Below are 81,758 nucleotides of genomic sequence, written 5' to 3' on the forward strand. Positions count from 1 at the left end.
AAAACAGACAAAAAACCGGTATTAGTTATTCACCAATACCAGAAAGTGTAGACCCGATTATTTCTTGATTACCAACAACAGTTTTCTTATGTCTTTAGCGTCCACAGCCCGGCCTAAAAGCAGAAAAAAAGGTAGCTTGATCACGGCGATCAAGCTACCTTCATATGAACTTTACCAACAACAGTTGGCATAGCGTCTAAATTACTTAGTCATAATAAACATGGGTAAAATCATTGGGTGACGTTCAGTCTTCGCAAAGAGGAAGTTTTGAAGGTCATCAATGACGGCGTTACGGATGGAAGCCTCGGTTGCCTTCGGATTACGCATGGCTCTGCGAATCGTCTGGAAGACCCGACGACGACCTTCATTGAGTAACTCACCGGACTCACGCATGTAAACGAACCCACGTGAGAGGAGGTCGGGACCGGCCTTGATTTCTTGGTTCTTCAGGTCGATAGTTGCAACCACCACCACAAGTCCTTCTTCGGAAAGCAATTGACGGTCGCGTAAGACGACGTTGCCAATGTCACCGATTCCGGAACCGTCGATGTAGACATCACCAGCACTGAAGTGGCCCGCAACCCGGGCGGAGTCCTTAGTCAGTGCTAAGACATCCCCATTTTGGAGGATGAAGCTGTGATCGAGGGGCACGCCACATTGTTCGGCTAATTCGGTGTGAATCTTCAACATCCGGTATTCCCCATGAATTGGCATAAAGAATTTCGGTTGCATCAGCCGGAGCATCAGCTTCTGTTCTTCTTGACCACCATGACCAGAGGTATGGATGTTGTTAACCTTCCCATGGATGACGTTAGCGCCGGCTTCTTCCAGTTCGTTAATCACCCGGTTCACGGAAATCGTGTTACCAGGGATTGGGTTACTAGAGAAGACGACGGTGTCACCGGGTTGGATTGAAATCTGACGGTGGGTTCCGTTGGCGATCCGGGAAAGGGCCGCCATCGGTTCACCTTGAGAACCGGTACAAAGAATCATAACCTTGTTGGCCGGTAGGGAGCGAATGGCATTGGCATCGACTAACGCTTCGTCAGGGATGTTCAAGTAGCCCAATTCACGACCGTTAACGATCGCCGCTTCCATGGAACGACCGAAGACCGCGATCTTACGACCGTGAGCCAGGGCAGTTTCACAGGCAGTTTCAATCCGGGAGATATTTGAAGCGAAGGTGGCGAAGATTACTCGGCCTTCGACTTGATCAAAGATCTTACGGATTGACTTGCCGACCCATTTCTCAGACTTGGTCCAAATTGGACGCTCGGCGTTCGTGCTATCAGACATCAGGCACAAAACACCGTCGGCTCCCAACTTGGCCATCTTTTGAAGATCAGGCGGCTGGTTGGTAACGGGCGTCAGATCGAACTTATAGTCCCCAGTTTCCACGATGGTGCCGACCGGAGTGTGCACGGCAATCCCTAAGGTATCGGGAATGGAGTGGGTGGTCCGGAAGAAGGTGACACTCATCTTCCGAAACTTCAGCACAGTATCATCGTCAATTGTGTGTAACTCAGTCGATTTAAGTAATCCGTGTTCTTCGAGCTTGTTCTTAATCAACGCTAAGGCCAACGGACCGGCATAAACCGGAACGTTAAGGGCCTTGAGTAGGTACGGGATACCGCCAATATGGTCTTCGTGGCCGTGGGTGATCACTAGCGCCTTGATCTTGGCTTGGTTTTCAACGAGATATTGATAATCGGGGATGACATAATCAATCCCTAATAGTTCGTCTTCAGGAAACTTGATTCCGGCATCGATCAGGATAATTTCATCTTGAAATTGAATACCGTAAGTGTTTTTCCCAATTTCACCAAGTCCACCCACGCCAAAGATAGCGGTCTCGTTATTTTTGACGTTTAACTTGTTCATTCAGTGAACTCCGTTAATTTGTAATTCGGATTCTCTTGTTCGTAAGCCAGGGTCTTACCTTCCATGGCTTCAATGAATTCGATGTTATGGTCTGTATGGGCCTCAACTTGGGCACGGGCTTCAACTTCGGTGTCCGCCTCCAGGTAGAGAGAATGGGTTTCCTCGCGCTTAGGATTCCGTTTTTTATCATTTTGATAATAAACTTTATAAATCACTGACAAAACTCCTTTAAAAAAATAATTTAATTCACCATTGGAGAAGTGAATCATTTATGTCCTTCCGAACTGCGGGTTGCTTACACAACAATTAGCACAATTTTAGCATAGTTTCAGGTGATTGTATAGAATTACCCCTAGACCGAAAAACATGCTATGATTAAGCTAACGCGAAGTGAACGGAGGAGACGCCATGGCATTAATAATAGAAATAATCATTGGGATTATCATTGCCATTGTAGTTTACGAAATGATTCACCGGATGATTGTCCAACGTGCAACCCGGATTGTCCGGCGATCGGCTCAGGACGATACTGATATGGCAGTTAAGGCCGCCTTACAGCGGCTGGTTAATGACCAGGTTCTCAGCGAGGACGAGGCCCAGATTCAACGGGCCGAAACCGTGGCCGACGTGTGGGGCAGGGGGGTCATGGCGTTTGAGTACAGTCTACCCGCGGCTATGGACACCGAACGCCGCTTGCCAGAATTAGAGCGAACCTTGAATGTGGCGCTGGCCAGTTACAGTGCCGACCATCAGATTAAGTCGGTGGGAACGGGGTCAGCGTTCATCGTGAGTGATATTTGGGAATATGAGAATCACTTGCACTTAGACGTTGCCTATTTAATGAATGAATCCACGGTTGAATATTTAAAAGATTTAAAGAAATTAAATGATCCGGCTATGTAAATAGCGCACAAAAAAGCTCCGAGGATGTGAAATCCTTGGAGCTTTTGCCGTTTAGTCAATCATAATGGTGTCTTCATCGCGACCGAATGGTTGGTCCTTGTCAATGTGATCGTAGAAGAGCGTGCCGTGAAGATGGTCAATCTCGTGTTGGCAAACAATGGCCGGGTAGTTCTTCAAACGGACCTGATGTTTTTCACCGTTCACATCGTAGTACCGCAACGTAATGCGATCATGACGGGGAACGAAACCGGGAACGTCTTTATCCACGGAGAGACAGCCTTCACCCTCGGTGAGAGCACCCTGTTGAACGGATTCCGACACGATGACGGGGTTGATGATGACGTCCGTGAAAGGTGACTTGCCGTTTTCTTCTGGAGCTGGTACCAGGACGGAAGCCATCTTCTTGGAAACCCCAACTTGAGGGGCAGCTAAGCCAACGCCAGCCCGTAAGCCGTACTTCTTACATTGTTCGGGATCTTGAGATACCACGAGGTATTCCATGAGATCCTTGGCGAGTTGTTGGTCTTCTTCAGAGAGGGGGAACACGACGTCTGCGGCTTCTTGACGTAGAACGGGGTCACCGTCTCTGACAATATCTTTCATGAGAAACACGAGCATTACCTCCGAAATTTAATCATAATTATCTTGTATTTTAACATACAACCACCCGAAAATGAAACGGTTAGAAAATGGTTTCTTGAGTTAAAAAATCGAGAAAACAGACGATCATAAGCACAATGTGAAAAGCAGCACAAACCATTTATTCACATGAATGAAAGGGCTTGCAAGAGGTGTGAAAAAATGGTACTTTATAACTGTAGTCAGGAAACGCACAGTTAGCTCACTCTTGTTAACAATTTCATATCAAGTGAAAGGAAAGTGTTACTTATGGCTAATGGAAGCAAACAGATTGTAGACTTTGCCAAAATCAAAGCTACGATGGCCGATCCGTATAAGCACCCGGTGCAAGTCATTGACCGGGAGGGTACGGTGGTTGATCCGGAGATCTTTGCGAAGTATTCAGATGATCAACTGGTAGACTTTATGAAGAAAATGGTTTGGGAACGGACATTGCACGAACAAACCATGAACTTTTCTCGTCAAGGTCGCCTCGGCTTCTATGCGCCAACCGCTGGTGAAGAAGCCAGTGAGATGGGGAGTGTAACTGCCTTTAAGGAACAAGACTTTCTGTTACCTGCCTACCGGGATTTGCCACAAATGATCCAGCACGGGACGACCGTTGCTAAAGGATTCTTGTGGTCCAAGGGGCATGTTGAAGGAAGCCAACACCCGAATCCAAATATGATTTTCCCTCAGATCATCATCGGGGCTCAATACGTTGAAACCGCCGGTGTTGCTCTGGGTATTAAGAAGAACAAAGATGAAGACCGTGTGGCCTTTGCCTATACTGGTGACGGTGGGACTTCTCAAGGGGACTGGTACGAAGGGGTTAACTTCGCCAGTGCCTTCCAGGCACCCGCAGTCTTCTTTGTTCAAAACAATGGTTGGGCAATCTCAGTGCCTCGTTACAAACAAACCGCGGCGGAAACACTGGCTCAAAAAGCGGTTGCCATGGGAGTTCCTTCCGTCCAAGTTGATGGGATGGATATCGTGGCGGTTCACGAAGTTGCTAAGGCTGCCAGAGACTTTGCCGTTGCCGGCAATGGCCCCGTTGTGATTGAAACCTTAACTTACCGTTACGGTGCGCACTCCTCAGCAGGGGATGATCCTTCGCGTTACCGGACTAAAGAAGAAGAAAAGCCTTGGTTCGATGCTGACCCACTGATTCGGTTACGTAAAGTGTTAACCGATAAGGGAGTTTGGTCACAGGATCAAGAAGACAAATTAGTTGCCGATTATAAAGATGACTTCAAACAAGCAATGAAGGAAGCAGAAGCTGCACCTGCACAGAAGGTCTCCGATTTCTTGAAGTGGACGTACAACGTGCCAACGCCGGCTGTTAAGAAGCAAATTGCAGAATTCGAAGCAAAGGAGTCGAAGTAATCATGGCTAAAATGACATATATTAAAGCGATCACTTCCGGTTTGGATCAAGTCTTGAACGACGATCCAAAGACTTTGATTTTTGGTGAAGACGTGGGTAAGAACGGTGGGGTCTTCCGGACTACCGTTGGCCTGCAAGACAAGTATGGTGAAGATCGAGTCTTCGATACGCCACTAGCCGAATCCGGGATTCTTGGATTAGCGATTGGGTTATCACTGACCGGTTGGCGGCCAATTCCAGAAATTCAATTCATGGGCTTCACGTTCGAAGCTATGGATGGGATTGTTGGTCAATTAGCTCGTGACCACTACCGGTTTGGAGGACAAAAGAACTTCCCTGTGACGGTCCGGACCCCATTTGGTGGGGGAACACATACCGCCGAAATGCATGCCGATAACTTGGAAAACTACTTCACCAGTACCCCAGGGTTGCGGGTTGTGACTCCTGCCAATCCATACGATGCTAAGGGAATGATTATCTCGGCCGTTGAAAGTGACGATCCAGTGCTCTTTATGGAAAACTTGAAGCTCTACCGGTCAATGAAGGCTGAAGTTCCCGATGAAAAGTACACGGTTCCGTTAGACTCCGCTAAGGTGGTTCGTGAAGGAACTGATATCACGATCGTGGCCTACAGTGCCGAAGTGAATGAATCCTTGAAGGCCGCCGATGCGTTGGCTAAGGATAATATCTCGGCTGAAGTCATTGACTTACGTTCCTTGTCGCCAATTGACACCGAGACCATCTTTGCTTCTATCGACAAGACCCACAAAGTGGTTATTGTCCAAGAAGCCCAACGGATGGCCGGGGTTGGGGCGACGGTTGCCGCCGACATTGCCGAAGAGAAGATTATGTCTCTGGATGCCCCAATCGGCCGGGTAGCGGCGCCAGATAGCGTTTACCCATTTGCCCAGGCTGAAAATGACTGGATTCCAAATGCGGACGATGTCGAAGCCAAAGCACGTGAAATCTTTAACTATTAAAATTCCCGTTTAAAAAGAAATTAATGTGGGATTATTCGTATTCTAATGAAAGAAAGGAAGTTTTCCCATGGCTTATACGTTCAAACTCCCTGAGCTTGGTGAAGGAATGGCCGAAGGCGAAATTTCTTCATGGCTTGTTAAAGAAGGAGATACCGTTAAGGAAGACGACACATTAGTCGAAATCCAAAACGATAAGTCAGTTTCAGAATTACCATCCCCAGTTGACGGGAAGGTTGCTCAGATCGTCGCACAGGAAGGGGACACCGTTGAAATTGGTGACCCACTCATCGTGATTGACGACGGGTCTGACACCCCACCTGACTTAGGTAAGGGTGATGCCGCTGCAGATGCTGCGCCAGCAGAATCAGCACCAGCACCAGAAGCACCAGCTGCAAGTCCGGCACCGGTGGCCGCTGCCCCAACGGGTGTCCCAGCCGCTTCCGATCCGAATAAGCTCGTGATGGCGATGCCTTCAGTTCGGCAGTATGCTCGCGACAAGGGCGTCGACATTACTCAGGTGGCCCCAACCGGGAACCATGGGCAAGTGTTGAAGGCCGACATCGATAACTTTAACGGTGCCGTTGCACCAGCTGCTGCCCCTGCTAAGGCTGCTGCGAGTGCACCAGCTGCGACTAAGGCCACGGGCCAGGCTATCAAGCCTTGGAACGCCGATCGTCCAGAATTGGAGACGCGTGAACCAATGTCCCCAATGCGGAAGATCATTGCCAAGAGTATGCGGGCTTCTAAAGACATTGCGCCACATGTCACGTCATTTGATGAAGTTGAAGTTTCCAAGCTGATGGCTAACCGGAAGAAGTACAAGCAGGCTGCCGCCGACCGCGACATTCACTTAACCTTCTTGCCATACATCGTGAAGGCCCTGGTTGCTGTTATGAAGGACTTCCCAGAGTTAAATGCCTCGATTGATGACACTACGCAAGAGATTGTCACGAAGCATTACTACAACATTGGGATTGCCACGAACACGGAACACGGTCTGTACGTGCCAAACATCAAGAACGCGGACTCTAAAGGGATGTTCCAGATTGCGAAGGAAATCTCTGAAAACAGTCAAGCGGCTTACGACAACAAGTTATCACCAGCGTCAATGGCCGGCGGATCGATTACGATTAGTAATGTTGGGTCGATCGGTGGGGGCTGGTTCACGCCAGTCATCAACCAACCTGAAGTAGCTATTTTAGGGGTTGGCCGAATTGAAAAAGCACCATACGTCAATGAAGATGATCAAATCGTGATTGGCCGTATGTTGAAGTTATCATTGAGTTATGACCACCGGTTAATCGATGGGGCCTTGGCTCAAAACATCTTGAATGAATTGAAAGCCTTGTTTCATGATCCAGAAATGCTCTTAATGGAAGGATGACAGGAATATGGCAGATGTTGAAAAAAAGGATACCGTCATTGTTGGTGCCGGCCCCGGCGGTTATGTCGCTGCGATTCGCGCGTCTGAATTAGGCCAAAAAGTTACGTTGATTGAAAAGTCCGATACGCTGGGCGGTGTCTGCCTCAACGTTGGTTGTGTGCCTTCCAAGGCATTGATTCAGGCGGGTCACCGTTTGGAACAGGCTAAAGACGCCTCGACCTATGGGATTTCGACGCAAGCAGCGACGATTGATTTCAAGCAAACGCAGCAGTGGAAACAAACCAAGGTCGTTGATCGGATGACCAGCGGGGTTAAAATGCTGATGAAGAAGCACCATGTCGACGTGGTTAACGGCGAAGCGGTCTTCCTCAGTGATACCCAACTGCGGGTCATGCCAACCGGTGAAAAGCAGTTTATGTCGACTGATACCGGTCAGACGTTTGAATTTAATAACATCATCATCGCTACCGGGAGTCATCCTATCGAAATTCCTGGATTCAAGTTCGAAGGCCGTGTGGTGGATTCCACTGGTGGTCTGAACTTGCCAGAAGTGCCTAAGGAATTCGTGGTGATCGGTGGGGGTTACGTCGGAACCGAATTAGCTGGGGCTTATGCCAGCTTAGGGGCCCACGTCACCATCATCGAAGGAACGGGTTCGATTCTGCCTAACTTTGAAAAGGACATGGTTGCTGTTGTCCTCAAGAAGTTAAAGAAGAAAGGTGTCGACGTTATCACGAATGCGATGGCCAAGAGCTCTAGTCAAGACGATCAAGGCGTTGCGGTCACCTATGCGGTTGACGGCAAGGAAACCACGATCAAGGCAGATTACTGCATGGTTACTGTTGGTCGTCGGCCAAATACCGACACGCTGGGTCTCGAATACACCAAGGTTAAATTAGACAAGCGTGGTTTGATCGAAGTTGACCAACAGGGTCGCACCGCTTCAGAACACATCTGGGCGGTTGGTGACGTCGTTCCTGGTGCCGCCTTGGCTCACAAGGCCTTCGCCGAAGGTAAGACAGCCGCCGGTGCCATCTCTGGTAAGAAGACCGCTAATGACTGGACCAGTGTGCCAGCCGTTTGCTTCGCCGATCCAGAGTTAGCCACCGTGGGCTACACTCAGGCAGAAGCTAAGGATAAGGGCTTGAAGGTGAAGACCTCGAAGTTCCCATTTGCTGGGAATGCTCGGGCCGTCTCACTGGATGCACCGGATGGCTTCGTTCGGTTCGTCTACACCGATGATGAGAACCAAAACGTCGTTGGGGCCCAAGTCGTGGGACCTGAAGCCAGCACCTTAGCTGGTGAATTATCCTTAATCGTTAATGGGGGGATGAACGTCGAGGATGTTGCCTTGACGATTCACCCACACCCAACGTTAAATGAACCCATTCAAGAAGCTGCCGATATTGCGTTAGGCTTCCCAACCCACATTTAGTGGGCGAGCGACAACTCTATCTTTACAGAAAAGCGAGGAGCTTAGGTTCCTCGCTTTTTTGCGTGGCTAGGACGTTGTGATGAAGAACATTCCTAAAGTAGTTGCGCTTGCTATCCGGGACCCTTTACTTATAATGGAACTATGTGGTTTAAATATGACGGTTTAAAGGAGGGTCACCATGAACCCAACGTTACTGATTCAAGGCAATTTTGATCAAGCCAGTCAGCTGTTACAGCAGCTTCTGATCACTGATCTGCCACTTGATTGTGTAGTTATGCCGAATACGACAACGGACACACCGCGGTATCAGTCGCTGGTGGTGGCCAGTGCCTTGTGTCCTCATCTGAGTATTCGGGTAGGCACGGCCAGCGACTATGGTCAAGCGACCTGGATGGTGGTGCTTGACCGCAACTTAAAGGACGCCACCTTGCAGTCGCGAGTTGATGAATTACGCTTATTAATCAAGCGCATTGTTGAAAATGGGTTCGATGGACAACTCGTGTTCTCCGGGGAGCAGGATGAACTTTTGGCCTACTTTGCCTGGAAATTCTCTGGATTACCAGCCAGTCAAATCTGGGGGCTGGGGACTTATCCGTTAACCCGACTGTTGACCTATCGCTTGGCCGAGCGCCTGGGCGTTGGGGCTGCCGTGATTCAGGCAGCTGTCGTCGGCACGGCTAGTCAGCCCATCGCGGCCTGGAGCCGAACCTATGTGGGACCAGCGCCAATTCTGATGTACTTGGCGAATGCCGATGCCAACTTTGATGCCGATGATTTGGGTAAGATGAGCAGCTGGCTCGAACGAGAGGCGGCCGGTGATCAGGCCACCTTGCGTGACATGGCGTTGATTCGCCTCCTACAGGCGAACTTTGCCGATCAACCGCTGATTGCCTCGGTCACCAATATTCATCAGGAAGACCCCGTCTATGCGGCGGCTACGCCGGTGTTGGTCGGGAAGAAAGGAGTCAAACACCTGACCAACTTGGTGCTTTCCGAAGATGAAGAGCAGGCATTTGCAGCTCAGATTAAAGCGATTCGAACTGAAATTGAACAAATTGAAGGACAACAAACGGAGGGAAAATAACCGGTGAAGTCGAATAGTAATTATGAATATCCATTGCAAACAGATTGGTCCACGACAGATATTGTGGCGGTTACGGCCCTCTACCAGCGTGTGGAAGACGCGTATGAACTGAGTCAAGGGGTTCCGGCAGCTGAGATTATCGCGGCTTATCGGGCATTTCAAACGGTGGTGCCGCAAAAGTTTGAAGAAAAGCAACTCGGCAGAGACTTTGAAAAGGTGTCCGGATACAGCATTTACCGGACCGTTAAGCAGGCCAGAGAACAGGGTGGCAAAATCAAGATGCAGGAGGCCCGGCGGTAATGACACAGGATTGGCAACAATTGAACCGTGACGTGATGGCTGTGCTGCAAACGGCCCGGCAACGGGTGCTCGATCGCATGGCGTCACCTTTAACTGTGGCGGAGAAGACCAACCGCAAGGATCTCGTGACCAATGTGGATCGCGAGAACGAACAGTTTTTGGTCAGTGAGATTCGGCGGCTTGACCCCGAGGCCCATATCTTAGGTGAAGAGGGTTTTGGCGATCGCTTGACCAGTCTGAAGGGGCGGGTGTGGATCGTCGATCCCATCGATGGCACTATGAATTTTGTGAAGCAGCATGATAATTTTGCCATGATGATTGGGATTTACCAAGATGGCGTGGGTCAACTGGGCTTTATCTACGATGTCATGAAGAACGTCCTGTATCATGGTGGGAAAGCCGTAGACGGCGTTTGGGCCAATCAAGACCAGTTGACGGCGCCCATGGATTTGCCGTTGGCTGAGGGCCTTATGGGGGCCAGCTCGCCCATCGTGATTCACGACATTGCCCACATGCAGGCCATTGTTCATGCCAGTTCGGGGATGCGGATCTACGGTAGTGCCGGGATCGAAATCATTAATTGCTTGTTAGGGAAGACGGTGGGGTATATTTCTTACCTGAAACCATGGGATATTGCAGCCGGTCAGATTCTCCTGAATTGTTTGGACGTTCGGGTCTCAACTATTGACGGGCGGCCGCTCGATATGCTATCATCTAACCTTGTACTAGTAGCGACGAAAAAAGCGCAACGTGATATTCTCCAAATTGAAGAAGATGACGTCTCACTGTGACACTGTCACAGTTTTTTTATGCGGCCGGCCGGTTTGGATGGACTTTGCCGACCATTGACGCTACAATAAAGCGTACTTACTGATGTAAGCATGCTATGATCCATCTAATTCACCAAGCACGAAAGGAAGAAATACACTTGAAAATCAGAGATGATATCCGCAACATTGCCATCATTGCCCACGTTGACCACGGGAAGACGACCCTGGTTAACGAAATGCTGAAACAATCCGATACGTTGGATGAACACGCGTCAATCGAGGACCGTGCTCTTGATACCAATGCAATCGAAAAGGAACGGGGAATCACGATCCTGTCCAAGAACACTGCCGTTCGTTATGGCGACAAGCAAATTAACATCTTGGATACCCCAGGACATGCCGATTTCGGTGGTGAAGTTGAACGGATCATGCGCATGGTTGACGGCGTTCTGTTGGTTGTCGATGCCTACGAAGGTACGATGCCACAAACGCGTTTCGTTTTGAAGAAGGCTTTGGACCAACACTTGACGCCAATCGTTGTTATCAACAAGGTTGACCGTCCAGGTGCCCGTCCTTCTGAAGTTGTGGACGAAGTTTTGGATCTCTTTATTGAATTAGGGGCCGATGAAGACCAACTGGACTTCCCAGTGGTTTACGCCTCAGCAATGAACGGGACTTCCAGCTACGATCCAGAACTGGACACGCAAGAACACACGATGAAGCCAATCTTTGACACCATCGTTAAGCACATTCCAGCACCAATTGACAACACCGATGAACCTTTACAGTTCCAAGTTGCCATGCTGGATTACAACGACTTCGTTGGTCGTATCGGGATTGGCCGGATCTTCCGTGGGAAGATTAAGGTCGGCGATAGCGTTTCCGTTATGAAGTTGGACGGTTCTAAGCAAAACTTCCGGGTTACCAAGTTATTTGGTTTCTTCGGTCTGAAGCGTTTGGAAATCAACGAAGCCCAAGCGGGTGACTTGATTGCCGTTTCTGGGATGGATGAAATCAACGTTGGTGAAACGGTGGTTGATCCTAGCACCCCAGAGCCACTTCCAATCTTACGGATTGACGAACCTACGCTGCAAATGACTTTCCGGACGAACGACTCCCCATTTGCCGGTCGTGAAGGTAAGTTTGTGACGTCTCGTCAAATCGAAGAACGTCTGAAGCGTGAACTGCATACCGACGTTTCTTTACGTGTTGATGACACCGACAATCCTGGTGCCTGGGTCGTTTCCGGTCGTGGTGAACTTCACTTGTCCATCTTGATCGAAACGATGCGTCGCGAGGGTTACGAATTACAAGCATCTCGTCCAGAAGTTATCTACAGAACAGTCGACAACGTTCGTTGTGAACCGTTTGAATCTGTTCAAATTGATACCCCTGACGAATACACTGGTTCAATCATCGATACCCTTTCACAACGTAAGGGTGAAATGAAGAACATGGAAGCCGTTGGTAACGGTCAGACTCGTTTGACTTTCTTAGCCCCATCTCGTGGGTTAATCGGTTACTCAACTGAATTCCTGTCCTTGACTCGTGGATACGGGATCATGAACCACACCTTCTCCAAGTACTTGCCAGTTATCAAGAACTGGAACCCAGGTCGTCACAACGGGACTTTGGTTTCTATCAACTCTGGTAAGGTGACGACTTATGCCATCATGGCCGTTCAAGACCGTGGGATCATCTTTACCGATGCCGGTACTGAGGTCTACGAAGGCATGATTATTGGTCAAAACAGCCGTGACAATGACATTTCTGTCAACATCACGCGTGGCCGTAACCAAACCAACGTCCGGGCTGCCGGTTCTGAAGATATCGCCAAGGTTAAGTCACCATTGAAGATGTCTCTGGAAGAATCACTGGAATTCATCAACGAAGATGAATACTGTGAAATCACCCCAGAACACGTTCGTTTACGTAAGCAAATCTTAAACACGAGCGAACGTGAAAAAGCTGCCAAGAAGCGGAAGACTGCTTCACGGAAGTAATTTCTAAAACAAAATTTTAATAACGGTAAGGATCGCGGGTTAACCGCGTTTCTTACCGTTTTTTTATCGAAAAAATTCGGGCGAGCTATGCTATAATGTAAACATTCGATTGCCGTTTTAAAACGGTGGACTTGGAGCGAACAAAAGGTATGCGAAAGTTAAAATATTTAGATTATTTCATCGCCGTACCCTATCTGATCCTTAGTCTTTTTGGGATTGTGATGGTGTACTCAGCCAGTGCAGACATTGGCTCACAAAACGGGGGGAGTCCCGTTAGCTACTTGATCAAGCAGGCCATCTACGTGGTGATGGGCCTGGTGATTGTGGCATTCATGCTTTCATTGAATATTAATAAGCTCCGAAATCGCTCGGTCCTTCGGCTAGCTGGTTGGTTGGCATTCGGGGCATTGTTTCTTCTGATTGCAATGGGCCAGACTATTAATGGGGCGGCTGGTTGGTTCCACTTGGGGCCCATCAGTATCCAACCGGCGGAGTTTGTGAAGTTTTACGTGATTATTTGGTTGGCTAATGCCATCGATCATCGGCAGGATGAGCTACAGGTAGAAAACTGGTGGGTGCCCATGTGGCGGCCAGTGCTGATTTGTTGCATCATTGTGATTTTAATCTTTGTACAACCTGATATGGGTGGGGCTGCGATTAATGCGGCTATCATTTTAGTTATGTGTCTTGCAAGTGGGTTTAACTATCGACGGGCCATCGTGTATTTTTCCGGACTTTTTCTCTTCATTGTTGGGATCGTATTCCCAATAGCCGTTAAGTTCACTGAGAGTGGCCACGTGCATAATTATAAGCTCCTACGACTTGTGGCATTCATCAACCCATTTGATCATGCCCAAACCGTTGGGCAACAACTGGTTAATTCCTACTACGCACTGAGTAATGGGGGAATCTTTGGTGTCGGTTGGGGGAACAGTATCCAGAAGACAGGGTATCTGCCCGAACCAAACACCGACTTTATCATGGCTATTGTTGCCGAGGAGTTGGGGTTAGTGACTGCACTTATCCTGATTGCCCTATTATTCACGATCATTATGCGGATAGTCTTAGTTGGTATTCGCAGCCACTCGGCTTATCAGAGTTTGGTTTGCTACGGTTCGGCAACTTATTTGACTATTCAGACGCTCTTCAATTTAGGCGGGGTGCTGGGTATGTTGCCAATTACCGGGGTGACCTTTCCCTTTATCAGTTATGGGGGATCAAGTACCTGGACATTGGCGTTAGTGATGGGTGTCGTTCTTAATATTAGTGCCCGCCAGAACCGAGAACGGCAAGCCTAACTGCACAAAGGAGGATGAATCATGGCATTTGAAATTCAGCCACGACAGAGTTTAATTGTTTATACGTATAGTTTAAAACAAACGCGTCAATTAAAGCGTTACGGCACCGTGATGTATGTCTCCAAAAAGATGCGCTACGTTGTGCTGTATGTCAACCAGGACCAAGTGGCAGCTTTAACCGATCAACTTAGTCACTTGCGTTTTGTCAAACGGGTGGTGGCCTCTCACCGACCAGAAATTAGTGAAACGTTTAATGGCGTTGCCGAAGAAGTGGCAACGTCTGAAGCAAAGGATGATGACCAATGAGAATCGTAGCAGGTGAATTTGGTGGCCGACGATTGAAGGCCGTTCCCGGGATGGCGACACGTCCCACCACAGATAAGGTCAAGGAAGCCTTGTTCAATATTATTGGACCGTACTTTGATGGTGGCCGGAGTTTGGATCTGTTTGCCGGCTCCGGTGGCTTGAGTATCGAAGGTGTCTCTCGCGGTATCGATGAGGCCGTGTTGATTGACCGCCAGTATGCGGCAATCCAAACCATTCGTGACAATGTTGAGGTAACTAAGGCTCCGGAAAAGTTTGATATTATCAAGCGGGATGCTAATCGGGCCCTGAAGGAATTGGCCACGCGGGGTGATCAATTTAATCTGGTTTACTTTGATCCGCCTTATGCCCAACAGAAGATTGTGGAACAGATGGGGACATTGCGGGAGTTGAATCTGTTGAAGCCCCATGCGCGGATCGTCTGTGAAACTGATCAAAAAGCGAAATTGCCGGAGGATGTTCCTGGCTATGATTTTGTTGAACGTCGAGACTACGGCATTACCGAACTGACAATCTATGCCTTAGGAAGTGAAGCCTAATGACGACTGCTGTTTTTCCCGGGAGCTTTGATCCGTTGACCAATGGTCACTTGGATCTGATCACTCGGGCTAGCAAGATTTTTGACCACGTGATCGTTGCGGTCGGGCAAAACACCGCCAAGCGTGGGGTGTTTACACCGGCTGAACGGGTGGCCTTTATCACGACGAGTACGCAAGACTTAGATAATGTTAGCGTCCAAATCGAGAGTGGGCTAACCGTGGATTTCTTGCGGGGTAATCATGCCACGGTCTTGATTCGCGGTCTGCGAAACAGCACGGATTTTGAATTCGAACAGGGGATTGCGGGCATGAACCGTTCCCTGGCACCAGAGATTGAAACGGTCTTTTTGAATGCGGATCCGCAATACCAGTTTGTCTCGTCTAGTCTCTTAAAGGAGGTTGCCCAATTTGGCGGTGACCTGTCTGCCTTAGTGCCACCAGCCGTTGCGCAGGGGCTACGAGACCGATTGGAGCGTGACTGAGCATGTTCAGACTAACGCGTAAACAATGGCGTCAGGTAATTTTGACTGCAGCCATTGCGATTCTGGTGCTAGCGTTCTTCTTCCTGCCACTTCCGAAATATATTGAGGGACCCGGCGAAGCGGATGATCTCAAGACGTTCGTGAAGATGCCTGGCCATCCCGATAAGAATAAGGGAAAGTATATGATTACCGCCGTGGCGGTGGCCCAGGCGCGGCCAGTGTCTTATCTCTATGCTAAATTTAATCCGTATTACAGTATTGAAGACGTTGCCGACGTGACTGGGGGGCAAGACAATGCTACCTACGATCGTGTCCAGGATTTCTATATGCAAAGTGCGATTAATGAGTCGATTTATACGGCTTATCGGGCGGCGAAGAAACCCGTGACGCGCCAGTATTTGGGGATCTATGTTCTCAGCATCGCCAAGAATTCCCCATTTGCAGGGAAGATCAAGGTTGGGGATACGGTAACCAAGGTTAATGGCCGCCACTTTGATTCGATGACGGGCTATCAACATTATATTCAGAAACAAAAGGTGGGCCAGCGGGCGACGATTACCTATGAACGGAAGGGCAAGTCACATGAAGCGACCGCTAAGCTGATGGCATTGCCGACCAAAAAGGCCGGCATTGGCATCACTCTGACGGATAACGTTAAGGTGAAACCCAATCCCAAGGTGACGGTTGATCCCGGGAACATCGGTGGACCATCCGGTGGCCTTATGTTTAGTTTGCAGATCTATACCCAATTGATGGGGCAGAACTTGCGTCACGGCCAAAACATTGCGGGGACCGGAACTATCGATGCCGACGGCAATGTCGGTGAAATCGGTGGGATTGATAAGAAAATTGTGACGGCCAAGCGAGCCGGGGCAACAGTCTTCTTTGCACCGTACGTCAAGCCGTCTAAGCTGCTTTTGAAGTATGAGGAAAAGCACATGACGAACTATCAATTGGCGAAGGCAACTGCCAAGAAATACGCACCGAATATGAAAGTGGTGCCAGTTCAAACCTTTGATGACGCGCTGAAATATCTTAAAACGCATCAGTAGGATTTATGAAGTTTCACTCGACATGAGTGGAACTTTTTTTGTGATAAAGAAATTCTCTGCCTCTTTTTACGGAATTAACCGGTAAAGGGGGCAGAGAGATGGAACAACTGATGATGTGGTGGCAGGAACTGAGTCTGCGGACCCGGATGGTAATGGCTGGGTGCTTGGCTGTGATGGTGCTGCTACTGGTCGGCTGGGGGTTATTACACCGGTCTCCGGTGGCGGCTTTACCCGCGAAGATTCCACCGGCAACGCAGGCCATGAGTGCGTCTGGAAGTCATAAGGTGGCCACGGAAACGGGCAGTCAGGCGTCCAGTAGTCATGACACTCGGGTCTTTGTGGATGTCCAAGGGGCGGTTCGTAAGCCTGGACTATATCAGTTTGGGCCGGAGATGCGCGTGGCCGATGCCATTCAAACGGCCGGAGGGCTGGCGCCACGGGCCGATCGCCAACAGATTAATCTGGCCACTCGTCTGACTGATCAGCAGAAACTCTATATTCCGTTGAAAGGGGAGAAGGTCCCACAAGTGGCGACTAGCGGGACATCTGCGGGTGGCACTTCGGACAGCCAAGGGAGCGGTGGTCCCACAACAGTTGTGAACCTCAATACGGCAACCGTGGCGGATTTACAACGGTTAACGGGCATTGGTGAAAAGAAGGCCCAGAAGATTGTGGCCTATCGCGAGGAGCATGGGTCCTTTAAATCGGTAAAGGATCTGGCCCAAGTTCCCGGGTTTGGTGACAAGACGGTCGCCAACCTGCAGGACCAATTGACGACGTGATATACTGAATCAGACAAAATGAGAAAGAGGGATTTCTGATGGCAAATGAACGAATTTCTTGGGACGATTATTTCATGTTGCAGGCTTTGGTGATTTCGACTCGCAGTACCTGTAATCGGTTGTCGGTAGGGGCAACCATTGTGCGAGATAAGCGGCTGATCGCGGCCGGATATAACGGTTCAGTTTCTGGCGACAGCCACTGTCTCGACGTGGGATGTAAGCTGGCAGACGGCCACTGTGTGCGAACCATTCATGCCGAAATGAACGCCATCTTGCAGTGTGCTAAATTCGGTGAGGCCACCGATGGGGCGGAGATTTATGTGACGGATTTTCCTTGCCTCCAGTGTACGAAGATGTTGCTTCAGGCCGGAATTAAAAAAATTACGTATATGCGAAATTACCATAATAGTGACTATGCGCGAGAGCTCATCGCGATGAAACATGTCGATTTAAACCAAGTGACGGTTGATCCAGCCTTGTTGAGTCAGTTGGTTGATCAACACCCCACAGAATAGCGGTGGGCGGTCGTTGGCTGTTTGTGGCCTTACCATTGGCCGCATTGAGTGTCGCGTTGAGTGGGCATCCGTGGGCGGGGTTGGCTTTGGTGGTTGTCGCCTGGGGTCGGGTATTAACCTTACGATCGGCTCGAATCGTGGTGATAACGGGTCTGGTTTTCGTCGTCATTGGCGGTGTGTGGTGGGGCCGTCAACGACAGTTAGCTGGAAGACTGGTGTCGGCTTTTACGGAAAGCCCAGCGAGTCTGACCGTTCGCTTCCAACCGGATGCGCTCAGTATTCGCGGTGCCACCTATTCCTTTGTGGGACGAGCCGCGGCTACTGGTGAACGTTTGATTCTTCACGGGCGAATTGGTTCTGCTGAGGAACTTCACCGTCTGCAAACGGTCGATCATGCCCAGTCGTGGCATATTCAAGGGACCCAATCCGGGATTTTGCCAGCAACCAACTTTAATCAGTTCGATGGCGCAACCTATTGGTCGCGGCGAGGTATTGTGAAGCAGGTGCGGATTGCCCAAGTGACGCCGCTGATGGCCACGACGGGACCCTTAACGTGGTGGTCAGACTGGTGGCATGGTTTGCGAGCCCGCCTGATTCGGGCCTGCCAACGGTTACCGGGGGCGCTCAAGGTGTATGCTCTAGGCCTACTTCCAGGCTATCGGGCGTTAGAAGCTACGCAGGAGCTTGAGGGAATGCAACGGTTGGGACTACTGCATTTATTCTCGATCTCCGGGCTGCACGTGTCACTCGTTTTACTCGTGGTGGAGTGGCTGTGTGTTCATTGTCGCCTCCCCAGAAATCTCTGGGAACGGGGGATGATTATCGGTCTTCCCGGTTACTTTATCTTGGCTGGCGGTGGCGGCAGTATTTTGCGGGCTAGCCTCATGCGTGGCCTGCAGTTGTCAGGCCGACAGTTGGGTTTACGGGTCACTGGACTGGATGCCTGGTCTCTGACCCTGATAGCGGCTTTGATGGGTAACGCGGGCCTGTTATTTGAGCTGGGGAGTCAGCTGAGCTTCGGCTTGTCACTGGTCTTGATTCTGTTGGAACAAGAGTCGTTTGCTTGGCGACAGGTCGGTCTGGCCCTGGTCAGTCTGCCGAGCTTACTGAATGGCTTGTTTCAATGGCACCTACTGACGCTGTTAGCGAACTGGCTCGTGGTCCCTTTGTTTCCAGTCTTGTTACTACCATTGACAGTCGTTGGCACGGCCATTTTCCCATGGGTACCCGAGGTCAGTCGCGGATGTGCGACGTTATTAGGATGGTTCGACCAGACGATGACTTGGCTGGGGACGTTACCTGGCAATCTCGTCTTTGGTAAACCCTGGTGGTGGGTCTGCTGGTTATGGATTTGGCTAGCGGTGGGTGTATTCAGCCGACCTGTTGGCCAGCGGCGAAAGTTGCTGCGATTGTTGGCGATGAGTTATGGCCTGATGTATGGGGCCATTCATTTCCCCTGGCACGGTGAGGTGACCTACTTTGATGTTGGTCAAGGGGATAGTATCTTAATTCGCGAGCGCTTTAACCGGCACGTTTCGCTGATTGATACCGGTGGTCATCTGGGTTTTCAACAACCCCATTGGGTTCCGAAAATTCCGGTAACTTATGCTGCCGATAGAACCAGCGTGACTTATCTGCGGAGCCACGGGGTGACAACGATCGATGACCTCTATCTGACACACCACGATGCCGATCACATAGGGGACTTACCAGCCATTCTCAAGGCCTTTCGCGTCAAACGGGTGTTGGTACCGGCGGGGATGGAAAAAGAACCGGCATGGCAACATTTGTTGGCAAATCGGCAGGCCACGACAGCGTTAATGCCCATCAAGACGACGAGTGATTTACCCTTAACCGTCCGACATCCTTTCGAGGCGGATCCGGCCGAAAATGCTAATTCGTTGGCCTTACAGGGGCAGTACGGTGGTTTGAATTTCCTCTTTATGGGGGATCTTGACCAGGCCGGCGAACAAAAAATGTTAGAAGTCGATCCGCATTTAAGAACGGACGTGTTAAAATTAGGACATCACGGGAGCAAGACGGCGAGTGGCGTCGCGTTCCTAAATCAAGTCAGGCCACGCTGGGGGATTATCTCGGCGGGTCGTCATAATCGCTATGGCCACCCTAATCCGGAGACCCTGGCACGGTTGAGAGCCGACCAGATACCGGCAGTGAGCACGCAGACGAGTGGGATGATTCGCTACGTCTTTGCGGGACAACACGGGGAATGGCAGACTAAATTAAAAGGGGACTAAGGTTTTGACGATTAATGAACTCTTAAATAAATTACATACAGGGAAAGACCTCGCACCCGTTTATTTGGTCCTAGGCCAGGGGGACTACTTGCAACGCCGGCTGAAGCGAGCCTTTCGGGCGGTTGTTCCGGCTGAAGAGCAGGCCATGAATTTTGCCAGCTACGACATGGATACGGTACCACTGGCCGTGGCCTTAGACGATGCCATGGCGGCCCCGTTCTTTGGTGAACGTCGCGTGGTTTGTATCGACAGTCCCGCCTTTTTAACGGGGGAGACGAAGAAACAGAAGGTGGAACACGATCTGGATAGCTTACAAACTTATCTCTCATCACCGATGGAGAGCACCGTGCTGGTTTTCTTCGCACCCTATGACAAGTTGGATGGCCGTAAGAAAGTCTCAAAACTCTTGAAAAAAGTGGCAGTGACTGCTGATATTGGGCATTTCACCGAAAGAGATGTCCAGAAGTTCGTGACGGATCAGGTCAAACAAGACGGCTACACGATTGAACCACAAGCGTTACAAGAACTGATTCAACGGACGGATGCCGATTTAACCCTGATGATGGGTGAGTTGCCTAAGTTGGAGCTGTTCACGGTACCTGATAAGACCATCAGCATTGATGCGGTGAATGGTTTGGTGACACAGACACTCACACAGAACGTCTTTGACCTGGTTAATAAGGTTTTAGCGAAGGATACGGCGGGGGCGGTCACGTTATACCGCGAGTTGATTCTGGCTAAGGAAGAACCGCTAAAGATCAATGCCATCTTGCAAGGACAATTTCGACTGCTGATTCAATCGAAGGTCTTGGCCAAACAGGGATACAGCCAAGGAAAGCTGGCGAGTCTGTTGAAGGTACATCCTTATCGAATCAAGCTAGCCTTGCAAAGTCAGCGGCGTTTCCAACTAACCGATCTCAATCAGGCCTACCTGGGGTTGTTTCGGGTCGAACAACAGATGAAGTCCACGACAGAAGAACCAGAACTGCTATTTTCACTATTTATGACGCAATTTGCCAATCAACGTCCCGCTTAGCGGACACAAAAAAGGGGGTCGACCAAAAGGTCGACCCCCTGATTGCATCATCTAATCAGGTTGATTAATTGATTACTTGGCAAGGCGTGCAGCCATCCGTGACTTGTCACGGGAAGCCTTGTTACGCTTGATCAAACCCTTTGAAGCGGCATGGTCAACAGCAGCACTTGCTTGACGGTATAAGTCTTCAACGTTGTCGGCACCGGCCGTCTTGGCCTGTTCGAAACGCTTTACGGCAGTCCGCATTGCGCTCATTTGAGCGGCGTTACGTTCGTTGGCCTTGACGTTGGTCTTGGCACGTTCGATTGCTGATTTAATAATTGGCATGAAAATTTCACCTCCGAATGAGAAATCCTGTACCGGAAATCTTAATTTCAACGTATGTAATTATACAGAATCCACTGACTGATTGCAATAGGTTGTGTCGATAAATGTAAAGTAATTTTACTTGATAGGCATTGCGCGGAAAAGACTTGCTATTTAGCCGACAATTAAGTATGATAGATAACTGTGCTAAGCACAAACCCTTAACTTAGTTGATTCGCCGGCCACCGACGGTTTACTCAGTTTTGGGCACTTATTTTGAAGGGTGGTACATTTACCATGGCTATTAGTCAAGCAAAGAAAAACGAAATTATCAAGCAATACGCACGTCACGAAGGCGACACTGGTTCTACTGAAGTTCAAGTTGCCGTTTTAACCGCTGATATCAACGAAATCAACGTGCACATGAAGAATCACCGTAAGGATTACCATTCCCAACGTGGTTTGATGAAGAAGATTGGTCACCGTCGTAACTTAATCAGTTACTTACGTAAGACCGATGTTCAACGTTACCGTGAATTAATCAAGAGCTTGGGCTTACGTCGTTAATTCGACGCGCCTTCGAGGTTCGTTTCCCATTACCGGGAAACGAACCTTTTTTGATCAGGTTTGGCGACATAGTTCTGTAATTGCACAAAGTATGGTAAACTGAAAGAAGTTTAATCATGGACGAATCTGGGCTAAACGGCCCATATGAAAATAGTAATTGCGAGTTAATCGTAAATAAATTAGATAATAGTAGAGAAACTTACTTGAGGTGAACTTATGAGTGCAAAGATCAAGATTATGCCGTTCGGCGGTGTCCGCGAGAACGGGAAGAACATGTATGCCGTCGATGTTAACGGTAGTATTTATATTTTAGATTGTGGGTTGAAGTACCCTGAAAATGAGCTATTAGGAATTGACGTGGTGATTCCTGATTGGAATTACCTGCGTGAAAACAAGGATCGCATCGTGGCGGTCTTCCTAACTCACGGCCATGCCGATGCCATCGGGGCGTTACCTTACTTCCTGACTGAATTCAATGTGCCGGTCTTCGGTTCTGAAATGACCGTGGCTTTGGCCAAGATTGACGTCGCAACGGAACCTAAGCTTAAGGACTACGATGATTTCCACGTGGTTGACGAAAAGACTGAAATCGATTTCGGTGACGTAGTCGTTTCCTTCTTCTCAACGACGCATTCAATTCCTGAATCCATGGGGATTGTGTTGAAGACCGATGAAGGCCAGATTGTCTATACCGGGGACTTCAAGTTTGACCAGACGGCTAAGCCAGGCTACCAGACCGATTACGCGCGTTTAGGGGCCATTGGTCAGGCGGGGGTCTTAGCCCTGCTGAGTGACTCCGCTAATGCGGAAAATCCAGCTATGAACGCGTCCGAACAGACCATTGCGGAAGACATTGAAGAAACCTTTAACTATCGTGAGGGTCGGATTGTGGTAGCCTGTGTGGCTTCCAACATTCTCCGGATTCAACAAGTCTTCGATGCCGCAGCTAAGACTGGACGTAAGGTTTGCTTGACCGGTCAAGACTTGGAAAAGATTGTCCACACGGCCATGAAGCTGGGCAAGTTGTCCTTTGATAATGACCTGCTAGTAACGCCAGAACAATTGGACAGCTTGAAGCCTGACGAAACAGTTGTGCTCCAAACGGGTAAGATGGGTGAACCTATCAAGGCCATCCAACGTATGGCAAACAAGCAAGAAAAGACGTTCAACATTCAGGAGGGTGATCTGGTCTACATCACCACGACGCCTTCTCACGCTATGGACACCACGGTTGCTCAGACTCGTGACATGATTTATCGTGCCGGGGGCGAGGTTAAGGCCATTTCCGATGACTTGAATTCCTCTGGCCACGCTTACAAGCGCGACCTACAACTCATGTTGAACTTAATGAAGCCTAAGTACTTGGTGCCTATTCAAGGGGAATACCGGTTACTGAATGCCCATGCCAACGCGGCCATGGAACTGGGAATTCCCGCTGAACACATCTTTATCCTGGCCAAGGGTGATGTGTTAACTTACAGCAACGGTAAGATTGGTCTAGGCGAAGGTATCGATGTCAGTGACACCATGATCGATGGGATCGGTGTTGGTGATATTGGGAATATCGTCCTACGTGACCGGAAAGTTCTGGCCGATGATGGGATCTTCATCGCGGTCGTGACAATTGATCGTAAGAAGAAACAGATTGTGGCAGAACCTAAGATTACCTCACGTGGCTTTGTCTACGTTAAGGCCAACAAGGACTTAATGCAGGAAAGTGCTGAGATTATCAGCAAGGCCGTTCAAAACAACTTGGACAACAAGGAGTTTGATTGGGGCCACCTGAAACAAGATGTGCGGGAACACCTGAGTCACTATCTCTTTGAACAGACACATCGTCGTCCGGTAATCTTGCCGGTTATCATGGAAGTGAACCAGCACCATCGACGGAGTGGCAGCAAGGAAAAGACGGGAGCTAAGCCTAAGCAACAGCCAACGGCTAAAAAGGCTAAGGCAGCTGTAAAGCCCGATCCTGCGACGAAGGCGCAGAAGCCAAATCATAAGGCGCATCGCAATCGGAAACGCCGGCGGGCAGCTAAACCAGCTGAAACCACGGATAACAAGTAAATAAATGACGGACCGAGACCGCTAAGGCGTCGGTCCGTTTTGGATCACCACAAAAAATAATTGGGGAGGAAACTGAGATGGGAGAGTTTGCTAGTCCAGCAGCCAGAGAGCAGGCCCTAAAGGCGGCTAGAGCAGCTGCTAAAACACAGCAGTGGTCGGTAGCGGCGAGTCAGTTTGAAGCCGTCTACGCCGAAGAACAGACACCAGAACTGAACCGTGAGCTGGTCACCAGTCTTTACCACAATGAGCAATTTCTGATGGCAGAACAGTACGCCGCGGAAATGGACACGGCCTATCTGTCGTCACAAACGGATTTTGATTTGCGATTGGCCGTGGCTCTAAAGAATCGACAATTTATCTTCGCACGTGAGTTTTGTGCGCTACCGGCCGCCACAAAATGGCGGGACCAGGGATTGGCACAGGTTACCCAGGCAGAGGACGCTTCACGAGCCACATTGGCCACGACACAACGGTTGCTGGCGAAGCAGTTTACCCATTTAGGGGATGTCTCTTTTGGTGAGCAACGGCAACGGCTAGAACAGGCCCGTCAATTACCACTCAAAGAATTTATGCAGGGCGTTCAGTATTTGTTGGTTGATCCTTTTCTCCATCCGCTGATGCGAGCCACGCTACTCGAAGAGCTTTTGCGCTTGCGGGTCCAGGCCACGGTTAAGTTGCAGTGGTTGGATGATCAGCTGTACACGATCGACACTGCAGACCTGCAACCGGTGAACGCTAGTCGGGCTGCTGCGGGAATTCGATCGTATTTTCAGGAAGATCTCGGTCAACGGGACCCGATGACGGCGGCCAACGCCCAACAGACGGTGACTTTGCAACTCATGATGCTGTATCCGTTTATTGATAAGGTTGTGACCCAACCCGCGAGCTGGGCCCGGCTGGTCGCGGGGGAGGATCTATTACCAGAGGTCACGGCAGAAGAAAAAGCTGACATGATCGCTTGGCAGCAGCGCCTTAACCGCTTTATGGCTGAACTATTTGGACCACTTAACGGTGAAAATACTGAAAAACCGTAAATTCACGCAGATTTTAGTTTACAAATAATTCTGCAGCATATATACTAGTCAAGGATTCTTTTTTGGGAGGGTTCCAGCTTTCCCTTTCTGAAAAGAAGTAGTATAATTTTACGCAAAGGGTGATTGATTTTCGAGAGAGAGTCAAGCATTCTTAGCGATAAAATACAGGAGGGTTTCATTAATGGCTGAAAAAGAACATTATGAAAGAACTAAACCCCATGTAAATATTGGTACTATTGGCCATATTGACCATGGGAAAACGACGTTAACTGCTGCAATCACTAAGGTACTTGCTAGCAAAGGTTTAGCAAAGGCCGAAGATTACGCTGATATCGATGCAGCTCCAGAAGAACGTGAACGTGGTATCACGATCAACACTGCTCACGTTGAATATGAAACTGAAAAGCGTCACTATGCGCATATCGATGCCCCAGGACACGCTGACTACATCAAGAACATGATTACCGGTGCTGCCCAAATGGACGGTGCTATCTTGGTTGTTGCCGCAACTGATGGTCCTATGCCACAAACGCGTGAACACATTTTGCTTGCCCGCCAAGTGGGTGTTGACTACATCGTTGTCTTCTTAAACAAGACTGACCTTGTTGACGATGACGAATTGGTTGACTTAGTTGAAATGGAAGTTCGTGAGTTACTTTCAGAATACGATTACCCTGGTGACGATATTCCAGTTATCCGCGGTTCTGCTTTGAAGGCACTCGAAGGCGACGAAGAACAAGAAAAGGTTATCCTTCACTTGATGGATGTTGTTGATGATTACATCCCAACTCCAGAACGTGAAAACGACAAGCCATTCTTGATGCCAGTTGAAGACGTCTTCACGATCACTGGTCGTGGGACTGTTGCTTCTGGTCGTATCGACCGTGGGATGGTTAAGGTTGGTGACGAAGTTGAAATCGTTGGTTTACATGACGACGTATTGAAGACGACTGTTACCGGTCTTGAAATGTTCCGTAAGACGTTGGACCTTGGTGAAGCCGGGGATAACGTTGGTGCCTTGCTCCGTGGTGTTAACCGGGACCAAGTTGTGCGTGGACAAGTTTTGGCAAAGCCAGGCTCGATCCAAACCCACAAGAAGTTCAAGGGTGAAGTCTACATCTTGAGCAAAGAAGAAGGTGGCCGTCATACGCCATTCTTCTCAAACTACCGTCCACAATTCTACTTCCACACCACTGATATCACTGGTGTTATTGAATTGCCTGATGGCGTTGAAATGGTTATGCCTGGTGATAACGTGACGTTCACTGTTGAACTGATCCAACCAGCTGCCATTGAAAAGGGTACTAAGTTCACTGTCCGTGAAGGTGGCCACACTGTTGGTGCCGGTACTGTTACGGAAATTGACGACTAATTTTAATTAGTTCTATCCTAAAAAAGGTTGAAAAGTCTAACTTTTCAGCCTTTTTTGCTGTCCTGGGAATTTTTAGTGGACTGAGCGTAATCGTTTTCAACTTAAATAGCCGTCTAAACTAGTTTTCACGAGACGCCAGCCGGGATTTGCGGTAAAATGTTAAAGGAACGCCCGTCATTTGCGGGCTTTCGACAAAAACCATTTTACAATTTGGGTAGCATAAGGTACACTTATACAGTATGCAATTGATAGAATTGTAAATAGTAATATCTTCATTTCGGAGGGGAAATAATGGCTGCAAAGTTTGAAAAAAAGGGCACTAATCAAGGCGAACTAACCTTTGAAATTGCTCCTGATAAGATTAACGAAGGCTTGGACAAAGCTTTCCAACGGACTAAGAAGACTTTATCCGTTCCTGGTTTCCGTAAGGGCCGGGTTCCACGTCAGATCTTTAACCAAATGTATGGTGAAGAAGCCCTCTACCAAGACGCTTTAAACATCGTCTTGCCAGAAGCTTATGACGAAGCTATCAAGGAAGTTAACATCGAACCAGTTGACCAACCACAAATCGATGTTCAATCGATGCAAAAGGGCCAAACTTGGGTTTTGAAGGCCGTTGTTACGGTTAAGCCAGATGTTAAGTTGGGTGAATACAAGGGCTTGAGCGTTACGAAGCAAAACACCCGTGTTTACCAAAAAGACATCGATGCTGAAATCGAAAAGCAACGTCAACAACAAGCTGAATTAGTACTGAAGGAAGACGAAGCCGCTGCTAAGGGCGACACTGTTGTGATTGACTTCGACGGTTACGTTGATGGCAAGCAATTTGATGGTGGTAAGGCTGACAACTACTCCCTGGAATTAGGTTCTAACTCCTTCATCCCTGGTTTCGAAGACCAATTAGTTGGTCACAAGGCTGGCGAAGATGTTGATGTTAAGGTCACCTTCCCTAAGGATTACCAAGCCGAAGACTTACGTGACAAGGAAGCCACTTTCAAGGTTACCATCCACGAAGTTAAGGAAAAGCAATTACCAGAATTAGATGACGAATTCGCTAAGGACGTTGACGAAGATGTTGACAGTCTTGAAGAACTCCAAGCTAAGACTAAGGATCAACTGAAGGAACAAAAGACTTCAGCTGCTCACAACGCTATTGAAGACGAAGCCATCAGCGAAGCTGTTGACAACGCCGAAATTGCTGACGTCCCAGAAGCTATGCTGAAGGATGACGTTAACCGTCAAATGGACCAATACCTTGCCAACATGCAACAACAAGGTATCGAACCTAAGATGTACTTCCAGTTAACTGGAACCACTGAAGATGACTTGCGTAAGCAATTCACTGACGGTGCTGAAAAGCGGGTTAAGACCAACTTGGTTCTTGAAGCCGTCGTTGAAGCTGAAAAGATCGAACCTTCAGAAGACGAAGTTGCTGCTGAAGTTAAGGACTTGGCTAGCCAATACGGTATGGAAGAAAGTGCCGTTCGTAACGCCCTTTCTGACGACATGTTGAAGCATGACATTGCCATCAAGAGTGCCGTTGACTTGATTGCCGACTCTGCTAAGCAAGACAAGAAGAAAGACGACGACAAGGACTAATTAAGTCTGTAAGTATACGTCTTAACCGGGATGACAGTCATTGTTGTCCCGGTTTTTGTCTCTAATGGCCGAAGACCGGGTCGCCTGAGGCGAATTGATTTTCTATCATCGAAAACTGTGGTATAGTACCCAAATGATAGGAATTCTGGTTAGTTCATCAGGTTTACTGACCAAGGTGGGCAAAACTGATTTAGGCTTAAGCCTGGAGAGAAAGGGTGAGTTGATTGTTTGAAAACACCGAAACAGAAGGCCCAGTGACCTGCTCGTTTTGTGGTAAGTCACAGGATCAAGTCAAGAAGATCGTTGCGGGCCCAGGTGTTTACATCTGTAACGAATGTATTGACCTTTGCAAAGAAATCATTGACGAAGAATTTAGCCAAGATGCAGCGGATACGAATCTCGAAGTTCCAACGCCAGCTGACATTGTCAACACGCTCGACCAATATGTTATCGGTCAGAACGAAGCCAAGCGGACCCTTTCCGTAGCGGTTTATAATCATTACAAGCGGGTTAACGAAATGGCTCAGGCCGAAGACGACGGTCCCGAATTGCAAAAGAGTAATATTGCGGTTATCGGACCCACTGGTTCTGGGAAGACTTACCTGGCACAAAGCCTGGCAAAGATCTTAAACGTGCCATTCGCCATTGCTGACGCTACGACGTTAACCGAAGCTGGTTACGTGGGTGAAGACGTCGAAAACATCCTGCTGAAGCTCCTCCAAAGTGCCGATTACGACGTGGAACGGGCCGAAAAGGGCATCATCTACATTGATGAAATTGATAAGATTGCTAAAAAGTCGGAAAATGTTTCCATTACACGAGATGTTTCCGGTGAAGGGGTTCAACAAGCGCTCCTGAAGATCTTGGAAGGGACCATTGCCAACGTGCCACCTCAGGGCGGCCGTAAGCACCCACAACAAGAATTCATTCAAATCGATACGACCAACATTCTCTTCATCGTTGGTGGGGCATTTGATGGCATTGACGGCATCGTTAAGCGTCGTTTGGGTGACCAGACGATTGGTTTTGGTGCCGACAGTAAGGAACAGACGGTCTTGGCCTCAGGCGATAGCCTGATGCAGCACGTCATTCCAGAAGACCTCCTGCAATTCGGGTTAATTCCTGAATTCATCGGTCGTCTGCCAATTTTGACCGCGCTCGAAAAGCTCGATGAAAATGACTTGGTTCGCATCTTAACGGAACCTAAGAATGCCTTAGTTAAGCAGTACGAAAAGTTACTGTCACTCGATGGTGTTCAACTAGAGTTCCAACCGGCAGCCTTACGTGAGATGGCGAAGTTGGCCATTGCCCGTAATACTGGGGCTCGTGGTTTACGGTCAATCATCGAAGATGTCATGCGTGACATCATGTTTGATTTGCCAAGTCGTGATGACGTTGCCAAGGTGGTTATTACCGCCAAGACGGTGACGGATCATGCCGAACCAGAGATTGAATTAAAGGATCAAAAGGCGTCATAAGGTTATAAGCCACGTCATGTGGTGAAAGCGATCAGTCCCGCGGGCTGGTCGCTTTTTTTATGGTGTCAAGGAAGCCGCGTCATGGCCGCGTTTAAGCCAAATAGGGCTGTGCTTGTTGCCAGAAACTTTCCCAGTCACATGACGTTCTGTGTTAGAATGATGAAAGATATTTGGAGAGGATGACAGTAACCAATGGAAGTCAATCACGTAGAATTAGTCATGAGTGCGGTTGATCCCGCCCAGTATCCCACAACGGGGTACCCTGAGATTGCGTTTGTCGGTCGGTCAAACGTGGGGAAATCGTCATTGACCAATGTGTTGATCAATCGACGCTCGTACGCTCGGACGTCGAGCCAACCGGGGAAGACCCAGACCCTGAATTTTTATAACGTCGAGGACCAGTTGTATTTCGTCGACGTCCCCGGGTACGGTTACGCGAAGGTTTCAAAGGCCGCCCGTGAAAAGTGGGGCCACATGATCGAGACTTATTTGACGCAGCGTGATCAATTACGCGGCGTCGTCTCGCTCGTTGATGCACGTCACGAACCAACAGAAGCCGACGTTCAGATGTATCAGTGGTTGGCCTACTATGGTCTCCCAACGCTGATCGTAGCCACCAAGAGCGACAAGATCGTCCGTGGCAAATGGAACCAAACGGTAAGCCAGATTAAGAAGTCTCTGAACTTGCCAAACACCGATAATATTGTCATGTTCTCCGCACCAAAGAAGATTGGCCAAGATACCATTTGGCAATGGATCGAAGAACAAGCCTTTGGGGAGGACGATTAAGTATGGAATTTAACGATTATCAAAAAGCAGCTAACCGGACGTTGTACGGCAACGAACAGGTCTTGACAAACTGTGCCTTAGGGCTCGCTGGTGAGACGGGCCAAGTGGTCGACCTCGTGAAGAATTATACCTTTCACGGCCAAGACTTAGATCACGATGCCATTGTGAAAGAAATGGGCGATGTGCTCTGGTACCTGAGCCAGATCGCACAATGGTCCGACATTGACTTTGACGAAGTCGCGCAAGCTAACATCAAGCGGCTGAATGCCCGTTACCCACACGGCTATCAACCGAATCGGTAAATAAAAAGGACCCACGGGTTAAAATCCCGTGAGTCCTTTAACTTACCTAGTCCTGGTGATGTTCCCGTTCGTACTTGGATTTATCGTTCTTGATTAAACCTTTAGCCCGCTTGTTATCCTTGTGGGCATCCTGGCGTTTCAGAAACTTATCCCGCTTAACATCGGTGGGATCCATTTGTGCAAACTTACCGAACATGGAGTCCAGGTCATCTTGGCGCTTGACTTTCAGGGCCAATCCAGCCACCTCCTTGTCTTCTTTAGCAGTATCATAGCAGAAACCAGGCGGCTTGTCATTTATTGTGCGGACGGTGAGGGTGGATTACTTGCACCAAACACGTATTCGGCTTATACTTTATAAGCTAAATTCTAGAAAATGGGGAGGTTGGGCCGTTGGCATCGGAATATTTGGAACATAAATTAGCGTTATTACCAGGACTACCTGGTTGCTATCTAATGAAGAATATCAATAGCCAGATCATCTATGTGGGTAAGGCGAAGAACCTAAAGAACCGGGTTCGCTCGTACTTTAAGAGCAGTCATACCGGGAAAACCGCGCAGTTGGTCAGTGAGATCGTGGATTTTGAAACGATTATCACCTCGACCGACAAGGAAGCCTTCCTCCTAGAAATTACGCTGATTCAGAAGCATCAACCTTACTTCAACATCAAGTTGAAGCGAGGGACGGGGTACCCCTACATCAAGATTACCAATGAACGTGATCCCCAATTACTATTAGTGAATGATATTAAAAAGGACGGGGCCTACTACTTTGGACCGTACCCCAATGTTTATGCGGCCGAGGAAACGATTCACTTTTTACAAAAGGTTTACCCGCTCCGCCGGTGTACCGGTTATCAGGGCCGGCCGTGTCTGTATTATCATATGGGCCAGTGTCTGGGAGCCTGCTTCAAGGAAGTGCCCGAGGAAGAATACGAGGGTCAGGTTAAGAAGATTAAGTCCTTCTTGAATGGCAACGTGGGACACGCCGAGAAGGAACTAAACGACCGGATGACGACCGCCGCTGCCGATATGGAATACGAACGGGCTGCCGATTTGCGGGACCAGATTCGTTACATTGAAGCCACGGTTGAAAAACAAAAAATTATTTCCAATGACAGCACGCCGCGCGACATCTTTAACTTTTATCTCGATAAGGGTTGGTTGTCAATCCAGGTCTTCTTCATTCGTCAAGCGCGGTTGATGAAACGTGAGAAGCGCCTCTTCCCCGTGGTTAGCACGGCGGAGGAAGAAATTGCCAGCTTCATCGTCCAGTTCTATCAGCGCAAGAATACGGTTCTGCCGCGTGAGATTCTGGTGCCGGCCTCGATTGACAAGGAAGTCATCGAATCCATGCTCCAGGTTCCCGTTAGAACACCGCAACGCGGGACTAAACGGGACTTGCTGGAGATGGCCGGGAAGAACGCCAAACTGGTCTTAGAAGAGAAGTTTCGGCTGTTAGAGCTCGACGAGGGTAAGACGACCGGGGCCATGAAGGAAATCACGGATGCCCTGGGCATTGCCCCCGGGCATCGGATCGAGGCTTTTGACCACTCCCACATTCAGGGGGCCGATTTGGTTTCCGCGATGGTGGTGTTCGTCGATGGCCAACCGAACAAGAAACTTTACCGAAAGTATAAGCTTCGAACCGTGGACCATGCGGATGAAACGGCCAGCACCCTTGAGGTCGTTCGCCGGCGTTATGGACGTCTGCTCAAGGAACATGGAACGATGCCGGATCTCATCCTAATGGATGGGGGCGACATTCAGATGAATGCTGTTAAGGAAGTTCTCGAGGATGAGTTCGACCTGCACATTCCGGTTGCGGGGATGGTTAAGAATGACCACCATAAGACGGCGGACTTGCTGTTTGGGCCAGACGACCATCACATTCATCTGGATCCCAAGAGTCAAGGCTTCTATCTGGTACAGCGGATTCAAGACGAGGTTCACCGGTTTGCCATTACGTTCCACCGGCAGGTTCACAGCAAGCACTCGCTGAGTTCACGGTTGGACCGCATTCCCGGCGTCGGGCCGAAGACGCGAAATAAATTACTCCGAAAGTTTGGTTCCATGAAGAAGATTGGCACGGCGAGTGTCGATGATTTACGGGCCCTGGGCATCAGTGAAACGGTGGCCCAGACCATCCGGCTGACCCTTCAGGCGGATACGGCCGAAATTAAAAGTCCCCGCACACCAACTCAGCTTTGACGGAATGGTGGTTTGCCGGTATACTGGCTAGCAGGAGACGACGAAAAGCAGCGTTGGCTGGTTTAGAAAACGAGGAAAACAAATATGTTTGTAGATCAAGTAAAAATTAGTGTAAAAGCCGGTAAGGGTGGCGACGGTATGGTCGCCTTCCGCCGGGAAAAATTTGTGCCCAATGGGGGACCAGCCGGCGGTGATGGCGGACGCGGTGGCAACATCGTGTTCAAAGTTGACGAAGGCCTGCGGACCCTGATGGATTTCCGTTACCAACGGAAGTTCAAGGCGAAGAACGGTGGCAACGGGGCGATTAAGTCCATGACCGGCCGTGGCGCCGAGGACACCATTATCAGTGTGCCGCAAGGAACCACGATCATGAATGATGAGACCGGTGCCGTGATGGGTGACCTGGTTGCCAGTGATGATTCGGTTATCATCGCGCATGGTGGTCGGGGTGGCCGGGGCAATATCCACTTTGCCTCGCCTAAGAATCCGGCCCCAGAAATTGCCGAAAACGGTGAACCTGGCCAAGAGTTTGACATTCGTTTGGAATTAAAGGTGTTGGCCGATGTGGGGTTAGTTGGGTTCCCATCCGTTGGGAAGTCGACGTTATTGTCCACGGTTACCAGTGCCAAGCCGAAGATTGCCGAGTACCACTTTACCACGTTGGTTCCCAACTTGGGGATGGTTCGGTTACCCGATGGCCGTGACTTTGTGATGGCCGATTTACCAGGTCTGATTGAAGGAGCTGCCAAGGGTGTCGGTTTAGGCTTCCAGTTCCTTCGTCACGTTGAACGGACGCGGGTGATCCTGCATCTGATCGACATGAGTGGCTTGGAGGGACGTAACCCTTACGATGACTTTGAGAAGATTAATGAAGAATTAAAGGCGTATGATCCAGATATCTTGAAACGACCACAAATTGTCGTGGCAAATAAGATGGATATGCCCGATTCCGAAGATAACTTGGCACAGTTCAAGGAAGATTTGGCGCAAGACAAGCTGTTGGCGAATAAGCCTGAAATCTATGCGGTTTCGGCGCTGACGCACAAGGGCTTAACGCCACTTCTCCAACGGACAGCGGACATTTTGGCGGAAACGCCGAAGTTCCCAGTCAAGCAGGAAGAAACGGTCAAGACGGCCGAATACGACTTCCAGCCAGAACCAGAATTTAAGATTACCCAAGATGCCGATGGTACTTGGATCTTGAGTGGGGCCAAGTTGGAGAAACTCTTCCAGATGACCGATATCAATCACGACGAAAGTCTCCTACGCTTTGCTCGGCAAATGCGGGGGATGGGTGTCGATGACAGTCTGCGTGAACATGGTGCCAAGAATGGTGACAGTGTTCAAATCGACGACTTTGTCTTTGAATACATGGCTTAATTTAGCCGCGAAAAAGGCCTCAGGAATTTTGATCCTGAGGTCTTTCTTTGTGGGCAATTTTAGAGAGCCACCTTGAGCCAGCCGGTTGGGGCAATGACTTGCTTCTGGTCGACGTAGGCCCCGTTAAAGGCGATCTTCACCGACTTGAAGGTTGGCTTTTGTTTTTCACTAGCTAACCCGGTGGCGAAGGTATCGAGCTTGCTACCGGCCGGAATCGTCTTGCCGGCACTGGCATCGCTAAGTTGCGCCATGGCGGTTAACCGTTGGGTCTTGGTCAACCGAATGGCTTTGATGCCATCGGTGGTCACGGCCTGTTTTCCCCGGTTAGAAATGGTAAACTTAACTTGGAGTGTGTAATAGGGACTCTTAATGTTGGGAACATCGAGGGCGTCCGCTGCCATTTGCTTCGCGGCGGCGGTCTTAGCGGTGTTCTTAATGATCCGAATCGTGGTGATGCGGTAGGTCAGCTTGCCGGACTTAATGGTCGTTTGGGGATGCTTAACTTGACGAAGGTTGAGTTCCGTGCCGACCTTGTCAAAGGTATACTGGCCGGTTGACTTGAGGTTACCAGACTTGACGTAGTTCGGGCTCTTGGTCTGACTGGCCGAGGGATGGTAAGTGGCAACCTTCTTGGATCCAGAGGAGGACACGGCCGCATCCGGTTTAGGGGCGCTGTACTTTTTACTAGAAGCACTGGAGTTCTTGAAACTTGCGGTGCTCTTCTGATCTGCCGACTGGCAAGCGGTCAATCCTAGTGTGAGGACTGCTAGACCGACGAGCAGTGGTAATTTGACGTGACGCATAAGTGAAAACTCCTTTCAACCAAACAAGATTTGATGGGGCACCAGCCGATACCCATAGAGACGCGTGGGTGGGGTGGCCTGCACGAAGAGACCAACGTTTGGGGCGACCTGCTGGGTTCGAGTTCGAAACTGATCCAGGGTCAGCGGCCGACCCGTTCCCGTAATTAGGAAGAGGCTGTGGTCACGCGTTTGCAGATTGCAGACGGGGAGGTTCCGATCGGCCTGTTCCCAGTAGAGTGTTAATGCGGGATGCAAGTCGATGGTGGAAAGGTTAAAATCGTTGAGTCGCATCGGGAGAGCCTCCTTGTCCAAAACTTACCTCGATTATACCGAATTTAAGCACAGAACCCTAGCAAAAATAGTCGTTAGTCGCCGTGACGAGGTATTGAGAGTTGCGGTTTGGGTGAAAATCCCCTAAAATAGTGGACGGACTTTAATTATAGATAGGAACGAAAAAAATATGGAAATTCAATTTTTAGGAACGGGCGCCGGGTCGCCAGGTAAGTTCCGGAATGTCACGAGTACGGCATTGCGGTTACTCGATGAACGTAACTCGGTGTGGCTGTTCGACGTGGGAGAAGCCACGCAGCATCAGATCTTACGGACGACACTGAAGCCGCGCAAGATCGATAAGATTTTTATCACGCATTTGCATGGCGACCATATTTTCGGCCTGCCAGGACTCCTGAGTAGCCGGTCGTTCCAGGGCGGCGATGGCCCATTGACCATTTACGGCCCCAGGGGGATTCGACAGTACGTCGAGACCAGCCTGCGGGTTTCTGAGACCAAGCTGTCTTACAAGATTCACTACCAAGAACTCACGACTGATGGGTTGGTTTTTGAAGACTCCAAGTTTCGGGTATCCGCACGGCGGTTGGATCACAAGATTCTTTGTTTCGGCTATCGGGTCGAAGAAAAGGACCACGCCGGTGAACTTAACGTGGAGAAATTACGGGCCGATCAGATTCCAGCGGGGCCAGTGTATGGTCAAATGAAGTCGGGTGAGACCGTGACCTTACCGGATGGCCGGACCATCAATGGTCAGGACTATCTGGGGCCAAGCCAACCAGGGCGAATCGTGGCATTGCTAGGTGATACGCGTCAGACACCTAACGCCGCCAAATTGGCTGAGAATGCCGATGTCTTGGTTCACGAGAGTACGTTTGCCAAGGGGGAGAGTAAGCTCGCCCGGGCCTACTACCATTCGACGAATATCCAGGCGGCAGAATTGGCTAAACGGACGCACGTCAAGATGCTTCTGTTAAACCATATCTCCGCGCGTTATACCGGAAAGATGGCGTTGGAACTCCAGAGTCAGGCCCGTGACGTGTTCCATAACACGCGGGTCGTCAAGGACTTTGACGAGATCAATGTGCCATTTCAGAAGGTGGCACCAGAAGGGACGCACTCATGAAAAATCAATGGCGAATCGTCGTTAGTCTCTTATTAGTCATTATTGTGGCGGTCTTTGCCCTCCTCAATCGGGGCAGTGTGCCCGTTTCCTTCGGGTTTGCCACGGTTCGTTGGCCCCTCATCTTGCTCCTGTTGGTGTCCATCTTAATTGGTGCCGTCCTGATGATTTTATTCTCAACCATCTCGTCGGTTCAGAAGAAGCGGGCTTACAAGGAGCTCGAACAGAGCACGACCGAGAAGATTACCAAGTTGCAGGCGGAAAACGCCCAACTTAACAAACGGATTCAAAACTCACAGAGCAAACAAGCTTCTGGCCAACAGGCCAAAGAAATTAAGGCGCTTCAGACCGAGATTACCGATTTGAAGGCTCAGTTAGCAGCTAAATAAGGACAGGTAGGAAGAAGAGTGGTGCCAGTGACACCGCTCTTTAACCATTTAGAAAGGATGATTTGCTGGTGATTCCTGCACAATACCAATGGCAGATTAAGAACGTGGATCAACCGTCGGCCGAAGCCCAAGAGCTGGCCGCGGCGGAGAAAATTTCACCGATTGTGGCACAGATTCTTTGGAACCGGGGGTATCAGACCACGGAAACCGCGCACGCCTTCCTGAACCCGGGTCCAGAACAGCTGCATGATCCCTTTGCGTTGCATGATATGCAACGGGGGATCGATCGGATTGAGGACGCGATTGGCGCCGACCAGCAGATCACCATTTATGGGGATTACGATGCTGATGGGGTCACGAGTACCTCGATCCTGTATGAAACCTTGAACGAAATGGGTGCAAAGGTTAACTACTATATTCCAAATCGGTTCAAGGATGGCTATGGTCCTAACGTTGACGCCTTCAAACGGCTGATTGCGGCTGGGACGGAGTTGTTCGTTACCGTCGATAATGGGGTAGCGGGTAACGATGCTATCGCGGCGGCTAAGGCGGCTGGGGTGGACGTGGTGGTTACCGACCATCATGAGTTACCAGAGACGTTACCGGAAGCCTATGCCATCATTCATCCCCGCTATCCGGGAGCCGAATATCCCTTTGGGGGACTGTCCGGTGCCGGGGTGGCGTTCAAGGTTGCTCAGGCTTTGCGTGAAGAGATTCCGCAAGATCTCTTGGACTTAGCGGCCATCGGCACGGTTGCGGACTTGGTCCCACTGGTGGATGAGAATCGCGTGCTGGTACACTTTGGCCTACAACTCTTGAAACAAGACGAGCGGCCAGGTTTGCAGGCCTTGATGAAGACGGCCGGGTTGAAGCCAGACGAGTTGACCGAGCAATCGATCGGGTTTGGCCTCGCACCCCGGCTCAATGCCTTAGGGCGCTTGGAGGACGCGGCACCCGCCGTTGAATTCTTGACGACCCTAGACGAGACCCAGGCCAGTCAATTGGCCCAACAGACTGAATCGCAAAACCACAAGCGCCAGGAATTGGTTCGCCAGATTAGTTCAGAGGCTTTAGCCCAGGCGACCGATGAGGCCCATCAGAATCGACCAACGCTGATCATCAGTGGTCACGGTTGGCACGAAGGGGTGCTGGGGATCGTGGCCAGCAAGGTCGTCGAGACGACCGGTAAGCCTGCCTTAGTTCTAAACGTGGCCGATGATGGCCATGCCAAGGGCTCGGGTCGAAGCGTCGCGGCATTCAACTTATTTACGGCCTTAGATGGCCATAGAGACCTGATGACAGCTTTTGGTGGTCATCACATGGCTGTGGGTTTAACGGTCCCAGCGGACAAGCTAGAGGCCTTAGCCGACGCATTAGATGTTGAGGCTCAGAATCAGAAGTTGACCGAGAGTGGTCCAAGTGAGGTAGCTGTTGCCGCCAGCTTGGATGTCGCCACGGTCACGCCGGATCTGTACCGTGAACTGGCCCAATTGGCGCCATTTGGGACGGATAACCAGCAGCCACTGTTTGCCTTTGAGTCGGCGACATTGACCCAGATCAAGGCAATTGGTAAGGATCATACACACCTGAAGTTCCAATTACAGGAAGGTCAGCACCAGCTGAATGCCATCCAGTTTGGGGCCGGTAACGAGGTTGCGGCATTGACTGCGGCGCCAGACCAAGCCGATGTGCTGGGGGCTATCGAGGATAACGTTTGGCAAGGCCGTCATTCATTGCAGTTGATGGTCAAAGATCTTCGGCTGGCCGAGAAACCCGGTGATGATGAACAAGTTGGGATTAATACCCAAGCTGATGGCAATGAACAACCTGTCATCGACGAACGAACGACCCGGTTACACCAGGCCATGTTTAAGGACGCAGGCGTCTACCTGTTCTTCCATCGGGGGATTTATGACCAATTGTTAAGTCAACTCCCGAAGGATTCGACAGCGGTATTGTATGACGGTTCCGTTCAGTCGACCTTACCTCCAGAATCCCGGGTGTTTGTGGTGGATTGTCCGGATGCCACGGCTGATTTGGAGACGGTTTTGGGGCAACTCAAACCGGCGACAGTGACGGCTTATCTCTATAAGAAAGAAAGTCTTTCACAATTAGGGATGCCAACTCGCCCGCAATATGCTAAACTATTTAAGTTCATTGCGATGCACCAGCAAGTCGATGTGGGGCACCAGCTGTCTCAGCTCGTCTCGTTCTTGGAGATTCCACGGACGCAATTAGTCTTTATGATTCAGGTTTTCTTTGAATGTGGGTTCATCACGATTGATCATGGGATCATGAATGGGGTCCCTCAGCCGGAATCAAAGGATCTCTCAACCGCACCGAGCTACCAGCTACGTCTGCAGCAGATTCAGACAGAGAAAGATCTTCTCGCCTGTTCGACTGCGGCACTGACGACGCGTCTTCACGCCCCATTGATATAAAATAAAGGAGCTACTTACACTTATGGCAACTGATTTTACGAAATATATCGCAACGGTTCCCGACTACCCTGAAAAGGGTGTCATGTTCCGGGACATTTCCCCGCTGATGGCGGACGGTGAGGCCTTTCATGCGGCAACGGATGAAATCGTCGCTTACGCCCAAAACAAGGGTGTCGAAATGGTCGTTGGTCCGGAGGCCCGTGGGTTCATCGTGGGCTGTCCTGTAGCCTACCAAATGGGCATTGGATTCGCACCAGCGCGTAAGGAAGGTAAATTACCCCGGCCAACCGTTAAGGCGTCTTACGACCTCGAATATGGCACCTCAGCCCTTTACCTGCACAAGGACGCCATCAAGCCAGGCCAAAAGGTTTTGGTAACTGACGACTTGCTGGCAACCGGTGGGACGATCGGGGCAACCATTCAATTGGTTGAAGACCTCGGTGGGATCGTCGTGGGTACGGCCTTCTTGATTGAATTGAAGGACCTGCATGGTCGCGACAAGCTGAAGGGCTACGATGTCTTTAGCTTGATGACTTACTAATTTAATTTTTGATGATATGAATGGAGACACCTCTGGCTGATTGGCTGGGGGTGTCTTTTTAGCAGCTTGGTATTGCAGTCGCTTGAAATTATTCGACGACGAATAAAGTGTATACTGAAATGAAAAGCTTAAAGAGGAGGGATTGCTGTGGCGAGACTGTGGTTATTGTCAGATGACGGCGATGTTGTACTGTATCAGTATCAGGTTGAGAATGAAGAGAAGAAGGGCCAAGTAACTTATAGTCGAACGCATAAGGGATTTAAATTCTTAGATACGATTATTGAGGAATCACCACGGATGTATCACAATGGGATTGGAATGGCATTGTTTAAAATGGCAAAGGCTAATGATTTTAAAAAATACTATGTTGTCGCGATGTTCTAACCTTTCTATCGAATCTCAGTACCATTTTTTTGCTGTGCCTTCATCGAAAAAATTAATTAAGAAAGAGTCGGTAACAGCACTTCAGTATAGTACGATAATCTAGTTTGGGTAAGGTGACGCTGAAGTTGTGGTTCGAAATGTAATAATATTTGGGGATGTGCTTCTTTGTACAGTGTCTCAGTTAATTAAATCAATGGGATGGATACGTTTTTGGCTTCGTTAAAGTGATTATTCATCACAAATTGTTACAAGAAAAAAACGGAAAGCCTTCAAAGCAGGCTTTCCGTTTTTTCTAAATCTTCCAATTATTTAAGGAGAGTACAGGAATTGAACCTGCGCGCCGGGTATTCGCCGGTTCGACGGATTTCGAGTCCGTTGCATTACCACTCTGCCAACTCTCCATGTGACTACTAATACATTTTACCAATAATGCATATAAATGCAAGCCAAGTTTGGATTAATTTCGTTGTTGGGTGAAAACGGAGCGGTCGAAAGGTGGCACCCAGGTTGAGGGACCAGCGATTAGAGCCAGGGGGGCAATGTTAGTGCTGTCTAGCTTAGTTGCCAACACGGTCTTACCCGCTTGAATAGCGGTCGCAATTTCCCAGTCGGTCCACTCGGATTGCCAGGTTTCACGACTGACGATGACCAGAAGGCGGTGAGCCCGTTTGATGTCCCGCTTGAGCTGACGCTTAATCTTTGCAGCATGGAAGCCGGTAAAACGAATCGGCAGGTGTTGCTCATGGAAACTCACGGTTGGAAACTCCCAGTCTTGTTCTGACCAATCTTCAAGCTGCTGGCGAAACGAATGGGCCAAGGGATCGGCCGACTGACAACTGATAAAAAGTTCACTCATGGGGGACACTCCTTTCTTTATGAGGTTCATTCTAACGGATGGTTGCGACAACGGGGTGACAACCAGATTGGCATCTTATGAAATTAATATGACAATCCTAATACAAAGTTACTGACTTAAGTCTACCTGACTGAGGAAGCGAACGACAGCCAAGGGGCTAAGTTAGTAATGGTACTAATTGTTCGAACCGAGGATATAAAAAATCCCTCACGCGAGGTGGGGGATTGCTTAAGCGTGTTTAATTGGTTTGCTTCACTTTAATTGCGGGTGCCTTGTGGGCGGCAACAGCTAATTCTGGGAACCAAATGGCGATTTCATGGTGCGCGTTCTCACGGCTGTCCGAGGTGTGGACGATGTTTCTGAGAATACCATCTGGATATTCATGGGCAAAGTCCCCACGGATGGTCCCGGGCTGAGCGTCATTAGGACGGGTCTTACCAGCCAGGTTGTGGACGGCTTTCACCACGTCGGTCCCGGTTACAATAATGGCGACCAGTGGGCCTTCCTGCATATAGGTTTCAATTTCGTGGAAATAAGGTTTGCCGACCTGATCACGGTAATGTTGTTGAAGTTGCGCGCTAGTGGCTCTAACGACCTTTAACGCCACGATTTCATAACGTTTACGTTCGAGTCGGGTGATGATTTCACCAATGTGACCTTCTTCAACGCCATCGGGTTTAACTAACAATAAAGTTTTTTCTGAATTTGCCATGGTAGTGCCTCCTTGAAGTTTTTGAAACAGTCAAGAAACAGTTGCTCACTCATTAACAAGTTACTAACTTAGATATTAGGCTAAACGGTTCCCACAGTCAACCTGCATGCCTTTAAGATATGATTAGGCTGGATCGCCCATAACCATCCAAAGAATGAGGTAGACGATGAGGCCTGGGAAGACGGGCGTCGCTGATAGGACGAGAAATAGGATACGGGCAACTCCGACGTTCCAGTCGAAGCGTTCGGCAAGTCCGCCAATGACACCGGCGAACACCCGATTAGTTGCGGAACGGTGAAAGTCTTTCATGATAACAGCCTCCTAAAAATTAAGATTGGAAATCAATTTTATTGAAGAAGTCGACGTGGATGTCGTCATCGGTAATCTCTAGCTTGGTAATACTGCCGTTGATCGTGGCGATACCCTCGTCCAATTCTGGGGCGTAGCGGTCAACGATGGAACGAATGGTGACCCCATGGGAAACGACAACGACTTGGTCGCCATCCTTGGAGTTGGCCCGTAGCTTATCGAACCCGCGGTCCAAACGTTCCCAGAACATGTCATTACTTTCGGCATCACCATAGAGGTCGGCCTGATGAATCAGGTCACGGGCCTTTTCCAACCCATAAGTGCCTAGCACCTTGGATTCGGAATCCAAGCCCACTTGAACCCCGACGAATTGCCACATCTGATTCAGGTCATTGCCTTCAAAATAGCCGTGGCATTGTTCCCGGAATTCTGGATATTGGTAAGATACGAGATTTTGAGAGTCGGGAATTTCGCGCAAGGCGATTCTAGCCGTCTCAATGGCCCGTCCTGAGTCGCTACTGTAAGCGGCAGTCAGGGGAACATTTTTGAGTTGGCGACCCGCACGTTGCGCGTCAGCCCGTCCCTTGGCCGTCAGAGGTGAGTCGATCCACCCTTGAACCTTGTTATAATGGTTCAACATCGTTTGACCGTGTCGCACGAAGTAAGCCGTAATCTTTTTCATAATTTTAGACCCCTCCATCTTTCAGGTAAGTGGTTACATCTTTAGTATAGCAAGCTTTGTGAAAGAACGCGAAGATTTTTGCATGGCAGGTTAAACTCGGCAAATTTTTAAGGCGTTAGACGGTTATTGTTGGTTAAAACATGCTATGTTATTAGCATACAGGAGATGATGTGGATGAGCATTGAAAGTAGTTATCGTTATACGGGTGATCTGGACTTAGACCTCGATGAGTTAGCCACGCGGGTGGAGAAGGGTCCGGACGCTACGGCCATTGAGAATCGGTTGACGGCCAACGTTTTGGCGCTAGGGGACTTACAGACGCGGCTGTACTCGCAGAAGAAGTACGGTGTGATTATCATTTTGCAGGGGATGGACACGGCCGGTAAGGACGGTCTCATTCGCCATGTCTTCAGCGGCCTCAATCCGTCAGGAACCAGTGTCGTCAGTTTCAAACAGCCAACATCGGTGCAGTTGGACCATGACTTTCTCTGGCGGATCAATCAGGAACTTCCACCTCGGGGGGAGATTCGCATCTTCAATCGGTCACAATATGAGGATGTCTTGATCAGTCGTGTTCATCCCGAGATGTTAACGAAACAAAATCTCCCGGGAATTGACCAGGCTTCGGACGCCGACGATGCGTTCTTTGATCGACGTTATCAGGATCTCAAGCATTATGAAAAGTACTTACGTCATCAGGGCTTTGTTACCATCAAATTCTACTTACATTTGTCCAAGGAAGAACAGACGCGGCGTTTTGAGAAGCGGATTGAGGTGCCAAGTAAAAATTGGAAATTCTCACCAAGTGACGTCAGCGAACGGGCTTACTGGGATGATTACCGGGTCGCCTATACCAAGATGCTTGAGAATACGGCGACAAAACGGTCGCCTTGGTACCTGATTCCAGCCGACGATAAAGGCATTGCACGGCTTATTGTATCTAACATCTTGATTCAACGCTTCCAAGCGTTACAGTTGGAATATCCGACGGTTGATCCAAATGTGAAACGTCAATTGAAGTCGACACTGGAACAGCTTAAAAATGGCAAATTGTAATAGGCAAAAAGCATTAGAACAGCAATGAAGATCTTTTAAATTAAATGTAAATGTAGGATGCAATTAGCCAACTTATTTGCGGTTGTGGTATGATGACTCGCAGAATGTTTCATAAATTAGGAGGAATCAGGGCATGACCGTAACTGTCGGAATTGATAAAATGGGGTTCTTTACCCCCAATCTTTATTTGGACATGCGCGACTTAGCGGCCGCAAGAAACGAGGATCCGAACAAGTATTTAATTGGGATCGGCCAATCAAAACAGGCCGTGATTCCGCCAACTCAAGACGTCGTGACAATGGCGGCCAATGCAGCGGAACAATTTCTGACGCCAGCGTTAAAGGCTGAGATTGGCATGGTGCTGTTTGGGACGGAATCTGGTATCGACAATTCTAAGTCCACAGCGATTTACTTAGCCCATCTGTTGGAACTGCCAGCCGAGACTCGCGCGGTTGAGTTGAAACAAGCCTGCTACGGCGCCACTGCTGGCCTCCAATTAGCCGCTGATTTCGTGCGGGTACGACCTACGGCTAAGGTCTTGGTCATCGGGGCAGACATTGCCCGTTATGGCCTGCGGACGGCCGGTGAGGTGACGCAAGGCGGTGGTGCAGTTGCCATGTTGGTTAGTGCTAATCCGCAGATCCTGGCATTGGATCCCGTCACGAGCTATCACAACGAAGATGTCATGGACTTTTGGCGGCCAACGTACCGGACAGAAGCCTTAGTTGATGGTAAGTACTCCACCAATGTTTATTTGGATTTCTTCAAGCGTGTTTGGCGCGGCTACCAAGACCAAACGGACCTGACCATTGCCGATTTTTCTGCCTTTGTCTTCCACCTACCATTCACGAAGATGGGGCGTAAGGGACTTCGACAGATCCTACCGTCGGCAACCGAGCCCCATCAGGCGGAACTCACGGCAGCCTTTGAAGCCAGCCAGGCGGATAATCGCAACGTGGGGAACCTTTACACGGGGGCCCTTTACCTGAGCCTATTGTCCTTACTCCGGCATCAGACGATGGCGGCGGGCGAGCGCATCGGTCTCTTCAGTTATGGTTCCGGGGCTGAGGGTGAGTTTTTCAGCGGAACCGTGCAAGCAGGTTATCAGCAGGGCTTTGATTCGACAGCTATTGACCAGTTGTTGGATCGCCGTCAGCGGGTCACAGTTGCTGAGTATGAAGACATCTTCATGCAACGGCTCAGCGGTGACGGCAGTGATGCCCACTTAGCCGTGGGGAATGATCCTGCTGAATACCGCTTAACCGGTCGTCAGGGCGAACAACGTCTCTATCAAAAACGATAAAAAAAGGCTGCGAGACGACGAGGTTTCGCGGCCTTTATGATCTATTCAAATTTATTGTGGGTGACGTAACCGTCCTTGTAGATTAAGACTGGCTTCTGATTCTTGAGGCCAATCTGGAAGGTGTAGCCGGTTCCCAGAGCCTTCTTCAGCGAGGCACTGGTCTTACTGAAACTGTTCACGAAGCGGGGCCACTTGGCCTGCTTGGCTTGTTCAGGATGCTTGGTCAGTCCCCGAATCGTTGACTGGAGGTCCTTATTGGTCACGGTCAACGTGTAGGTCTTGGTCTTGGCATCAAAGCTCATCGTGCCAATCTTTTGCAGGGACTTACCCAGTTGCTTATTAACGCTCTTTTCATTGTCGGCTCGCGTGGTTTGACTGGTCTGTGAGTCGAAGGCTTGACCGGAATTCGAGCTGATCTTTTTGGTTGACTCGGTCGTGGGATTATCCGCGGCTTTCTGGTGTGACCAGTAGGGCAACTTCCAAACGGACCAGCCGGTTAGGAGTAAAGCAATGATGAGTAAGGCACTTGCGCCCACCTTGGAACTTCTTTGGTGAAACGCGGTAATTAATGAAAATATGGCGATTAGTGACACTAGGCCACCGAGAATGGCAAATCCGAGGAACATAATGGTGCCTCCTTGAAGAGTTATTAGGTTCAGTATAGCATGAATCATTTCAATGCCGAAAGGCTCAGCCTAAAACCGGATAAACTCGAATAATGTTCGGCATTTGGTCGTAAATAGTGGTTATTAGTAAATTATAACCGAATACTAATTAAAATTCAGTCGCCAAGTGATCGGTTTTCCGGTATAATAACGATATTCTAGAGAAAAGAGGAGATTAGTGTGACCAACGTTTATTTAGCAGGCCCCTTCTTCGATGACGAACAGATTGCTCGAATTGAACGGGTAGAAGCAGCTTTAGAGCAAAATCCGCAGGTCGATAATGTATTTAGCCCCCGGAAGGACGAAATTCCTGGCTTAACCGTGGGGACCCCCGAATGGGCCACACAGACCTTCCAAATGGATGTGTCGCAGATTGACCACGCCGATGTTGTGGTGGCCGTTTCTGACTTTGTCGATGACCAAGTGGACTCCGGTACCGCCTTTGAAATTGGCTATGCGTTCCACAGCAAGAAGCCCGTGGTGCTATTCCATGAAAAGGACACGGTATTGAACTTGATGCTGGCTGAGAGCCTGCATGCCTACCTCAAGACGGCCAAGGACTTGGCCGAATACGACTTCAATTCCTTACCTGAAAGTCATTATCACGGTAAAGTATTCTAAATAGAAAATCAGGGTGTCATTGCCCGAAAGAAAGGCGCGTGCCAATTGGCACGCGCCTTTACTGTTAGTTAGGTTTAGTGAACATCGTCACGGAACAAACCAACGACTTTACCCAGAATGCTGACATGGTTCAAGATGATTGGGGCCATGGTATCATTTTCGGGCTGTAACCGGAAATGGTCGGCTTCCTTGAAGAATCGCTTGCAAGTCGCTTCGTTTTCTTCGGTCATCGCAATGACAATGTCACCGTTGTCCGCAGATTGTTGCCGCCGGACGATGACTTGGTCACCGTTTAAAATTCCGATGTTAATCATACTTTCCCCGCGGATGGTCAACATGAAGAGCTGATCGTCGTCGCGTTCGAATTCAGGTGGAACCGGGAAGTAATCCGTGGCTTCTTGAACGGCCAAGATTGGTTCACCGGCAGTCACGGTTCCCAGAACCGGGATCCGTGTTTGTTTCTCGTGAACACCAAGTTCTTCTAATCCGGCAGGCGTGACTTCCAAAGCCCGTGGCTTAGTGGGGTCCTTTGTCAGGAGTCCCTTCTTTTCTAGGCGGGCGATGTGACCGTGTACCGTCGAGGTAGAGGAGAGGGCAACGGCCTCGCCAATTTCACGGACGGTTGGCGGATACCCTTTTTCGTTTACCCGTTCCCAAATGAAACGTAGAACGGCAAGTTGTTTGCTTTCTGATGCTTTCGTCATGTAATGCCACCTCGTTCGTCATTCGTAGTATAGTTTAGTGTTAGTGTAGCATAGGTAGACCGGCATTTCAAACAGATGTTCGGGTAGATTAGTTGAATTCTAAAATTAAGCCTGATAAGATAGGGATTGGTTTTAAAAAGACGGGGCAGCAATGCCAAGACGTTTTACAGATTTTATTGAATAAGGAGGGTTGTTCATGGCAGAGGAAACAATGGACACCTTATTGGTCCGTATCAACGAACTCGCCCACAAGGCGAAGGCTAGCGGCCTCAACGATGCCGAGAAGGCGGAACGTGCCGAACTGCGTCAACGTTATCTGAAGTTATTCCGGGCTAGTTTTAAGAGTCAAGTGGAAATGCTCCAGGTTTATGATAAGGAAGGCAAAGAAGTTACACCTGAAAAGGTTCGCGATATCCAACGTAAAAAGGGTCTCCGCGACAATTAATCAGGAGAGCGGGTCATTTTCAGCGATTCGCTCTTTTATTTTGCGTTAAGGTTGTGTAGAATTGTTTATTGAATGACGTCATGAAGGAGGGGAATCAGCTTGGCAACCTGGATCTGGATTTTAATCGTAATTATCGTCGGAATCGCCGGTGCTGTTGGGGGCTTTTACGCTGCCCGTAAGTACATGGAAAACTATCTGAAAGATAATCCACCAATTAACGAAGACCAATTACGCGCGATGATGTTGCAGATGGGTCAAAAACCATCACAACGTAAGTTACATCAAATGATGAATGCGATGAAACAACAATCATCTTCTAAAAAGTAAATTGGGTTAATCGATGGCTCGCTTCCAGGCTAACTGGGGCGAGCTTTTTGATTGCAATAAAAATTTATTCCGCTAGAATTATAAGGTCTGTTATAATTTAATCATGTTTTAATCATATTATAATCATATTCTAATCTTAGGAGGGACGTTCGTGAGTATATTTCGGAAATTAGCATGGTACTTTCGCCAGGAATGGCGGGTGTATCTGACGGGAATCGTGGGGCTCTTATTGACTGCGATTATTGCCATAATTCCTCCACGGATCATTGGGAACATGGTGGATGGCATCCACGGACAAACCATGACGGGGAAACTCTTGGTCATTGATCTCACCCTTATTACAGTGGCCGCCTTGGCTCAGTATGCGACCCGTTATCTTTGGCGAAATGCCATTTGGGGTGGCGCAGCCAAGCTAGAACAGTTACTTAGAAATCGGCTGTTCGATCATTTTATGCGGATGGACCGCGTGTTCTACCAGCGCTATCGTACCGGGGATTTGATGGCCCATGCCACCAATGACTTGGAGGCGATTCAACGGGTGGCCGGTGGGGGGATCCTGGAGTTTGCGGATGCCATTATCACCGGGGGAACCACTCTGATCGCCATGATGGCGCTGATCGATTGGCGGCTAACGTTACTGGCCATTATTCCATTCCCATTCTTAGCCCTGATCTCGTGGTACTTGGGTCATAAGATTCACAAAGCCTTTGGGGCCTCTCAGGAGGCTTTCTCCCGGCTTAATAACAAGGCCCAGGAAAGTATTAGCGGCATCAAGGTCATCAAGGCTCTGGGCCAAGAGGACGCCGATGTGGCGGATTTCAACAGCCAGGTCGATCGAACCATTAAGATTAACCGACGGGTGAACCGGTTGGATTCGTTGTTTGATCCCATGATTACCTTGGTAATCTCGGTTTCTTATATTGCGACGATTGTGTTGGGGGGCCTCTTCGTGGTCAACCACACCATTACCATTGGTAATCTGGTGTCGTTTATCAGCTACCTGGCCATGATGGTCTGGCCCATGTTTGCCGTGGGGATGCTCTTTAACACCATGGAACGTGGGAATGCCAGTTACGATCGGGTCATGGAATTATTGGAACAGAAGACCCACATCATTGATCGTCAGGATGGTATCACGACGCGCCCAACCGGGACGCTGAGTTATCACGTGAACCGTTTTGACTATCCGGACGACGCAGGTGCCAGTCTTCAGCGGGTTGATTTCGATCTTCCAGCTGGGCACACCTTAGGCATTGTCGGTCGGGTCGGAGCCGGAAAGTCCACGATTATGAAATTAATTCTGCGGGAATTCGACAATTATGAAGGAACGATCAGTTTCGGTGGTCACGACATCAAGGATTATGCGCTGGACAGCTATCTGCCAGCCATTGGGTACGTGCCTCAAGAAAGTTTCCTATTCTCTTCCAACATTTTTGAAAATATCCGCTTTGCCAATCCCAACGCAACGCAAGCTGAGGTTGAGGCTGCGGCGGCCAAGAGTGATTTAGCCGGGCAAATTGCGCAGTTACCGGCAGGCTACGACACCGAAGTTGGTGAGGAAGGGATTTCGTTGTCCGGTGGGCAACGGCAACGACTGGCCATTGCCAGGGCCTTACTCATCAGTCCGGAATTGTTAATTCTGGATGATGCCTTGTCCGCGGTGGATGCCGAAACCGAGACAGAAATCTTAGCCAACCTGAAGGCCGAACGGGCCAACAAGACCACCGTGATTTCGGCGCACCGGTTGAGTTCAGTGATGAACGCCGATGAAATTCTGGTGCTTAACGACGGCCACGTGGTCGAACGGGGCAATCATGCCGAATTGATGGCCAACGATGGGTGGTATCACCGCATGTTTATTGAACAGCAATTAGAAACACAAGTGAGAGGAGGGAACGGCGATGGCAGATAAGCCCCAACAATCAGCATGGGCGCACAGCATGACTACCAAGGAACAGTGGACGGTCGTCAAGCGACTGTTAAAGTTCGCTGCTCCTTACAAATGGTTCTTCATCGGTTCCGTCGTCTTGTCGGCGTTGATCAGTGCGGTGAACGTCTTTCTCCCATGGATTCTTCAAACTTACATGGATAAGTATCTGCGAACAAATAACGCCACGCTTGTGATCATGTGGACCTTTGCCGGCATTTACTTTTTGGGAATGTTGACACGAGCGATCATGCAATTTTGGCAGAACTATACCAGTACCATGGGGGCCGAGTACATGCTTGAAAATGTTCGCCGGAAACTCTTCAGTGAACTGCATCAAAAAGGAATGCGTTACTTCGACCAGACGCCAGGTGGATCGATCCTGTCACGGTTAATGAATGATACCATGACGTTTTCAAACTTTTGGGCGTTACTCAATACGTTAGTTCTGGCTTTCTTCGCGGTGGTGTCATCCTTTGCGGCGATGTATGCAACCGATGTTAAGGTAGCACTGTGGACGCTCGCGTTGGTGCCGTTCTTGTTACTGACTATCTGGTACTACCAACGGTTCAGCTCACGGGTCTACCGGCGAATGCGGGAACGACTGAGTGAACTCAACACGAAGCTCGCCGAGGCCATTACTGGGATTACCGTAATTCAGGAGTTCCGGCAAGAGAAGCGGACATCCAAAAACTTTCAGAAGACAAATGCGGCGTATTACGATACGCGTAAAGATATGATTCGGACGAACTCCTTACTGTTAAGTCCCATCATCAATTTACTTTATGCGTTAGGCACCGTTATTGTTTTGGGGATTTTCGGTATGCGGGGCCTGCATGAGGTCGTCGCAGCCGGGGTCATTTACGCCTTCATTACGTACCTCAACAACTTTTACAGTCCTATGAGTAATATGATGGATAGTCTGAGTGACTTCCAAAATGGGATGGTGGCTGGCTCGCGGGTGCTCCGCGTTGTGGATGACCAGACACTGGCGCCACAGCAACATCCGGTGGCCGATGCCAAGATCACGCAAGGGAAGATTGAATTTCGCCACGTGACATTTGCTTATGACCAGGAACATCCGGTGTTAAAGGACGTGTCATTCGTCGCGGAACCGGGACAGACCGTGGCCTTGGTTGGGCAAACGGGATCCGGGAAGACCTCGACGATTAACGTCCTCATGCGCTTCTACGAATTCCAGTCCGGCCAAGTGTTAATCGATGACCGTGACATTCGGGAATATCCGGCCGAGGAGTTACGGCAGAAGATGGGGCTCGTGCTCCAGGAACCGCAACTCTTTTACGGGGATATCCAGACCAATATTCGGATGTTTAATCCGGATATTTCGGATGCTCAGGTTGAACGGGCGGCTCACTTTGTTCAAGCCGATGATTTCATCGAACAGTTACCACAGGGTTATGCGACACCGGTTTTGGAACGGGGGACCGAATATTCTGCCGGGCAACGGCAATTGATTACATTTGCCAGAACGGTAGTCACCGATCCGAAAATTCTGATCCTCGATGAAGCCACGGCCAACGTGGATACCGAAACAGAAAATATGATTCAAACGGGGTTGTCACGGATTCAAGAAAACCGGACGACCATTGCGATTGCGCACCGGTTATCAACGATTCAAAACGCCGATCTCATCCTGGTCCTTCATCAGGGGAAGATTGTGGAACGTGGAACCAACGACGAACTGATGCAACAGCACGGTTATTACTACGATATGATTCAACTTCAAAATACCGCTAAAGATTAAGCGGCGGATCAAAAAAGTCTGGGATTTTCCCAGACTTTTTGCATTCTCAAAGTTATATGATCGAAACGTGCGACAACAGGCAGCTGGTTCAACTTAAACCTGATAACCAAACAATCCAAGCCAAGGATTCTTCGGTCATCAGCCTCAATGCTCACCAGATAACCGCCTGTTGTCGCACGCTTAGGCTATTTCTTTTCGGCATGTTCCGCGGTAACATCAACGTAGTGGAAATCTGGATCGATCTGTTGGTCCAGCGCGTCGAAGGCCGCTTGCATTTGTTGTTCAATCGTTGCCTGGCCGTCCTCGTCAAGTTTGAGGTGACGGTCGATGGTGATCGGTTCACCGAAGGCTACGGTGACGCGTTTACGTGAAAAGAGTCGTTTGAAGGTCAGTGGCCCTTGATAGACAGCGGGGACCAATGGCACCTTGGCCATCTTGGCAATCAAAGCAGCCCCACCTTTTAATTCGGAGGAATGACGCGATCCAGAAGGGAACATGATCAGCGACAGGTCACCGCGCCGGAGCATGCGGACCGGCGTCTTGATAGCAGAAGGCCCGGGATTGTCCCGATTCACTGGAAAACCATTGACATGGTGGAGTAACCATCGGAAAATGGAATTCTGGAAGAGTTCTTCCTTAGCCATAAAGCTAAACTTCCGCGGACTCGCTGCTAAGGCGAAGTAAACGGGGTCGAACCAAGTTCGATGCGGGCCAACCAGAATGTAGGGGCCTTCGGGTAGGCGGTCGCGATTCAAATAGGTCGCCTTACCATTAACAATAAATAAAATTATGCGGATAACCACGCGTAGGAACGAATAGAACATGGGTCGCACTCCTCTCTCAATGTTACTAATGAATCTAGTATGCAAAAAAAGTCACGGGGTTGCAAGCGATCTTAATAAAAAACAAAGGGTGACGAACAGGAAATGACAGCAACTAATTTAAAATCGGGGGAACGGATCGACCAACTTTATAGCCAAAATATTCAGATCATCCAGAGTCCCGAGGTCTTTGCCTTCTCCTTAGATGCCGTGTTATTGGCGGATTTTGCCAAACCTTTAGCCAAGGCCAGTAGCCAAACGGTGGATCTGTGTGCCGGCAACGGGGCGGTTGGTCTCTTTATGAGTTCCAAAACCCGTGGAAAAATTGCCGAGGTTGAGATTCAACCGCGACTGGCTGACATGGCCCGGCGGAGTGTGACGCTCAATCACCTCGATGATCGCATGACGGTCTACGAAGGGGATCTGGCCAACGTCACGGACTGGATTCCCAAGGATTCGGTGGATGTGGTGACGTGTAATCCACCATATTTCGCCGATCTGCCAGATAGTCAGAAGAACCCGAATGAATACTTGGCAATTGCTCGGCACGAGATTACCACGAATTTAGCAACGGTTGTCGCCACCACCAGTGGCCTTTTGAAGATGGGTGGCAAGGCCTACTTTGTTCATCGGCCGGATCGATTGCTGCAATTGTTAGATCTGATGGCCGCCAATCGTTTGGCTCCCAAACGGATTCGCTTGGTTCACCCCAAGCCAGGTAAAGAAGCCAACATGGTCTTGGTCGAGGCCATTAAGGATGGCAAGCCCGGGGGTCTTCGTTTCTTAGCCCCGTTGATGGTGTACGATCAAGCCGGAAAATATACGGCGGAAGTGCAGGCGTTGCTCTATGGCCAGTCATAAAATCTACTATTTTTACGTGTTGTTATGCGATGATCAGTCGCTCTACGGTGGATTTACCACGGACGTGGGAGAGCGTTTTGCCACGCATCGAGCTGGTAAGGGGGCGAAATACACCCGGTTACACCGACCGATTAAGGTGTTATTCAGTCAAGCCTTCGATAATAAACACGATGCCCTCCATGCTGAATGGGCCTTCAAACACCAATCGCGGCAAAAGAAATTAGCCTTTTTGGCCGACCAAGGGGTTATGATTGATTAGCGTTCGGACCCTAATTGTCAAGGCCCAGGCAAGTGGTTAACTCAACTAAGCAATTTGGTCGATAAATGACTTACTCTATGGTACACTCTAAACACATCAACAGACTATTTTAAGATTTGTGAAGGAGGAACTGACCGTGAAAATTATTGCTTATGGCATTCGAGAAGATGAACGGCCTTACTTAGAAGAATGGGCGCAGGACCAAGGAATTGAGGTCCGTGTCGTTCGAGAACTATTGGATGAACAGACAGCCGATCTAGCCAAGGGTTATGATGGGGCGGTGGTTTACCAACAGAAGCCATACTCTGGGGCAATTTTAGATCGATTAGCCGCCAATGGCGTGACAAACCTCTCGTTACGTAACGTTGGGGTCGATAACGTGGATGCGGATGCGGTGAAACGCCATGGGTTTAAGGTGACTAACGTGCCGGCTTATTCACCAGCGGCCATCGCCGAATTTACGGTGACGCGGCTCATGCAATTGCTGCGGCGGACCCCAACCTTTGATCGGGAACAGGCCTTAGGTGACCTACGTTGGGCGCCCGACATTGCCGATGAACTCAACACGATGACGGTGGGGATTGTCGCGACCGGCCGGATTGGCCGCGCTGCCATGAAAATCTACCAGGGATTTGGCGCCAAGGTGATTGCCTATGATGTTTACCACAATCCCGAACTGGAGAAGCAGGGGATCTATGTCGACACGCTCGATGACCTCTACGCGCAGGCAGATGTGATCTCCTTGCATGCCCCTGCCACCAAGGACAATGAGAAGATGTTGAATGACGCGGCCTTTGCCAAGATGAAGCCCGGTGTGTGGATTTTAAATCCAGCACGGGGGGCTCTGATTGACACGGATGCCCTGATCAGAGCCTTAGACAGTGGTCAGGTCGCTGGTGCGGCACTGGACGTCTATGAGGACGAAGTGGGAATCTTTAACACCGACTTCGGGAGCTTTGCCTCGATTCCAGACGAACGCCTGAAGAACTTGATGGAACGGGACAACGTGTTAGTTAGCCCCCACATTGCGTTCTATACACGGACGGCCGTGAAGAACATGGTGCAATATGCCTTGAATAACAACCGAGACTTGATTGCGACCGGTCATGCCAAGAATGAAGTTCAATTCTAAAACTGAGGACAAACAAAAAGCGTTGCCTGCTGGCGACGCTTTTTTACGGCCTAAGCCTCTGGAATTGTGGTGAGTGCCAGGAGTAAGTCCTGTAGCTCGAGAGGGTCGGTAACCGTTTGGTCGGGGACCCATTGGCCATCAGGCTCCTCTAAATCACGGTGGTTAAACCAGAAGGACTGCCAGCCGGCTTGTTTGGACGCTCTGACATCCATGCTGTAGCAGTCACCAACGTAGGCGACTTCACTAGCTCGCAGATTTAGCCGACGATTCATTAGGGTGAAAATTTGGGGATCAGGTTTGGCCAGACCGACTTCTTCCGAGGTCACAATGGCCTCTCTGTCGATCCACCGATGCATTTGAAGTTGCATCACTTTTGCCAATTGAAATTGAGTGTTACCATTGGTCAGAATACCCAGCTGGTATTGTTGGCTGAGGCTATCGAGGGCCGTTGATAGGCCGGGGAAGAGTTTAATATCAGCCAACCCAGCGGTGTAAGCTTCTTCAAAATTCAACGCGCTTTGGGCATCGACGGCGGGCAGGTGTTGAGCCAGTAAGGCGGTGTTTAACCGCTTGACGGCCATCTCTTGTTCGGACCAGTGCCCGTTAATGACGTGAGCATACGCCTGGTGACTCTGCTGGCGGTACGCTTGAAACGTGGTATTCAGATCAACCTCTGACGGCAATCCTAGGATTGGCGCGAGGGCGGCCTCAAAGGGAGCCTTTTGATCATAGAGCGTGTCATCGACATCGAAGACGACCGCTTTAATCATGTTCGTTTCCTCCTCAGTAGTGCCTAAGCAGTGTACCATACCCAGGAATAAATGCCAATTTTCTCAAAAATGCTGTCGATTTAGCTTGTGTTCATCCCAGTTGTTTTGTATAATGATTGTCGGTGCTTATGCACCAATTCACACCTCGCGTGATGGCTGAAGGGGTGCTCGCAAGAGTTCTTCGGCTGTGAGATCGTGGGGGAGGAAATCAAAAACTATTTGGAGGCATTTTATCATGGCTGTTATTTCAATGAAACAACTGCTCGAAGCCGGTGTCCACTTTGGTCACCAAACCCGTCGTTGGAACCCTAAGATGAAGCAATACATCTTTACGGAACGTAACGGTATCTACATCATCGACTTACAAAAGACGGTGAAGTTAATTGACGTTGCTTACAACTACATGAAGGACGAAGCTGCTAAGGGCGCCGTTGTTCTGTTTGTTGGGACTAAGAAGCAAGCTCAAGATTCTATCGAAGAAGAAGCTACCCGTGCCGGTCAATACTACGTTAACCACCGTTGGTTAGGTGGGACTTTGACCAACTGGGAAACCATCCAAACTCGGATCAAGCGTCTTAAAGATTTGAAGAAGATGGCTACTGACGGTACTTTTGACGTTCTTCCTAAGAAGGAAGTTTCCTTACTTAAGAAGTCACAAGACAAGTTGGAACGTTTCTTAGGCGGTATCGAAGATATGCCTAAGCTCCCTGACGTTATGTTCATCGTTGACCCTCGCAAGGAACAAATCGCTGTTCACGAAGCACAAAAGTTGAACATTCCGATCGTTGCCATGGTTGATACGAACACTGACCCAGATGAAATTGACGTGGTTATCCCATCTAACGATGACGCTATCCGTGCCGTTCGTCTGATTACTTCTAAGATGGCTGATGCCATTGTTGAAGGTCGTCAAGGTGAAGACCAAGTTGACGAAAAGACTTTCGAAGGTAAGAAATCAGCTGACAAGAAGAGCGCAAAGCCTTCTGACAACTCGATGGAAGACATCGTTAACGCCGTTGAAGGCGACAACAAGTAATTTAATGCAAGGTAACGGGCAACCGCTACTTTCCAAATACTAGATTTAAAAGCACCTTAGGCTGGCTTAATGTTTAGGACCGTTCATGGCCTGAGATTGAGTCAGTCTTTTTTGCGACTATATGCTTAACATTGATAAAGGAGGCCATTAAACATGGCAAGCAAAATCACTGCAGCACAAGTTAAAGAATTACGTGACAAAACCCAAGTTGGGATGATGGATGCTAAGAAGGCCCTTGTTGCTTCTGAAGGTGACATGGACAAGGCGATCGATTTTCTTCGTGAAAAGGGTATCGCTAAGGCTAAGAAGAAGAGTGGCAACGTTGCGGCTAACGGTTTAGCTCGCGTTATGGTTAGCGGTAACACCGCTGCCATCATCGAAGTTAACTCTGAAACGGACTTCGTTGCAACTAACGACACGTTCAATGCCTTGGTTGACAAGGTTGCCAACACGATTGCTGCCAAGCAACCAGCTGACATGGATGCTGCCTTAGCCTTGAAGGCTGACGATGGCGAAACGTTAAACGAAGCCATCATCAAGACGACTCAAGTCACGAGTGAAAACGTTAAGTTACGTCGTTTTGCCGTTGTTAACAAGACTGACGGCCAAGTATTCGGTGCTTACTTACACCAAGGTGGCCAAATCGCCGCTGTCGTTGTTTTAGACGGTGCCGATGAAGCTACTGCCAAGGATGTGGCGATGCACGTTGCCGCCATCAACCCAGAATTCGTTTCCAAGGATGACATTCCTGCTGACCGTTTGGCTCACGAACGTGAAGTCTTGAAGCAAGAAGCCTTGAACGAAGGCAAGCCTGAAAAGATCGTTGAAAAGATGGTCGAAGGCCGTCTCCACAAGTTCTTGTCAGAAATCAGTTTAGCTGACCAACCATTCGTTAAGGATGGCGACCAAACTGTTGGCCAATTCGTTGCCAGCAAGGGTGGTAAGTTGGTAAGCTTCGTCCGTTACGAAGTTGGTGAAGGAATCGAAAAGCCTAAGTCTGACTTAGCGCAAGAAGTCCAAGACCAAATCAACGGTTAATTTTGACCGAAAAGCGTAGTTTCCGTTCGGGGACTACGCTTTTTTATTAAGTTAATGCGGCAAAACGGTTAAATCGCTGACCCGTGACTATCACTAGTGGCGGGAATATGATAGAATTATTGTCAGAATACAATAGGAGGAAACACAATGGCGGACGTAAAGTATAAACGGATTATGCTGAAGCTCAGTGGTGAGGCTTTAGCCGGTGACAAGGGCTTTGGTATTAATCCGCCGGTAATTAAAACCGTAGCAGAAGAGGTTAAGAGTGTCTATGAGTTGGGCATTCAGATCGCTATTGTGGTAGGTGGCGGTAACATGTGGCGTGGCGTCTCCGGAGAACAAATGGGGATGGAACGGGCCCAAGCCGATTACATCGGCATGTTAGCAACCATCATGAACGCTTTAGCGCTCCAGGATAATTTGGAATCAATTGGGGTGCCAACCCGAGTTCAAACTTCTATTGAGATGCGGCAGATTGCGGAACCCTACATTTGGCGTAAGGCAATTCGTCATCTCGAAAAGGAACGCGTCGTTATCTTTGCTGGGGGTACGGGTTCACCATACTTCTCAACCGATACGACGGCCGCACTGCGGGCAGCGGAAATTAATGCCGACGCCATCCTCATGGCTAAGAACGGTGTTGACGGGATTTACTCCGCCGACCCGAAGAAGGACCCGGATGCAGTTAAATTTGACCAGTTGACGCAATTGGACATTATTAACAAGGGTCTCCACGTGATGGATACGACGGCTAGTTCGCTTTCGATGGATAATGATATTCCGTTTGTCGTCTTCAATCTCAATGAGAGTGGCAACATTCGCAAGGTGGTTGAGGGAGAGAACATCGGAACTACAGTAAGGGGTAAATAGACATGGCAGATCAGATCATTACAGATGCACAGGATCGTATGAAAAAGGCAGAGGAAGCACTCAAGCGTGAATTGGGAACAATTCGGGCCGGTCGGGCCAACGCCAGCATTTTAAACCGTGTGATGGTGCAATACTATGGGGTGGATACGCCACTGAACCAAGTGGCATCCATCACTATTCCAGAACCACGGATCTTGATGGTAACGCCGTACGACAAGTCCGCTCTCGAAGATGTTGAGAAGGGGATCTTGGAATCCGACGTTGGGATCACGCCAGCTAATGATGGGAGCGCTCTGCGGTTAGTGATTCCACAACTGACTGAGGAACGGCGTAAGGAATTAGCTAAGCAAGTGAAGGCTACCGCCGAACAAGGTAAGGTTGCCGTTCGTAACGTTCGTCGTGACGCCATGGATGACGTCAAGAAGGGCCACAAGAACGGGGACTACACCGACGACGACCTGCACAACATGGAAGACCAAGTTCAAAAGGTGACGGATAAGGCCATCAAGGGCATTGACGCCATCTCAGCGGACAAGGAAAAGGAAATCTTAACAGACTAGACTAACCCTTTTGGGGAAGGAGCGTTTTATTATGGCAGAAGAGAATCAAAATAACCAAGACGACATCGAAATCACCCCCGGTTCTAAGGAATTCGGGAAAATGGTCTTTCGGTTAAACAACGCGGTCAATGCTGAAAACGTGTCAATCTTAAACTACAATGGTGCGGAACTTGAAGAAATTCAAGAAGGGGTATATGCTCAACCCGCCTTTGTTAGCGATGATTTCAACTTGTTCTTCGTCGTTACCCAACTGATTGGCGACGACTGGATCGTGGCCTTCTCTAAGGCAACCATCGAACACGGTAACGAAATTACCGACTTGTCTGACCCAATGCCAACTGGTGAAGGTCTGAACCTGTTGGGACAGGTCAGTGCCGATGATGCCAACAACCTTCTGAGCTACTTCGGAACGTTGGCTGACGCTAAGCGCGGTGACTGGCGGTTAATCGAATAGCGCGAAACCTTAAAGTTTTCGCTCAATTTGAGAGCTGGGATAGTTTCCCGGCTCTTTTTTTGTTATGATGAGAGGTTGTAAAGACTTAATGGAGGTGCGCTGTGTTTTCATTTTTAAATAAAGATCAGGCGACGGGCGAAGTCACGGAACGGCAATTGGATGAAACCAACATTCCCGCCCACATCGCCATTATCATGGATGGCAACGGTCGGTGGGCCCAACAACGTCATTTACCACGGATCGCTGGTCACAAACAAGGTATGAATACGGTCAAAACGGTGGCAAAGGCTGCCAGTCACTTGGGTGTCAAGGTCCTCACGTTATATGCCTTTTCAACGGAGAACTGGTCGCGGCCTTCAACGGAAGTGAACTATCTGATGAAGTTGCCGGTTGATTTCTTTAGCACATTTGTCCCCGAACTCATCAAGAATAATATTCGCGTCAAGGTGATGGGCTACGTGGATCAACTGCCTAAGGCGACGCAAAAGGCGGTGCAAGATGCCGTTGCCGATACCGCTGACTGTACGGGGATGGTGCTGAACTTTGCCCTCAACTACGGCGGTCGCGCGGAAATTATTACCGCGGTGCAAGCCCTGGCTAAACGCGTTCAGGCGGGTGATCTGGCTCCCGAGGCTATCGATGAAGCCCAGATGGACCGCGAACTCATGACGGGTGACCTGGGTGACCTGGCCGATCCCGATCTGATGATTCGAACCAGTGGGGAGCAACGCCTCTCTAATTTCATGCTGTGGGAGGCTGCCTACAGTGAGTTTGTCTTCGTCCAAGAACATTGGCCAGACTTTGACCAAGCAGCCCTAGAATCGGCAATCTATACTTATCAGCAACGTCATCGCCGCTTTGGCGGTCTGGAAACGACGGAACAAAAATAACGACATTGAGGAGCATGTAGAATGAAACAACGGGTTATTACGGCGGTTGTCGCCTTAATTATATTTATCCCCATCATCATTGCGGGGGGTATCTGGGTGGATGTGGCCGGCTTCGTCTTAGGTTTAGTGGCCTTATCGGAAGTCCTGATCATGCGTAAGAAGCTTTTGGTGAGCCCAGAAGCCTTTATCTCTGGTTTAGGTATCTTAGCAGTCATCGCCCCCATGGGTTGGTGGCAGGATCTGCCTCACTTTCTCGATCCCTGGTACATTGTTTACTTATTTGTCCTGCTATTATTGATGCGGACGGTGGTTTCTCGTAACCGGTTCTCGTTCGACGATGCTGGGGTGATTACGCTGAGCATGCTGTACATCGGGATTGGGTTCCACTTCTTTATTGCCGCACGGGATGTCAGTCTAGTGGCCCTGCTATACGCGTTGTTCATTGTCTGGACGACGGATTCCGGTGCCTACATGATTGGCCGAAAATTAGGGAAGCACAAGCTCGCCCCACATATCAGTCCGAACAAGACCTGGGAGGGCTCCATTGGGGGCTCACTGGTGGCCACGATTGTTGGGAGTGTCTTCTGGTATTTCTTCCCTACGGGTCATTTCAGTCTGGGCGTCATGATTCTTTTAACCCTGGTCTTCTCGATCGTAGGTCAGTTCGGGGATCTCGTGGAATCGGCTCTCAAGCGGTACTACGGCGTCAAGGATTCCGGCAAGATCCTACCGGGACACGGTGGGATTCTCGACCGGTTTGATAGTCTACTGTTGGTTCTGCCCGTGATTCATCTCTTCGGACTGATCTAACGACCGCAAGTCACTTGCACCACGACTATTGCTTACGGTATGCTAGACAGCAGAAAAAAGTAAGCGAAGCCAACAGGAGAAGGGACGACAGCTGTGATTACAACCATTATTACCTTTATTATCGTGTTTGGAATTTTGGTCATCGTGCACGAATTCGGGCACTTTTACTTTGCCAAACGCGGTGGGATTCTGGTCCGTGAGTTCTCAATCGGAATGGGTCCCAAACTCTTCTATCATCGGGGTAAAGACGGAACCACGTATACGGTGCGGTTACTGCCAGTCGGCGGATACGTCCGCATGGCCGGTGCCGAAGATGATGAGGAAGAACTCCAACCCGGAACGCCGGTGAGTCTCTACCTTGGTAAGAACGATCTGGTTGAACGGATTAACACCTCCAAGAAGTCGAGTCTCTTCAACGGGATTCCCTTAGAGGTCACCGCGACCGATCTCGAGGATGAATTGTGGATCGAAGGTTACGAAAACGGGGATGAATCCGCCGTTAAGCGTTATCCGGTTGCCCATGAAGCCACGATCATTGAGAGTGATGGGACCGAACTTCAGATTGCGCCTAAGGACGTTCAGTTTCAGTCAGCCTCACTGGGTCGGCGGTTAATGACCAATTTTGCCGGACCCATGAATAATATTTTCCTGGCCATTGTGACCTTCATGTTGATGTCCTTTGTTCAGGGTGGGGTTGCCATGGGAACCAACCAGGTTCAAGTGGCAAGTTCACCGGTCTCCGTCGCCAAGAAGGCGGGCCTGAAGACCAACGACAAGATTCTCACAGTCAATGGCAAGACGACCAAGGACTGGACGGCGTTGAGTACGGCGATCCAGCCGCGGGCTAACAAGAAGACCACTTTGACCATTCAACGTGGTCAGAGTAAGAAGACCCTAACGCTGACGCCAGAGGGCCAGAAGTCCAATGGCAAGACGGTCGGCATGATCGGCATCACGCAGGCCCAGAATAAGCACATTGGGGCCATCCTAGCGTCTGGATTTACCCAGACCTGGTCGATGACCAAAGCGTTGTTTGGCGCCCTGTGGAACATGGTTTCCGGTCACTTCAGCCTAAATGATTTAGGTGGACCCGTGGCCATCTTTGCCACGACCTCTCAAGCCACTAAATTTGGTCTAGTGGGAATCCTGAATTTCCTGGCCTTTCTGTCAATTAACCTGGCAATTGTCAATTTACTGCCAATTCCGGCCCTCGATGGTGGTAAAATATTATTGAACTTTATTGAAGCCATCCGGCGCAAACCACTCTCAGAAAATGTTGAGGCGGGAATTACGCTGGTGGGGGTCGCATTCCTGGTCTTACTGATGCTATTGGTTACTTGGAATGATATCGAGCGCTACTTTATTCACTAAAGATTTAACGTTGTAACGAGAAGGGAATACAAGACGATGAAACAATCTAAACTATTGATTCCAACCCTAAAGGAGGTGCCGAATGACGCCGAAGCCCTGAGCCATCAGATGATGTTGCGGGCCGGTTACATTCGGCAGGTCACGGCGGGGATGTACGCCTACCTACCATTGGCCTACCGGGTCTTAACCAATATTGAAAAAATTATCCGTGAGGAAATGGAAAAGATCGACGCCGTTGAAATGTTGATGCCAGCCGTTCTGCCAGCCTCACTGTGGCAAGAATCTGGCCGTTACGAAACGTACGGTCCCAACTTATTTAAGTTTAAGAACCGCCACGACAGTGACTTTATCTTGGCCCCAACGCATGAAGAAACCTTCACGATGTTGGTCAGAGATGCCATCAAGTCTTACAAGAAATTACCACTGGTCATGTACCAAATCCAACCCAAGTATCGTGACGAAGACCGCCCACGTTACGGCCTTTTACGGGGACGGGAATTCATCATGAAGGATGCTTACTCCTTCTCAATCGACGATGAAGACCTCGACCGCATCTATGACCAAATGGAAACGGCTTACGAAAACATCTTCAACCGGATCGGTTTGAACTACCGGGCCATCGTTGGGGATGGTGGTGCCATGGGCGGGAGTGACTCCAAAGAGTTCTCTGCTATTGCGCCCGTTGGGGAAGACACGATCGTCTACTCCGATTCTTCCGACTACGCTGCTAACCTTGAAATGGCACGGAGCCTCTTCATCAGTAAGAAGTCCCATGCGCCATTGGCCGAACTCAAGAAGATTGCGACACCAGGGGCTCACAGCATTGATGAGGTTGCCACGTTGCTCGATGTTCAACCAAACACCCTGGTTAAGAGTATGTTATACGTTGCCGATAAGGAACAACCAGTGATGGTCTTGGTTCGTGGGGATCACGAAGTTAACGAGACCAAGCTGAAGAACTACTTGAACGCTGACTTCTTGGACCCAGCAACGCCAGAACAAGCGCAACACTTCTTAGGGGCCAACTTTGGTTCCCTGGGTCCCGTAGGTGTCGGTGAGGACGTTAAGATCCTGGCCGACCAATACGTGGGTGACATGGTTAACGTGGTGGTTGGTGCCGATGAGGATGGCTACCACTACGTGAACGCTAACGCCGACCGTGACTTCCGGGTGGATGCTTACGCCGACTTGCGGGCTGTTCAACCTGGTGACTTGTCACCAGATGGTGCCGGGGTCTTGAAGTTTACCAAGGGAATTGAAATCGGGCATATCTTTAAGTTAGGGACCCGTTACTCCGATTCATTGGGGGCCACGGTCCTCGACGCCAATGGTCGACAGAAGCCAGTTGTCATGGGCTCCTACGGAATCGGGGTCAGCCGGTTGCTGTCCGCTGTTGCCGAACAACAAGCTGATGAGAATGGGCTGGTTTGGCCACGGAACATTGCGCCGTTTGATATTCACTTGATTCCGGTTAACTTGAAGAAGGCCGACCAAGCCGATCTGACCGAAGAACTGGACCAACAGCTGACCGCTGCGGGTTACCGGGTCCTGACCGATGACCGTAAGGAACGTCCTGGGGTGAAGTTTGCCGATTCCGATCTGATGGGGATCCCTGTGCGGATTACCATTGGGAAGAAGGCTGGCGAAGGCATCGTTGAAATTAAGATTCGTAAGACTGGTGAAACAGTCGAAGTCATCAAGGATGAAGTTGCTAGCACCGTTGAAATTCTCTTCAAGGATATTGATTAATAACTAAAACGACAGGCGTCAATTGACGTCTGTGACCGAATCCAAGGGGGCTGGGACAATTGTCCTGGCTCCTTTTTAGACAGGATGAAAGGAGTTCGCTTGTGGACGAAGATCGCCATGCATTATTCGAAAAATTATTACAACAACTGGACTTGGCTGGTGAAGCCGTGCAGCCTTACTTTGCCACGGCCAGTATTGACCGTCTGACGGTGCACGAACAGTCCCGTCGGTGGCAATTCTATCTCAAGTTCGACCAGTTACTTCCGTTCACGGCATTCGTTGATTTTCAGAATCATTTGCAGGTGGCGTTTCGTGACATTGCCACCGTCGATGCGACTTTTCTGGTCGACCAACCGGAACTCACCAACCGCGTGTTGGGAGATTACTGGGAGTGGGTCGTTAAAAATAGTCAGCTTACCGGGAGCTTGGTTCAGGAACTCTGCCAATCGCAGGTGCCGCAACTTGATCCCGATGGCCGCGTGTTGCTATACGCTCAAAATGAAGTCGTTAAGAACTTTCTCAGTAATCAGGCCTTAGGGCCGCTCGAGGCTACTTACCGACAAGTCGGCTTCCCGAAATTTAACATTCAGGTGAAGGTCGACGAGTCCAAGTCACAGGCCAAGATCGAAGAATTTAAGGCCCGACAAGAGAAGACCGATGTCCAGTTGGCCCAACAGGCCGCCGCGGCCATCGAGAAGGCCAATCAGAAGCGTCAGAGTCAAGGCGACGTTGTAGCTGCCAGCGGACCGACTCAAATTGGGAAGGCCATCAAGGGGGATCAACCGATCACCCGGATGGTGGATATCACCCAAGAAGAACGTTCTGTCGTGGTCGAAGGTTACGTCTTCGACAAGGAAGTGCGTAAACTCCGTTCTGGTCGGCAACTCTTGACGTTGAAGATTACCGATTACACCTCGTCAATTGTGGTCAAGAAGTTCTCCCGGGGGGCCGAAGATGAGGCCCAATTTGCTGGTGTCGATGAAGGCGCCTGGGTAAAGGTTCGCGGGAGCGTCCAAGAGGATAGCTACATGCGTGACCTGGCCTTAAATGCCTATGATATCAACGAAGTGAAGCATGCGACGCGCCAAGACACGGCACCCGCCGATGAGAAGCGCGTGGAACTCCACTTACACACGTCCATGAGTCAGATGGATGCCACCAATCCGATTGGCGATTACGTCAGTCGGGCCAAAAAGTGGGGGATGCCGGCCATGGCCATTACGGACCATGCCGACGTCCAAGGCTTCCCCGCAGCCTTTAATGCTGGGACCAAGGCCGGGATTAAGATGCTCTATGGGGTTGAAGCCAACCTGGTAGACGATGGGGTCCCAATCGGTTATAACAGTGCGCACGTGCCGTTAGACGGCGCAACCTATGTCGTCTTTGACGTGGAAACCACGGGACTCTCTGCCATTTATGACAAGGTGATCGAACTTTCCGCGGTGAAGATGGAGCATAAGAATGTCATCGCTCAGTTCGAAGAGTTTATCGATCCGGGATTCCCCCTGTCAGAACAGACGACCAACCTGACCAGTATCACGGATGATATGGTGGCTGGATCCAAGTCTGAAGAAGAGGTCTTCAAACTCTTCCGCGAATTCTGTGGGGACGCCATCATCGTTGGTCATAACGTAACTTTCGATGTGGGGTTCATGAATACCGGATATCAGCGTCACGGGATGCCGGAAATTCCCAATCCCATCATTGATACGTTGACGTTGGCCCGTTTCCTCTACCCGACGTTGAAGAGTTACCGGTTGAACACGTTGGCCAAGCGCTTCCACGTCAGCCTGGAGCACCATCACCGGGCCGTCTACGATGCCGAGTCCACCGGTCATCTGAATTATCTCTTCTTGAAGGATGCCGAGGACCGCTATGACATCCAGTACCACGACCAGCTCAACGATCACATGACGGACAACGATGCCTATAAGCACGCGCGTCCCAGCCATGCGATTCTGATTGCCAAGACGCAAGACGGGTTGAAGAATATGTTCCGTCTGGTGTCCGCCTCTAACGTGGATTACTTCTACCGGGTTCCACGGGTGCCGCGGAGTCTGTTAGACAAGTACCGCGATGGCATTATTGTCGGATCCGCTTGTTCATCGGGTGAAGTGTTCACGGCCATGATGCAAAAGGGTCAGGTCGAAGCCGCCGCCAAGGCTAAGTATTACGACTACCTGGAGGTTCAACCTAAGGCCGCCTACCAGCCGCTGATTGATTCGGGCTTGATTGCCGATGAGGCGAATCTCGAAGAAATTGTCAAAAACATGGTGAAGTTGGGGCATGACCTCAATAAGCCAGTGGTGGCCACGGGGGATGTCCATTACCTTGATCCCGAAGATTACATTTATCGTAAAATTTTAATTCACTCACAAGGTGGGGCGAACCCGCTGAATCGGCAGGAATTACCGGATGCTCATTTCATGTCAACCAACGAGATGTTGGACGACTTTGCCTATCTGGGAGCCGAGACCGCTAAGGAAATCGTGGTGACCAACACCCAGAAGATTGCCAACGACGTGGATGAGGTTCACCCGTTGAAAGACAAGCTTTACACGCCGCGGATGGAAGGGGCCGAAGATGAAATTCGGCAACGGACCATGGATACCGCGCACGCGTGGTATGGCGATCCCCTTCCTGAGGTGGTGCAACACCGGGTCGACCGGGAATTAAAGTCGATCATTGGGAACGGGTTCTCCGTGATTTACCTGATTGCGCAACGACTGGTAGCCAAGTCCAATAAGGACGGGTACTTGGTTGGGTCCCGGGGGTCCGTTGGATCCAGTGTCGTGGCGACGTTCACCGGGATTACTGAAGTGAACCCGTTGCCGCCACACTACCGTTGCCCCAACTGTCAGTATTCACACTTCTATACCAAGGGTGAATACAGCTCAGGGTACGATTTACCAGAAAAGAACTGTCCCAAGTGTGGGACGTTGATGATCGGGGATGGCCACAATATCCCATTCGAAACCTTCTTAGGTTTCAAGGGGAACAAGGTGCCCGATATCGATTTGAACTTCTCTGGGGACTATCAACCCATTGCCCACAACTACACCAAGGTATTGTTCGGGGAAAAGAATGTTTATCGGGCCGGAACTATCGGTACCGTGGCCGACAAGACCGGTTATGGGTACGTCAAGGCCTACGAACGTGACACCGAACAGACCTTCAGGGGAGCCGAGATTGACCGTCTAGCCAAGGGTGTGACCGGAGTTAAACGCAACACCGGGCAACATCCCGCGGGGATTATCGTTGTGCCAGACTATATGGATATCTACGACTTTACGCCGATCCAGTATCCGGCCGACGACCAGAACGCGGCTTGGCAAACGACCCACTTCGATTTCCATTCGATTCACGATAACATTTTGAAGATCGATATCCTGGGGCATGATGATCCCACGATGATCCGGACCCTACAAGATTTGTCTGGGGTTGATCCGCAGACGATTCCAATGGATGATCCGGGTGTCATGGCGTTGTTCTCCGGGACCGATTCGCTCGGCGTTACCCCTGAGCAGATTCAGTCCAAGACGGGGACGTTGGGTGTGCCAGAATTCGGGACGCGGTTTGTTCGCGGTATGCTGGAAGAAACCCATCCACAAAATTACTCGCAACTCCTACAAATTTCTGGACTGTCTCACGGGACCGACGTGTGGTTGGGGAATGCCGAAGAACTGATTAAGAACGGCACCGCCACCATCGCCAACGTTATTGGTTGTCGGGATAACATCATGACCGACTTGATTAACTTCGGGTTGGACTCTGAGACTTCCTTCCAAGTCATGGAACATGTGCGGAAGGGGCGGGGGATTCCCGACGAATGGCAAGAGAAGATGAAGGCAACCGACTGTCCCGACTGGTACATTGATTCTTGTTTGAAGATCAAGTACATGTTCCCGCGAGCCCATGCCGCAGCCTACGTGCTGATGGCGCTCCGGGTAGCGTACTTCAAGGTCTACTTCCCAATCATTTACTACGCCGCTTACTTCTCCGTGCGGGCCGACGACTTCGACGTTGTCGCCATGTCACAAGGCAAGACGGCGGTAAAGGCTGCGATGAAGGCCATCAATGACCAGGGGATGGACGCCTCTACCAAGGATAAGAATCTCCTGACCGTGTTGGAACTCGCCAATGAAATGTTGGAACGGGGTTACAACTTCAAGATGATTGATCTGGAAAAGTCCGATGCTGCTGACTGGATTATCGATGGTGACACGCTGATTGCGCCATTCCAAGCCGCTCCTGGCTTGGGGTTGAACGTGGCCAAGCAGATCGTGGCCGCACGTAATGACCGGCCATTCATTTCCAAGGAAGACCTGGCCAAACGAGGCAAGGTTTCCAAGACCATCATTGACTTCATGACCGAGAACGGCGTTTTGACCGGGTTACCTGATGAAAATCAGCTCAGTTTATTCGACGATATGATGTAGACCTTCCCAACCCGCAAATAACCGGCTTAGACACCATGGTAACGCTTACAATACCCGTCAAGTGTGTTACAATGAAAGTGAGGAATAGAGAACTTTGATCACTTTAACGAAAGCGGGTGTTCACCATGCTCCGGCACTTTACGAGGTTACCAGATGGGTGGATTTTTCTGGCAGGTTATTGTCTGATTGGTTTGGGTTACATTCTGTGTGGACTAGTAGCTAGCGTCACGGCTGTCCCGTTTCTGACGGTCGTGGTGGGTTATTTCCTGATAGCGTTCGTGTTGACCGCCATTAAGGCTTTTAGTTTAAAGGAAATGGCACTGAATCGACTTAATTTATTGGTATTTGAATTTATCACGATTGTGGGATTTGTGATCCTGCTGGTAACGGAGTTTTAGTCACCAGCGGATCGGTTGCAATCCCGCGGCATGTGTAGTAAAGTAATGGTTGTAGTTAAACTCGTTTTTAAATGAGTGAGCAGTTTATGCTCACTCTTTTTAATGGAAAAATGTAGGAGGCGGAATTCTTTGAGTACTGTCGTCGAGAGTGTGACGGCCCTAGCCCAGCCAATTGTGGCGCATCATCAGTTTGAATTAGTTGACGTGGAGTTTGTCAAAGAAGGTAAGAGCTGGTACCTACTGGTCTACATTGACAAGCCCGGAGGCATTAATATTGAGGAATGTGCAATGGTCAGTGATGAACTATCCGAGAAGCTGGATAGCTTGGATCCAGATCCAATTCCTCAGGCCTATTTTCTCGAAGTATCCTCTCCGGGTGCCGAGCGGCCATTGAAGAAGCCGGCCGATTTTGAACGGGCCGTGGGTGATTACATCCACGTTTCCCTGTATCAAAAGATTGGTCAGAGCAAGGTTTACGAGGGAACCTTGGAGAAATTAGAGGCAGAATCCCTAGACCTTAAGGTCAACCTCAAGGGACGCATCAAGACGTTAACCATTCCACGTGATGCGATTGCCCAAGCCCGGTTAGCTGTCAAGTTCTAACTTAATTAAGGAGCGAAACACAACATGAGTAAAGAATTATTGGGTGCCTTAGACGTCCTTGAGACGGAAAAAGGGATCGCAAAGTCAGTGGTTATCGACGCCTTAGAAGCAGCCTTAGTGTCTGCTTACAAGCGTAACTATGACCAAGCACAAAACGTTGAAGTCGAATTCGACCAGAAGAAGGGGAACATTCACGTCTTTGCTGTGAAGAAGGTCGTGGACCAAGTCTACGATTCCCGTTTGGAAGTCGGTTTGGATGAAGCCTTGGCCATCAACAAGGGTTACGAATTAGGCGATGACATCAAGTTTGAAGTGACGCCGAAGAACTTTGGCCGGATCGCGGCACAGACCGCCAAGCAAGTGATCTTGCAACGGGTCCGTGAAGCTGAACGGAACATCATCTTCGATCAATACAGCCAATACGAAAATGAAATCGTAACGGGTGAAGTTGAACGTCAGGACTCGCGTTTCGTTTATGTGAGCCTGGGTAAGGTCGAAGCCGTCATGGGTCGTCAAGACCAGATGCCTAACGAAACCTACCGGATTCACGACCGTATCAAGGTTTACGTGACCCGCGTGGAAAATGCCACCAAGGGTCCCCAGGTCTTCGTTAGCCGGACCCACGCCGATTTATTGAAGCGTTTGTTCGAAGAAGAAGTGCCTGAAATCTATGATGGGACCGTTGAAATCATGGCGATTGCCCGTGAAGCCGGCGACAGAGCCAAGGTTGCCGTTCGTTCGAACAACCCTGACATCGACCCCGTCGGAACCAGTGTTGGCCCTCGTGGACAACGGGTTCAGACGATCGTTAACGAACTCGGTGGCGAAAACATGGATATCGTTGAATGGACCGATGACGAGGCTAAGTTCATTGCGAACGCCTTGAACCCAGCCGAAGTGCTCGACGTCATCTTTGACCCGAACAACGAACGGGCTTGTGAAGTTATCGTGCCCGACTATCAATTGTCATTAGCGATCGGTAAGCGTGGGCAAAATGCCCGGTTAGCCGCTAAGTTGACAGGTTACAAGATTGATATCAAATCAGAATCCGAAGCGTCTGCTATAATGGAAGCTGATCAGGAAACGACTGCTGATGCAACTCCCGCTGACGAAGAAGCCACGGCGGCTGCAGACCAAGAAGCACCGGTTGCTGACAGTGAAGATGTTGCATCTGATGTGACACCAGCCGACGATGCAACCCCGTCAGACGCCCCTGAAGACGCCAGCGACGATTCAACGACGGCAGAATAATACCCATCTCAAGGAGGTTTGGGGCTTATGAAACAACGTAAGGTTCCGTTACGCAAAGACATTGTAACGGGAGAAATGGCACCCAAGAAGCAGTTGGTTCGTGTGGTTCGCAACCAACAGCAAGAGGTCAGCATTGACCCAACCGGGAAGCAATCCGGCCGTGGGGCCTACATCGCCTTAGATGTTGCCGTTGCAAAACGGGCTAAGGCGGAACGGACTTTTGACCACGTGTTTGACGTTAAGATCGATGACCAGTTCTATGACGATTTGATCGCTTACGTTGACCACCAACAAGCACGACGAGAATTATTCGATCATGACTAATTCCGAGCGTGCCTTACAACTCTTAGGTTTGGTTCGGCGGGCAGGTAAGCTGACCACCGGCGAAACCTTTGTCTTGGCCGCAGTGCGTGATGGCTCAGCCAAATTGGTCTTACTCGCGAGTGATGCGGGTCAGAGTAGCCAAAAACAATTTCGCGACAAGACCACGAGTTACGATGTTCCATTAAACGAAGACTTTACGAAAGACCAGTTGAGCACGGCCATTGGGTCAGCGCGCACGGTCATCGCAATTACAGATCCGGGATTCGTCCGGAAGTTACAAACATTACTTGCTAAGTAGCCGCCTGACGTTCTCGTGATCGACAGAAATTAAAGGAGTGTGAAGATATGGGGAAAAAGCGAATTTATGAACTCGCCAAAGAAATTAATGTCTCCAGTAAACAAATCATTGCGAAGGCCGAAGAAAAAGGCTTTCCGGTGAAAAACCACATGTCAACGCTCGGCGAGAACGAAGAACGTCAGCTACGGGCTGCTTTTTCTAAGAAGCAGCCAGTGGCATCCCAAGCTAAGCCTGCTAAGACCCAAGCCGCACGACCAGCGCAACATCGGTCGACGACTGGGGCCGCTAAGCCAGCAAACAAGACGAGCCAAAATGGCAAGTCAGCGGGACAAAGCCACGGCCAAGCCAACGCCTCTCACCAGGCCAATGGCAACAGTCGTCCGAAGTCACAGACGACCAGCCAACGGTCCGGTCAGAACAAGCCGCAAGGTCAGCAACACAATACTAATAAAAATAACAGCCAGTCTGGAAGTCACCGTCAAGAGCAACACAATTCCGGCACCGGCAGATTTGGTGGAAGTTTGAATAATAATACGAATAATAGTAATGGACGCCGTTCCAGCAACAGCCGCGGCGGCCGTAATAACCGCAACAACCGGAACAATAACCGGCGGCGGAACAACAATAACCGTTACAAGAAGAACCAACGGATTAAAGATGTGAACCAACACAAGGGTGCACCAGAACGTAAGAACAAGGCATTGCCAGATGTTCTGGTATACTCCGATGGGATGAACGCCCAAGACCTGGCCAAGATCTTACACCGTTCATCTGCTGAAATCGTCAAGAAGTTATTCATGTTGGGCGTTATGGTTAACCAAAACCAATCCCTCGACAAGGATACGATTGAAATCTTGGCTGACGACTACGGTATCGAAGCCCAAGAAAAGGTTCAAGTTGACGTGACCGATATCGACAAGTTCTTCGATGCCGAAATGGCTAACACGGACCACTTGGCGCCACGGGCACCAGTTGTCACGATCATGGGACACGTTGACCATGGTAAGACCACATTATTGGACCACTTACGTCACTCCCACATCACGGCTGGTGAAGCCGGTGGGATCACGCAAGCCATCGGGGCTTACCAAGTCCACTACAACGATAAGACCATCACGTTCTTGGATACCCCAGGACATGCGGCCTTTACCGAAATGCGGGCCCGTGGTGCTGAAATCACCGATATCACCGTGCTGGTGGTTGCCGCCGATGATGGTGTCATGCCACAAACTATCGAAGCCATTCACCATGCGAAGGCTGCCGGCACACCAATTATCGTTGCTGTTAACAAGATCGATAAGCCAGGTGCTAACCCGAACCACGTGATGGAACAGTTGACGGAATACGAATTGATTCCTGAAGACTGGGGTGGCGATACCATCTTCGTTGAGATCTCAGCGAAGTTTGGGAAGAACATCGATGAATTACTCGACATGATCTTGCTCCAAGCTGAAGTGCTGGAATTAAAGGCTAACCCAGAACAAAATGGGGCCGGTTCTGTTATCGAAGCACGTTTGGACCAAGGTAAGGGTTCCGTTGCCACCTTGCTGGTGCAACAAGGGACCTTACACGTTGGGGACCCAATCGTGGTTGGGAACACCTTCGGGCGTGTCCGGACCATGGTTAACGAACGGGGTCGTCGTATCAAGGACGCCGTTCCAGCAACGCCAGTGGAAATTACTGGGTTGAGCGATGTGCCAGAAGCCGGGGACCGTTTCGTGGTCTTCGACGACGAAAAGACGGCCAGAGCTGCCGGTGAAGAACGGGCTAAGGAAGCCTTGATTCAAGACCGGAAGAACACCAGCCACGTCACGTTGGACAACCTCTTCGACTCCCTCAAGGAAGGCGAAATGAAGGAAGTTGACGTGATCATCAAGGCCGATGTTCAAGGTTCCGTTGAAGCCTTGGCAGGTAGCTTGAAGAAGATCGAAGTTTCCGGTGTGCGGGTAAATATCATTCACTCCGCCGTTGGGGCCATTAACGAAAGTGATGTGACCTTGGCCGAAGCCTCAGACGCGATCATCATCGGGTTCAACGTTCGTCCTACGCCACAAGCACGTTCACAGGCTGATTCCGACAAGGTTGATATTCGCTTGCACAATGTCATTTACAATGCCATCGATGAGATCGAAACGGCTATGAAGGGTCTGCTTGAACCAACGTACAAGGAAGAAGTTATTGGTCAAGTTGAAGTTCGTCAAATCTACCATGCATCCAAGGTCGGCACGATCGTTGGTGGGATGGTTACGGATGGTAAGGTAACGTCCGACAGTGACGTCCGGTTAATCCGTGACGGCGTTGTGATTTACGAAGGTAAGCTGGGCTCCCTCAAGCGGTTCAAGGATGACGCTAAGGAAGTTAAGCAAGGCTTTGAATTAGGATTAACGATTGAGAACTACAATGACGTTAAGGTGGACGATGTGATCGAAGCCTACGTGATGAAGGAAGTTCCTGTTAAATAAAAATCGGAGGCAAACAGTCATGGCACAATATCGAGTTGGCCGGTTGGAACAAGAAATCCAACGGGAAGTTACGGATATTTTACTAAAACGTGTTCGCGACCCACGGGTTGATGGCGTCACCGTTACCGGTGTCGAAGTTACCGGTGATTTACAACAGGCGACGATTTACTACAGTATTTTATCGGACAAGGCTTCTTCCGCCGAAAAGACGGCAGAGGGCTTGAAGAAGGCTACGGGACTGATTCGTTCCGAACTTGGTTCGCGGCTGAGCATCTACAAGACGCCGGAATTAACGTTCGAACAAGACGCATCTGTTCGTTACGGTAGTCGGATCGATGAATTGCTTAATGATCTCCACCACCAAGAAAAGTAACACGGGTTGTAGAGAACAGGAAGGCGTTGGTCCAATTGGGCCAACGCCTTTTTTTGCCCCAAATGATAGCGTTGAAATGGAGGAAGACATTATGAATGGCATTATTCCCCTGTATAAAGAACGAGGACTCACAAGCTTTGACTGTGTGGCAAAGTTACGCCACATCCTGCATACCAAGAAGGTGGGGCACAGCGGGACGCTGGACCCGAGCGTAGATGGGGTCCTTCCCATCTGCATCGGTAGTGCGACGAAGGTGGTTCCCTACCTCATGGGTTCTGGGAAAATTTATCGTGGCACCTTAACCCTGGGTCTGGCCACGACGACCGAAGACTTAGATGGGGACGTGATCGACCGGCAACCATTGACCACAGCTTTTACGGCTGACCAATTGATTCAGGCCGCCGCAGCCTTGACGGGCACCATTCAACAGACACCACCGATGTACTCCGCGGTTAAGGTCAATGGCCGTAAGCTCTACGAGTATGCCCGCGCGGGTGAGACGGTGGAACGGCCGACGCGGACGATTACGGTTACCCGTTTTGACCTCACCACGCCCGGTGACTTCGATGCCGAACAGGGGACCCAGACCGTCGCATTTGAGATTGCTTGTTCCAAAGGAACCTACGTGCGCACCTTAGCCGTTGACTTGGGTCGCCAGTTAGGGGTCCCAGCCGTCATGGCCTCACTCACTCGGATCAAGAGCGGCGGGTTCACCCTGGACCAAGCCGTTACCTTGGACGAGGTGGCCGCTGCGATGGCCGCTGAGGACTTGTCACCAATCTTACGGCCGATTGACTACGCCTTGACCCAGTACCCGCACGTGGCTCTCTCAGAGCGTCTGTGGGGATTGGTCAAGAACGGGGTGTTCCTCGATCAGGCTCAAGTTGGCAGTACCGAACCAATCGTGGCCCTGAGTTATGCGGGGGCAACGAAATGTCTGTATCAATTTTTACCCGAAAAGCAGCAATATAAACCACTCAAAATGTTTGCAGTGGACTAAGATTTTTGGAAAGAGGTGTCAAACATGGAAATTATTCGGATTCACCATCCACTGGACCCACGCCAAATTCCGGCAGATCCCGTGGTACTTGCGATGGGGTTCTTTGATGGCTTGCATCGTGGACACCAAGCCGTAATTCGGCGGGCCAAGGCCTTGGCCCAAGAACGACACGTCAAGCTGGCGGTCCTGACCTACGACCATCATCCAGCGATCGTCTACCGGGCCTTAACCGGGGATGACCAGAAGTACCTCAGTCCCACCGACCGGAAGCTTAATCAGCTGGACCGGATGGGCGTTGACCGCGTCTTCCTGGTTAACTATACTGGGGAATTTTCGGCACAATCGCCGCAGGCCTTTGTCGACAACTACCTGGTGGCCTTTCACACGGTCGTGGCTGTAGCCGGCTTTGACCACACTTACGGCAAAAAGGACGTGGCCACGATGGCCCGTCTGCCACAATACGCGCAAGGGCGTTTTGAGGTTGAAACGGTGTCTGAACAAGACAGTGAAGCCGATAAGATTAGCTCAACGCGAATTCGCACGGCCATGAAGCAGGGGCAGATTGACGAGGTGAATGACCTCCTCGGTTACCTCTATCGGACGACAGGCACGGTGGTCCATGGCGAGGCCCGAGGCCGAACCATTGGGTTTCCAACAGCAAACATCCTGACGCCTAACGACGAATGGTTACCCGGGATCGGGGTCTACACGGCGCGGCTCAAGGTCGGAGCCATCTGGTATCCCGGCATGATGTCCGTGGGGCATAACGATACCTTTGGAGATAACCGTCCCGTGACCGTCGAAATGAATCTGCTTGATTTTCAAGGCAACCTCTATGGGGAACCCGTGGAAATTGAGTGGCATCATCGTTTGCGCGGGCAAGTTAAGTTTGCCGGAGCCGATGAGCTGGTCACCCAACTGAAAAAAGACGAGGTCGACACCCGCGCGTATTTTGCCCAAGTTGCGGCCGAATAAAGTGAAATTAGCACTTGATCCTACTGATTGCTAAAAATCCTACCAGATTTCTTGACTTCAAAACCTGGTTTTGCTACATTATATATGTGTCTTAGCACTTGATTAGTTTGAGTGCTAAAAAAGGGGTGATTGTGATGCTTTCAGAAAGACAAATGATGATTCTGCGAGCCGTTGTCCGCGACTTCACTAACACCGGCGTGCCGGTGGGGTCCAAGACATTAGCCAAGCAGTTACCCATCCACGTAAGCTCGGCGACAATTCGTAATGAGCTGGCGGCGTTGGAGGAGCAGGGACTCATCGAGAAGACCCACTCTTCTTCCGGCCGGATTCCTTCTGGCGAAGGTTACCGGTACTACGTTGACCACTTGGTCAAGCCAGACCCGTTGCGGCCAAACGATATGGACGTGATTCAGTCCTCATTGGGCGGTGATTTCCATAAGATTGACGAAATCATTTCACAATCTGCGACGATCCTGTCAAATCTGACGAGTTACACGGCATTTACGCTGAAGCCGGAACTTAAGGATAGCCGCTTGAGTGGCTTCCGTTTAATCCCATTGGGTAAGCGGCAAGTCATGGCCATTCTGGTTACCGACAGCGGTGATGTTGAGAATCAGACGTTTGACGTCAACGAGAAGGTTACCGGTGAACAGCTGGAAGCCGTCGTGCGCTTAATCAACGACCAACTGGTGGGGTTAACCTTGCCAGAGGTCCTGAAGAAACTTCAGCAGGATATTCCGCTGAAGATCGCCAATTATCTCCAGAGTCCCGAGGGATTCCTCGATATCTTTGGCGACGTGCTCACCCGAGCCGCGCAAGAGCGCTTCTACGTCGGCGGTCGTTTGAACCTGTTGAACTTCTCACAGGACAGCGACGTCGATTCACTGAAGTCGCTGTACGCGATGCTCGACAAGACGGATGATATTGCCGATGTGCTGGGGCAACCCAGTGACAAGATTTCCGTCCGGATTGGGAATGAAATGACCAATGATGCGCTACGTAACTTCAGTTTGATTACCGCAACTTATGACGTTGACCAACATGGTAAAGGGATGATTGCCATCCTGGGGCCGACACGGATGCCTTATTCGCGGATGTTGGGAATTGTCGGGGCTTTTCGTGAAGAGCTCGCGAAAAAACTACTGGATTATTACCGGTTTTATGACGAGTAAAGAAAGGGAGGTTTTTTATCGTGGCTGACAAGCAACAACCGTCCACAGATGACCAAACCGCGGCAAAGGCCGCCAAGAAAGCAACGGATGCACCTAAGCAAGCAGAAGCCAAGGCTGTAAAGCCTAAGCCAAAACTCGTTGCCAGTGCCGAAGAAGTCGCCAAGCTAAACAAGCGCGCCGATGACTTCGAAGACAAGTACCTGCGCGCCGAGGCTGAAGTGCAAAACGTTCAGGCACGTTTCCAAAAGGAACAGGCAACGTTAATCAAGTATGACGGGCAACAGCTCGCCAAAGATATCTTGCCGGTGATTGATAACTTGGAACGTGCCTTGGCCGTTGAAGCCAGCGATGAGGCCGGTGAACAGCTGAAGAATGGTGTCCAGATGACCTATGATCATTTGGAAGATGCTTTGAAGCGAAACCACGTCACCGAAATTGCCGCACTCGGCCAGAAGTTTGACCCAACGCAACATAAAGCGGTTCAATCGGTTCCGGTTGAAAAAGGTCAAACGGCCGATACGGTGGTCAATGTGCTCCAAAAGGGCTACCAGTTAAAAGACCGGGTTCTCCGGCCCGCCATGGTTGTCGTGGCACAATAAATTTACAAACAAAAAACTAAAAAAGAGGGAATTTTTGATGGCAAGTAACAAGATTATCGGGATTGACTTAGGGACGACCAACTCAGCCGTTGCCGTTCTTGAAGGTAGTACCCCTAAGATTATCGCAAATAAGGAAGGCGCTCGGACGACGCCATCCGTTGTCGCATTTAAAGATGGCGAAACTCAAGTTGGTGAAGTTGCCAAGCGCCAAGCCATCACGAACCCCAACACCATTTCATCTATCAAGAGTCACATGGGTGAAGCAGGGTACAAGGTTTCCGTTGATGGGAAGGATTACACCCCACAACAGATTTCTGCGATGATTTTACAACACTTGAAGTCTTTCGCTGAAGACTACATTGGTGACACGGTTGACAAGGCCGTTATCACGGTGCCAGCTTACTTCAACGATGCGCAACGTCAAGCGACTAAGGATGCCGGTAAGATTGCTGGCTTAAACGTTGAACGGATCATTAACGAACCTACGGCTGCTGCCCTGGCTTATGGTCTGGACAAGCAAGACAAGGACGAAAAGATCATGGTCTACGACCTTGGTGGTGGGACCTTTGATGTTTCCGTACTGGACTTAGGTGACGGTGTCTTCGACGTTCTCTCAACGAATGGTGACACGCACTTAGGTGGGGATGACTTCGATAAGAAGATCATGGACTGGTTAATTGACGACTTCAAGCAAGAAAATGGCGTCGACTTATCCAAGGACAAGATGGCCTTACAACGTTTGAAGGATGCCGCTGAAAAGGCTAAGAAGGACCTCTCTGGGGTTACTGAAGCCCAAATCAGCTTGCCATTTATCTCTGCCGGCGACAATGGTCCACTGCACTTGCAGAAGTCATTGAGCCGGGCTAAGTTCAACGAATTGACCGCCGACCTGGTTGAAAAGACTCGGATCCCAGTTGAAAATGCGTTGAAGGATGCTGACTTGAAGGCTGGCGACATTGACGTTGTGATCTTAAACGGTGGGTCCACTCGGATTCCAGCTGTTCAAGAAGCCGTTGAAAAGTGGACGGGTAAGGAATCTAACCACTCCATCAACCCTGATGAAGCTGTTGCCTTAGGTGCCGCTGTTCAAGGTGGGGTCATCACCGGTGATGTTAAGGACGTTGTGTTACTTGATGTCACGCCATTGTCCTTAGGTATCGAAACCATGGGTGGGGTCTTCACGAAGTTGATTGACCGTAATACCACGATTCCTACCAGCAAGTCACAAGTCTTCTCAACCGCTGCTGATAACCAACCAGCCGTTGATATCCACGTCTTACAAGGTGAACGGCCAATGGCTGCTGACAACAAGACGTTGGGTAACTTCCAACTTGCCGACATTCCAGCCGCACCACGTGGTGTTCCTCAAATCCAAGTAACGTTCGATATCGATAAGAACGGTATTGTTAACGTTTCTGCTAAGGATATGGGAACCAACAAGGAACAAAAGATTACCATCAAGAGTTCCGGTGGTTTATCCGACGAAGAAATTGATAAGATGATGAAGGAAGCTAAGGAAAACGAAGCTGCCGACAAGAAGCGTAAGGAAGAAGTCGACACCAAGAACGAAGTCGACCAATTACTCTTCCAGACCGATAAGACGTTGAAGGACGTTAAGGGCAAGGTTTCAGATGATGAAATCAAGAAGGCCGAAGACGCTCGCGATGCCTTAAAGAAGGCCCAAGAAGCCAACAACTTGGACGACATGAAGACCAAGAAGGATGACCTGACTAAGATTATCCAGGACCTCTCCGTCAAGTTGTACCAACAAGCCCAACAAGCACAAGGTGACGCTGCCGGCGCCGGCCAAGCTGCGGGTGCTGATGGTGCCAAGACCGATAGTAAAGACGGCGACACTGTCGACGGTGACTTCCACGAAGTTCACGACGACGATGACCAAGACAAGAAGTAAGGTCAGCGGTTAAGTTGTCAATAATCGGGCAAAAAGTCAGAGTCCGCTGGGCTTTGGCTTTTTGTTTCGAGTATGCTATTCTTACTAGTAGCGAAAAATTTCGGAATTGATTGGGAGGAAAACGATGGCGCAAACGGACTTTTATGGCGTATTAGGTGTCTCCAAGGATGCCAGCCAAGATGAAATTAAGAAGGCCTATCGCAAGTTATCAAAGAAGTATCATCCAGACTTAAACAAGGCCCCGGATGCGGCGGACAAGTTTAAGGAAGTTCAGGATGCTTACGACGTTTTAGGCGATAAGGACAAACGAGCTAACTACGATCAGTACGGTTCTGCCGACGGTCCCCAAGGCTTTGGGGGCTTCGGTGGCGGCGACGCTGGTGGTTTCGGCGGCTTCGGTGGTGGCGCCGGTGACTTTAGTGACATCTTTAGCCAAATGTTTGGCGGCGGTGCCCAACGGAATCCCAACGCGCCTCGTCCGGGTCGTGACCTGCAGTACCAGATGGACTTGAAGTTTGAAGAAGCCATCTTTGGGAAGAAGACCAAGATCAAGTACACGCGTGAGGCCCAATGTCACACCTGTGGCGGTAACGGGGCCAAGCCTGGCACGTCACCTGAGACTTGTCACCAATGTGGCGGTTCCGGTTACGTGACGACGGAGACCAACACGCCATTAGGGCGGATGCGTCGCCAACAACCATGTCCTGTTTGTCATGGGACGGGTCAAGAAATCAAGGAAAAGTGCCCAACCTGTGGTGGATCCGGTCATGAAGAAGAAAAGCACGAAGTTGAAGTCACCATTCCAGCCGGAGTGGATGATGGTCAACAAATGCGGTTACAAGGTCAAGGTGAAGCCGGTCAAAACGGCGGCCCTTATGGGGATCTCTTCATTATCTTTGAAGTGACGCCTAGCAAGGACTTCCGGCGCGATGGTACCGAAATCTTCTTCAACCAACCAATTTCCTTCGTCCAAGCGGCGATGGGTGACGATGTGACGGTGAAGACCGTTCACGGGGATGTGAAGTTGAAGATTCCTGCTGGAACGCAGGGCGGCACCATCTTCCGTCTACGCGGCAAGGGGGCACCTCGCCTGCGTGGTAATGGCAATGGTGATGAACACGTCACGATCAAAGTCTTAACCCCTAAGAACTTAAATAAGGGGCAACGGGACGCCTTACGTGACTTTGCTAAGGCTAGTGGCGAGAGTGTCTCCGGCTCGGGCAAAGGTAACTTATTTAACAAAATGAGAGATAAATTTAATGAGAATTAGTTGTGGGGGCAACCTGCTCAAATAGCTAATCTATCAAGGCCGCTGAAGGTTTTCAGCGGCTTTTTTTGTGCCCCGCTAACTACATCAAAAATTATGAAAGAAAAAGAAAGTGTTAAGCTTGAGTAGTGTTGATTGCAATCCGGTTTTGGCAATGCTAATCTCAAAACATAAGGAACGTGGCTGGGGCCACGGAATTCCTCCCTACACAGCATGAATTCGTCGGGGAAAAGATAGGTTGTGTAGGTGCGAACGGAAGCTGATTTGGGGGACGAATCAATCAGCAGAACCTGGGGGTGAATTTCATGAGAGCAAAGTGGCTAGCGTTTTGGCATCAGCCAGTGGTCGCCTTTATTGGCTGGACAGCGTTTTACTTTGTTATTTTGATGGTACTAGTTTATTTATATGGATACAGTGGGTTAAATAATTCCACGTTTATCTATAACGAATTCTAATCGTTGGGGGTCAACCGACAAGATTAGACGTAAATTCTATTGGGGGGGATATAGAATGATTGAAAATATGATTGCAACTATTGAGGCTCTTTGTCAAATGGTGTTGAAGGATAGTTTCTATCCTTTGGAGATCTCCTCG

At 49.8% G+C, this 81,758-nt stretch carries 81 protein-coding genes and 1 tRNA gene; 66 read left to right on the forward strand and 16 right to left on the reverse strand.

From position 1 onward, the window contains the following. Window positions 1–201: 201 nt before the first annotated feature. Together rnjA and IV54_RS00890 are read right to left on the reverse strand one after the other, a co-directional pair. The gene (gene rnjA, locus IV54_RS00885) at window positions 202–1,881 is read right to left on the reverse strand and encodes a ribonuclease J1 (RefSeq protein WP_057877513.1); all 1,680 of its coding nucleotides are present in this window, start codon (window positions 1,879–1,881) and stop codon (window positions 202–204) included. Further along, the gene (locus IV54_RS00890) at window positions 1,878–2,096 is read right to left on the reverse strand and encodes a DNA-directed RNA polymerase subunit epsilon (protein WP_057877594.1); all 219 of its coding nucleotides are present in this window, start codon (window positions 2,094–2,096) and stop codon (window positions 1,878–1,880) included. The genes rnjA and IV54_RS00890 overlap by 4 nt, the downstream gene beginning before the upstream one ends. 193 nt (window positions 2,097–2,289) lie before the next feature. Between IV54_RS00890 and IV54_RS00895 the strand changes: the two genes are divergently transcribed. Beyond that, window positions 2,290–2,784 carry a hypothetical protein gene (locus IV54_RS00895; RefSeq protein WP_057877514.1) on the forward strand — a complete coding sequence of 165 codons (495 nt, stop codon included), beginning with the start codon at window positions 2,290–2,292 and terminating at the stop codon, window positions 2,782–2,784. A 51-nt stretch (window positions 2,785–2,835) separates the two neighbouring features. Here the strand turns inward: IV54_RS00895 and def are convergent, their stop codons facing one another. Continuing rightward, entirely contained in the window at window positions 2,836–3,396 is a 561-nt protein-coding gene (gene def / locus IV54_RS00900) for a peptide deformylase (RefSeq protein WP_057877515.1), read from the reverse strand. A 276-nt stretch (window positions 3,397–3,672) separates the two neighbouring features. Here def and pdhA point away from each other — a divergent pair, with 276 nt between their 5' ends. From pdhA to holA, 17 genes are all read left to right on the forward strand, one after another. Then, on the forward strand, window positions 3,673–4,788 hold the full coding sequence (gene pdhA / locus IV54_RS00905) for a pyruvate dehydrogenase (acetyl-transferring) E1 component subunit alpha (protein WP_057877516.1): 1,116 nt from the start codon (window positions 3,673–3,675) through the stop codon (window positions 4,786–4,788). Between the two features lie 2 nt (window positions 4,789–4,790). Beyond that, window positions 4,791–5,768, forward strand: a complete 978-nt coding sequence (locus IV54_RS00910; protein WP_057877517.1) for an alpha-ketoacid dehydrogenase subunit beta — start codon at window positions 4,791–4,793, stop codon at window positions 5,766–5,768. A 67-nt stretch (window positions 5,769–5,835) separates the two neighbouring features. Beyond that, window positions 5,836–7,152 carry a 2-oxo acid dehydrogenase subunit E2 gene (locus IV54_RS00915; RefSeq protein WP_057877518.1) on the forward strand — a complete coding sequence of 439 codons (1,317 nt, stop codon included), beginning with the start codon at window positions 5,836–5,838 and terminating at the stop codon, window positions 7,150–7,152. Window positions 7,153–7,159: 7 nt separating this feature from the next. Next, complete coding sequence (gene lpdA, locus IV54_RS00920) at window positions 7,160–8,587, forward strand: dihydrolipoyl dehydrogenase (RefSeq protein WP_057877519.1); 1,428 nt, start codon at window positions 7,160–7,162, stop codon at window positions 8,585–8,587. Between the two features lie 178 nt (window positions 8,588–8,765). Continuing rightward, entirely contained in the window at window positions 8,766–9,671 is a 906-nt protein-coding gene (locus tag IV54_RS00925) for a Rossmann-fold NAD(P)-binding domain-containing protein (RefSeq protein ID WP_057877520.1), read from the forward strand. A gap of 3 nt (window positions 9,672–9,674) precedes the next feature. Beyond that, the gene (locus IV54_RS00930; protein ID WP_057877521.1) at window positions 9,675–9,971 is read left to right on the forward strand and encodes a UPF0223 family protein; all 297 of its coding nucleotides are present in this window, start codon (window positions 9,675–9,677) and stop codon (window positions 9,969–9,971) included. Further along, entirely contained in the window at window positions 9,971–10,762 is a 792-nt protein-coding gene (locus IV54_RS00935; RefSeq protein ID WP_057877522.1) for an inositol monophosphatase family protein, read from the forward strand. The genes IV54_RS00930 and IV54_RS00935 overlap by 1 nt, the downstream gene beginning before the upstream one ends. 137 nt (window positions 10,763–10,899) lie before the next feature. Further along, window positions 10,900–12,744, forward strand: coding sequence for a translational GTPase TypA (gene typA, locus IV54_RS00940; RefSeq protein WP_057877523.1), 1,845 nt, complete (start codon window positions 10,900–10,902; stop codon window positions 12,742–12,744). A gap of 149 nt (window positions 12,745–12,893) precedes the next feature. Further along, window positions 12,894–14,042, forward strand: a complete 1,149-nt coding sequence (locus IV54_RS00945) for an FtsW/RodA/SpoVE family cell cycle protein (RefSeq protein ID WP_057877524.1) — start codon at window positions 12,894–12,896, stop codon at window positions 14,040–14,042. Between the two features lie 21 nt (window positions 14,043–14,063). Continuing rightward, the gene (locus IV54_RS00950) at window positions 14,064–14,348 is read left to right on the forward strand and encodes a YlbG family protein (protein WP_057877525.1); all 285 of its coding nucleotides are present in this window, start codon (window positions 14,064–14,066) and stop codon (window positions 14,346–14,348) included. Next, a complete protein-coding gene (gene rsmD, locus IV54_RS00955) occupies window positions 14,345–14,905 on the forward strand; it encodes a 16S rRNA (guanine(966)-N(2))-methyltransferase RsmD (protein ID WP_057877526.1) in 561 nt (186 codons plus the stop codon). Before IV54_RS00950 ends, rsmD begins: the two co-directional genes overlap by 4 nt. Next, window positions 14,905–15,387: a pantetheine-phosphate adenylyltransferase gene (coaD, locus tag IV54_RS00960; RefSeq protein ID WP_057877527.1), complete on the forward strand. Its 483-nt coding sequence runs from the start codon at window positions 14,905–14,907 to the stop codon at window positions 15,385–15,387. The genes rsmD and coaD overlap by 1 nt, the downstream gene beginning before the upstream one ends. A 2-nt stretch (window positions 15,388–15,389) precedes the next feature. Further along, window positions 15,390–16,439 carry a SepM family pheromone-processing serine protease gene (locus IV54_RS00965; protein ID WP_057877528.1) on the forward strand — a complete coding sequence of 350 codons (1,050 nt, stop codon included), beginning with the start codon at window positions 15,390–15,392 and terminating at the stop codon, window positions 16,437–16,439. A 98-nt stretch (window positions 16,440–16,537) separates the two neighbouring features. Then, window positions 16,538–17,221: a ComEA family DNA-binding protein gene (locus tag IV54_RS00970; RefSeq protein WP_057877529.1), complete on the forward strand. Its 684-nt coding sequence runs from the start codon at window positions 16,538–16,540 to the stop codon at window positions 17,219–17,221. Between the two features lie 38 nt (window positions 17,222–17,259). After that, complete coding sequence (locus tag IV54_RS00975; protein ID WP_057877530.1) at window positions 17,260–17,736, forward strand: ComE operon protein 2; 477 nt, start codon at window positions 17,260–17,262, stop codon at window positions 17,734–17,736. Window positions 17,737–17,738: 2 nt separating this feature from the next. After that, a complete protein-coding gene (locus IV54_RS00980; RefSeq protein WP_057877531.1) occupies window positions 17,739–19,991 on the forward strand; it encodes a DNA internalization-related competence protein ComEC/Rec2 in 2,253 nt (750 codons plus the stop codon). Window positions 19,992–19,995: 4 nt separating this feature from the next. Then, window positions 19,996–21,027, forward strand: a complete 1,032-nt coding sequence (gene holA / locus IV54_RS00985) for a DNA polymerase III subunit delta (RefSeq protein ID WP_057877532.1) — start codon at window positions 19,996–19,998, stop codon at window positions 21,025–21,027. 72 nt (window positions 21,028–21,099) lie between these two features. On the opposite strand, the gene rpsT is transcribed toward holA, so the two are convergent. Then, window positions 21,100–21,354: a 30S ribosomal protein S20 gene (rpsT, locus tag IV54_RS00990; RefSeq protein ID WP_057877533.1), complete on the reverse strand. Its 255-nt coding sequence runs from the start codon at window positions 21,352–21,354 to the stop codon at window positions 21,100–21,102. A gap of 276 nt (window positions 21,355–21,630) precedes the next feature. Here rpsT and rpsO point away from each other — a divergent pair, with 276 nt between their 5' ends. The 8 genes from rpsO (at window position 21,631) to IV54_RS01030 (ending at window position 30,541) form a co-directional block, all read left to right on the forward strand. Further along, window positions 21,631–21,900, forward strand: coding sequence for a 30S ribosomal protein S15 (gene rpsO / locus IV54_RS00995; RefSeq protein WP_057877534.1), 270 nt, complete (start codon window positions 21,631–21,633; stop codon window positions 21,898–21,900). 216 nt (window positions 21,901–22,116) lie between these two features. Then, window positions 22,117–23,967: a ribonuclease J gene (locus tag IV54_RS01000; protein WP_057877535.1), complete on the forward strand. Its 1,851-nt coding sequence runs from the start codon at window positions 22,117–22,119 to the stop codon at window positions 23,965–23,967. 77 nt (window positions 23,968–24,044) lie between these two features. Beyond that, entirely contained in the window at window positions 24,045–25,001 is a 957-nt protein-coding gene (locus tag IV54_RS01005) for a hypothetical protein (RefSeq protein ID WP_057877536.1), read from the forward strand. 181 nt (window positions 25,002–25,182) lie between these two features. Continuing rightward, window positions 25,183–26,373, forward strand: a complete 1,191-nt coding sequence (gene tuf, locus IV54_RS01010; protein WP_057877537.1) for an elongation factor Tu — start codon at window positions 25,183–25,185, stop codon at window positions 26,371–26,373. Between the two features lie 291 nt (window positions 26,374–26,664). Continuing rightward, on the forward strand, window positions 26,665–27,972 hold the full coding sequence (tig, locus tag IV54_RS01015; protein WP_057877538.1) for a trigger factor: 1,308 nt from the start codon (window positions 26,665–26,667) through the stop codon (window positions 27,970–27,972). Between the two features lie 224 nt (window positions 27,973–28,196). Further along, entirely contained in the window at window positions 28,197–29,450 is a 1,254-nt protein-coding gene (clpX, locus tag IV54_RS01020) for an ATP-dependent Clp protease ATP-binding subunit ClpX (protein WP_057877539.1), read from the forward strand. 192 nt (window positions 29,451–29,642) lie between these two features. After that, window positions 29,643–30,239, forward strand: a complete 597-nt coding sequence (gene yihA / locus IV54_RS01025; protein ID WP_057877540.1) for a ribosome biogenesis GTP-binding protein YihA/YsxC — start codon at window positions 29,643–29,645, stop codon at window positions 30,237–30,239. Between the two features lie 2 nt (window positions 30,240–30,241). Then, window positions 30,242–30,541, forward strand: coding sequence for a nucleoside triphosphate pyrophosphohydrolase family protein (locus IV54_RS01030; RefSeq protein ID WP_057877541.1), 300 nt, complete (start codon window positions 30,242–30,244; stop codon window positions 30,539–30,541). 46 nt (window positions 30,542–30,587) lie between these two features. Here IV54_RS01030 and IV54_RS01035 read toward each other — a convergent pair whose 3' ends face one another. After that, window positions 30,588–30,776 (reverse strand): SPJ_0845 family protein, encoded by a 189-nt coding sequence (locus IV54_RS01035; RefSeq protein ID WP_057877542.1) that lies wholly within the window; start codon window positions 30,774–30,776, stop codon window positions 30,588–30,590. Between the two features lie 155 nt (window positions 30,777–30,931). Here IV54_RS01035 and uvrC point away from each other — a divergent pair, with 155 nt between their 5' ends. After that, on the forward strand, window positions 30,932–32,749 hold the full coding sequence (gene uvrC / locus IV54_RS01040) for an excinuclease ABC subunit UvrC (RefSeq protein ID WP_057877543.1): 1,818 nt from the start codon (window positions 30,932–30,934) through the stop codon (window positions 32,747–32,749). Window positions 32,750–32,833: 84 nt separating this feature from the next. After that, window positions 32,834–34,129 (forward strand): GTPase ObgE, encoded by a 1,296-nt coding sequence (gene obgE / locus IV54_RS01045; RefSeq protein WP_057877544.1) that lies wholly within the window; start codon window positions 32,834–32,836, stop codon window positions 34,127–34,129. 59 nt (window positions 34,130–34,188) lie between these two features. Here the strand turns inward: obgE and IV54_RS01050 are convergent, their stop codons facing one another. Together IV54_RS01050 and IV54_RS01055 are read right to left on the reverse strand one after the other, a co-directional pair. After that, window positions 34,189–34,932 (reverse strand): hypothetical protein, encoded by a 744-nt coding sequence (locus IV54_RS01050; protein WP_057877545.1) that lies wholly within the window; start codon window positions 34,930–34,932, stop codon window positions 34,189–34,191. Window positions 34,933–34,947: 15 nt separating this feature from the next. Next, the gene (locus IV54_RS01055) at window positions 34,948–35,223 is read right to left on the reverse strand and encodes a hypothetical protein (protein ID WP_057877546.1); all 276 of its coding nucleotides are present in this window, start codon (window positions 35,221–35,223) and stop codon (window positions 34,948–34,950) included. A 169-nt stretch (window positions 35,224–35,392) separates the two neighbouring features. On the opposite strand from IV54_RS01055, the gene rnz reads away from it, so the two are divergent. The 5 genes from rnz to IV54_RS01080 all read left to right on the forward strand — a co-directional run bounded on the left by rnz (window position 35,393) and on the right by IV54_RS01080 (window position 40,098). Continuing rightward, window positions 35,393–36,346, forward strand: a complete 954-nt coding sequence (gene rnz, locus IV54_RS01060; protein WP_057877547.1) for a ribonuclease Z — start codon at window positions 35,393–35,395, stop codon at window positions 36,344–36,346. Next, window positions 36,343–36,732, forward strand: a complete 390-nt coding sequence (locus IV54_RS01065; RefSeq protein WP_057877548.1) for a lipopolysaccharide assembly protein LapA domain-containing protein — start codon at window positions 36,343–36,345, stop codon at window positions 36,730–36,732. Before rnz ends, IV54_RS01065 begins: the two co-directional genes overlap by 4 nt. Before the next feature lie 68 nt (window positions 36,733–36,800). Beyond that, window positions 36,801–39,173 carry a single-stranded-DNA-specific exonuclease RecJ gene (recJ, locus tag IV54_RS01070; protein ID WP_057877549.1) on the forward strand — a complete coding sequence of 791 codons (2,373 nt, stop codon included), beginning with the start codon at window positions 36,801–36,803 and terminating at the stop codon, window positions 39,171–39,173. Between the two features lie 22 nt (window positions 39,174–39,195). Further along, on the forward strand, window positions 39,196–39,714 hold the full coding sequence (locus IV54_RS01075; protein ID WP_057877550.1) for an adenine phosphoribosyltransferase: 519 nt from the start codon (window positions 39,196–39,198) through the stop codon (window positions 39,712–39,714). Between the two features lie 147 nt (window positions 39,715–39,861). Continuing rightward, window positions 39,862–40,098, forward strand: coding sequence for a hypothetical protein (locus IV54_RS01080; RefSeq protein WP_057877551.1), 237 nt, complete (start codon window positions 39,862–39,864; stop codon window positions 40,096–40,098). A gap of 312 nt (window positions 40,099–40,410) precedes the next feature. Here IV54_RS01080 and IV54_RS01085 read toward each other — a convergent pair. From IV54_RS01085 to IV54_RS01105, 5 genes are all read right to left on the reverse strand, one after another. Further along, window positions 40,411–40,499 (reverse strand) — tRNA-Ser (locus tag IV54_RS01085). A gap of 56 nt (window positions 40,500–40,555) precedes the next feature. Then, window positions 40,556–40,954: a TIR domain-containing protein gene (locus IV54_RS01090; protein WP_057877552.1), complete on the reverse strand. Its 399-nt coding sequence runs from the start codon at window positions 40,952–40,954 to the stop codon at window positions 40,556–40,558. 238 nt (window positions 40,955–41,192) lie between these two features. Continuing rightward, entirely contained in the window at window positions 41,193–41,666 is a 474-nt protein-coding gene (gene ndk, locus IV54_RS01095) for a nucleoside-diphosphate kinase (protein ID WP_057877553.1), read from the reverse strand. Between the two features lie 123 nt (window positions 41,667–41,789). Then, a complete protein-coding gene (locus tag IV54_RS01100; protein ID WP_057877554.1) occupies window positions 41,790–41,975 on the reverse strand; it encodes a PspC domain-containing protein in 186 nt (61 codons plus the stop codon). Window positions 41,976–41,994: 19 nt separating this feature from the next. Next, window positions 41,995–42,657 (reverse strand): histidine phosphatase family protein, encoded by a 663-nt coding sequence (locus tag IV54_RS01105; protein WP_057877555.1) that lies wholly within the window; start codon window positions 42,655–42,657, stop codon window positions 41,995–41,997. A 174-nt stretch (window positions 42,658–42,831) separates the two neighbouring features. Here IV54_RS01105 and IV54_RS01110 point away from each other — a divergent pair, with 174 nt between their 5' ends. Together IV54_RS01110 and IV54_RS01115 are read left to right on the forward strand one after the other, a co-directional pair. Continuing rightward, entirely contained in the window at window positions 42,832–43,713 is an 882-nt protein-coding gene (locus tag IV54_RS01110) for a PPK2 family polyphosphate kinase (protein ID WP_057877556.1), read from the forward strand. A 133-nt stretch (window positions 43,714–43,846) separates the two neighbouring features. Beyond that, entirely contained in the window at window positions 43,847–45,016 is a 1,170-nt protein-coding gene (locus IV54_RS01115; RefSeq protein WP_057877557.1) for a hydroxymethylglutaryl-CoA synthase, read from the forward strand. A gap of 41 nt (window positions 45,017–45,057) precedes the next feature. On the opposite strand, the gene IV54_RS01120 is transcribed toward IV54_RS01115, so the two are convergent. Then, window positions 45,058–45,642 carry a hypothetical protein gene (locus tag IV54_RS01120; protein WP_057877558.1) on the reverse strand — a complete coding sequence of 195 codons (585 nt, stop codon included), beginning with the start codon at window positions 45,640–45,642 and terminating at the stop codon, window positions 45,058–45,060. 219 nt (window positions 45,643–45,861) lie between these two features. Between IV54_RS01120 and IV54_RS01125 the strand changes: the two genes are divergently transcribed. Beyond that, entirely contained in the window at window positions 45,862–46,302 is a 441-nt protein-coding gene (locus IV54_RS01125; protein WP_057877559.1) for a nucleoside 2-deoxyribosyltransferase, read from the forward strand. A gap of 74 nt (window positions 46,303–46,376) precedes the next feature. On the opposite strand, the gene lexA is transcribed toward IV54_RS01125, so the two are convergent. Next, window positions 46,377–47,006: a transcriptional repressor LexA gene (gene lexA, locus IV54_RS01130; protein ID WP_057877560.1), complete on the reverse strand. Its 630-nt coding sequence runs from the start codon at window positions 47,004–47,006 to the stop codon at window positions 46,377–46,379. Between the two features lie 196 nt (window positions 47,007–47,202). Here lexA and IV54_RS01135 point away from each other — a divergent pair, with 196 nt between their 5' ends. The 4 genes from IV54_RS01135 (at window position 47,203) to IV54_RS01150 (ending at window position 51,470) form a co-directional block, all read left to right on the forward strand. Then, a complete protein-coding gene (locus IV54_RS01135; protein WP_057877561.1) occupies window positions 47,203–47,451 on the forward strand; it encodes a DUF896 domain-containing protein in 249 nt (82 codons plus the stop codon). A 99-nt stretch (window positions 47,452–47,550) separates the two neighbouring features. Further along, window positions 47,551–47,778, forward strand: coding sequence for a YneF family protein (locus IV54_RS01140; RefSeq protein ID WP_057877562.1), 228 nt, complete (start codon window positions 47,551–47,553; stop codon window positions 47,776–47,778). Between the two features lie 151 nt (window positions 47,779–47,929). Continuing rightward, on the forward strand, window positions 47,930–49,690 hold the full coding sequence (locus IV54_RS01145) for an ABC transporter ATP-binding protein (RefSeq protein ID WP_057877563.1): 1,761 nt from the start codon (window positions 47,930–47,932) through the stop codon (window positions 49,688–49,690). After that, on the forward strand, window positions 49,680–51,470 hold the full coding sequence (locus tag IV54_RS01150; RefSeq protein WP_057877564.1) for an ABC transporter ATP-binding protein: 1,791 nt from the start codon (window positions 49,680–49,682) through the stop codon (window positions 51,468–51,470). The genes IV54_RS01145 and IV54_RS01150 overlap by 11 nt, the downstream gene beginning before the upstream one ends. Window positions 51,471–51,655: 185 nt before the next feature. Here the strand turns inward: IV54_RS01150 and IV54_RS01155 are convergent, their stop codons facing one another. Next, window positions 51,656–52,294: a lysophospholipid acyltransferase family protein gene (locus IV54_RS01155; protein ID WP_057877565.1), complete on the reverse strand. Its 639-nt coding sequence runs from the start codon at window positions 52,292–52,294 to the stop codon at window positions 51,656–51,658. Window positions 52,295–52,396: 102 nt separating this feature from the next. Here IV54_RS01155 and IV54_RS01160 point away from each other — a divergent pair, with 102 nt between their 5' ends. The 3 genes from IV54_RS01160 (at window position 52,397) to IV54_RS01170 (ending at window position 54,543) form a co-directional block, all read left to right on the forward strand. Continuing rightward, the gene (locus IV54_RS01160) at window positions 52,397–53,152 is read left to right on the forward strand and encodes a tRNA1(Val) (adenine(37)-N6)-methyltransferase (protein ID WP_057877566.1); all 756 of its coding nucleotides are present in this window, start codon (window positions 52,397–52,399) and stop codon (window positions 53,150–53,152) included. Next, the gene (locus tag IV54_RS01165) at window positions 53,139–53,411 is read left to right on the forward strand and encodes a GIY-YIG nuclease family protein (RefSeq protein WP_057877567.1); all 273 of its coding nucleotides are present in this window, start codon (window positions 53,139–53,141) and stop codon (window positions 53,409–53,411) included. The genes IV54_RS01160 and IV54_RS01165 overlap by 14 nt, the downstream gene beginning before the upstream one ends. A gap of 136 nt (window positions 53,412–53,547) precedes the next feature. Next, window positions 53,548–54,543, forward strand: coding sequence for a D-2-hydroxyacid dehydrogenase (locus IV54_RS01170; protein WP_057877568.1), 996 nt, complete (start codon window positions 53,548–53,550; stop codon window positions 54,541–54,543). A gap of 50 nt (window positions 54,544–54,593) precedes the next feature. On the opposite strand, the gene IV54_RS01175 is transcribed toward IV54_RS01170, so the two are convergent. Further along, a complete protein-coding gene (locus IV54_RS01175) occupies window positions 54,594–55,313 on the reverse strand; it encodes an HAD family hydrolase (RefSeq protein ID WP_057877569.1) in 720 nt (239 codons plus the stop codon). A 235-nt stretch (window positions 55,314–55,548) separates the two neighbouring features. On the opposite strand from IV54_RS01175, the gene rpsB reads away from it, so the two are divergent. From rpsB to IV54_RS01295, 23 genes are all read left to right on the forward strand, one after another. Beyond that, window positions 55,549–56,349, forward strand: coding sequence for a 30S ribosomal protein S2 (gene rpsB, locus IV54_RS01180; protein ID WP_057877570.1), 801 nt, complete (start codon window positions 55,549–55,551; stop codon window positions 56,347–56,349). Between the two features lie 153 nt (window positions 56,350–56,502). Further along, window positions 56,503–57,387, forward strand: a complete 885-nt coding sequence (tsf, locus tag IV54_RS01185) for a translation elongation factor Ts (protein WP_057877571.1) — start codon at window positions 56,503–56,505, stop codon at window positions 57,385–57,387. Between the two features lie 147 nt (window positions 57,388–57,534). Beyond that, complete coding sequence (pyrH, locus tag IV54_RS01190) at window positions 57,535–58,257, forward strand: UMP kinase (protein ID WP_057877572.1); 723 nt, start codon at window positions 57,535–57,537, stop codon at window positions 58,255–58,257. A 2-nt stretch (window positions 58,258–58,259) separates the two neighbouring features. After that, on the forward strand, window positions 58,260–58,817 hold the full coding sequence (gene frr / locus IV54_RS01195) for a ribosome recycling factor (protein WP_057877573.1): 558 nt from the start codon (window positions 58,260–58,262) through the stop codon (window positions 58,815–58,817). A 31-nt stretch (window positions 58,818–58,848) separates the two neighbouring features. Continuing rightward, on the forward strand, window positions 58,849–59,271 hold the full coding sequence (locus IV54_RS01200) for a hypothetical protein (RefSeq protein ID WP_057877574.1): 423 nt from the start codon (window positions 58,849–58,851) through the stop codon (window positions 59,269–59,271). A gap of 101 nt (window positions 59,272–59,372) precedes the next feature. Next, complete coding sequence (locus IV54_RS01205; RefSeq protein WP_057877575.1) at window positions 59,373–60,161, forward strand: isoprenyl transferase; 789 nt, start codon at window positions 59,373–59,375, stop codon at window positions 60,159–60,161. A 21-nt stretch (window positions 60,162–60,182) separates the two neighbouring features. Then, on the forward strand, window positions 60,183–60,971 hold the full coding sequence (locus tag IV54_RS01210; RefSeq protein WP_057877576.1) for a phosphatidate cytidylyltransferase: 789 nt from the start codon (window positions 60,183–60,185) through the stop codon (window positions 60,969–60,971). Window positions 60,972–61,064: 93 nt separating this feature from the next. Then, a complete protein-coding gene (gene rseP, locus IV54_RS01215; RefSeq protein ID WP_057877577.1) occupies window positions 61,065–62,342 on the forward strand; it encodes an RIP metalloprotease RseP in 1,278 nt (425 codons plus the stop codon). A 36-nt stretch (window positions 62,343–62,378) separates the two neighbouring features. Further along, window positions 62,379–64,091, forward strand: a complete 1,713-nt coding sequence (locus tag IV54_RS01220) for a proline--tRNA ligase (protein ID WP_057877578.1) — start codon at window positions 62,379–62,381, stop codon at window positions 64,089–64,091. Between the two features lie 101 nt (window positions 64,092–64,192). Then, entirely contained in the window at window positions 64,193–68,530 is a 4,338-nt protein-coding gene (locus tag IV54_RS01225) for a PolC-type DNA polymerase III (RefSeq protein WP_057877579.1), read from the forward strand. A gap of 527 nt (window positions 68,531–69,057) precedes the next feature. Next, the gene (gene rimP / locus IV54_RS01235) at window positions 69,058–69,531 is read left to right on the forward strand and encodes a ribosome maturation factor RimP (RefSeq protein WP_057877581.1); all 474 of its coding nucleotides are present in this window, start codon (window positions 69,058–69,060) and stop codon (window positions 69,529–69,531) included. A 24-nt stretch (window positions 69,532–69,555) separates the two neighbouring features. Beyond that, on the forward strand, window positions 69,556–70,782 hold the full coding sequence (nusA, locus tag IV54_RS01240; RefSeq protein ID WP_057877582.1) for a transcription termination factor NusA: 1,227 nt from the start codon (window positions 69,556–69,558) through the stop codon (window positions 70,780–70,782). A gap of 27 nt (window positions 70,783–70,809) precedes the next feature. After that, entirely contained in the window at window positions 70,810–71,106 is a 297-nt protein-coding gene (gene rnpM, locus IV54_RS01245) for an RNase P modulator RnpM (protein ID WP_057877583.1), read from the forward strand. Continuing rightward, complete coding sequence (locus tag IV54_RS01250; RefSeq protein ID WP_057877584.1) at window positions 71,099–71,404, forward strand: L7Ae/L30e/S12e/Gadd45 family ribosomal protein; 306 nt, start codon at window positions 71,099–71,101, stop codon at window positions 71,402–71,404. The genes rnpM and IV54_RS01250 overlap by 8 nt, the downstream gene beginning before the upstream one ends. 47 nt (window positions 71,405–71,451) lie before the next feature. After that, window positions 71,452–73,866 carry a translation initiation factor IF-2 gene (infB, locus tag IV54_RS01255; RefSeq protein WP_057877585.1) on the forward strand — a complete coding sequence of 805 codons (2,415 nt, stop codon included), beginning with the start codon at window positions 71,452–71,454 and terminating at the stop codon, window positions 73,864–73,866. Between the two features lie 19 nt (window positions 73,867–73,885). Then, window positions 73,886–74,239, forward strand: a complete 354-nt coding sequence (rbfA, locus tag IV54_RS01260; RefSeq protein ID WP_057877586.1) for a 30S ribosome-binding factor RbfA — start codon at window positions 73,886–73,888, stop codon at window positions 74,237–74,239. A gap of 91 nt (window positions 74,240–74,330) precedes the next feature. Then, window positions 74,331–75,239: a tRNA pseudouridine(55) synthase TruB gene (truB, locus tag IV54_RS01265; protein ID WP_057877587.1), complete on the forward strand. Its 909-nt coding sequence runs from the start codon at window positions 74,331–74,333 to the stop codon at window positions 75,237–75,239. A 24-nt stretch (window positions 75,240–75,263) separates the two neighbouring features. After that, complete coding sequence (gene ribF / locus IV54_RS01270) at window positions 75,264–76,214, forward strand: riboflavin biosynthesis protein RibF (RefSeq protein WP_057877588.1); 951 nt, start codon at window positions 75,264–75,266, stop codon at window positions 76,212–76,214. A gap of 134 nt (window positions 76,215–76,348) precedes the next feature. Continuing rightward, on the forward strand, window positions 76,349–77,386 hold the full coding sequence (hrcA, locus tag IV54_RS01275; protein WP_057877589.1) for a heat-inducible transcriptional repressor HrcA: 1,038 nt from the start codon (window positions 76,349–76,351) through the stop codon (window positions 77,384–77,386). 20 nt (window positions 77,387–77,406) lie between these two features. Beyond that, the gene (grpE, locus tag IV54_RS01280) at window positions 77,407–77,985 is read left to right on the forward strand and encodes a nucleotide exchange factor GrpE (protein WP_057877590.1); all 579 of its coding nucleotides are present in this window, start codon (window positions 77,407–77,409) and stop codon (window positions 77,983–77,985) included. A gap of 37 nt (window positions 77,986–78,022) precedes the next feature. Then, a complete protein-coding gene (gene dnaK / locus IV54_RS01285) occupies window positions 78,023–79,897 on the forward strand; it encodes a molecular chaperone DnaK (protein WP_057877591.1) in 1,875 nt (624 codons plus the stop codon). Between the two features lie 124 nt (window positions 79,898–80,021). Next, the gene (gene dnaJ / locus IV54_RS01290) at window positions 80,022–81,167 is read left to right on the forward strand and encodes a molecular chaperone DnaJ (protein ID WP_057877592.1); all 1,146 of its coding nucleotides are present in this window, start codon (window positions 80,022–80,024) and stop codon (window positions 81,165–81,167) included. 302 nt (window positions 81,168–81,469) lie between these two features. Then, complete coding sequence (locus IV54_RS01295; RefSeq protein WP_057877593.1) at window positions 81,470–81,619, forward strand: teichoic acid D-Ala incorporation-associated protein DltX; 150 nt, start codon at window positions 81,470–81,472, stop codon at window positions 81,617–81,619. The last annotated feature ends 139 nt before the right edge of the window (window positions 81,620–81,758 follow it).

The organism is Levilactobacillus paucivorans (genome assembly GCF_001437125.1).
GTDB classification, from domain to species: Bacteria; Bacillota; Bacilli; order Lactobacillales; family Lactobacillaceae; genus Levilactobacillus; species Levilactobacillus paucivorans.

Coding starts and splice junctions, on each gene's coding strand:
- IV54_RS01115 (WP_057877557.1), top strand. CDS start 43,847: ATGACCGTAACTGTCGGAATTGATAAAATGGGGTTCTTTACCCCCAAT.
- ribF (WP_057877588.1), top strand. CDS start 75,264: ATGGAAATTATTCGGATTCACCATCCACTGGACCCACGCCAAATTCCG.
- rnjA (WP_057877513.1), bottom strand. CDS start 1,881: ATGAACAAGTTAAACGTCAAAAATAACGAGACCGCTATCTTTGGCGTG.
- IV54_RS01175 (WP_057877569.1), bottom strand. CDS start 55,313: ATGATTAAAGCGGTCGTCTTCGATGTCGATGACACGCTCTATGATCAA.
- IV54_RS01065 (WP_057877548.1), top strand. CDS start 36,343: ATGAAAAATCAATGGCGAATCGTCGTTAGTCTCTTATTAGTCATTATT.
- IV54_RS01155 (WP_057877565.1), bottom strand. CDS start 52,294: ATGTTCTATTCGTTCCTACGCGTGGTTATCCGCATAATTTTATTTATT.
- coaD (WP_057877527.1), top strand. CDS start 14,905: ATGACGACTGCTGTTTTTCCCGGGAGCTTTGATCCGTTGACCAATGGT.
- rnpM (WP_057877583.1), top strand. CDS start 70,810: ATGAAACAACGTAAGGTTCCGTTACGCAAAGACATTGTAACGGGAGAA.
- pyrH (WP_057877572.1), top strand. CDS start 57,535: ATGGCGGACGTAAAGTATAAACGGATTATGCTGAAGCTCAGTGGTGAG.
- IV54_RS01250 (WP_057877584.1), top strand. CDS start 71,099: ATGACTAATTCCGAGCGTGCCTTACAACTCTTAGGTTTGGTTCGGCGG.
- rpsB (WP_057877570.1), top strand. CDS start 55,549: ATGGCTGTTATTTCAATGAAACAACTGCTCGAAGCCGGTGTCCACTTT.
- IV54_RS01075 (WP_057877550.1), top strand. CDS start 39,196: ATGGCAACTGATTTTACGAAATATATCGCAACGGTTCCCGACTACCCT.
- IV54_RS01105 (WP_057877555.1), bottom strand. CDS start 42,657: ATGAAAAAGATTACGGCTTACTTCGTGCGACACGGTCAAACGATGTTG.
- tsf (WP_057877571.1), top strand. CDS start 56,503: ATGGCAAGCAAAATCACTGCAGCACAAGTTAAAGAATTACGTGACAAA.
- IV54_RS01030 (WP_057877541.1), top strand. CDS start 30,242: ATGGAATTTAACGATTATCAAAAAGCAGCTAACCGGACGTTGTACGGC.
- IV54_RS01200 (WP_057877574.1), top strand. CDS start 58,849: ATGGCAGAAGAGAATCAAAATAACCAAGACGACATCGAAATCACCCCC.
- rnz (WP_057877547.1), top strand. CDS start 35,393: ATGGAAATTCAATTTTTAGGAACGGGCGCCGGGTCGCCAGGTAAGTTC.
- IV54_RS00935 (WP_057877522.1), top strand. CDS start 9,971: ATGACACAGGATTGGCAACAATTGAACCGTGACGTGATGGCTGTGCTG.
- yihA (WP_057877540.1), top strand. CDS start 29,643: ATGGAAGTCAATCACGTAGAATTAGTCATGAGTGCGGTTGATCCCGCC.
- IV54_RS01165 (WP_057877567.1), top strand. CDS start 53,139: ATGGCCAGTCATAAAATCTACTATTTTTACGTGTTGTTATGCGATGAT.
- IV54_RS01210 (WP_057877576.1), top strand. CDS start 60,183: ATGAAACAACGGGTTATTACGGCGGTTGTCGCCTTAATTATATTTATC.
- IV54_RS01090 (WP_057877552.1), bottom strand. CDS start 40,954: ATGAGTGAACTTTTTATCAGTTGTCAGTCGGCCGATCCCTTGGCCCAT.
- IV54_RS00945 (WP_057877524.1), top strand. CDS start 12,894: ATGCGAAAGTTAAAATATTTAGATTATTTCATCGCCGTACCCTATCTG.
- IV54_RS00950 (WP_057877525.1), top strand. CDS start 14,064: ATGGCATTTGAAATTCAGCCACGACAGAGTTTAATTGTTTATACGTAT.
- dnaJ (WP_057877592.1), top strand. CDS start 80,022: ATGGCGCAAACGGACTTTTATGGCGTATTAGGTGTCTCCAAGGATGCC.
- nusA (WP_057877582.1), top strand. CDS start 69,556: ATGAGTAAAGAATTATTGGGTGCCTTAGACGTCCTTGAGACGGAAAAA.
- rsmD (WP_057877526.1), top strand. CDS start 14,345: ATGAGAATCGTAGCAGGTGAATTTGGTGGCCGACGATTGAAGGCCGTT.
- lexA (WP_057877560.1), bottom strand. CDS start 47,006: ATGACGAAAGCATCAGAAAGCAAACAACTTGCCGTTCTACGTTTCATT.
- dnaK (WP_057877591.1), top strand. CDS start 78,023: ATGGCAAGTAACAAGATTATCGGGATTGACTTAGGGACGACCAACTCA.
- rpsO (WP_057877534.1), top strand. CDS start 21,631: ATGGCTATTAGTCAAGCAAAGAAAAACGAAATTATCAAGCAATACGCA.
- rpsT (WP_057877533.1), bottom strand. CDS start 21,354: ATGCCAATTATTAAATCAGCAATCGAACGTGCCAAGACCAACGTCAAG.
- IV54_RS00915 (WP_057877518.1), top strand. CDS start 5,836: ATGGCTTATACGTTCAAACTCCCTGAGCTTGGTGAAGGAATGGCCGAA.
- IV54_RS00895 (WP_057877514.1), top strand. CDS start 2,290: ATGGCATTAATAATAGAAATAATCATTGGGATTATCATTGCCATTGTA.
- tig (WP_057877538.1), top strand. CDS start 26,665: ATGGCTGCAAAGTTTGAAAAAAAGGGCACTAATCAAGGCGAACTAACC.
- frr (WP_057877573.1), top strand. CDS start 58,260: ATGGCAGATCAGATCATTACAGATGCACAGGATCGTATGAAAAAGGCA.
- IV54_RS01100 (WP_057877554.1), bottom strand. CDS start 41,975: ATGAAAGACTTTCACCGTTCCGCAACTAATCGGGTGTTCGCCGGTGTC.
- tuf (WP_057877537.1), top strand. CDS start 25,183: ATGGCTGAAAAAGAACATTATGAAAGAACTAAACCCCATGTAAATATT.
- ndk (WP_057877553.1), bottom strand. CDS start 41,666: ATGGCAAATTCAGAAAAAACTTTATTGTTAGTTAAACCCGATGGCGTT.
- IV54_RS01295 (WP_057877593.1), top strand. CDS start 81,470: ATGAGAGCAAAGTGGCTAGCGTTTTGGCATCAGCCAGTGGTCGCCTTT.
- IV54_RS00970 (WP_057877529.1), top strand. CDS start 16,538: ATGGAACAACTGATGATGTGGTGGCAGGAACTGAGTCTGCGGACCCGG.
- infB (WP_057877585.1), top strand. CDS start 71,452: ATGGGGAAAAAGCGAATTTATGAACTCGCCAAAGAAATTAATGTCTCC.
- obgE (WP_057877544.1), top strand. CDS start 32,834: ATGTTTGTAGATCAAGTAAAAATTAGTGTAAAAGCCGGTAAGGGTGGC.
- IV54_RS00925 (WP_057877520.1), top strand. CDS start 8,766: ATGAACCCAACGTTACTGATTCAAGGCAATTTTGATCAAGCCAGTCAG.
- lpdA (WP_057877519.1), top strand. CDS start 7,160: ATGGCAGATGTTGAAAAAAAGGATACCGTCATTGTTGGTGCCGGCCCC.
- truB (WP_057877587.1), top strand. CDS start 74,331: ATGAATGGCATTATTCCCCTGTATAAAGAACGAGGACTCACAAGCTTT.
- IV54_RS01150 (WP_057877564.1), top strand. CDS start 49,680: ATGGCAGATAAGCCCCAACAATCAGCATGGGCGCACAGCATGACTACC.
- IV54_RS01160 (WP_057877566.1), top strand. CDS start 52,397: ATGACAGCAACTAATTTAAAATCGGGGGAACGGATCGACCAACTTTAT.
- IV54_RS01110 (WP_057877556.1), top strand. CDS start 42,832: ATGAGCATTGAAAGTAGTTATCGTTATACGGGTGATCTGGACTTAGAC.
- IV54_RS00965 (WP_057877528.1), top strand. CDS start 15,390: ATGTTCAGACTAACGCGTAAACAATGGCGTCAGGTAATTTTGACTGCA.
- IV54_RS00910 (WP_057877517.1), top strand. CDS start 4,791: ATGGCTAAAATGACATATATTAAAGCGATCACTTCCGGTTTGGATCAA.
- IV54_RS01120 (WP_057877558.1), bottom strand. CDS start 45,642: ATGTTCCTCGGATTTGCCATTCTCGGTGGCCTAGTGTCACTAATCGCC.
- IV54_RS01220 (WP_057877578.1), top strand. CDS start 62,379: ATGAAACAATCTAAACTATTGATTCCAACCCTAAAGGAGGTGCCGAAT.
- IV54_RS01135 (WP_057877561.1), top strand. CDS start 47,203: ATGGCAGAGGAAACAATGGACACCTTATTGGTCCGTATCAACGAACTC.
- hrcA (WP_057877589.1), top strand. CDS start 76,349: ATGCTTTCAGAAAGACAAATGATGATTCTGCGAGCCGTTGTCCGCGAC.
- IV54_RS01005 (WP_057877536.1), top strand. CDS start 24,045: ATGGGAGAGTTTGCTAGTCCAGCAGCCAGAGAGCAGGCCCTAAAGGCG.
- IV54_RS00975 (WP_057877530.1), top strand. CDS start 17,260: ATGGCAAATGAACGAATTTCTTGGGACGATTATTTCATGTTGCAGGCT.
- pdhA (WP_057877516.1), top strand. CDS start 3,673: ATGGCTAATGGAAGCAAACAGATTGTAGACTTTGCCAAAATCAAAGCT.
- IV54_RS01050 (WP_057877545.1), bottom strand. CDS start 34,932: ATGCGTCACGTCAAATTACCACTGCTCGTCGGTCTAGCAGTCCTCACA.
- IV54_RS01000 (WP_057877535.1), top strand. CDS start 22,117: ATGAGTGCAAAGATCAAGATTATGCCGTTCGGCGGTGTCCGCGAGAAC.
- IV54_RS01055 (WP_057877546.1), bottom strand. CDS start 35,223: ATGCGACTCAACGATTTTAACCTTTCCACCATCGACTTGCATCCCGCA.
- rbfA (WP_057877586.1), top strand. CDS start 73,886: ATGGCACAATATCGAGTTGGCCGGTTGGAACAAGAAATCCAACGGGAA.